Raw genomic sequence first — 82,666 nt, forward strand, 5'->3', positions numbered from 1 at the left:
ACGATGGTGGAGGTGACGCCCGACAGCCGGCGCTTGAAGTTCGGGGCGATGACCTCGACGTCCCGGATGTCCATGGCGGCCGTTCTTCTGCGATTGCCGGGCAGGGGCGGCGGGCGCGAAACGCGTCCGCCTGCCGGTCTTGGAAGGGCCCGCCTGTCTTAGCGTGCGCCGGGGCGCGGCGCCGACAGGCGGGCGGAGACAGAAGCGATCAGGCCCAGCGGACCTCGATGATCTCGTAGGAGCGGGCACCGCCGGGGGCGGCGACCTCGATCGTGTCGCCGTCGGTCTTGCCGATCAGCGCACGGGCGATGGGCGAGGAGATCGAGATGCGGCCCTTCTTCACGTCGGCTTCCTGATCGCCGACGATCTGGTAGGTCTTCTCTTCCTCTGTGTCCTCGTCGATCAGCTTGACCGTGGCGCCGAACTTGATCGTCGCGCCGGACATCTTGGTCACGTCGATGACCTCGGCGCGGGCCGTCAGGTCTTCCAGTTCGGAGATCCGGCCCTCGTTCAGGCTCTGGGATTCCTTGGCGGCATGGTACTCGGCGTTCTCCGACAGGTCGCCATGGGCGCGCGCCTCGGAAATCGCCGCGATGATCCGCGGACGCTCCTCCTGCTGGCGACGACGGAGCTCCTCGCGCAGAGCGTCGTAACCGTGGTTCGTCATCGGGACCTTTTCCATGGCCTCCACCTTTCCGATGCGCGGCCCTGCCGCAGCATCTGCATTATTCTTTGATTGCCGGACGGCGAACGCGCCAGGCCGGAGCACAATAACAAACCGGTCCCATACGACCGGGGTCGCTGGAACCAGCTTGGTTATCCGGATTGAAGAACGCCCGGGCGCCAGGGCGTCGGGCGCCGTTTCAATCAGGCAGCATTAAAGTACGATTGCAACGGCCGAACTTCAAGATTGCCCTTCCGCAGGGCCGCGATGGCCTCCGCGGCCGCCACCATGCCCGCCAGCGTGGTGTAGTAGGGCACCTTGTGGATCAGCGCGGCGCGGCGCAGCGAGCGCGAATCCGACAGCGCCTTGGCGCCCTCCGTCGTGTTGAGGACGAGCTGCACCTGCCGGTTGCGGATGGCGTCCTCGATATGCGGACGACCTTCCAGCACCTTGTTGATCTTCTCGGCCGCGATGCCGCGATCGGCGAGGAAGCGGTGGGTGCCGCCGGTGGCGATGATCTTGAAGCCCATCTCGTAGAGCCGGCTGACCGGCGCGAGGCTGCGCTCCTTGTCGGCTTCCTTCACCGAGATGAACACCGTGCCCTCCTGGGGCAGGTCGACGCCGGCGCCGAGCTGCGACTTGGCGAAGGCTACGGCGTAATCGTAGTCGAGGCCCATGACCTCGCCGGTCGACCGCATCTCGGGGCCGAGCAGCGTGTCGACGCCCGGGAAGCGGGCGAAGGGGAAGACCGCTTCCTTGACGGCGATGTGCTTCAAAGCGCGCGGGTCCGGTGCGCCGCCATAGGCCGCAAAGGCCGCGTCCAGCGTCTCGCCGGCCATGATCCGGGCGGCGACCTTGGCGATCGGCGCGCCGATGGTCTTGGCGACGAAGGGCACCGTGCGCGAGGCGCGCGGGTTCACTTCGAGGACGTAGACCACATCGTCCTTGATGGCGAACTGGACGTTCATCAGGCCGCCGACCTTCAGCGCCAGGGCCATCTCGCGGGTCTGGCGGACCAGTTCGTCGGTCATCTCCGTCGACAGCGAGTGGACCGGCAGGGAACAAGCCGAGTCGCCCGAATGGATGCCGGCCTCCTCGATATGCTCCATGATGCCGGCGACATAGGTCGAAGTGCCGTCGCTGAGGCAGTCGACATCCACTTCGATGGCGTCCGACAGATAGGAGTCGATCAGCACCGGCGACTTGCCGGACACGACCACGGCCGTGTGCATGTAGCGCTCGAACTGCGCCTCGTTGCGCACGATCTCCATGGCCCGGCCACCCAGCACGTAGGACGGACGCACGACGACCGGATAGCCGATGCGGGCGACGATCTCACGGGCCTCGTCCACCGAGCGCGCGATGCCGTTGCGCGGCTGGCGCAGGCCGAGCTCGTTCAGGAGCCGCTGGAAGCGGTCGCGGTCCTCGGCGAGGTCGATGGCGTCCGGCGAGGTGCCGAGGATCGGGATACCGGCCTTCTCAAGCGCTTCGGCGAGCTTCAGCGGGGTCTGGCCGCCGAACTGCACGATCACGCCATGCAGCGTGCCGGCGGTCTGCTCGGCCTTCAGGACCTCGAGCACGTCCTCGGCGGTCAGCGGCTCGAAATACAGCCGGTCCGACGTGTCGTAGTCGGTCGACACGGTCTCCGGGTTGCAGTTGATCATGATGGCTTCGTAGCCGGCGTCCTGCAGCGCGAAGGCCGCGTGGCAGCAGCAATAGTCGAACTCGATGCCCTGGCCGATCCGGTTCGGGCCGCCACCGAGGATGACCACCTTCTTGGCGTCGGTGACGGCTGCCTCCGAGCGCATCTCGCCGGCGAAGGCCCGCTCATAGGTCGAGTACATGTAGGGCGTCGGCGAGGCGAACTCTGCCGCGCAGGTGTCGATCCGCTTGTAGACCGGGTGCACGTCGAGCCGGTCGCGCAGGGCCGAGACATCGGCCGTCTCGCCGCCGATCAGCTTGGCCAGCCGCGCGTCGGAGAAGCCCACCGACTTCAGGAAGCGCAGATTGTCGGCGTCGTCGGGCAGGCCGTGGGTGCGGATCTTCTCTTCCAGGTCGATGATCGCCTTGATGCGGGCGATGAACCAGGGATCGATCTTGCACGACTGGTGAACCTGCTCCGGCGAGGTGCCCATGCGCAGCGCCTGGGCGACCATCAGCAGCCGGTCCGGCGTCGGCGTGCCGAGCGCGGCGCGGATGGCGTTCTTGTCGTCGCCTTCGCCGATGCCCGGAATCTCGATCTCGTCGAGGCCGTCCAGACCCGTCTCGAGGCCGCGCAGCGCCTTCTGGAGCGATTCCTCGAAGGTCCGCCCGATCGCCATGACCTCGCCGACGGACTTCATCGCCGTGGTCAGGATCGGCTCGGAGCCGGGGAACTTCTCGAAGGCGAAGCGCGGGATCTTGGTGACGACATAGTCGATCGACGGCTCGAAGGAGGCCGGCGTCGCACCGTCGGTGATGTCGTTCTCCAGCTCGTCGAGCGTGTAGCCGACGGCGAGCTTGGCCGCGACCTTGGCGATCGGAAAGCCGGTCGCCTTGGAGGCGAGGGCGGAGGAGCGCGACACGCGCGGGTTCATCTCGATGACGACGAGGCGGCCGGTCTGCGGATCGACGGCGAACTGCACGTTCGAGCCGCCGGTCTCGACCCCGATCTCGCGCAGCACCGCGATCGAGGCGTTGCGCATGATCTGGTATTCCTTGTCGGTCAGCGTCAGCGCCGGCGCGACGGTGATCGAATCGCCCGTATGGACGCCCATCGGGTCGATGTTCTCGATGGAGCAGACGATGATGCAATTGTCCGCCTTGTCGCGGACGACCTCCATCTCGTACTCCTTCCAGCCGAGGACGCTCTCCTCGATCAGCACCTCGGTCGTCGGGGAGGCGTCGAGGCCGCCCTCGACGATCTCGAAGAACTCCGAGCGGTTGTAGGCGATGCCGCCACCGGTGCCGCCGAGGGTGAAGGACGGCCGGATGATCGCCGGCAGGCCGACTTCCTCGAGCGCTTCTGCCGCCGCGGCCAGTGCCCGCGTCATGTAGCGCTGCTTTCGGTCGGGCTCGCCGATCAGCCACTCGTGCTCCAGCGCGGCGAGGGCCGCGTCCTGCTCGGCCTCGTCGGTGATGGTCGCAATAATCTCGGCGCGGCGGGTGTCGTGGACCTTGCGGTCGGCCGACTTGGCGTCGGTGGCGTTGGCCAGCAGCGAGCGCGGGGTCTCCAGGCCGATCTTGGCCATGGCCTCGCGGAACAGCGCGCGGTCCTCGGCCTTGTCGATGGCGTCGGCATCGGCGCCGATCATCTCGACCCCGTATTTCTCCAGGACACCCATGCGGCGCAGCGACAGCGCCGTGTTGAGCGCGGTCTGGCCGCCCATCGTCGGCAGCAGCGCGTCCGGCCGCTCCTTGGCGATGATCTTGGCGACGACTTCCGGCGTGATCGGCTCGATATAGGTCGCGTGGGCCAGATCCGGGTCGGTCATGATGGTGGCCGGATTGGAGTTGACCAGGATGATCCGGTAGCCCTCCGCCTTCAGCGCCTTGCAGGCCTGCGTGCCGGAATAGTCGAACTCGCAGGCCTGCCCGATGATGATCGGGCCGGCGCCGATGATGAGAATGGACTTGATATCGGTACGCTTTGGCATGGCGAGGCTTCGTCCGGTTATGTTGCGCGCCAAAAGCCCGGCTGCACGATGTGACGGCCGGTCGCTTCAGGTTCTGTCGAGGCTGAGGCCGGCTTATAGGCAACCGGCGCGGATGGCGAAAGGGTGGATCGTCGGGAATCTTGTGCGCGACGCGATCGGCCGGTCGGCAGGGGCGGGAAGACGGCGTCCCGAGCCTGTCTGGCCGGCACGGCGCTCACGCGTCCGGGCGGGGCGGTTTGGCCGAGATCAGTTCGGAGGCACTGCGTGGCAGGCCGCGGCCGTCATAGGTCTCGATGCCGAGCGACAGCGCCAGGCACGACAGCTCCACGGTCTTCGGGATTTCGACGCTCTTTCCGTCGCGGGCGCCCTTTTCGTAATACTGGATGACCCGCTTCTTCAGGCCGAGCTTTTCGGCCGCATCTTTCTGTTTGAGGCCGAGCGCCTTGCGCCAGGCCCTGAAGTCATCAGGGTTCATGGGGCCTCCCGTGACCGGACCGGCGCGTCTGCGGCCGGCCGCTGTCGGGCGGCCCGCAGAACGGGGTCCGGGCCCATGCTATCGCGTCGGCCGGGGCGAGAAAACCGACGGGCGTGGCCGCCGGTGCGGCGGTGCGTCGCCGTCCGGTTGGCCAGCCATCCCGTCCGCGGACTGGGACGGCAGCCGGTCAGCCGGGTTGCGGTATTCGTCGCCATCGGCCGTTGCCGCTCTCAGGCAGCGGCCTTGCGGCCCTTGTGCTCGTCTATCATCCGGAAGAACCGGTCGAAGAGATAATGCGAGTCCTGCGGGCCGGGCGAAGCCTCGGGATGATGCTGCACCGAGAACACCGGCTTGCCGGTGAGGCGCAGGCCGCAATTGGACCCGTCGAACAGCGAGCGATGGGTCTCCTCGACACCCTCGGGCAGCGAATCGGCCGCCACGGCGAAACCGTGGTTCATCGACACGATCTCGACCTTGCCGGTGGTGAAGTCCTTCACCGGATGGTTGGCGCCGTGGTGGCCCTGATGCATCTTCTCGGTCTGGGCGCCGAGCGCCAGCGCCAGCATCTGGTGGCCGAGGCAGATGCCGAAGACCGGCACGTCCTTCTCGATCAGCGCCTTGATGGTCGGCACGGCGTAATCGCCGGTCGCCGCCGGATCGCCCGGGCCGTTCGACAGGAACACGCCATCGGGATTGTGGGCGAGGATATCCTCGGCGCTGGTCGTCGGCGGCACCAGGATCACCCGCGCGCCTTCGCCGGCCATCCGCCGCAGGATGTTGCGCTTGGTGCCGTAGTCGATGGCGACGATGGTGTAGCGCGGCTCGGCCTCGGAGGCGTAGCCGGCATTCCAGACCCAGGGCTTCTCGTCCCAGATCACCGCTTCGGAGCCCGCAGCCTCCTTGGCGAGATCGAGGCCGACAAGGCCGCCCCAGGCGGCAGCGCGCGCCTTCAGGGCGTCGATGTCGAACTGGCCGTCCGGCTCGTGCGCGATCACGGCGTTCACGGCACCCTTTTCGCGAATCAGCCCGGTGAGGGCGCGGGTGTCGACGCCGGATAGGGCGATGACGCCGCGTTCCTTGAGCCAGGCATTGAGGTGGCCGGAGGAGCGGTAGTTCGACGGCTCGGACACATCGGCCCGGAAGATCGCGCCGACCGCGCCGGTCGCATTGGCCGGGACCAGATCCTCCTGGTCCTCGTCATTGGCGCCGACATTGCCGATATGCGGGAAGGTGAAGGTGACGATCTGCCGCGCATAGGAGGGATCGGTGAGGATCTCCTGATAGCCGGTGAGGGCGGTGTTGAAGCACACCTCGCCCTCGATCGCGCCGGTGGCGCCGAGACCGAAACCGTCAATGACCGTCCCGTCTGCCAGCACCAGAACTGCGGTCGGCTTGCGGATTGTCCAGCCTTCGGTCATGGGGCGCCTCTTTCGTCTGTGGGTCCGTGCCGGGCCAGCCATCGCGGCCGCAGCGTCGCATCGGCAGGCCTTCGATCGGCGCCGGCATGTCCCCGCGATATCTGCCGAGACGGCGGTCGTTGCAAGGGACCTTGCGGAGTCTTCCGCGATTTTCTACATGCGCGCCACGCTGCACGGCAGGAAGCCGGCGGGTGCCGGACCGGCATTCGCGCAGATCGTCACGATGACAGGATTGCAAAACGGCGGCCTTGACGGCCCGATCAGACATGGACCAGCGGCACTCTCCTGTGCCGAGGCTGGAATCGCCGCCCGGACCCGGCTTTACCTTTTCATCCGTTAGGTATGGATTAGTATCGGACTGGTGGCATTCGTCGGTCATGCAGACTGTTCACGAAACCTGAAAGACAAAGATCCCATGCGCGAGCATCTTGCGGACGCCCTCAAATCCGCGACCAATGGCCAGGACAAGACCCGCTGCTCCACGCTGCGGCTCATCCACGCCGCCATCAAGGATCGCGACGTCGCCAATCGCACGGCCGGGCGCGATCCGGTCAGCGACGAAGAGGTGCTGCAGATCCTGTCGAAGATGATCAAGCAGCGGATCGAATCGGCCAAGGGCTTCGACGAGACCGGCCAGCCGGCGCTGGCCGACCAAGAGCGCCGCGAAATCGCGGTGATTCGCGAATTGCTGCCGCCGCAGCTCGATTCCGGCGAGATGGAACAGGCCTGCCGCGAAGTGGTGGAAGACACTGAGTCGCGCGGTCTGCGCGATGTCGGGCGCTGCATGAACGCCCTCAAGGAGCGCTATCCGGGCAAGATGGACATGGGCAAGGCCTCCACCGTGGTGAAGGGCCTGCTGCGCTAGGCGCGGCGACCGAACGATAATTTCCCCAAGCTAGAACAGGAACGTCCAGAGCAGCGGCAGGATGATTGCCGTCGCCAGGGCGTTGAGGCCCATGGCGAGGCCCGAGAAGGCCCCGGCGATCTCGCTCTCCTGCAGGGCCCGGGCCGTACCGATGCCGTGCGAGGCCGTGCCCATGGCAAAGCCCCGCGCCGCCGGATCGCGAATCCCCATGAGATCCAGCAGTACCGGTCCCAGCGAGGCGCCGAGAATCCCCGTCGCGATGACGAACACCGCGGTCAGCGAGGGCAGGCCGCCGAGCTTCTCGGCGATGCCCATGGCCACCGGCGCCGTGACCGATTTCGGCGCCATCGAGACCAGACTCACCGCATCCGCCCGCAGGAGGAAGCCGAGCCCGATCGCCGAGGCGAGGGCCGTCAGCGCTCCGGCAAACAGGCTCGCCGCAACCGCCAGCGCACTTTCGCGCACCCGATCGAACTGCCGATAGAGCGGAATCGCCAGCGACACGGTGGCCGGCCCCAGCAGGAAATGGATGAACTGCGCCCCTTCGAAATAGGTCGGGTAGCTGGTGCCGGTCAGCGTCAGCACCGCGACGATGGCCGCCACGGTCAGGAACACCGGGTTGAGCAGCGCGGTCGAGCCGGCCTTGCGGTAGAGCCAGGTCGCGGCCTGATAGGCGAACAGCGTCATGGTCAGGAACAGGAGCGGGCTGGCGGCCAGATAGACCCAGACGTCGACGAGTGTTTCACCCACGGCGCGCCGCCTTCCGGCCCGGGCCGAACCGGTTCATCAGGAAGGCGGTGACGGCGATGGTCGCCAGCGTCGAGACGACGAGCGTCACCCCCACCGACAGGATCTCCCCCTCCAGCCGCCCGACATGCATCATGATCCCGGCGCCGGCCGGCACGAACAGCAGCGACAGATGCGACAGCAGGCCGTCGCCGACCTTGCCCAGATCGTCCGGCACCTTGCGCTTGATGAGGAGTAGGGCGAACAGCAGCGCCATGCCGATGACCGGGCCGGGCAGGGGCAGGCCGGTGGCGATGGTGATCGCTTCGCCGGCGAGCTGGCACAGGAAGGTGGCGGTCAGGGCTTGCAGCAAGGGGACACCTCTTCGTCGCGACACGGATCAGCTATCATCGCCCCGGGCACGCTTCGCAAGGCTTTGCCGCCCCTTCGCGACGACCGGCGGAGGCGATCCGTCCACCGCCGCGTCGAGAGTCGATGACAAGCGGTCGTCAAAGGCTGTATCAGGCACCCCATGCGCTTCTCTCCTGCCTTTCTCGACGACATCCGCGACCGGATCCCGATCTCGGACGTGATCGGCCGGCGTGTGACCTGGGACCGGCGCAAGTCGCAGCCGGGCCGCGGCGACCACTGGGCCTGCTGCCCGTTCCATGGCGAGAAGACGCCGTCCTTCCACTGCGAGGATGCCAAGGGGCGCTATCACTGTTTCGGCTGCGGGGTGTCCGGCGACCATTTCCGCTTTCTGACCGAGCTGGAAGGCCTGTCCTTCCCGGAGGCGGTGGAGCGGCTCGCGGCGGAGGCCGGCGTGCCGATGCCGGCGCGCGACGCCCAGGCCGAGCAGCGCGAGGCGGCCAAGGCGACCATCGTCGACGCCATGCGCCACGCCAGCAGCTTCTTCCAGGCCATGCTGCAGGAGCCCGAGGGCGCCAAGGCCCGCGCCTATCTGCGCGACCGCGGCCTGACCCCGCACACCCAGAAGAAATTCGGCCTCGGCTATGCGCCCAATTCGCGCAACCGGCTGAAGGAATATCTGGCCTCCAAGGGCGTCGGTCGCAGCGAGATCGAGGCGGCCGGGCTGGTGGTCCACGGCGAGGGGATCGCCGTCTCCTACGACCGCTTCCGCGACCGCATCATGTTCCCCATCGTCGACCTGCACGACAAGCCGATCGCCTTTGGCGGCCGCGCCATGTCGGCCGAGGCCCAGGCGAAATATCTGAACTCGCCGGAGACCGAGATCTTCCACAAGGGGCAGGTGCTCTACAATCTCGGCCAGGCCCGGCGCGCGGCGAAGGCGGCCGGCACGCTGGTCGTCGTCGAGGGCTACATGGACGTGATCGCCCTGGCGCAGGCCGGCTTCGAGAATGTCGTGGCGCCCCTCGGCACGGCGCTGACCGAGCGCCAGCTCGACCTTCTGTGGCGCTCCACCGGCGAGCCGATCCTGTGTTTCGACGGCGACTCTGCGGGGCTGAAGGCGGCCCATCGCTCCGCCGAACTGGCATTGCCGGCGCTGAAGCCCGGGCGGTCGCTGCGCTTTGCCCTGATGCCGCCGGGCAAGGACCCGGACGATCTGGTGCGCGAGGGCGGGCCGGACGCGTTCCGCGAGATCCAGGGCGCAGCCCGGCCGCTCGCCGATCTCCTGTGGATGCGCGAGACCGCCGGCGGCGACTTCGACACGCCGGAGCGCCGCGCCGATCTCGAACACCGGGTCAAGGCGCTGCTGCGTCAGGTCGGCGACGAGAGCGTACGCCGGCACTATCTGCAGGACGTCGAGGAGCGGCTGCGCTCCTTCTTCGGCGGTTCGGCCAAGACGGCCGGCTACGGCAATCGCCGCGACGGTCGCGACAACCGGGGCGGGGGCCGGGACAGGGACGATCGCGGCGGCGGGCAGCGCCGCGGCGGTGCGGCCGGCGGCCGGCGCTCGGCCATCTCGGACCGCCTCGCGCGGTCCAGCCTGATGCGCCCGCAGCAGGGGCCGCAGCCCTCGCTGCGCGAGATCGCCATCGTCCTCGGCTTCGTCAATCATCCGGCGCTGATCCACGAGGAGTTCGATTATTTCGCCGATCTCGACCTGCCGACGGGCGATCTCGACCGGCTGCGCTCCTGCGTCCTCGACGCCTATGCCGAAAGCCCGCCCGCCGATCGCGACGCGCTTCTGGCCGAGCTGCAGGCCCGCGGCGCCCGCGACATCTTCGAGAGCTACGAGAACAAGGCCCGCATGGTGCGGCTCTGGCCGTTCCTGTCGGACGCCGCGCCGGAGGACGCGCGCGAGGCGGTTCGCCAGGCGCTGCACCTGCATCATCGGTCGCGGGCACTGGCCTCGGAGCTGAAACTTGCCGAGGAAGCGCTCGGCCGCGAATCCTCCGAAGCGGCCTTCGCCCATCTGATGGAGGTCAAGCGCGAACTCGAGCGCGTCGACGGCACGGAAGCCCTGATCGAGGGCTTCGGCACCTTGTCGGGGCGGCCTGCGAAGGCCATATAACCATTCTGACGGACGGCCCGCAGCCTGGAGCACTGCCGCTGCGTGCAGGTAGACCATTGCTTTCAAGCACTTGACTCATCATATGGATGAGGTCGTGGGCAATCGTCCGGTCTCCGCGCTTGAAATTGCCGCTACATGCCCCTTCTTGGGGGCGTCGTCCTGCTTGATCAGCGCCGTGTGGCACGGCGCTTTATGGTTAAGCGAAAGTTTACGGCTCGTGCCGCATGGTGGCGGGCGAGATGACCGCAGCGTCCGCGGTCCGCGACGGCGGACAGCGCGGTACGCGCGAATTGGAGAATGACACGCATGGCGATCAAGGCCAAGGAAAGCGAGGCACCGATCGAGGAGCGGAACGAGGGTGCTCCCGATGGACCCTTGCTCGACCTGTCGGATGACGCTGTCAAGAAGATGATCAAGGCCGCCAAGAAGCGCGGCTTCGTGACCATGGACAAGCTCAACTCGATGCTGTCGGCGGAGGATGTCACCTCCGAGCAGATCGAGGACATGATGACCAATCTCAACGATATGGGCATCAATGTCGTGGAGAGCGACGAAGAAGGCGAGAACGAGGAACAGTCCGAGTCCTCCGAATCGACCGAAGTCGCCGAGACCGGCCGCACCCAGGTCGCCACCACCACCAAGAAGGAAGCCGGCGACCGCACGGACGATCCCGTGCGCATGTATCTGCGCGAGATGGGATCGGTCGAGCTTCTGTCCCGCGAGGGCGAGATCGCCATCGCCAAGCGCATCGAGGCCGGCCGCGAGACGATGATCGCGGGCCTCTGCGAGAGCCCGCTGTCCTTCCAGGCCATCATCATCTGGCGCGACGAACTCAACGAGGGCAACATCATGTTGCGCGAGATCGTCGATCTCGAGGCGACCTATGCCGGCCCCGAGGCCAAGACCCCGACGCCGCCCGCGGTGGAGGGCTCCAACGGCTCGGTGAGCGGCGTTCCCAACGGCCCGCCCCATTCGACCGGCGCCCGCGCGCCCGGCGAGGAGGAGGACGAGGAAGACGACGACCTCGAGAACAACCTCTCGCTGGCCGCCATGGAGGCCGAGATCCGGCCGCAGGTCATGGAGACCTTCGACCAGATCGCCGACGCCTATCGCCGGCTGCGCAAGCTGCAGGACCAGCAGGTCGAGAACCGTCTCGCCGCGCAGGGCACCCTGTCGCCGAGCCAGGAGCGGTCCTACAAGAAGCTCAAGGAAGAGCTGATCACGGCGGTCAAGAGCCTGTCGTTGAACCAGAACCGCATCGATGCGCTGGTCGCCCAGCTCTACGACATCAACAAGCGGCTGGTCGGCAATGAGGGCCGTCTGCTGCGGCTGGCCGAATCCCACGGCGTCAAGCGCGACGAGTTCCTGAACGAATACCAGGGCACCGAGCTCGATCCCAACTGGACGCGGCACATCGCCAATCTGTCCGGCAAGGGCTGGCTCAAGTTTGTCCAGGCCGAGAAGGAGCAGATCAAGCGTCTGCGCCAGGAGATCCAGAATCTGGCGACCGAGACCGGTCTCGAGATCACCGAGTTCCGCCGCATCGTCCACATGGTGCAGAAGGGCGAGCGCGAGGCCCGGCAGGCTAAGAAGGAGATGGTCGAGGCCAATCTCCGGCTCGTCATCTCGATCGCCAAGAAATACACCAATCGCGGCCTGCAGTTCCTGGATCTGATCCAGGAGGGCAACATTGGCCTGATGAAGGCGGTGGACAAGTTCGAGTACCGCCGCGGCTACAAGTTCTCGACCTACGCCACCTGGTGGATCCGGCAGGCGATCACCCGTTCGATCGCCGATCAGGCGCGCACCATCCGTATTCCGGTACACATGATCGAGACGATCAACAAGATCGTCCGCACCTCGCGCCAGATGCTGCACGAGATCGGCCGCGAGCCGACCCCGGAAGAGCTGGCCGAGAAGCTGGCCATGCCGCTGGAGAAGGTCCGCAAGGTCCTGAAGATCGCCAAGGAGCCGATCTCGCTCGAAACGCCGGTCGGCGACGAGGAGGATTCGCATCTCGGCGACTTCATCGAGGACAAGAACGCCATCCTGCCGATCGATGCGGCGATCCAGGGCAATCTGCGCGAGACCACCACGCGCGTCCTCGCTTCGCTGACGCCGCGCGAGGAGCGCGTGCTGCGCATGCGCTTCGGCATCGGCATGAACACCGATCACACGCTCGAAGAGGTCGGCCAGCAATTCTCGGTCACCCGCGAGCGTATTCGCCAGATCGAGGCCAAGGCGCTGCGCAAGCTCAAGCACCCGAGCCGCTCGCGCAAGCTGCGCTCCTTCCTCGACAGCTGATCGATCATCGGCGGCGCGTCGGTTCCGGACATCCGGGCCGGCGCGCCGTTTTCGTTGGCGGCGCCGATGCCCGCCTGCTGCCTTGCGGCAGCCCTGCACCCGCTCCAGGCTGGTGCCGCACGGTCCCTCTCGGCCCGGCACAATATCCTTCCATGATATGGCCGACACCCGCCCGGGCTTGCCGAACCGGCAGGGCCGCTATCTCCTCCTGTCGACGGCGCAGATGCGTCCGGTGCCACCAGCGCGCGAAGGAGAGCCATGTCCTTTCTCAAGAAGCTGTTCGGCGGAGGTTCCGCACCGTCCGCGCCGAAGCCGGCGCGGGTTGCGGCCGAAGAGACCTATGACGGGTTCCACATCGCCGCGACGCCGATCGTCGAGGACGGTCAGTTCCGGCTCTGCGCCACCATCACCCGGACCATCGACGGCGAGATCCGAACGCACCGGCTGGTGCGCGCCGATCTGTTCCAGAGCGAGGAGGAAGCTGCCCGCTTCGCGCTGATGAAGGGGCGGCAGGTGATCGACGAGCAGGGCGAGGCGATCTTCGCCGGTTGATGCCGGACCTCGGCAGGGTGAGCGCGCGCTGCCGGGGAGCGACCGCCACGGCCCGACGCGCCCTTGGGGCGGCGGTCGACACGTGCCGGCGAGTATGATGATGTCCCGCCGGTCAGGCGAACGGGGAGGCCAACCTTGACACTTCGAAACAAGACCATCTTCATGTCCGGCGGCTCGCGCGGCATCGGCCTCGCGATCGCGCTGAAGGCGGCGGCGGACGGCGCCAATGTCGTCGTGGCGGCCAAGACCGACACGCCGCATCCCAAGCTGCCGGGCACCATTCACACCGCGGTCGAGGAAATCGAGGCGGCCGGCGGCAAGGGCCTCGCCGTCGTCTGCGACATCCGCGACGAGGACCAGGTGCAGGCCGCGGTCGACCAGGCGGTCGCCCGCTTCGGCGGCATCGATATCTGCATCAACAATGCCTCGGCGATCCAGCTCACCGGCACGCTCGACACGCCGATGAAGCGCTACGACCTGATGAACGGCGTCAATGCGCGGGGCACTTTCCTCGTCTCGAAGACCTGCATTCCGCATCTGAAGACGGCGGCGAACCCGCACATCCTCAACCTGTCGCCGCCGCTCGACATGGACCCCAAATGGTTCCGCAACAACGTCGCCTACACCATGGCGAAGTTCGGCATGTCCATGTGCACCCTCGGCATGGCCGAGGAGTTCCGCCGCGACGGCATCGCGGTCAACTCGCTCTGGCCGCTGACCGCCATCGACACCGCGGCAGTCCGCAACGTTCTGGGCGGCGACCAGATGGCCCGCATGAGCCGCTCGCCGCAGATCGTCGCCGATGCCGCCCATGCGATCCTCACCCGGCCGTCGCGCGAGTGCACCGGCAAATTCTTCATCGACGAGGTGCTGTTGCGCGAGACGGGCGTCACCGATTTCTCGGTCTACGGACCTGAGGGCGGCGGCGATCCGGTCGCGGACTTCTTCGTGCCCGACGCGGTGATCGAATCGCTTCCGACCAAGCTGCAGCGCCTGCTCGGCTGAACCCGAGCCCGCCGCAACCGACCCAGCCCAACCGACGGAGCCTTCCGATGAACGACAATGCGGCGCTGATCGAGCGCTATCTCGCGGCCTTCAATGCCAGCGACTGGAGCGCCATGCTCGACTGCCTGCACGAGGACGTCGCCCATGATTTGAACGAGGGCGGCCGCGAGATCGGCCACGCCGCCTTCCGCGACTTTCTCGCCATGATGGCCCGCCATTACCGCGAGACGCTGAGCGACATCGTCGTCATGACCGCAGCGAACTCCGGCCGCGCGGCCGCCGAATATACCGTCCATGGCGAATATCTGGCGACCGCCCCGGGCCTGCCCGAAGCGAACGGCCAGCGCTACGCGGTGCCCGCCGGCCAGTTCTTCGAGATCGACGACGGCAAGATCACGCGGGTGACCACCTACTACAATCTCAAGGCCTGGATCGCGGCTGTCTCGGCGCGATGACGCGGGACGATACCGGGGGCCTGTCGGTCGCAACGCTGCAGGGCGCGGCCGCCGAGGCCGTGCTGGACGAGCTGGCGGGTCTGCGGATCTCCGTCTTCAGCGCCTTTCCCTATCTCTATGAGGGCGACCGCCACTACGAGCGGCGCTACCTCGCCACCTATGCCGCCTCGCCGGGGGCGGTGATCGTCGCCGCACGGGCAGGGGACGGCCGGCTCGTCGGTGCCGCGACGGCGGCGCCGCTGGGCGATCACCAGCCGCAGCTCGCCGCGAGTTTCGCCGCCCACGGCATCGACCCGGCCGGCATCTTCTATCTCGGCGAATCGGTCCTCGATCCGCAATGGCGGGGTAGGGGCATCGGCCACCTTTTCTTCGACGGCCGTGAGGCGGCCGCGGCCGAACAGGGCTTTGCCGTCACTGCCTTCTGCGCCGTCGAGCGGCCCGTCGACCATCCGGCGCGGCCCGCGGACTACCGGCCGCTGGACGACTTCTGGCACAAGCGCGGCTATCGGCCGGTGCCTGGCCTGACGGCGACCATGGCGTGGCGCGATCTCGGCGAGGCGGCCGAGACCGACAAGACCATGCAGTTCTGGATGCGCGCCATCCTGGCGGATGCCGGCTGAACCGTCGATGAACGGCCGGTTCCGGCAGCGTTCAGTCCCGCTCTCCTAATCTCGGGTCACTCCTTGCCGAACGGGCGGGGAGGCGATCGCTCCTTCCGCCGCACGCTGTCCGGCGGCCTTGCGATCGGACTTCGGCCAATGCGGTCCAGGCGGCGTGTCTGCCCGCCGGACCCCAAAGAGGAGACGCCCCGATGTTCCAGTCTTTCGCCCGCTCGATCTGTGTCGTTGCCGCGCTCGCCACCGGCGGTGTCGCGACCGCCACCGCCCCGGCCGCCGCCGATGGCCTGCGCTTCGGCGTCACCATCGGCTCCGGCCATGCAGCCCAGCCCGTGCGCCATGTCCGCCGCGGCCACCACGGCCGTGTCGCCTGTTCGCCGCGCCGCGCCGTGCGCAAGGCACGCAACATGGGCGTCCACCGGGCCCATGTCCGCCGGGCCAACCGTCGCGCCGTCGTCGTCGCCGGTCACTCGCGCGGCCACCGCGCCGTGGTCCGCTTTGCCCGCGAGCGCGGCTGCCCGGTGATCAGCTTCCGCCGCCGCTGACCCTCTCGGCCTCCGCGCCCGGAAGATGCCGGGGCGGGGCCGCTGCCCTGTCCGCCGCGCGGACCGCGGCGTGTCAGTCGGCGATGGAAAACACCATGCGCACGCTGGCATCGAAGCTGTTCTCGCCGGTCTCGACCGGAACGCTGGGCGCCGCCTCCGCCGCCATCATCTTCATCGACCGGCCCATGGGCTGCGGCGGCATCTGACCGCCGCTTTCGCTGATCTCGCGAACCGGGCCGAGCGTCACGCCCGCCGCCTCCGCGAGCACCTTCGCCGTGGCCATGGCGTCCGCAACCGCCTCCTGCCGCGCCGCATTGCGCGCCTCCTGCGGCTCGGCGACGTCGAAACTGATCTCGCCGCCCTGATTGACCCCGAGCGTCACCGCCCGGTCGAGGATCTCGCCGAGCTTCGCAATGTCGCGCACCCGCACGGTCAGGCTGTTGCGCACCTCGTAGGCGACGATCTCCGGCGGCTTCTGGGTACCGTCATTCTGGTTGTCGTAGCGATATTGCGGATTGATCGAGAAGCCGGAGGTCTGCAGGTCGTGGTCCGCGATGCCGAGCGCCCGCATGCCGGACGTCACTTCCCGCATCGCGGCATTGGCCGCGTCGAGGGCCTCGCGTGCGGTCTTGGCCGAGCGCAGCACGGTGAAACTGGTCATGGCAACGTCGGGCCTCGCCCGGGCCTCGCCGGTTCCTGTCACGACGAGGGTGCGCGCGGCCGCCTCTGTGGCGGGCTGCGGCCCGCCGGCCTGCGCCAGCGCGGCGGCCGGCGAAGCGACGAGAATCAGGGTGGCGATCAGGGGACTAAAGCGGCGGTTCATGGACGCTGACTCTCCGTTGATGGAAGGTGACAGGGACCGCTCTTCTATGGTCGCATTGCGGCGTCAACACGAAATCATCTGCAGGCGCCCGCAGAACCCTCACCACATCACCGGCCTACCGCGCTCCCGCTTGAGTGGCGCCAGCCTTTGCGCTACGCCCATCCCCGGCGGGCCTGTAGCTCAATTGGTCAGAGCCGGCGGCTCATAACCGCTTGGTTGCAGGTTCGAGTCCTGCCGGGCCCACCAAAAGCTACCTAAGTAATTGCAATCGCTTGCCAGTTTGCGCGAATTCGGACTCGACAGAGCCCGAACTGCATAACATCGTGCATAACATGGAAGATGATTCGGAGGCGTCGTTCGAGGGGCTCCCCGGTGATGTCGTCAGGGAGGCGGTCTGCATGCTCGCCGGTCGTGCCGCCGAAGAGGTCATTCTTGGCTCGCCCTCGGCAGGAGCCGGTGGCTCTGCCAGTTCCGACCTTGCCCAGGTGACCCGCATCGTTGCGAATGCGGAGACCTCCCTCGGGTTCGGCGGCACGCTCGTGCATGGCGCACAGATCGACGGCGCGGCCGTCCACCGTCGGCTGGCACGGCTCTATGCCGAGACGATCGTTCTCGTGCGACGGCACCGGGCCGCGATTGAGGCGCTCGCCGATCTTGCCCTCGAACGGCGTGTTCTCGGACGGGCGGCGCTCGCAGAGTTCGCAAGGAACCACGGCTTCATGGATCCTGACCATGGAGGGCCGGCATGACACGGCTGCTCGTCCTGTCGGACCTTCACCAGAATGACGGCGGCCGCTCCTTCGATCCGGCGAGCGAGATCACCGCGGCGTTCGACATTGCCATCGTTGCGGGCGACTGCGCCGGCAGGCTGACGGCCTCGCTCAAATGGCTGGGAGAGCGGTTTGCCGGCGTGCCGACGATCTATGTCCCCGGCAATCACGACTGGTACCGCGATGGCTCGCCGTATGGCTTCACCGTCGAGGACGAGCTTCAGGCCGGTCGCGACCTGGCCGCCAGGTTCGGGATCACGCTCCTGTCCGACGAGGCCGCGACGATCAATGGCCTGACATTCCTCGGCGCAACGCTCTGGACCGATCTGCGGTCGCACAACCACGTCAGCCGCGCGCAGGCCCATGCGGCAGCAAGACGTGGGATGAACGACTACCGCTTCATCCACCGCATCTCGTCGACCCGGCGCTCGCGGCGGATCACGCCGGCGACGACGCTCGCCTGGCACCGTGCCTCGTGCCGGTTCCTCGCCGACGCGTTCGCCGGTGACATCGTTCCACGTCGTACGATCGTGGTCACGCATCATGCGCCGAGCCTGCGCTCCCTGGCGCTGCCGCACGACCCGCTGGACCATTGTTACGCGTCGGACCTCGAGCCTGCGATCGAGACGTGGCGGCCACGGATCTGGATCCACGGGCATATCCATGCGGCCCGTGACTACAGGGTTGGACACACACGGATCGTTTCAAACCCGCTTGGCCGTGCCGATGAGCGGGCGGGGTTCTATGCGAACCGGGTTCTGGGCGTTGCAGGCTAAGTCTAGAACACCCAGCATCGTCATCAGGGAGATCCAACTCGGTTGCCGTCCACAGAGCGCGTCGACGGCGGATCGACGGTGGCTGGACCGCTCGGAACGCACCTCTTCATTGATGATCTCGATAGATCATGTCACCTTTATCGACCCCAAGCAGTCGTCGAGTTGGCGCCAATCTCGAGAGCCCGACAAAGGCGGAACAAGATGAGGCCACGGAGGACACGATCGATCCGGAACTGGGGTGATTTCCGAAACCTGAGTGCCAATTCGATTGCCGCACCCCCAAGGCCTCCATCGGGTTCCCTATGCTGTAGCCCCCAATCCCCGGTCCTGTTGCCGAGCGGCCCGGTCGGCAGGACGCGCTGAGCATGCTTGTCTGTTGGCGGATCCGGGCCGCGACCGGTGCACCAGCTCACTGAAGAGCAAGCCCCGCTGGCGCATCACGGTCCAGGGCGTCCGCCATGCTCCGAAGGGGGAGCACGTCATTGATCACTTGTTACCGGGTTGGAAACCTCGCCCGGCATGCTCGCCGTCGTGACCCAGCATGCCGCCGACCGGGATCTGACAGACGGAGGCGATAAGCGGGAGAAGAAGCCGCAGTCCAGGTGTGATCTGCGGCTTAATCGCAGCCCATTGCGCTCGATTCATTCGATTTTGACCCCAGACAATATGAGCCGTGCCGTCGACTTCGAAAGCGATCTTGAACGTCCCGTCGATACACTTCTCAATCCCGAGTCGGAGAGAGTCGTGCTCCCGTGCGAGATTATTAACTCGATCACGGTCGCGCGCTTGAGCGTCACGTTCGCGCTGCCCTTCGCTTTTCAAAGCCTTTAACGCCTTCTGCTGAAGCTGAACGACTGCCTCGGCAGCTGTGATACGTTGTTTGGCGTCGGAGGCTTCGCCTCGAGCAATCTCGTTCCGCTTGCCAAGATCAGCGAGTTCTCGCTGCTTTTCCTCAACCTCAGCGGAGAGGTTTCGTTTGGCTGCTGCGAGGGCCTCCTTCTCGTCGCGCAATACAGCGTGTTCCGCCCACAATGCGGCGTTTTCCGCGTGCAATGCATTGTTCTCCTCGAGAAGGAGATCGCGCTCGATTGGCAAATCCAGATGCAGCTCTCGGACCGTTCGATTGATTGTCTCGCTGGGGTTAGCGCCCGCGGATATGCGATCAATCTTGCGATTGCCCCGCTCGATACCCGGAAGGTATAGCCCGAATGTCTCGAAGAGAATGTCCTGGAGTTCAGACGTTACGGAGCGGTCGACAATCTTGCTGACTGGCATTCCGTCGTGGGTTACCGCGCGAAGCGCGAAATGCGCGTGCGGAGCGCTCTCGTCACAGTGGATCACAAGGCTCTCGACCGTCGTATGCAGCCGTTCGGCGACGGCTGTCACGGCAGCGCGGATCATCGCGTCTTGAACGGCTATGACTTGCCCGGCGAAGAAGTTCTGAGCTTCGATCCCCAACGTCACGATCCCGGCAGTGACAACCGCCGCGTCGGCTCGAAGACAACGCTTGCGGCCTGCTGCCTGCCTGAGCACTTCGACCTCCGCAGTGATATCTCGAATTGATCTCGGCTCGATCAGAACGCGATTGAGATGCGTTCGAGCGCTATCAACATATTTGGGCTGCGGTCCGCGCCGCTGGTCGTGGGTGAACTGCCGCCTCGCCCTGCAGCGAGAAAGGCCTGCGATACGCACAGATGCCGCGCGGGGGTTGCTCTTCGTGGTAAGGTCGGATGATGTTGTCATGACCCGACGATAAAATGCGCTCCTGAAAGTTAGAAAACGGACGAAACTCTCGCGCCGACACCCCTCCCATCGTTCCGGGCTGTTGAATGGCGCACGGGGACTCGGGGTGGAAGGCGGGGCTGAAGCATAACATAACCTACTAGCGGTAAATTCGGCGCGTACCCGGGAATGGTGCTCTCTATGCCTTCCACGCGAGACCGGCACGAGAACGCCTGACCCTGATCCGGGTGTTCGAGGAGTTGGGCGGGCTGGGCTACGAGGGCGGCTATGATGCGGTCCGCCGCTACGCCCGTGGCTGGCAACGCGATCAATCCTCACTGACGGCCTCGGCCTTCGTACCACTCAGCTTCGATCAGGGGGAGGCCTACCAGTTCGACTGGAGCCACGAGGTCGTTCTGATCAACGGCACGACGTAACCGTGAAGGTCGCCCACGTTCGGCTCTGCCACTCGCGGATGCTGTTCGTGCGGGCCTATCCCCGCGAGAGCCAGGAGATGGTGTTCGACGCCCACGACCGGGCTTTCGCCTTCTTCAAAGGCGCTTGCACGCGCGGCATCTACGACAACACGAAGACCGCGGTGGAGAGGATCTTTGTCGGTCGCGAGCGCGCCTAAAACAGACGCTTCCTCCAGATGTGCGGTCATTACCTGGTGGAGCCCGTGGCCTGCACACCGGCATCGGGCTGGGAGAAGGGTCAGGTCGAGAACCAAGTCGGCCTGGTGCGCGAGCGCTTCTTTGCGCCGCGTCTGCGGGTGAAGAGCTATGAGGAGTTGAACGCCTGGGTGCTCGACCGCACAATCGCCTTCGCCAAGGCCCATCGCCATCCCGAGTTCCGCGACAGGACGGTCTGGGAGGTGTTCGAGGCCGAGCGGCCGAAGCTTGTCTCCTATTGCGGTCGCTTCGACGGCTTCCACGCGGTGCCGGCATCGGTATCGAAGACCTGTCTCGTGCGCTTCGACAACAATCGCTACTCCGTCGCCGCCAGCGCCGTCGGACGCCCGGTCGAGATCCGCGCCTATGCCGATCGCATCGAGCTACGTCAGGACGGGCGGGTTGTCGGTGAACACCCCCGCTGCTTCGGTCGGAACCAGACGATCTACGATCCCTGGCATTATGTGCCGGTTCTGGCGAGGAAGCCCGGCGCCCTGCGCAACGGCGCGCCGTTCAAAGACTGGATCCTGCCAGCGAGCCTCAAGCGCGTCCGGCGCAAGCTCGGCACTGCACCTGACGGCGGGCGTCAGATGGTTGCCATCCTCATCGCGGTGCTGAGCGACGGACTTCCTGCCGTCGAGGTGAATAGCGGCTAGATTTGTAGACGCCTTCTTCCCTAATTCTGAGGCAAGGAGGCCATGATGGGGGCAGGCAATTTCACGGACGATTTCAAGCGCGATGCGGTCGCGCAGATCACTGAGCGAGGCTATCGGGTTGCGGAGGTGTCGAAGCGCCTCGGCGTAAGCCAGCATTCGCTCTACGCCTGGAGGAGGAAGCTTTCGAAGCCCTCAGGTCCAGCCGATGTCGATCAGGCCGCGGAGATCCGTCGCCTGAAGAGGGACCTGGCTCGCGTCACTAAGGAGCGCGACATCCTAAAAAAGCCACCGCGTATTTCGCCAAGGATGCAAAGTGAGATACGCGTTCGTTGCCCAGCATCGCCAGCAGTTCACTGTTCGAGCGATGTGTCGTTGCCTACGCATCCAACCCAGCGGTTTCTACGCTTGGCTGAAGACCCCCTTGAGCAAGCGCGCTCGGGCGGATGCCCGTCAGAGCGACCTCATCAGCAAGGCTTGGAATGATAGCGGCAGGGTCTATGGCTATCGCAAGCTGCATGACGACCTCCTGGATCAGGGAGAGACAAGTTGTGCGAACCGCATCGCTCGCCTCGCCAGGCTTGCCGGGATCAGGGCCCATATCGGCTACAAGCGTTGACCCGGCTCTTATGGTGGCAAACCGCCGATCGTGGTCGATAACACCTTGGCTCGGAGGTTCGACGTCGCCGCTCTAGACAAGGCATGGGTGACAGACATCACCTATATCAGGACCCAGGAGGGCTTTGCCTATCTCGCTGTCGTAATCGACTTGTTCTCCCGCCGTGTCATCGTTTGGTCGACGCAGAGCCCCCAGACCACCGATGCGTATTGCAAGCGTTGCTCATGGCCGTGTGGCGCCCAGTTCACCAGCATGGATTGGGCGGCCTTCCTCAAGCCAGAAACGGGATGTTGGCTCCCGTCGATTTCGAACGGCAGCAAAAAATCTATCCCGAGGGCGTCCACGAAACTCGGGGATATTCACATCGCCGTCGAGGGCGGCACCATCTGCTTAGGAGTGAGGGACCCCGACCCGAGTAGAAGCCTCTCGAGCGCGAGCGAGACACAGTCCGAATGGAACCCTTTGCTCATTGCCGGCACTCGGAAGTATCTTCTCCATCCCTACAAAACGGAGTTAACAGTCGCCCGTTTCCATTGCAGACAGCCAGCCGGGTTTGGGTTCCGGCGCGCGGTCGGTTTTGTCGAAGGAAAGGTCCCGTATCTGCGCCCGTGCTCCGCAGAAGTAACTGCACCCCATTGCTAGATTTGAATCCAAGACCAAGCGGTCTCCCGTGTCCGTGATGGTAATCGTGCATCCATTCTCGGTGAACGAATATCTTCCGTTCGACCGTTCTGCCCGCGTCCGTGCGGCCGCGCAATTATGGCCATTGGTCTGGAGGCTGGAAAAACTCACCTCGATGGCGTCGCTGGTGTCGTGAATTATGACCATGTCCATGCCATCCCGGGCGCAATAGGTCCCGCTGAGGCCGGTGTTCACCCGTTCACCTGCTTCCGACTGAAGGGCCTCGAGGCGGGCGGACATGAGGGTCTCAAGGCAATTGGCTTCTCCCTCGCATGTGTCACGGAAGCCGAGCCATTCCGCTTGCTCGCGTCCGATCCGCTTGCTCTCCGCTTCGGAATTCACTTCGCGCGCTTGTGCGTAAGCGGCGGCAAGCGCCAAGTCGAGCCGGGCCAAGCCGGGGTTGTCGCAGATAGCCCGTTCATTTCCCGTCGTCGCCTTAGCGCAGTCGAAGCTGGGCTGGGCGCTGACGCCGGAAGCGCCGAGCATGCCCGCGCAAAGAATGAACAAGCCGTAATAGGGGAGCGGCATGGATTATCACCTTCTCCGACAGATTGAAGTCGTCAGCATCGTCCTTCCGGTGCCTATGCATCGCGGCGACGGCGCTCGATATCAGCATCCTCCTGTGTGTCCGCGCAAGTTGCGCCATCCGGAACTGCAGTTCCCCCGGTTTGATGGACACTATCCGATTTGTGAGAGGAGAGTGTCGCTATGCCGAGAACGAGAGACCCTTACCCGTGTGAATTCAGGGATCAGATCGTTGCCTTGGCACGACCGGGACGAAGCACGGAGGATCTGGCGCGCGAATTCGAGCCGTGTGCCACGACCACCCACGGCTGGATCAAGCAGGCCGATCGTGATGGCGGCCGCCGCGATGATGGGGTGACCAGCCAGGAGCGCGAAGAGCTCCGCCGCCTTCGCAGGGAGAACCGCCAGCTTCGACAGGAGAGATACATCCTGGCAAAGGCTGCGGCCTAGTTTGCTCAGAGCGACGCGATGTCGTCTCGGTCTTCAAGTTCATGACGGCGAACCAGGCCATGTTGCCCATACATGCCATGTGCCATGCGTTCGGTGTCTCCCGCTCCGGCTATTACGCCTGGGCGAAACGCCGCCCGCCCTCCGGAAGCAACGGGCGCCGACAGGGGCTGACATGCCCGCCGCCAAAGCAGCATCCTCGCTCGACCTTCCCTCTGCAATACCGGACCAAAACCGATGCAGCTCAGTTCGCCCCGCCACCGGAGGCCGTCCCGGTGAAGGCAATGGAGCTCGCCCGGACCGATGTGATCTCCGTCGTTTGATGTTCATCGCAACCTCCTTCGTTCAGGCGTTGCGACGACCGGTTGAATGGAAGCAATATACGTCAGTGGCCTTTTTGCCTGAGATGCAAGGAAGCCGGCGCGCGCCCGTCGATGGGCTCGGTGGGCGACGCCTACGACAACGCCATGTGCGATAGCTTCTTTGCCACGCTGGAATGCGAGTTGCTCGATCGGCGCAAATTCCAGACCAAGGCCGAGGCTCGCATGGCCGTCTTCCAGTTCATCGAGCGCTGGTACAACCCCGCCAGGCGCCATTCCGCCCTCGGCTACCAGTCACCCATCAACTACGAAAGGAGCGCTAAAGCCAGTCTCGAGAACGCAAGCCCTTAACTGTCCACGAAACCGGGGGGAACTCCAATTTGCGACAACGCTCCAGAAGCGGACGGTCTGCTCTCGGCCTTGGGCCGCATGTCCGTGGCTTTCCCTCCGCGTTTGAGGCTGTTAGTATTCGGTTCCGCTTGGAGAATTGCGATGCCCTACGTCGACTGGGCAATGAAGGGACCGAAGATAGCAGCGTGCAGTTGCGACTACGGTTGTCCTTGCGAATTCAACGGAAAGCCGACGGAAGGGCTCTGCGAAGGGCTCGAATGCATGCGGATCGATGAGGGCTGGTTCGGCGATCTGCGGCTGGACGGCCTTAAGGTTGCGGCAGCCTATCGCTGGCCCGGCCCCGTGCACGAAGGCGGCGGCGTCGTTCAAGGCTTCATCGACTGCGACGCCACACCCACCCAGGTCGAGGCGCTGAGCATCATCCTCGGGGGTGGCGAACAGGAGCCGACCACCGTCTTCAACATCTATGGCTCGACGATCGCCGAGGAATTGCCACCGGTCTTCGCTTCGATCGACTTCGGTAGCGACATCGAAGCGCGAACCGGCTGGTTCCGTATCGAGGATCAGCTCGCTCTCGAGTTGAAGCCCATTCGCAATCCTGTGACAGGCTTGGCGCATCGCGCCCGCATCGTGTTGCCTGAGGGCTTCGAATTCCGCGAAGCGGAGGTCGCAAGCGGTACGTTCACCAGCAATGGCGAGATCAGCATGCACAGGCAGAGCCGCTACGGCGCGCTCTGGAATGCCGCGTACGGGCCGTACGGCATCATCGACCCTTAAGGCCTGACCGAACCCGCAAGGATGATGTCATGACGCCATGGGAAATCGAAGGGGTGGAACTGGTCAACTGCAACTGCGCCTATGGCTGCCCTTGCCAGTTCAATGCTCTGCCGACGCACGGACACTGCCAGGCGAACGGTGCGATCGACATCCGGCGAGGACACCATGGCAAGGTCAGTCTCGACGGGATGCGTATCGCGTTCATCTTCCAGTGGCCCGGCGCCATCCACGAAGGTGGCGGCAAGTGCCAGCCGATCGTCGACGAGCGCGCCGACGAGAACCAACGTCAGGCGCTTCTGACGATCATGTCGGGGGAGGACTCCGAGCCCGGCAGGACGATGTTCAACGTCTTTGCGTCGACCGTGAGCGAGTTCTTCGAGCCCGCCTTCCGCAAGATCGACATGGACGTCGATGTCGATGCGCGGCGCGGGTACATCCACGTCGATGGCTTCATCGACATTACCGGCGAGCCCATCCGCAATGTCGTGACAGGACGGGAGCATCGGGCGCGGATCGATCTGCCCGACGGGTTCGAGTACACCCTGGCGGAAGTCGGCAGCGCCTCCTCGAAGACGCAGGGCCCAATCGCTTTCGATCTCGCAAACTCCTACGGCCAGTTCGCCCGGCTGCATTTGAGCGGGCAGGGGCCGATCAGGGTCTGACATGGCCGACGCTGTCCCGCGGATATCGGCAGTGGAGATATTGATCCGGCGGGACCGCCTGGTCATGCTGACCGGCCTTGTCGCGCTCCTCATTCTGGCGTGGGCGTGGCTGCTGGTCGGGGCCGGCACCGGCATGAACATCTGGGTGATGAGCCGTCCCGCGATTTTTCCCGGCGGGGAGGCGGGATTGACGATGCCAGCGACTTCGTGGTCGGTCGCAACCTGGATCATCGTCGCCGGCATGTGGTGGATCATGATGATCGCCATGATGATCCCAAGCGTCACGCCGATGGTTCTGCTCCACGCCCGGGTCAGTCGCCACGCCCAGAGTAAGGGACAGATTGCCGCCGGCGCGATTCCATCCGGCGTCTTTCTCGGCGGTTATCTCCTGGTCTGGCTCGCCTTTTCGCTGTTCGCCACCACTCTTCAATTCGCCTGCGAACAGCTCGGTGTTCTGTCTCAGCCGATGATGTGGTCGGTGAATGTCTGGATGGCGGCGGCCTTGCTCGTCGCCGCCGGCCTCTACCAGATATCTCCATTCAAGCGGGTGTGCCTTGAACATTGCCGCGCGCCCGCCGAGTTCCTGTCTCGGCACTGGCGCAAGGGCCGCGCCGGCGCCTTTCGCATGGGCGTCGAACACGGTGCATACTGCCTCGGCTGCTGCTGGACCTTGATGGCGTTGCTGTTCGTAGGCGGCATCATGAATCTCTACTGGATTACCGGTCTGGCTATCATTGTCCTCCTCGAGAAAATCATGCCCCGAGGCGACAGGTTGGCGCGAGTGCTAGGCTCAATGTTCGTTCTCGCCGGGGCTTGGATCGCGATTGGGGCAATCTGATCAGTTGCTACCTCGACCGAATGCGAAGCCATTGATTGTCCAAGCCTTCCTTGTTCTTCGAGCTCACGCTGATCCTGCCTGAATCTCGCAAAACTCGTCTTCGACCTTTCCTGATCGTTCAACGGACGAGCGTTAGCTTGTGCCGTTCCTATTCGTCCGGAGGCGCGGATGCGTCCACAGGGCGACGTCGATCGTCGCACGGTGACCGCGAATGCTCTCCGTACGGAGCCCGTCGGGCGGCGTGACGTTCTGGCCGCCGTCTTTGATCGCCTTGATCGCAGCGGCGGATACTGCGAATTGGGCACCCTCGACCTTGGCGACTTCCATCAGACGGCTCGCCAGATTGACCGTGTCGCCGCTGACACTGATTTGCTGGTGGGCCTCATGGCCTAGGCGGGCAAGGACGACCGGACCGTAGTGCAGGCCGAGCCGCAACCCGAGGCCGCCAGGCTCGGCCTGCGGCTGCGACGCGACCCAGTCGCGCGTGTTGTCGGCTAGCGCGACGCCTGCCGCGAAGGCGCGACCGCACGGGTCGCCCACGTCTTCGACGATGCCGAAGACGATCATCGCGCCGTCTCCCATAAAGTTCATTACCACCCCCTCATGCTTGGCGACGGTGTCGACAACAAGGGTGTGGAATTGCTTGAGGAAGGTCTGGGTGCGGGCAGGACCGAGTTCCTCGCTTCGCCGAGTGAAGCCCGAGAGGTCCAGGAAGAGGACGGCGGCCGCTTGCTCCAGCGGTTGTCTCAGATAGTCCGGATCCGCTGCGATACGCTCGGAGAGCAGGGCGGGGTGGAAGCGTCGCAGGGCCGCCTCGGCGGCAACAACCGTCCGCGCCTCCTTACGCTCGTGCAACTGGCGGGCGAATCCGGCTATGGCTATTGGGGGAACCGCGGCGACGATTGGCAAAGCGGCGCTCGTCCAGATGTCGCCAGCGAACAGGATGAAAGTGCCGGCCAGAACCGCCAAATGGGCCAATCCGACCAGCGGCAGGCTTCGAGTCAGCGGCAGGAACAGGACGAGGAGAACGCCGCTCAAGGCGAGCATTAGTGCAATGGAAGCGTCAACTTGGCGTGTCATAGCATTGCGGGTAGGGGTTTGAGCGCTCAGCAATTGCGCGACGCCCGTCGCTTGAATCTCGACCCCTGGCGTGACGGGATCGAACGGTGTCGCGAAGCTGTCGCCGACACCAGTCGCGGTAACCCCGATCATTGCGAGATGGGCAGCCAAGGACGGGCTCCGGCCTGAAAGAACTTCTTCCGCGCTGATTGTCCGGATCGCCCCAGCCGGTCCGAAGAACCGCAGCGATAAGTGCCAGCGCGAGTCCAATGGAATCGGATCATTGCCAATGGTAACGCTATCGGAGGTCAAGACGGTCTCCGCGTTCCGGTGGAGCGCTGCGGCCTTCAGAGCGAACCCCTGCACGAGGCCGCGCGGTGACTGGAACAGCAAGGGCAGGTGGCGCGGCGTTCCGCCTGCGTCCGCAGCGACGTTGGCGAAGCCCACTGCCGCAACGCGATCGAACTTCGGCAAGGGCCACAGATCGTTGTCGGGCATGGGCGCCGCCACCGCCTGTGGGTCACTCTTACGGAACTGGCCGGCGGCTGCAATCACGCTGGGAATGGTTGCCAGAGCCTCAGCCAGCGCATCATCAGCATCCGTCTCCGCGGGATCGACCAGCAGGATGTCGAGAGCCAGCGTTTTTGCGCCTGCGGCGACGATTTCCCGGATCAGCATGGCGAGGCGCCCGCGATCTAGAGGATAGCCACCTTCGGCTGCGACCGTCGCGTCATCGATCGCGACGATTATGATTTCCTCCGGCGTCTCCCGGGGGCCAGCGGCAAGAAGCCGGAGATCGACCAGCGGCGCCTCGATGAGATCCACGACGCTGCGCTGTCCGGAAACGTGGAGCATGCCGAGCCACCCAGCCCAGCAAATGGCTGCGAGGGCCGCGAGGGCGATAGTTGTAAGCGGAGCTCGTACCCGCCGCTGCAACGCTCTAGCGCCCGAAGCGGGAAAGCAGGCGGGAGACCCGCTCCCGGGGCCATCTGCGAACTGTCAGGGGGGCGCCGGGACTCACGTCAACGCCTTCGCCCGGTCTCAGGAGGACGGTGCCCGGACCCGTACGCCGACCGACCTGCACCTGTCCTTGGACAACGAAAACCGCGGTGGCACCAGGGCTGACATCGACCGCATACAAGGTGCCACGTACTGAGGCGATCGCGTGCGGCGTCCTGATCTGGAAAGGCCGCGAGGTCTCTAAGTCGATTAGAACCGCTTTCGTATCGAGACGGACCGCGTGGGGCGGTCCGTCCGACGCCGGCGCAAGGATCTGCAGTCTTGCGGCCGCCTCGGCCTCGATGAGCAAACCGCCGGGGCAGCGGATCATGGTGCGCGGTGGATCACGCAAGATCACGGATGTGCAGGTCCCATCTTGCTGCGCGACGGCCGCCCCGCAGGTGATGAGAAGAAGGGCTGCCACTGCCACGCGCGTCCGGAATGTAGAGACTTGCATTCGACGTCTCCCAATAGCGCTGCCTGGCTTCCCCGACGATTTCCTCTAGGTCATCTTTCCTGCTTCTGCCCATTTCTGGTTCACTTCAAGGCGGAAGCGTCGCTTTTCTCCAGATCGGGCTTTCTCACGCGAGGCACGGCGGCGGCAATGTTGCCATGGGACGTCGCCGCATCGATCAGTCCTGCTGGCTGCCGGACGATAGCCTTCTTAGGCCGGCAGAAGCAGCAAAGAGGCGAAGATACTGACCGACGACCGCTGGCCCAGGTTTACTTCTGCTTTTGGAAGACCTCACGCGACGGCTCCAGGCAGAAAGGTTTGACCGCCGAATGGCGGCTTTCGCCGTCTACGGGCCCGGAAGCGAACGATCTGTTGCCGTGAAGGGCTTCGGGCGCCCTGAGGCGTGCGAAACGATTCACGTAAGCGGTCGACAGTTTTCGGTCATACCGCCCAGAAAGCTGCTGGTCGGCTTTCTGCCCACGGCGGCGTCGGAAATCATTCCTGCTCCGCACCCCATGCCGGACATTTCCTGTCGGCCATCCTGGCCGCGGGAGCACGACAATGGGACATTCATCATTCGATCCGGCGACGAACGCACGCAGGGCTTGGAACGCAGGACGCTCCGTTGGCGCAAAGCGGACGCTGAAGCGATCGCAGGTTTGGGCTATCCGCTTCTGGCTTGATCGCGAGAGCCGATTGCGCGATCGGGCACTCTTCGATCTTGCCATCGACAGAAAGCTGCGCGGCTGTGACGTCGTCAAGGTCAAAATCGGCGACCTCGTGTCGGGCGGGCGCGTCCGGGCCCGGGCCGTTGTCGTTCAGCGGAAGACGAAGCGGCCTGTGCAGTTCGAGCTTCTAGAGGCGGCGCGGGGGTACGATCGACGAGTATGCCTTCCCGAGTCGCATTGACCATTCAGCTCATTTGAGCACGCGCCAGTACGCCCGCCTTGTCGATGAATGGGTGACGGCAATCGGCCTTCGCAGGGAGGACTACGGCACCCATTCGCTTCGGCGAACAAAGGCATCGATTATCTACAAGGCAACTGGCAATCTGAGGGCCGTGCAGATCCTGCTCGGACACACGAAGATTGAGAGCACGGTGCGCTACCTCGGTGTCGATGTCGAGGACGCGCTAGCACTTGCCGAGAGCACTGAGGTGTAGCAGTCGCTCTCGTGTCCTTTCTCAGGAACGGCCGCTTCGGAGTATCGCTAGCGGCCGTTCCGATAGCGAGACCGGGTGGAGAGCAGTCGTTCGCAAGGCCGCAATTCAATGGCAGCTAGGCGGACGAAGTTGCCGTCGAGCTGAGAACCCCGGATCGAAATAAGCGCGACGGCGTGCGTAGCGATATCCCCGAACCATGAACCGCCCGAGAACGAGCGTAGCCGCGTTCCCTTCGGACTGGCACCGGATCCGCCAGATCAATGTCGTGATGGATGCGGCCAGGTGTACGGACTTGGGGCGGGTTGGCGGCACAACGCTGCCTTCCGGCTATCGGCTCACATCGATTGCGTGCGGATCGCCGTTGTTCGAAGCAGGGCGACGCGCCACAATTGCCGCCAGGTCGCTCGAATGCTGCGCTCCCCATTCACAGAGCTGGACGAGAGCCGTTGCAAAGCTGATGCCAAAGGGGGTCAGCGAATATTCGACCTTCAGCGGGACCTCGCCGTAGTCGTGGCAAAGGACGACCCCGTCGGCAATCAGCTCCTTCAATTGCTGGGCAAGAACCTTGTCACTGACCTTCCCGATCGCGCGTCGCAACGTGCCGTAGCGCAATGTGCCCCGCGACAGATGGTAGACGATCAGCGACTTCCATTTGCCGCCCATGACTTGGAGCACCGCATCCAATCCGCAGGTGAAAGGGGAGGTCATCTGTTCGTCCGCTCGTTTTTCTGGGTACTTACCAAGTGGTGCATACTGGAAGACAGGAAGGCAACCCGCCAGACTTCCCGAACCACTGAAAAATGAGGAAAGTCATGGCTAGACTCGAAGGCAAGATCGCCGTCATCACGGGCGCCAACAGCGGCATCGGCCTGGCTGCGGCCCAGCGCTTCGCGGCAGAAGGTGCCCACGTCTACATCACCGGCCGTCGGCAGCAGGAACTCGACAAGGCCGCCGCCGAAATCGGCCCCGACGTGACCGTCGTTCAGGGTGATGTGACGAAGGTCTCCGACCTGGATCGCCTGTTCGAGGTGGTCCGTACCGCGCATGGCCGCATCGACATCCTGTTCGCCAATGCAGGGCTGGGGCAGGTCGAACCCCTTGGGGGGATCACCGAAGCCGCTTTCGATCTGACGTTCGGCGTGAACGTGAAGGGGACCGTCTTCACCGTCCAGAAGGCGTTGCCGCTGATGACGAAAGGCGCTTCGATCATCCTCACCGGATCGACCACCGGTTCGACGGGAACTCCGGCTTTCAGCATCTACAGCGCAAGCAAGGCGGCGGTCCGCAATCTCGCGCGAAGCTGGGCGCTGGATCTCAAGGGGACGGGCATCCGCGTGAACGTCCTGTCGCCGGGTGCCACGGACACGCCGGGCCTGAATGCGCTGGCGCCCGGCGAAGAGGAAAATCGAGCCTTCGTTGCGGGTTTCGAAGCGGCCATCCCGCTTGGCCGGATCGGAACGCCGGACGAGATCGCCGCCGCCGCCCTGTTTCTCGCCTCGAACGAGAGCAGCTTCGTCAACGGAAGCGAACTCTTCGCCGACGGGGGAATGGCGCAGGTCTGAACCTCGGCCCCCTGCGCAATGGTCGGGGGCCCGAAAGGCGCGTCTTTCGCGGCCGCCGCCGTTCGCAACGCGAGGACGAACGGCGGCAATGGGCTCGAAGCGGACATTCACCGGACGACGGTAGGACGTCTCGTTTGGGTCGTGAGCGGTACGACAGCTATCGGCCATACAGTCCAGAAAGCCGCCGGTCGGCTTTCGGCCCATTGTTGCCGCCTGCAAATGGATTGGGCGGGCGGAAAGCGATCGTTCTGCGGCCGCTGCCACGCAACCCGTTTCCGGCGCATTGTGGTCGTTCAGGGTCGGACCGCTTCGCGACCCGAGGACAATGGGTTGCTGGGTCAGTCCTAAACTGGACCATGGTCCAGGCTGAAGGTCATTCGAAAGGCAGCGCCGCCCACTGCGGGTTCTCGGCTGAATGTTCCCCTCATGCGCCGCATGGCAGTTTCACATATCGAAAGTCCCAGTCCGCTTCCGGACCGAGCATCGTCATTGCCCCGGACGAACCGTGCAAAACCTGAACAGGGAAACTCCCGCGGCAATCCCGGACCCGTATCGGCAAATAGAAGCGTTCCGTCGTTGGATATGGAAACCTTTACACACGTGCCACTTGGTGTGTGTTTACGGACGTTATCCAAGAGATTTCGCACGATCATACCGATCAGTGTCGAATCGCCGATGACCCGAACGGGCAAGTCCAGGCCGTCCGCCTCGAGCGACCATCCGGCGGACACCAGGCGCGGGGCCGCATCCTGCAGGATCTGGGCGATTGTCTCACCGAGGCGGAGCGATTGGAGGGAGAAAGTCGTACTCCCATCTAACCGAGCGATTTGCAGCAACTGCTCGATTAGACGGGCCATTGCATCGATGTCCTGCATGGCCGCATCGCGGTCCGGATCAGATGCGAGGCCTTCCAACCGGAGCTTGAGGTCGGCAAGCGGCGTTCTAAGTTCATGAGCCGCATGGATCGAGAAATCGCGTTGAGCAACTGCACCGGCCCTTATGCTGTCCAAGGCATGGTTGACGGCAGCGATCAATGGCTGCACCTCCGCAGGTGCCGATGAGCCGGCAAGCCGCTGATGCCCCAAATTGTCAAAGGTGATCCGTTCGGCCTGCGCAGCCACTCGCCGGAGTCCCAGCAGACTGAAGCGAACGATGCTCACTGCAGTGATCACCATGACGACAAGCATTGCCAGCGCCGCCCAACCGAGTTCTTCGAGGGATTGGGCAAAGAACGTGTTGGTTAGGGCGGTGACATCCGAGCGCGATCGCGCCAGCCGGAGCCAAACCCCAAACTCCGGGACGTAAAGTTCGGCGATCAGGACTGGTCCGGTACCGTCAAGCGTCGGTCCACTTGAAAGAACCGGTTCTGCGTCTGCTGATTGAGGGCGTCCGGCTGGAGCGTTGGCATCGGAGCGATCTAGTACCGTCCCGGTTTCATCGGTAACGGTGTAGCCGTAGACTGGCCGTGTACCTGACAGAAGCCCGGTATAGGGTGGATCAACCTCTGATGATGGCTCCGCCGGGCGGTCGAGTACGACCGTGCCGCCAGGATTGCGCCGAAGCAACCCCGCCCATTCCTCGACTTGAGTGGATAGCCCGCGTTCTTCTATCGCGAATTGGCCACGCGTGAACTCCAGGAACAGGATCGTACCGGCACCAATCAGGGTCAGAACGGATATCACCGTTACGACCACCGCGAGCCTCACGTCGAGGCGATAGGCCCGTCTCATGATCGGGTCTCGCACAGGATGTAGCCGAGGCCGCGCAGCGCCTTGAGTTCGACAGTCGCCCCGGCCTCCGAAAGCTTCCTGCGAAGTCGATGAACCAGCGTCTCGACCGCGTTGTCCGACCAGTCCTGGTGAAGCGCATAAAGATGCTCGCCCAGCATCCGCTTCGGCGTCACGCGGTCGCCGGCACGGATCAGCTTGTCGAGGGCAGCATGTTCCTGGGCCGTCAGCCTCACGTCTCGATCAGCCACGGTCAGGCTCGCACTTTGGGGGTCGTAGAGAAGATTCCCGATCCGCAACTCGGTCGCCGCGATTTCCGCGGAGCGTCTTCGCAAAGCCCTCAGTCGTGCCAGCAGTTCTTCAGTTGCGAACGGCTTGACGAGATAGTCGTCAGCCCCCGCATCCAGTCCAGTCACCCGATCCCCGATCTCGTCCCGCGCGGTGAGCATCAATGTCGGCGTCCGCAGACCGGCGGCACGGGCGGACCTGACCAGCGCCCGCCCATCGCCGTCATCGAGCATGACGTCCACGATGCAGAGGTCGTATACCGCTATCTTCCACGCCGCGTCGGCGTCCGCGACCGTCGCGAACACATCGACCGCATGACCGGCCTGGGTCAGCCGTTGAGCCAAGGCCTCGGAAAGTAAGCGATCATTCTCGACGACCAGAATTCGCATCACACCTCTCCAGAACCTTACGTCGGCGAGGCAACGTGAAGCTCTCACTTTGCTGACGGGCTGAGCGTGTCCCAACGATGTCGCCCCGGCACTCCGAGGTGGGGCCGCCCGGGATGACGGGATGACGGGATGATGTCGCCCATCCTTCCAGATCCGCTAGCCTGCGATTTTCCTGTCACCCAACGCTTGCCCGGTCAATCTCTCCATGCGGGGCGCGAAGTGCGTTCGCGCCTTGCTGTTGGCGTAGGTCACCTGCCGGTGGCCCATGTTGAATCTGACTAGTGCCGACGGACGATCTCCGTCCGGCTCGGTCTTTGAGAACGAAGAAAAGGGGCCCCTAAACAGCCTGCAACGAGATTCCAATCGGGCCACTTTCAATCGGAACGGCGGTCACTACCCCGGAACTGCGTGCGACACCGCTCGGAATTCGCAGAGCCGACGGAGGCCGAGTCCGCCGGGGTGTGATGGCGGCGCGTGATCGCCACAAGCAAGCCATTACGACCAGCACGTGCGGCGCCCAACATCGGCGGCTTCGTCCAGCAGTTTGCAGGGCTCAAATCTGCAAGTTTTCTGCAAGTTAGCCAGCGCATCCGCCGGGGTCATGAGCGCACCCCTATCCAGCCCCTTTTCATCCGCCGCGAAATCGGACCGTCTGATTATCGCGTTCTTGATCGCCACCTTGGCAGCCAGCATGTTTTTCTGGATTTTTCCAGAACTCGACTTAGTTGTGAGTCGTTGGTTTTTTAGCCCGAACGAAGGCTTTATCTCGTCGAGCAATACAAAACTTCAAGGGCTCCGAAGGAGTTCTCGTTGGGCCTTGGCCGGAGTTATTGTCGTTATACTGCTCCGCATGATCTGGGATACCATCAACGGCGCCTTGACCTGGTCACGTGTGCGGAAGCCGATCTGGCTGCTGGCTGGACTAGCTCTTGGGCCGGGCTTGCTTGTGAACGGCCTCTTGAAGGCGCACTGGGGCCGACCCCGACCAATCAATGTCGACGTTTTTGGAGGGGACGCAGTCCACCAGACGGTCTGGGTCATCAGCGATTGGTGCGATCGAAACTGTTCGTTTGTGAGCGGAGAAGCTTCCTCGTCAGCCTGGCTTGTCGCTGCGGCCCTCGTGACGCCGAAGCCGGTAAGGCTGGCTGCAACAACAGTGACGCTTGTCTACGCTGGATCATTATCGCTTAACCGGATCGCCTTCGGCGGACATTTCCTTTCAGATGTTGTGCTTGCCTGGTTGATCTGCGGACTGATATTCGCAGTTCTTTATCGGCTTATGCCTGACAGGGCTCATCCTTTCCGCTCGGGCGGGACCCATCCTTAGCGAAGCCGCATGCGGGTGGAGCCATTCTGCCGGCTTCTGCCGATCTCCCGTCGTCGTCGACGATCATGCCGCTCGTAAGCGGTGCAGTCTCGCAGGCCCGGACAGGATCGCCGCGGAGGCAAGTTTTGCACACCGCCGAGCGGATCTCCCAGCGTTTGCGCGACGAACATGCCTGTGGCGGGGGCCTGACGGCGGTGGAGGACTATGTCCTGATAGCTTGGGCGTGGCTGCGCAAGACTTTCCGCACCCGCCGGGGCGATACATCTGAAGTCTCCTGCGGCTCGGTTCGGTAGAGATGTCTGGTCCCTATCGGGGGCCAGACATCATCATGCCGGCAGACGATACCGATGTGGATTCAGGCGTCCCAGTCGGCCGCGGCCACAGCGTCGGCACCGGCCGGAAACTTCATCGGACAGTTCGGATCAGTCGCGGCCCGCCATACGGCTTCTGCCACATCTATCGACCTGGTGACGGGGCCGGAGTGCTGCCGCAACTGCGCAACGACCGCGTTCGTGTAGTCCGCATAGGGCTCTGGGAACCCGCCAGCCTCCTCGATACGTCCAAAAGCATTCTTTCCGAAACTCGTCTCGGGGGCGAGACCCGGCAGCACGATGCGGACCGTGACGCCGAAGGGTTCCAACTCCAGCGCGACGGATTCGGTGAACGCGTTCACTGCCGCCTTGCTGGCCGTGTAAACGGACAGCAGTGGCAGCGGCTTCACCGTGACGGTCGAAGTCACGTTGACGATCGTGCCAGACCGACGCTCACGGAACTGCGGCAGGACAGCCTGCATGGTCCGCATGGTCCCGATCGTGTTGGTCTCGAAGATGTCCCGGGCGATGTCCATGGGCGTGCCTTCCAGCGCATTAAGCCAGCCCACCCCGGCATTGTTGACGAGGACGTCGATCGGACCTGCCGCCTCGACCGCGCGCCGGACGCTTTCGTCGCTCCGGACGTCGAGGGGGAGGATACGGAGATGTTCCGAGGCGGGGAGGACGCTCTCGTCCGGGGTGCGCATGGTGGCGACGACCTTCCAGCTCTGGCCGAGGAAGTACCTGGCGATGTCGAGCCCGAAGCCGGACGAGCAGCCTGTGATGAGGACGGTGTTCATGATGTCTCCTTTGGTGCATGTGCACGGGAGACATGTGGACGTCGCAGGGCGGACCAGCTATCGCAGGAAGTCCTGTTGGCATTCGCGAGCGTCCTGAATTGATCGATCCCTTCGCCGAGGTGGTGGCTTTGCTGCGGCCGAGTCTGCCCTTCTCCAAGCAGGCGAGCGGCGCGGGATCGTGGCGGATCGACGCGTCGGTGACGAAGGATCCGCTGTTCTGCGTGATCCTGGAGGGAGCCGTGCTCATGACGCTGGACGGGCAGCCGAGGCTCGAACTGAAGGAGAATGACTTCGTTCTTGTCCCCGCGGCCCGCGACTTCACGATGTGCAGCGTCGATGGAGGTCCGCCCAAGGGGCATTCGGTCCATACGATGCTCGACGGCGAGATGAGGCACGGCGATCCGTCGAAGCCGACGGACGTACGCATGCTGGCCGGCCGCCTTGCCTTCGGCTCGCCGGATGCCGGGCTGCTCCTGTCCCTGCTTCCGGAACTCATCCATGTGCGGGGGCTGAAGCGGATCGCGACCCTCGTGCAACTCGTCAGGGACGAAGCACAGGACGACCGGCCCGCCCGGGAGATGGTCCTGGCACGCCTGCTCGACGTAATGCTCATCGAGGCGTTGCGAGCGGCGTCGGGCAATGCCGCGCCGCCGGGATTGCTCCGCGGACTGGCCGATGCCCGGCTGGGAAGCGCAATACGCTGCATCCACGCCGATCCGCGTCATGGCTGGACGGTGGAGCGATTGGCGAGGGAGGCGTCGATGTCGCGCTCCGTCTTCTTCGACAGGTTTCGAAGGGAGGTCGGAGTGCCGCCGATGGAGTACCTGCTGTCCTGGAGAATGGCGCTCGCGCGGAATATGCTGAGGCGCGGGGAGGGCGGCGCAAAGGCGGTCGCGGAGGCGGTGGGCTATGGATCCGCCAGCTCCTTCAGCGTCGCGTTCACCCGGTTTGTCGGTGTCCCGCCGATGCAGTTTGCTCGCCAGGCCGGCTCCGAGGCGGGCTAGGCTGCCCGCCTGCGGCCGCTCTTGAGGCGCTACAGGCACGGAAACTTGGCGTCGAAGGACGGCGCCGGGCAAGAACACCGTCGATGGCCGCCTGTCGCCTATTGCTCGAAGAGCTTGGCGTCCCGGGCGATCATGGCGGCGTGGGTGCGGTTGCGGGCGTCGAGCTTGCGGGACAGCGTCTTGACGTGCAGCTTGACGGTGACCTCCTGCAGGTCGAGATCGCGGGCGATCTCCTTGTTGGCCTTGCCGTCGCACAGCCCTTCCAGGACCTGCATTTCCCGTGCCGACAGCTTGTCGGCCAGCGGATGGGAGGCTTCCGCCTCCATCTCGGTCATCCATTCGACCGGCGCGTATTGTTCGCCCGACGCCATGAAACGCAGGGCGTTGACCATGGATTTCGCGCCCAGCGTCTTCGGCACGAAGCCCGCTGCGCCGGCCGCCAGCGCGTCTTCGGCGACGGTGCGCGATGCCACGCCCGACATCAGCGCCACCGGCTTGTCCTGATTGGCCGCGATGGCCCGCTTGAGGCCGGCAAGACCGTCCATTCCGGGCATGCCGTAATCGAGGAGCACAAGATCGAAGGAGCCCGCCTCGTCGATGCGAACCATCGCCTCGTCGAGGGTCGCTGCAACCGTCACCTCGATCCCGCCCTCATTCTGCAGAAACAGCGCGATGGTATCGCGAACCAGGTCGTGATCGTCTGCAACGAGAATCTTCAAGGACCGTCTCCTTCCGATCGCAAACCTCGGGCTTCTGCTGTCAGGACCGCGGCTCTCATTGTGCCCCGCCCGGCAGGAGAGGGCCAGCGGCGCCTCGCAGTGGTCCGTCTCGCACGGTCAGCGTGAGGGCTGAGGCTTTCCGATGGATTAAACAGGCGCATGGGACCGCTGCATTCGGCAGAGGCCCCGTGCGTTGCACATTGTCTGTGCGTGCGGTTCCATGGCCGACGCCGCATCTATTCGCCGATCCAGCTGTTGCCGTTGGCTAGGTTCTGCTCGCCCTCGTCCATGACGTTGGAGGTTGCCTGGGCGTCGCCATCGTTGTTCTGGTGGTTCTCCGTCATGATCAGACCTTCGGCGCCATCCCCCAGCGTCATCTCGATCTGCTGCCAGTTGCCGACGGCGGTGGAGGTGGAATTGATGATGACCGGCGATCCGAAGGCACCGGCGACGCCGGCCGCGCCTGCAGCACTGCCACGATTGTCCCGGGCGTACTGGTAGGCAAAGGCGGTCTCCCGGTTGCGCTCGGGGAAATCCCAGGGATGCGGGCCGACAAGCGGTTCCCGTCCGCCGGCCATGGCGGCGACGGCGAGTTCACCCAGGATCAGGGCGGCGATGGCCGAGACCCAGAACCAGCGGGCATGCGTATCGTGATGTGTCCGGCGCATGATCGGTTTCCTTGCAGGTGAAAGAGGAACGGCGGGGCGTTGGGAGGGCAAACGCCCCGCCGCCGGATCGGAGCGGTTCGACCGAACCGCTCCGGGGGGCCTGTTACGGCAGCGTCACCGCGACGACCGGCTCGGCCGGACCGACATCGACGCTGAAATTGTTGCCGATCGCCGTGGCCGAGGAGCCGAGCGCAGGGCCGTCCAGGCCGCCGACACCGGTGAAGCCGGCAATCGTCATCATGTCGGCCGAGGAGTTCGCCGACACATCGGCCATCGCCGTCTGCACGTTGTTGCCGATGCCCAGGCCGTTCTGCGGGTCGGTGTATTCCAGATCGACGGTCAGACTGTTGACGACGGCCGTGGCCGAATTGTCGAGGCTTGCGTTGTAGATGGTGTCCGACGTCGCATCGGCACTCACCGAGCCGGCCTCTGCCGGATCGAGCCCGCCGAAATTCTGCACCGAGTCGTAGTTGATCTGCACGTCGGACGAGATCGCGGCGCTGTTGCCCAGGGCCTGCGCGTTGTTCTCAAGCGCCGCCAGGTCGGAGACCGAGCTCGTGTCGATGCCGACGATGTCGAGCACCGGAGCAAGCGGATCGAGAAGCGCTCCGGCCGGCGCATTGGTGAAGGCGCTGATATTGCTGGTCGCGGCGATGTCGCCGAGCAGGTCCTGCTCGTTCTCGGCCTGGTTCAGGCCGGTGGGCGCGAGTTCCGTGATCGCCGTGGTGGTGGTGTCGATCGTGGTGGTGACGTTGGCATCCCAGATCCAGTTCACCTCGTCGAAGGCATGGGCCGGAACGGCGCCTGCCAGCATTGCGAGAACGGCGGCTCCAGCCATCAGCTGCGTCTGTCGGTTACGCGTCATGTTTCTTCTCCTTGGGGTTTGCCGCAGCTTTCTTGGTGTCCATTCCCGGCTCACAGTGCTTGTTCTTGACTGTTGGGAAGCCGCGTCCTTCGGTGAGGATCTGGTAGGAAGCCAGCTCCACCACCGATCGCACGCCGAGCTGCAGCGGCTCGTTTTTCACAGCTCCGGCGTCGAATTCGAGAAGTTGTGCTCCGAAGAAGCGGTACACGCCGGATTCGACCTCGTAGCCGACGACCTGCTTCTGGAGACTTGTGACGTAGACGGTGCGGAAGGTCCTGACGTCGACCAGCCGAAGGTCCAGGCCGACATTGATGACGGCCTTTCGAATGCCGCCGCCAATGCCGCCGACGAACAACCGCGCGCCCCCGCTCACGATGTTGTAGTTGAGTTCGGTCAGCGCCCCGAGCACGACGAAGTCGGACGGGATCACATCGAGCGTGCGCACCTTCCGGCGGATCGCCTTCTTCTCGATGAGCTGCTGCTCGGCCAGCGGCACCCGGACGTCGAGGCGCTCGGTCAGCGCCACCTGCCGGGTCTTGAAGAAGGCGCTGATGACCATCTCGGAGACGCCCTGGGTCAGCTCGGCGCTGTCGGTATATTTCGCGTAGGTCTTCTGGCCGGTTTTGTCGCTGATCTGCCCGACCGTGAGCGAGGGACGCCGCTTCGTCTTCACGTCGGCCATGGCGGTGAGACAGGCCGTATAGGGTGTCTCGTTGCTCTGGACCGGCGCACCATAGGCCGGGGCGACATGGCTGGCGGCGGTGTAGGCCGCCGTCTGGCATCCGGCGAAGGCCGGAGCGAGGCCGGCGATGACGGCCAGCTTGATCGCCAGTTTGCGCCGGCCGGTGCCCGTATGACCGGAGTTGCCGTTGCAGATTACCGTCGTATTTCTGGCGAGTTTCGATCTCGGCCGCATGACGTTTCCCTCCGAACCCTTTTCGAGAGCCGCGGCTGAAGAAGTGCCGTCCGGTCTGTCTCGATGTCCTGAGTAGAGACCGCCGAAGAACGCAATGACAGCGCGCAACAGGTTAGAAACGGAGACGGAAGAATAGTCCGGTCTCGAACAGATATGCTTGGACAGCCAGGCGGATAGTCGAACTATACGAAAGGCGAGGGGCACCGAGGATGGCCGGCGACCGGACGCCGGTGCGCAGGGCGCGATCCCGCCAGCACAGAGGCGCCGAACAAGGGCTCCGATCGCGGCAGGGCGCGCCCCAGGGCACGCCGGCGACGGGCGACCTATACGAAAGGATAGGCCGGCTCTCCGATGCTCCGGCGCATTGTCCGTGCGGTCAGGCTACGATCGGCGAGGAACCATGCCACGCGGGGCGCCCGCGCCCGTTCAGACCCATCCCACCGGACCGAAGCCGATCTCATGCCGACCGCTCGCCTCGCTGCCCCTGCCTTCGTCGCTGTCCTTGCCCTTGGTACGATGCTCGCTCCAGGCATGGCAGCGGAACTCGACGCACCGACAGGCGACGTCCTCCTGACGGTCAGCGGCGCCGTCACCGTCACCAATCGGGGCGATATGGCGGTCTTCGATCTCGGCCTCCTGGAATCCTTGCCGCAGGTGGAGTTCACCACCGCGACGATCTGGACGCAGGGCGAGCACCGCTTCACCGGCGTGACGCTGGAAGCGCTGCTCGACGCGGTCGGGGCCGACGGGACCATCCTGAATGCCACGGCGATCAACGATTACAGCGTCGAGATCCCGGTCTCCGACGCGGTCGAAGGGGGCCCGATCGTCGCCTATCGCATGGATGGCGAGACCATGTCGGTCCGGGACAAGGGACCGCTCTGGGTCGTCTATCCCTATGACGACGTGCGCGAATATCGCAGCGAGGTGATCTATTCGCGCAGCATCTGGCAGCTCGACCGGATCGACATTTGCCCGTGACGGTCGCGACGGAAGACCCGGCATGATTGCGACCGCCGATCCACGGCCGGCGCGCCGGCGCGTCTGGCAATGGGCCCGTCGATACGGCCTCGGCCTCGCCGCGGGCCTGGTGGTCATCGCGCTGGGCGTCGTCGGGCTGCGCCTGTTCGACGGTGTCTCGGCCCTGCGCTCCGCTCCGCACGACAATCTGCAATGGTCGCTCGCCCAGATCGAGGTCGATCTCCTGCAACTGACCAATGCCGCCGACGTCTTCGACCATCCCGAACAGGGCCTCGGCGAGTTCCGGCGGCGCTTCGACATCTTCTACAGCCGGATGAACACGGTGTCGTCGGGCGCGGTCTTCGCCGAACTGCGCGATATCGACAGCATCGGGGCGATCCTTGCCCGGATCAACGGCTTCCTCGCCGAGACCGTGCCGCTGGTGGACGGCGACGACCGGATGTTGCGTGCCGTCGGCGACCGGGTTCGTGCCGACATCGAGGCGCTGCGCGACCCGGTCCGTCGCCTGTCGTTGGAAGGCGTGCGCCTGTTCGCCAAGCTGTCCGACAGCCAGCGTATCGCCTTCGAGGCGCTGTTGCTCACCGCGTCGCTTGTTGCCGCTGCGCTGATTGTCATCCTGGCCGTCGCCAGTGCGGTGCTGACTCGCCAGTACCGGATCTCGATCCAGCGTCTGCAGGAGTTGCAGCGCAATCGCGAACGGCTGGCCGCGACGATCAATTCGGCGCTCGACGCGATCATCGTCAGCGACGAGAACGGACGGCTGATCGAGATGAACCGGGCGGCGGAGGAGGTCTTCGGATACAGCCGCGCGGATGCCGTCGGCCGCGACATGGCGGAGATGATCATCCCGCCCCGCTACCGCGAAGCGCATCGGGCAGGGATGGCACGTCTGCGCGCCACCGGCGAAAAGCGGGTGGTCGACCAGGGTCGTGTCAATCTTGACGCCCTGCATGCCGACGGCAGCGAATTCCCGGTCGAACTGTCGATCGGTTCGGCCACCGGACAGTCCGGGCCGATCTTCATCGCCTTCATCCGCGACATCTCAGAACGGCTGCAGGCCGAACGGGCGCTGACCGATGCCCGCGACCAGGCCATGGCGGCGGACCGGGCGAAGTCGGAGTTCATCGCCGTGATGAGCCACGAGATGCGGACGCCGCTGAATGGCCTGCTCGGCGTCCTCGACCTTCTCGGGCGGACGAGGCTTGCCGAGGAGCAGGCCGAATATCTTCAGGTCGCCACAACGTCGGGCGAAATCCTGCTGCGCAACGTCAACGACGTGCTCGACATCGCGCGGATGGAATCGGGCAAGCTGACCTTCGACGTCAGGCCGTTCGACCTTGCCGGCACGATCCGCCGAGTCGCCGACGTCAACCGTCCCCTCGCCGCCGCGAGCGGTGTGCCGATCCATGTCGATATCGGGCCGGTGGATCACCTCCTCGGCGATGTCCACCGGATCCAGCAGATCGCCATGAATCTCATCGGCAATGCGGTGAAGTTCACCCGTTCCGGCGAGATCCGCGTCGCCTTGCAGACGCTTTCGGCCGCCGCCGGCTTCACCCGTTTGCGTCTGACGGTGACCGATACCGGCATCGGCATCGCCGCCGCCGACCAGAAGCGGATTTTCGAGGATTTCGTCACCCTCGACGCCTCCTATGCGCGCGAAGCGGCCGGTTCGGGACTGGGGCTCGCCATCTGCCGCCGCATCGTCGACGCCCTCGACGGCACCATCTCGGTCTGCAGCGAACCTGGCCGCGGCAGTTGCTTCACCATGGAGATCACCTTGCCGAACGCCGGGGCCGGCAAGACCGGGGAGGGCGCCTCGCCGCGTCCGTTGGCGGATGCCGCCGCGCAGTCTCGATCGCTCGACGTGCTCGTGGTGGAGGACAATGCGATCAACCGTTTCGTGGTGCGCGAGATGATCACCGAGGCCGGGCATCGGGTGGACGAAGCCTGCGATGGGCTCGAAGGTGTCACCATGGCGGGGCACCGGGCCTACGATCTCGTCCTCATGGACATCAGCATGCCCGGCATGACCGGCATCGAGGCGACGGTCGCCATCCGCGCCTCGCAGGGGCCGTCCTGCAACGCGCCCATCTTCGGCCTGACCGCCCATGCCCGCCCCGAGGAACAGGCACGCTTTGCGGAGGCGGGCATGCAGGCCTGCCTGACCAAGCCGATCCGGATGGAGCGGCTGACCAGGATGATCGCAGACGTGCAAAAGGCGGTTGCGGGAAACGCGAGCCCCGGCGCGAAGGACGCGGCCGCCGTCGACAGGCGGGAGGGCGCCCCCCCGATCCTCGACGCCGACACGCTTGACGAACTGGCGGCGATGATGGCGCCGGCGCGTTTCACGGAGCTTCTGCACCGTGTTTCGAAGGATCTCGACGAGGGAATCGCGGCGCTTCAGGTGGCCATGCGGAAGGGCGAGCACGAGGCGGCAGCGCATGAGGCGCATCGTCTGGCCGGAAGCGCCGCCCTCGTCGGCGCCCAGGCGCTGCATGCGGCTCTCGCCTCCCTCGAAGCGGCCTGCCGAACCGGAGATCCGGCACGTGCCGAAGACGCCGCGCAAACAGCCTGGACGATTGCAGGGGACACACGAACGGTCCTTCGCGAACTGGCGGAAGGCGCACGCTGACCCGTTGCAGCCCGATGACCTGTGGATGCAGGCCGCCCAAATCAGCGACAGCGCGGCCGTGCGGATCAGTGGTGGCCGACGATGCTTTTCCGTTCAAGGCGCGGGCCTCCGCGATCACCGCTACGGGGCGACCGGCCGCGTCAGGCGGCGGTCACGCGCCAGATGACGTCTCCCACATCGTCCGCCATCAGCAGCGATCTGCCGTCCGGGCCGATCGCCACGCCGACGGGACGTCCATAGGCAAGTTTCTCGTCCTCGGACAGGAAGCCGGACAGGATATCGCGAGCCGGTCCGTTCGGCGCGCCATTGGCGAAGGGGACGAAGATCAGCTTGTAGCCGCTGAGCGTCGAGCGGTTCCATGATCCGTGCTGGCCGATCACCATGCCCTCGCCGAACCCCGGCAAGGTGCCGCTCGGCATCCAGCAGAGGCCGAGCGATGCTGTGTGGCCGCCGAGCGCATAATCCGGCTGGATGGCACGGGCGACGAGGTCCGGAGCCTGCGTGACACGGTCGTCCACGGTCTTGCCCCAGTAGCAATAGGGCCAGCCGTAGAACCCGCCCTCTTCGACGGACGTAAGGTAGTCGGGCGGCGTTTCGTCCCCGAGCCCGTCGCGCTCGTTGACGACCGTCCAGAGCTTTCCCGTGACCGGCTCGAAGGCCATGCCGACCGGGTTTCGCAGCCCGGAGGCAAAAATCCGCGCCTGTCCGGTGGCCACGTCCAGTTCCCAGATCGCCGCGCGACCCTCTTCCGCCGCCATCCCCTTGTCGCCGATGTTGGACAGTGATCCGACGCCGGCGTAGATTTTCGCCCGATCCGGGGAGACGATCAGGCTGCGGGTCCAGTGCCCGTGCGGCTTGAAGTCGACGAGCTTTTCACCACCGCCCGTGAGGCTCGTATCGCCTGGCTGGTAGTCGAAGCACCGAATGCCGTCCGTGTTCCCGAGATAGAACCGGTCGCCGACCAGCGCCATGCCGAAGGGCTGGTTCTGGTTTTCCACGAAGACCTCGCGGCGCTCGGCGACGCCGTCCCCATCCGCGTCACGCCAGAGGGTCACGCGATTGGCGCTGCGGCCGACCGCCTTGACGCGGCGCATCGTGGCCTGCTGAGCGTGGTCCATGAGGGTGCGCGGCCGCTCCGGCTGTTCCTTCGACTCCGCCACGAGGACGTCGCCGTTGGGCAGAACCTCGATCCAGCGGGGATGATCGAGGTTCGACGCAAAGGCATTGACCTGAAGCCCCGGCGCGCAGATGGGCAGGCGCCCCTCCTTCCAGCCCTCTGCGGCGGGAAGTTTCAAGGTCATGATTCCCTGCTTTCGCGCCTCCGGAATCTGCGGTGTCAGCCCGACGGCCTGATGCGACGGAGAACCAAGGCGCCTGACGAGCGCGACAGCCCCGCCCACGACTTCAGTCGCCTTCGCGAGAATTCCCATAGTCGACCGCCTTGTCCGAGGAGCATGTATGGAGGGGACCAACAGCTGTGGCGCATTGGCCCTGATATGCGGTTTTCACTATCACATGCGCCGACGTCAAGGCGTCTCGGGCTGCCGCATCGGGCCCGGCCATCCGACATCGCGCGACCGGGCCGAAGCCCGTTTGGCAGGGCGGTTCATAGACCGTCTTCGAGTGCGCGAGCCGGGACATGACCGCTTTCAACGATATGGGGTTGGCCGGGAAACGACTGTAACGGGTCGGCGCGGAACGGCCAGAACCAGAGTTGGTCCTCCGGCGGTACCGGCGATGTCGCAGGCTGGGGCATTCACAGCGTCCTTCCCGCCACCTTCGGCACCGGGGTCAGGGGGCGTAGGCGATCCAGCCCCTGAACGTGAACCCGGCGTAAAACAACGCGACGTCCTCGAAGCCGGCCTCCCGAAGCAAGGCCTCGTCGTCTTCCGGCGACAAGGCCGGCAGACGGTCGCCGATCGCCGCGATCGCGCCCGGCATCTGCGCCGCCGGCACGCCCGACATGACCGCAAAGGCGGCGAAGCGTTCCAGCCAAAGTGCTTTGCGCTCCGGGTCCTGCGGAAAGCTGTGATGCGCAACGGCGAAGGGCGCGCCGGGCCTGAGCCGCCTGCGGAGGGCGATCAGCGTCCGCAAGCGCTCCTCTCGCGGCAGAAAGTGCAGGGTCAGGAGGCAGGTGGCACCGTCGAAGGGCCCGTCCGGCGCGACATCGATGGTGCCTTCATGCAGCCGAACGCGCGAGGTGAGGGGGCCGAGGGTCCTCTTCGCCAGATTCAGCATCTCCGCCGAGGGATCGACGCCGTCGAACCGCCAGCCGGGCTGGAACTCGGCAAATGCCTTCAGTTCAAGCCCGCCACCGGCCCCCAGGACGAGCACATGACCGTCCGCATCCACGCGCTCCGCAAGAAGCAGCGCTGCCATGCGTTGCAAATGGTGAAAGCCCGGCACCATTCGCACCGGACCTTCTGCATATCGGGCAACCGAGGCGGGATCAGAGAACGTCGACAAGTGACACCTTCAGGTCTCCGGGTGCAGAGGCAGCGCCTGCATAACAGGAGGTTAGCACATGCCGGCAAGTCACTGTCATTGCTGATGGAAATCTGGCGTGGATCGAGGCATGCCGGCCCCACCATCTTCTAATCAAGCGATTTGCAGTTGCCTGCAATTAGGCGAATTCGGCCTCCGCACAGACCGCGAGGGGCCGTTTGTTCTATCCGGGCCGGAGCGGGATGCCGCGCACGCCTCAGGCGACCCGGTTGCCCTGGCGCCAGACGGAGCGGACCACCGGCGGCTCGCCGGGATGGCTGCGTACCCGCACCAGATCGGCGCGCCGGCCGACGGCGATGCTGCCGCGGTCTGTCAGGCCGACCGCCTCCGCCGGGTTCAGCGTCACCAGTCTGATCGCCTCCGGCAAGTCCGCCGCACCAATGCCGACGAGATGGAAGGCTGCCTGCAGCATGGAAAACGGGACGTAGTCCGAGGACAAGATGTCGAGGAGGCCGAGCCGAAGCAGTTCGATTGCCGAGACGTTGCCCGAATGCGAGCCACCGCGCACGATATTCGGCGCGCCCATCAGGACATGCAGACCAGCAACGCGCGAAGCGGACGCCGCTTCCAGGGTCGTCGGGAACTCGGCGATGCTCATACCCAGCGCCAGGGCCTCGTCGACATGGGCGATCGTCGCATCGTCATGGGACGCCAGCGCGATGCCGCGCTCCCGGCATATCTCGGCGATATCGCGGCGGTGTCGGTCGGCGAATTCCGTCGACTGCGCCAGCCGCTCGCCGCTGAAACTCTCGAACGCGGCGTCCGAGAGGCCGAGCTTCTTCTGGTAATATGTCCGGTACGCCTCGAGATCGGCGAATTGCCGCTGGCCGGGCGCATGGTCCATCAGCGAGACGAGCTTCAGGAGGGGATTGCCGGCCAATCCGGCAAAGCCTGCCAGGACATCGGCCGCGGAAACTTCGCAGCGCAGATGGATGTAGTGGTCGGCACGCACCCGTTCCTCGTTGACGGCCCTGCCGATCATCTCACCCATCTCGGCCATTTCGTCGGCGGTGAGCGTGGCGTTCTCGTCGGTGCCGACCCGCAGCGCGTCGAAGACCGTGGTGATGCCCGAGCCGGCGATCTGGGTATCGTGCGCCTGGATGGCGGCCATCTTGTTCCACAGCACCTTCGGCCGCGGCATAAAATGCCCCTCGATATGGTCGGTATGCAACTCGACGAGGCCGGGGATGAGCGTGTCGCCGTCCATGTCCTGCCCGGTCCTTGCCGGGCCTTCGCCGATCTCCGCGATCAGTTCGCCGTGCAGGACCAGGTGCCCGTGGATCACCGTATCGGCGGTGACGATGCGGGCGTTGGTCAGTACTGTTTCGTGCGGCATGTCGGGTGATTTTCTGGGTTGAGGGCTTGCGGGAGGAGAATGGCGCCGGCCGCTGCCTTTTCGGGGCGCGCGGCATCGACCCTCAGGTGACGAAACGACGGAGCTGTTGCGACAGGAGGTCGGTCAGCACCACCGACAGGACGATGATGATCAGGATGGCGGCGGATTGCGGATAGTAGAAACCGCGGACCGACTCGAACAGGACCTGACCGATGCCTCCGGCGCCGATGACACCCAGAACCGTCGCGGCCCGCACATTGGATTCGAAACGGTAGAGCGCATAGGAAATCCACAGCGGCAGCACCTGCGGGATCACCCCGAAGACGATTTCCTGCAGCTTCGACGCGCCGGTGGCGCGGATGCCTTCCACCGGCCGCGGGTCGATCGCCTCGACGGCCTCGGAGAACAGCTTGGCGAGAATGCCCGTGGTGTGGATCAACAGCGCCATGACGCCGGCAAACGGTCCGAGGCCGACGGCGACGACGAACAGCACCGCCCAGACGATCTCGTGGATGGCGCGGAAGAAGTCCATCAGCCGGCGGCAGGGCTGCAGGATGTACCAAGGCACCATGTTGTGCGCCGACAGGATGCCGAAGGGGATGGCGAGCAACACGGACAGGACGGTGCCCCACAGGGCGATCTGCACCGTGACGACCATTTCCTCGGCGTAGTAGCGCCAGTCGGTGAAGTCGGGATTGGCGAAGCCGGCGGCGTATTGCGCCATGTTGTCGGCATCGGTGAAGAGATAGGTCCAGCGACCCATCTCGGCCGGTGCCCAGCTCCACAGAAGGGCGGCCGCAAGCCCGCCCCAGATCACCGCGTTCCAGGCACTGCGAGACCAGTCGCGGCCGGCATTCAGGTCGGGGGCAGCGGGGCGCGAGAGAGAAACCGCGTCGTCGGTCATCGGGCATCCTGTGATCGGCGAAACCGGCCGGCGCCTGGATACGGTGCCGGCCGGAGGGGTGTGGCGAAGCGTGCGGCGGGCAGGGCCCGTCGCCGCGTGACGCGTCAGCTCTGCGGAGCGCTCTTGATCTTCTTCTCGTAGCCGGCCTTTTCAGCTTCGAGCTTCTCGATCTCGGCCGTCTTCTCCTCGGCGCTCCGGGACTCGTCGGCCTCGATCTGGGCGATCGTCTTCGACAGTTCCATCACGCGGATCGGCAGGAGCTGGTCATTGGTGGATGCGACGAAGGGCGCCCATTCGAGGCCGGCAAGGACTTCCTTCTCGTGGGCCACGTCACCGGTCGACTGGTCGGTGCCGTAGGTCACGAAGAACTCCCTGATCTTGTCCTTGCTCTCCTGCGGCAGGTTGGTGTTCCACACGATCGGATCGGCCGGGATCAGCGGCGACTTCCAGATCACCTTGATCTTGGCGAAGGCGTCCGGATTGTTCTTCTCGATGAGGGCGAGGCTCTCGGTATTGTTCGCCGCCGCATCGACCTGGCCGTTGGCGACGGCCATGGCGTTGGTCTCGTGGTTGGCGTTGGTGACGTTCTTGAAGCACTCCTTCGGGTCGACGCCGTTGGCGGCGAAGACGAAGGTCATCGGGACGAGATAGCCGGAGGTCGAGTTCGGGTCACCGAGGCCGAAATTCAGCGACTGGTCGCAGGTCAGGAGATCCTCGACCTTCTCGAGCGGCGAGTCCTTCGGTGCGAGCACCAGCGACCAGTAGCCGGGATTGCCGGAGATATCGACGGTCTGGGCAAAGATCTCGCCATTGGCGCGATCGACGGCTTCCATGGCGGACTTGTTGCCGTACCAGGCGAGCTGCACCTTGTCGAAACGCATGCCCTCGATGACGCCGGCATAGTCGGACGCGAAGAAGGGCTTCACGGCGAGGCCGGTCTTCTCTTCCATGTCGGCGAGGAACGGCTCCCATTTCGGCCGCAGATTCTGCTGGCTCTCGGTGGAGATGATGCCGAAGGCGAGCTCGTCCTGAGCAAGGGCCGTGGTCGAGATGCCGGCGACCATCGTGGCGGCGGCGAGTGTGCGAAGAACCATGTTCATGGCGTTGTTCCCCTGTTGCGTTTGGCTGTCGTGGTGACTTCAGGCCGGCACGAGCGCCGGTGCGGTGACCGGCGCCTGCTTCGTTGCCCGGACGCGCCTGTCGGCGTCGACCGGCAGTGCGTCCGGCAGGACGAGCTCTTCCGAATCCGCGCCGTAGAGCTCGGTCAGAAAGGCGTTGGTCAGTGCGTGGGAGGGGCCGTCATAGACGACCTCGCCGCCGCGCAGCGCGATGGTGCGGGGGCAGTAGCGGCGGGCATATTCGACCTGATGCAGCGACACGACGGCGGTGATCCCGTCGGTGCGGTTGATCTCGGCGATCACGTCCATGACGCGGCGGGCCGAGGCCGGATCGAGCGAGGCGATCGGCTCGTCGGCAAGGATGACGCGGGATTTCTGCACGAGGCAGCGGGCGATGGCCGCGCGCTGCTGCTGGCCGCCGGACAGGGTGGAGGCGCGCTGCCAGGCGACTTCCGGAATGCCGACGCGGCCGAGCGCGGCGCGCGCCGCAAGTTTCTCATCGCGCGAGAACCAGCCGAGCGTGCCGCGCCAGCGCGGAATCCGGCCGAGATTGCCGAGGAGGACATTGGTGATGACCGGCAGCCGCGAGACGAGATTGAACTGCTGGAAGATGACGCCGATCTCGCGGCGCATGGCGCGCGCGCCGGCGCCGAGCCGGCCGTCGGACTGGATCGGTGCGCCGAACAGCGCGATGCTCGATCCGGTGCCGCGGTCGGCGCGTTCGAGGCCGGCAATATGGCGGATCAGCGTCGACTTGCCGGAACCGGACGCGCCGATCAGCGCGACCATTTCGCCTTCGGCAATGGTCAGGCTGACCTTGTCGAGCGCCTGCTTCAGGGCGAAGCGCTTGGACAGGTCTTTGATCGCTATGGCGCTCATGCGGGCTCCCGTCCAGCGTCTCGACGGGTGACTCTTAGGAGCGCTCCATGTGGGTGCGATGACGACTTTCTAAACGTTCGATGACAGCCGCTCGGCAGCATCGAAGCGCGGCGGATTATCCGCCGTGACGGTCGAGAAACGCCCGCGCGTCAAGGCTTTGGAAGTCGGCGAGGGCGGCGCGCAGCGTCTCGTGCGGCCAGTCCCACCACGCCAGCGCATCCATGCGCGCGCCGATCTCGGCGTCAAAACGCGGCCGGATCGGCCGGGCGGGAACGCCGCCGACGATCGTGTAAGCCGGCACGTCCTTCGAGACGACCGCGCCCGCGCCGATCGCGGCGCCGTTGCCGATGGTGACGCCGGGCAGGATCGTCGCGCCATGGCCGATCCAGACATCGTGGCCGATGACGACCCGGTGCGCGCGGCGCCAGTCGAAGAAGCCCGCTTCGTTCTCTTCACCGTCAAAATAATCACCGGCCCGGTAGGTGAAATGGTGCTGGGTGGCGCGCCATGTCGGGTGGTTGGTGGCGTTGATGCGGACGCAAGCGGCGATGTTCACGAACTTGCCGATCGCCGTGCACCAGATGCTGCCGTCTTCCATCACGTAGGAATAGTCGCCGAGGACGGTCTCGGTCAGGCGGCAGCGTTCGGCGATCTCGATGTAGCGCCCGAGAGCGCAATCCTCGATCTCGGCGCTGGGGTGGACCAGCGGCGATAGGGAGAGCTTCGGCATTCAGGCCGCCTTGCGGGCGGAGAAGGCGGAGACATCGATGATCCGCGTCGCGATCCGCTCGCGCACCGCCGCATCGTGGAAGATGCCGAGCACGGCGGTGCCCGCCGCGGTCTTGGCCTCGATCATCTCGCAGACCACGTCGCGGTTCTGCGCGTCGAGCGAGGCGGTCGGTTCGTCGAGCAGCAGCAGCGGGTGGTCGGTGATGAAGCCGCGGGCGATGTTCACCCGCTGCTTCTCGCCGCCGGAGAAGGTGGCGGGCGGCAGCTCGAACAGCGGCCCGGGCAGATTGAGGCGGGCCAGCAGAACGCGGGCCCGTTCGCGCGCCGCCTCGGGCGCCGTGCCACGGGCGACGAGCGGCTCAGCGACGACGTCGAGCGCCGGCACGCGCGGGATGGCGCGCAGGAACTGGCTGACATAGCCGATCGCGTCGCGGCGAAGGGCGATGATCCGGCGCGGGTCGCCGGTGGCGAGGTCCGTCTGGTTGCCAGTGGCCCCGTCGCGGATCACGATTTCGCCGGCATCGACGGCGTAATTTCCATAGACCATGCGCAGGATCGACGATTTGCCGACCCCCGAGGGGCCGCCCAGCACGACGCATTCGCCGGGCGCGACGGTGAAGGAGGCCGCCTCGACGACCGGCAGGCGAATGCCGCCGCGCAGATGCATGTTGAAGGACTTGGCGACGTCGCGGACCGTGAGGATCGGCTGGGAAGGCACGGACATGGCTCAGCTTTCCGGGATCGAGGCAACAAGGAGCTGGGTGTAGGCATGGTGCGGGTCGTCGAGGACCCGGTCGGTCAGGCCCTGTTCTATGACGCGGCCGGCCTTCATGACGATCATGCGCTGCGAGAGAAGCCGCGCCACGGCGAGGTCGTGGGTGACGATCACAACCGACAGGCCCATCTCGGCGACCAGCGAGCGGATCAGGTCGAGAAGCCGGGCCTGGACCGAAACGTCGAGCCCGCCGGTCGGCTCGTCCATGAAGACGAGGCGCGGTCGGGTGACGAGATTGCGGGCGATCTGCAGGCGCTGGCGCATGCCGCCGGAGAACGCGTCCGGGCGGTCGTCGATGCGGTCCGCAGCGATCTCCACGCGTCCCAGCCAGTCGGTGGCGCTCTCGCGAATGCCGCCATAATGGCGCTCGCCGACCGCCATCAGCCGTTCGCCGACATTGGCGCCGGCCGACACCCGCATCCGCAGGCCGTCGGCGGCATGCTGGTGGACGAAGCCCCAGTCGGTGCGCATCAGGAGGCGTCGTTCGGCCTCGCCGAGGCTGGCGAGATCGCGCAACGTGCCGTCGCGCATGGCGTAGGAGACGCTGCCCGACGTCGGGGCCATGCGCGCTGCGATGCAGTTCAGCAGTGTCGTCTTGCCGGAGCCGGACTCGCCGACGATGGCGACGACCTCGCCGGGCCACACGTCGAACGAAACGGCTTCGCAGCCGACCCGGGCGCCATAGCGGCGGGTGAGGTCGCGAACGGTGAGAAGCGGCGATGCCTGGTCCATCAATGTCATGCCTCGCCCTGCCTGGTCTCTTGCCGTAGAGCCGGTCCACCGTCGCCGGCATGGCCGGCCTCGCGCCGCGTTTCGCAATGGTCGGTGTCGGAACAGACGAACATCCGCCCGCCGCGGTCGTCGGTCACGACCTCGTCGAGATAGACGTTCTCGGCGCCGCAGAGCGCACAGGGGCGGTCGAAAGCCTGAACGGCGAAGGGGTGATCCTCGAAATCCAGCGACACGACGTCGGTGAAGGGCGGCAGGGCGTAGATCCGCTTCTCACGCCCGGCGCCGAAAAGCTGAAGGGCCGGCGAGCGGTGCATTTTCGGATTGTCGAATTTCGGGATCGGCGAGGGATCCATCACGTAGCGGCCCTCGACCTTCACCGGATAGGCATAGGTCGTGGCGATGTGGCCGTGGCGGGCGATGTCCTCGTAGAGCTTCACATGCATCAGCCCGTATTCTTCCAGCGCGTGCATCACCCGCGTTTCGGTTTCACGCGGTTCGAGAAACCGCAGGGGCTCGGGGATCGGAACCTGGAAGACGATGATCTGGCCGGCGGTGAGCGGCGTTTCGGGAATGCGGTGACGGGTCTGGACGATGGTCGCCTCGCTCGTCCGCGTCGTCGTGGCGACCTGCGCGGTCTTCTCGAAGAAGGCGCGGATCGACACGGCGTTGGTGGTGTCGTCGGCACCCTGGTCGATGACCTTCAGGACGTCGTTCGGCCCCAGGATTGACGCGGTCACCTGCACCCCGCCGGTGCCCCAGCCGTAGGGCATCGGCATTTCGCGGGAGGCGAAGGGGACCTGGTAGCCGGGGATCGCGATCGCCTTGAGGATCGCGCGGCGGATCATCCGCTTGGTCTGTTCATCGAGATAAGCGAAGTTGTAGGCGGGCAGGGCGGCGGTCATTCGGCGGCCTCCCGCGCGGCGGCTTCGTCGTCGCCGGTCTCTCCGTTGCCCTCATCGATGTCTCGTGCGGCGTGCTCCCGGCGCATGCGGCGCACCAGATCGAGCTCGGCCTGGAAGTCGACATAATGCGGCAGCTTCAGGTGCTCGACGAAGCCGGTGGCCTGGACATTGTCGGAATGGGCGATGACGAACTCCTCGTCCTGTGCGGGGGCGGTGCGTTCCTCGCCGAACTCGTCGGCCCTGAGCGCCCGGTCGACGAGGCTCATGGCCATTGCCTTGCGCTCGGACTGGCCGAAGACCAGTCCGTAGCCGCGGGTGAATTGCGGCGGCTGCTTGGCCGAGCCCCGGAACTGGTTGACCATCTGGCACTCGGTCATCCGGACCCGACCGATGGTCACCGGGAAGCCGACTTCGGGCATGTCCATCACGACATCGACGAGGCCGATGCGGATTTCGCCGACGAAGGGATGGGAGCGGGCAAAGCCGCGCTGGGTCGAATAGGCGAGCGACAGGAGGAAGCCCTCGTCGCCGCGCGCCAGTGCCTGCAGTCGCAGGTCGCGGCCGGCAGGAAATTCCATCGGCTCGCGGGTCAGGTCACCCGGCTTGCCGTCCGGCCCGTCGCCGTCCGGCTCGATCAGGCCGTCGGCGCCGAGAATGTCGGTCACCCGCGGACAGGCTTCGCCCGGCCAGTCGCGACGCGCGCCGGCCTCGACCGGCGCGTCGCCCACCATGTCCGGGTCGATCAGCCGATGGGTGTAGTCGAAGGTCGGGCCCAGCAACTGGCCGCCCGGCAGATCCTTGTAAGTTGCCGACACCCGGCGTTCGATCCGCATGTTCCCGGTCTCCAGCGGCTGCGAATTGCCGAAACGGGGAAGGGTGGTGCGATAGGCGCGGATCAGGAAGATCGCTTCGATCAGATCGCCCCGTGCCTGACGCACGGCCATCGCGGCGAGTTGCGGATCATAGAGCGAGCCCTCGGCCATCGCCCGGTCGACGGCGAGCGCCAGCTGACCGGCGATCTGCTCCAGTGTCAGTGCCGGGACGTCGCGGTTGCCGCGACGACGGTCGGCGAGAAGACGGTGGGCGCTGGCGATTGCGGCTTCGCCTCCCTTGGCGGCGACATACATCTCAGCGATCTCCGATCTGGGTGGTGCGCGGCAGGCCGAGGGCTTCGCTGCCGGAAACGAGCAGCATGTCGAGGCCGCGGGGATAAAGGCCGCGATTGTTGGCCCAATCCTCAAGGAAGAAGTCCGGCAGTCCGCACGGGCTGACGGAGGCGGTCGTCTCTATGCCGGGGCCGGTCAGCTGCAGCCGATCGCCGCCCCGAAGAGCCGGGAGGCAAAGGATCAGGGTCGCCGAACGATCGGGATAAGCCGCAGTGCCGGCGGAAAATTGCGACAGGGCTGGCAGCTTGGTCGGGTCGCAGACGAGGGCGAAGGCGGCAGCCTGCGGCTCGGGAACGATCGCCGCACCGGTGTGGAAGGCAAGCCATTCGGCGACACCGGCGCCGAGCGCCGCAGGGTCGAGCCAGAGGGGCGTGTCGTAGTCGGCCAGCGCGGCAAGGATCGCCCCCGCCGCAGGTGGGACAGGCGAAGGCGGCGCGGCCAACGCGCCAAGGTCGACGATCGTGCCCGGCCGGGCAAAGGCATTCATGATCGCGAAAAAGGCGGCCTGGGCATCGAAGACGGGGTCGGCGAAGCCACCTTCGAGGAATGTAGTGGTCATTGTGCCGCTCATCATTCGTCGCCCCGAACCATCGTGAAGAAGTCGACGCGCGTCGCCTCGGTTTCCTCGGCGGAGCGCCGGTCGGCCTCCTCCTGCTTCGTCAATGCGGGGCCGACGACCATGGCTTCGATCGCGGCTCGCCAGTCGTCGCGCTGCCAGCCGGCATCGAGTTGCGCGGCGAGGCGCGCGTGGTCGGCGTCGCGACCCATGATAATCGCGTGGCCGACTTCGCCCGAGGCGAGGCGCATGCTGGCGCGCGTGACGCTGGCCTCGCCGATATTGAACGGCGCGCCGCTGCCGCCGATCCGGCCCTGCAGCATGACAAGCCCGACCTCGGGGCCGCGCAGGCTGGTGACCGGCGCTTCGCCGGCGATCGCGTCCCAGGCCGCTGCGAGCGTGTGTGCATCGCTGGCTGCAAAGGCTTCCATGGCGCGGCGACGCGCGGGCCGGCTGGGATCGGAGGAGTGGTTGTCCGAGGAGGGCATGGCATTCTGTCCGTTGTGGTCTGATCTGATGGCGTCGGTCTGCTGAGACAGTCAGCGCGGGTCCCGACAGGACCCGCTTTGGCGGTGGCGGTCGTCAGGCCTGCGATGGCCGGCTCACTCGAACCGGGCACGCAGCCGGTCGGTGAAATATTCCATCACCAGCACGATCGCGAAGATCGCGAGGATGATCGCCGAGGCGTTGCGGTACTGGAAGAGGTCGAAGGCAACCTTCAGCTCCTGGCCAATGCCGCCGGCGCCGACGAGGCCGAGGACGACCGAGGAGCGGACCCCCTTTTCCAGCGCAAAGAGCGAGCTGTTGATCAGCGTCGGCATGATGCTCGGCAACGTCGCCCCGAAGAGGATGCTGACCCGCGAGGCGCCGATCGCCCGCAAGGCTTCCTGTGGCTTCTTGTCGGCCTCTTCCATGGCTTCGGCGAAGAACCGGCCGCAGAAGCCGATCGTGTCGACAACGATCGTCATGGTGCCGGCAATTGCGCCGAGCCCGACGGTCGAGACGAAAACCAGTGCCCAGACGAGATCCGGGATGGTCCGAAACAGCGAGATGATGCCCCGTGGCAGCTGCCGGAACGCCCCGAGCGGGGAGATGCCGCGCGCTGCGAGCCAGCCGATCGGCAGGCTGATGACGACGCCGATGACCGTGCCGACGAGCGCGATCTGCAGGGTTTCGAGAATGCGCCAGCCCATGCGCTGGAGGAACGTCGGTTCCAGGTTGGGCGGCAGCATGCGGCCGATCAGCTCGACCATCTGCGGCGCCCCGGCGGCGAGCCGCTCGGGCGACGGGGCGACCTGGCCGAGCGAGACCAGGAAGACCGCTGCAAATGCGACGAGCAGCGTGAAGCTGATCGGCGAGATCGAGGGCAGACGCGAGGGCGCGCGCATCCGAGCCGGCGCGTCACCCATTGAAGACGTCTTCCATCTGCTGCCGGTCGACCATCGGTGTTGGGAGATCGAAATGCACCCGGCCGGCCTTCAAGGCGATGATCCGGTCCGAATAGTGCATCGCATGCTCCATATCGTGCGTCGTGTAGACCAGCGTGATGCCGTGCTCGGAGGCGAGGTCGGAGAAGATCGTCATGATCTCGCGACCGACCCAGGGGTCGAGGCTCGCGGCGGGCTCGTCGGCGATCAGCAGCTTCGGCTTTCTGATCAGCGCGCGCGCAATGGCGATGCGCTGGGCCTGGCCGCCGGAAAGCTGGTCGGCGCGGGCGCAGGCCTTGTCGGCAAGGCGCACGTCGGCCAGCACCTGCATCGCTTCCTCGCGCCAGTCCTCGCGGGCGAGGGCGTGATGCCAGGCGCGCCATCCACCGGGCAGGCCGAGCTTGCCCTGGACGACGTTGGTGAGCACCGACTGGCGCCCGACCAGTCCGTGGTTCTGGAAGACGAAACCGATCTGCCGCCGAAGGCGCTGCAATTGCGCGCCGCTCGGGGCCGACCGGAAGGTCTCGCCCAAGGTCATGATCTCGCCGTCGCTGAGCGGCAGCAGGCCGACGAGGCATTTGAGCAGCGTCGACTTGCCGGCGCCGTTCGAGCCGATCAGCGCGACACGCTGATCGCTCCTGATGTCGATCTTCACGCCGGCGAAGACATGGCGGCCGTTGGCGTAGGCTTTGCCGAGATCACGGGTGCTGATGATCGTTGCCCCCGGCGCCGTGGCCGGTGGGACATCCAATCGTTCCGGCTCCCCGCGAGGGGGAGCCGACAGGGCTGCGTGAAACGGACCGGCCTTCGCGGCCGCCGTCTGGTCCAGAAGAACGCTCATTCGACGAAGGCGGTGAAGGTGTCGACGCCGATGGTGCGATACATCGAGCGCACATAGTCGTACTCGCTGTCGTCGATGTCGGTCAGGAAGGTGCCGCCCTTGAACTTCTGATTGTCCTCGCCCTTGAGGACGGCGTTCATCAGTTCGTTGCCGTTCTCGAGAAAGGCGTCGCGGATCGTCTCGTAGACGTCTTCGGGAATGTCCTTGCGGGCAACGAGGATGTCATTGGGCAGATCGCGGCCGCGGGCGACGACGGCAAAGGCCTTGTCGGGGAAGGCGGCCCGGATCGAGTTGAGATGGTCGAAATTGAGCCCCATCGCGGCGATGTCGCCGCGGATCAGGGCCTCGGCCGCAACGTTGCGCGAAATGATCACCGGCTCGTAGTCGACGCCGTAGTTCACGCCCTGGTCTGCGAGCGCCTGGGCGGGTCCCAGATGCTGCGAGGTCGAGCCGACCGAACCGAAGGCGATCTTCTTGCCCTTCAGGTCCTCGATGGTGCGGATCGGCCCGTCGGCGAGAACGGCGAGCTGGGCAAAATAGTCCGGGCGCTGCCAGGCGACCACGATGCGCGGATCGCTCAGCTCCTTCATCACCACGTATTCGGCGGGGCCGGTCAGGACCAGCTCGACCTGTCCGGCGTTCAGCGCCTCGACGGCCGCCGTGCGCGAGCTGACGGAAATGAGTTCGATATCGAGGCCGGTCTCGGCTTCGAGCGCTTCCTGGAAACCTCCGAACTCCTGCTGCAGGGCTTCGAGCCCCTCGATGTCGGTGACAGCGAAGCGGACGGGTCCGGCGATGGCCGTCACCGAAGTGACGACCGAGGCGGCGAGAGCAAAAACCAGCGAACGAAGCATTCTGTTTGTCCTTCTGTATAGACAGGGCAGCGGGTTCGCAGCTACCTGTATAGACAGCAGGTGACGCATGAATGACAAAAGCACGAGGGGCCGAGATGGCGTGGCTGATCGAGAACGCAACGACGCTGGCCGGCGACAGCTGGCATGAGCGAGGGCTGCACGTCGCGGGCGAGCACATCGTCGACCGGGCCGAGCGTCCGCGGCGACTGAATGCCGAAGGGCTGCTGGTGCTGCCCGGCATCGTCGACATCCATGGCGACGCCTTCGAGCGGCAGATCATGCCGCGGCCCGGCGTGCGCTTCGATGTCGGTCTGGCGCTGCGCGACACCGATCGCCAGCTCGTTGGCAACGGCATCACCACGGCGTTTCACGGCGTGACGATCTCCTGGGAGCCGGGGCTCCGCTCGCTCGATGCGGCGCGCAGCTTCATCGGATCGCTCCAGGCCCTGCGCTCGCAACTGAACTGCGACACGCGGCTGCATCTGCGCTGGGAAACATTCGCGCTCGATGCGGTCTCCGAGGTGACCGAGTGGTTGTCGCTGGAGCCGTCGCCGATCCTCGCCTTCAACGACCACACGACCGGCTCGGTGCTGAAGGGGACTATTGCACGCAAGATCGGCCAGATGGCCGAGCGCTCCGGCCTGTCGCGCGAGGACTACATGGCGCTGCTCGACGCCGTGTGGGCGCGGCGTGACGACGTGCCGGGCGCCATCGCCGATCTCGCGGCGGCAGCAAAGGCCGGGGGCAATGTCCTGCTGGCGCATGACGAGGCGACGCCCGAGGAGCGCGCCCGGTTCCGGGCGCTCGGCGCGCGCTCCTGCGAGTTTCCGCTGAATGCCGAGACCGCCGCGGCGGCCCGCGCCGGCGGGGAGGACGTCATTCTCGGCGCGCCGAATGTCGTGCGCGGCGGCAGCCACAACAAGGCGATGGATGCGCGCGAAGCGGTCGAAGCAGGCCATTGCACGGTGCTGACCAGCGACTACCACTATCCGTCTCCGCTGCATGCGGCCTTCGCTCTGGCCGATGGCGACGTGGACGCGCTGGCGCGTTACTGGCCGCTTGTCTCCGCCAACGCTGCGCGCGCCGCGGGTCTGCACGATCGCGGCAGTCTGACGAATGGCAAACGGGCGGATCTCATCCTGGTCGACATGGCTGACATGCGGCATCCGGAAATCGTTGCGACGATGGTCGGCGGGCGCATCGTGTACGCACGGCGGGCACTGGAAGAGTCGCCTTTGGCGGCACCGGTCCAGGCGACCCCCGAGATGGCGGCGGGGTAGGACCCATGAGCAGCATCGCCTCGCAGAAGCTTGCAAACGACGCCGCGACGCCGGATTTCGGCGATCTGGTTTTACGGCCGCGCAGCGACATGCCGATCTGGCAGCAGATCCACGATTATGTCCTGGCGCTTGTCGAGGATGGGCGGCTGCGCCCGGGCAGCCAGTTGCCGGGCGAGGTCCATCTGGCCGAGAAATTCGGCGTCACCCGCATCACGCTCCGCCAGGCGCTGCTGCAATTGCAGCAGGAAGGGCATCTTACCTCACGAAAGGGCGTCGGGGTGTTCGTGCGCAGCCCGCCCTCGGTGCTGTCGGTGCGCGACGGCAGTCGCTTCTTCGACAGCTTGCGCTCCGACGGCAAACTGGTCGAGACGCGCACGCTGGTGCTGGTCGAAGAGGAGGCCGACGCGGCAGCCGCCGCGCAGTTGCATCTGCCGGTCGGCGCTCCGGTCATCCGGCTGCGCCGCGTGCGCTCGGCCGATGGGCAGCCGATCCACGCCAGCACCAAGATCCTGCCCGCGAGGCTCCTGCCGGACTTCGCCGCCGTCTATGCGCGGCGGCAATCGGTCACCGATGTGTTCGTCGCACATGGCATCGGCAAGTATCGACGGATCGAGACGCGGATCAGCGGAGGCTTCGCCACCGCCGAGGAGGCGAGCCAGCTGGAGCTCACGCCCAGCACGCCGGTCTTCCGCACCAGTGCCGTCAATGGCGACGCGGCGGGGAACCGGATCGAATGGGGCACCGGCTGCTGGCTGCTCACGTCGGTCGATTTCGTTTTCTGAGCGCCGCAGGAGCCGAGCCTACCGGCGACGAATCCCATGCTGTCCTGCCGAAGGTGATCGGGGCCTTTCGCGTCATGGCCGAAGCCCTGCGCGCCGGCGCCGAACGAGGGCGGCATCCGGCTTGGCGCGGACCTTGAGAGGCACTCACAACGCTAAGTCGGCTTCTGGTGGACGCTTCACGGCGTCGATAAGACTGGGCCGAGAATGGGACGGCAGCTCTCCGCGTGCAACGCCCCAATGCTGCCAGTCCGCTTTCGGCCCCGTTCCGTTAGTCAAAAATGGCGCCGAGACTTGACCGACCGCGTGAAGTCGGCCCATCAGTTCGCGCCGAATGCAGATAGTGCCACAGCACAAAGCCGCACCGTGTTCTGCGCAATAGGAGCTGTGAGATGGCGCGAAAAATTCGGGACGCAAGTTGGCTTGAGAACCAGACAGCCGATGCCGAGCCTCCGGAACCGTGCTGGCTATGCGGCCGATTGCTGGGTGAGACCGTGGATCGCTTCCACCCGATCCCCAAAAGCCGGGGTGGCCGAGACACCGTTCCTGTCCATCCCATCTGCCGGGAGACCATCGACGCCAATTTCACGGCGAGCGAACTGGTCCGCCACGCAGAAAGCGGGACGCCCCTTACGGACAATCAGACGGTCGCGCGCTTCGTAAAATGGGTCGCCAAGAAGCCTGCTGACTTCCATTCTGCGACCAAATAGGGCTGTCAGTCGAACGTCGGCTTCGTCACCTCTTCTCCCGGAGAGCTGCCGGGCTGCAACCGGCCCATTCTAAATTAGCGATCATCAGCACGCGTCGACGAGAGCCTCCAGATCGTCAGTTGCGTTGGGAGGCCCACGCCAAGCGCGGTGTGCCTCTCCGGTGATCGCGCATCCGCGCGCATGCGCAATGGTGCTGGCAAACCGTGCGCGCTCCGCAAACACCCGGCCGACACCGATCAGGATCGGACGGTCGACGCCGATCCTGGCGACGATGGCGCCGAGATCGGCGAGCGTGCCGGCGGCGCGGGTCTCGTCGTCGCGCGACAGGTTGGCGGCGACGGCGACCGGGGTCGTGGCCGGCAGGCCGTGATGGATCAGCCGCTCGGCGATCTTCGCCGCCATCCGGCCGCCCATGTAGAAGACGGTGGTGGCGTGATCATCGGCCAGCGCATGCCAGTCGAGGTCCTCCGGCAGGCCGCCCTTCTTGGAATGGCCGGTGACGAAGCGCAGCTGCTGGGCCCGGTCGCGATGGGTCAGCGACACGCCGAAGCTCGCCGCCAGCGCCGAAGCGGCGGTGATGCCCGGCACGATGGCGACCGGAACGTTCTCGCGCGCCAGCTCGTCCAGCTCCTCGCCGGCTCGGCCGAACACCGACACGTCGCCGGATTTCAGCCGCACCACGTGCTTGCCGGCCTTGGCGAAGCTGACCATCATGGCGTTGATGTCTTCCTGGCGGCAGCTGTCGCGGGCGGCACGCTTGCCGACCAGCATGCGCCGTGCCTCGCGACGGGCAAGTTCCAGAATCTCGTCCGAGACGAGGTCGTCGAACAGGATCACATCGGCTGCCTGCAGGGCACGGACCGCCTTCAGCGTCAGGAGTTCGGCCTCGCCGGGACCGGCCCCGACCAGGGTCACGCGGCCGCCGGCCTCGGGCGAGCGGGCCAGATCGTCGATGAAGCCGCCGGCCGCCGCCTCGGCCGCGGCATCCGGCAACTTCGTGGTGAAGGCACTGTCGGCAAAGCGCTCCCAGAAGGCACGGCGCAGGGGTCCCGGCGCCAGTCGCTCCATCACCGCGCCCCGCACCCTGGCGGCCAAGGCCGCCCACTGGCTGAGCGCCGGCGGCAGCAGGGTCTCGATGCGGCGGCGGATCGCCTGGCCGAGGATCGGGGCGGCGCCGTCGGTGGAAATGCCGATGACCACCGGCGAACGGTTGACGATCGTGCCGAAGCGGAAGTCGCAATAGGACGGCTTGTCGACGACGTTGACCGGCACGCCGGCCGCCCGCGCGGCGCAGGCGAAAGCCTGGCCCTCGGCGAGGCTCTCGGTATCGCCGACGGCGATCGCCGCTCCCGCGAAGACATCCGTCGCCCAGGGCCGGTCGTGATGAACGATCACGCTGGATTCCGGCGGCACGGCGAGAAGCTCGGCCATCTCCCCATCGATCCCGTCGGCCGGGACATAGAGATCGACATGGGCGCCCGCCGAGGCCAGGAGCTCGGCCTTCCATGCAGCCCCCGGTCCGCCGCCGGCCATGACCACGCGCTTGCCCGCCAGATCGAAGAACACCGGCAGGCTCGCCAGCGGACCCATGCGCTGCGAGCGCTGCGGAAGCTGTTCGGTGTCGTTCACGGCGAGGGGCGGCTTACGCCGTGTTCGCGAGCCGTGCATCATCGATGATCCCTTTGATCTCGCTGCGGCAGGAGCCGCAATTGGTTCCTGCCTTCAACGCCGCGCCGACGGCCTCGACAGTGATTGCCCGGCCGGTGGTCACCGCCGCCGCGATCTCGTTGACGCCGACGCTGAAGCAGGAGCAGACGATCGCACCGGGGTCCGGGCGGTCGGCTCCCCCGCGCCCGGCGAGCAGCCGGAAGCGGTCGCTGACAGCGTTGTGCGCGTCGCCCAACTGCCCCGCGGCCCAGACGCGCGACACGGCGACGGGATCGCGCGCAATCCACAGCGCGCCGACCAGTGCTTCGCCGTCGAAGGCGGCAAAGCGATGCGCACCGGTCGTCGTGTCGTGGAACGCCAGCATCTGCGCCCTGTCCGGCGCCTCGAGCAACGCCGTGGCGAAAGCGCTCGGGTCGGCCAGCGGCGCCAGGCCGGCCAATTCCATGCGCCAGCCGGCCTCGGCCCGCGCCAGCGCGAAATAGTCGAGGCCGTGCGGATCGGGCCGCGACCGCGTGACGGCAAAGCCGAACCAGACGGCTGGGAACGGCGCGATCGACACCTCGGTGCCCTTGAGACCCGGCTGGCCGGAGACCGGATCGACGGCGGGTGCGACCACGGCGTCGGTGCGACCGCTGCCCGAGAACTCGTCGCTCCAGTGCATCGGCACGAAGACCGAGCCGCGCGATTGCCGGTCCGTGGTGCGGCAACGCACGATCGCCGCGCCGAAGCCGGATCGCACGGTGACGAGGCTGGCTTCCGCAATCCCCTGCGCTGCGGCGTCCGCCGGATGGACGTCGACGAAGGGTTCTGCGACATGGGCCGAAAGCCGGGCCGAGCGGCCGGTGCGGGTCATCGTGTGCCAATGGTCGCGCACACGCCCGGTGTTGAGCAGGAACCGGCCCTTGTCCGTCCGGCGACGGGGGCCGACATCGACTGCCACGAAGCGGGCGCGCCCGTCCGGGTGGTAGAAGTGTCCGTCGCCGAAGAAGCGGTTGCCGTCCTTCGCCGAAGCCGCACCTGCTTCGGCCGGGGCGTCGCCGGAATCGGATGGGGAGACGACGCGGGGCTGCGGCCACTGAACCGGCTCCAGGGCGTCGTAGCCGCACTGGTCGAGCCCGGCGAGCGCGCCGATGTCGAAGTCGCGCGCTCCGGCGTTGCCATGGGCCGAGAGCCGTGCGTGTTCGTCGAAGACGTCCGCCACGCTGGCGTGGGAAAAGCCGTCGGCGAAGCCCATGCGGCGGGCGACGTCCGCGATGATCGCCCAGTCGGGCCGGGCCTCGCCGGGCAGCGGCAGGAAGGGACGTTGGCGCGAGATCCGTCGCTCGGAATTGGTGACCGTTCCGTCCTTCTCGCCCCAGGCCGCAGCGGGCAGGGCGACATCGGCGAAGGGCAGGGTGTCGTTGCGTGCAACGACATCGGAGACGACGACGAAGGGGCAGGCGGCGAGGGCCGCCTTCACGGAATCGGCGTCGGGCATCGAGACGACGGGATTGGTGCCGATGATCCAGAGCGCCCTGATCCGGCCGTCGGCCACGGCGCGGAACATGTCGACCGCCTTCAGGCCGGCGCGGTCGGGCATCGCCGGGGCGTCCCAGAAGTCCCGCACCAGGGAGCGATGCGCCGGGTCCTCGATCGCCATGTGCGCCGCGAGCATGTTGGCCATGCCGCCGACCTCGCGCCCGCCCATGGCATTGGGCTGGCCGGTCACCGAGAAGGGGCCCATGCCGGGCCGTCCGATGCGGCCGGTCGCCAGATGGCAGTTGATGATCGCGTTGACCTTGTCGGTGCCCGTCACCGACTGGTTGACGCCCTGGCTGTAGACCGTGACGACCTTTTCGGTCCTGGCGAAGAGTTCGTAGAAGGCCTGGATCTGGCGGCTGTCGAGGCCGGTGGCCTCCGCGACATGCGGCAGCCGCATCCCACGGGCCCGGCGCAGCGCCTCGACGAAGCCGTCGGTATGCCGGGCCACATAGTCGCAATGGATCGCACCGGCCTCGGCGAGGAACGGCAGCAATCCGGCAAAGAGCGCCGTGTCGCCATCGGCAGCGATCGGCAGATGCAGATCGGCGAGATCGGCGCTCGCCGTACGGCGCGGATCGACAAGCACGACCTTCATCTGCGGGCGCGCGGCCCTGGCCGCGGCGATCCGCTGGTAGAGCACCGGATGGCACCAGGCGAGGTTCGAGCCGACGAGGACGATCAGATCGGCCTGTTCCAGATCCTCATAGGTGCCCGGCACCGTGTCGGAGCCGAAGGCCCGGCGATGGCCGGCGACCGAGGAGGCCATGCACAGCCGGGAATTGGTATCGATGTTCGCCGAGCCGATGAAGCCCTTCATCAGCTTGTTGGCGAGGTAGTAATCCTCGGTCAGCAACTGGCCGGAGACGTAGAAGGCAACGGAGTCACGGCCGTGTTCGGCGATGGTGGCGGTGAAGCGTTCGGCAACAAGCGAAAGCGCGTCGTCCCAGGTCGCACGTGCGCCGGCGATGGTGGGGAACAGCAGCCGTTCCTCCAGCCCCAGTGTCTCGCCGAGGACCGAGCCCTTGGAGCAGAGGCGGCCGAAATTCGCCGGATGCGCGGGGTCGCCGGCGATCGCCACGCTGCCACCCGGACGCGGAGTTGCCAGGACTCCGCAGCCAACGCCGCAATAGGGGCATGTGGTCCGGATGGTGGTGTCGGCCGGTCGTTCGTCCATCGCGCGGGTCCCGGCTATTCGGCGGCGAGGACGAGGGCGGGTTCGTCCAGCGACAGTTCGATGGCGCCGGTCGGCGGGTCGACCCGCACGGCGAAGACCCGCACCCGACCTTCGTCGGGCCCGGCGGCGATCCCGCTCTCCAGCGAGAACACCATGTTGTGCAGCGGGCAGGTGACCGAGGCGTCGTGGACGATGCCCTGGCTGAGCGGCCCGCCCTTGTGCGGACAGCGGTCCTCTGTGGCGAAGATGCCGTCATTGGCGGTCCGGAACACCGCGACGCGCCCGAACGGGGTGAGCACGCAGCGCGCGCCGCGGCGGGGAATGTCGGTAACCGCACCGATGCGATGCCAGCCGGTCATTCCGCAGCCTCCAGGGTGAGATCGGCCATCGGGCGGAACTCGTGGCTGGCGCGCGCGCCCGAGGCCCGCTCCGACCAGGGGTCGGTCTGGCTGAAGGTCTGGCTGTGGACGAAGGCTTCGTAATAGCCGCGTCGCCGCGCAGGATCCTCGACGATGACGGCGCGGATCGAGTCCATGCCGACCCGCTTCAGCCATTTGTACATGCGCTCCAGGTAATGACCCTGCTCACGGTAGAGCTGGACGAGGGCGACGATCATCTCCAGCGCCTCGTCCTCGGTCTTCACCTGGGTGAGGATTTCCGTGCCCTTGATGTCGAGCCCCGCCGCACCGGCGAACTGGATCTCGTAGCCGGCGTCGGTGCAGATCACGCCGACATCCTTGCAAGTCGCCTCGGCGCAGTTCCGGGGGCAGCCAGACACCGCCATCTTTACCTTGGCGGGCGTCCAGGAGCCCCACATGAACTTCTCGATCCTGACGCCGAGGCCGGTGGAATCCTGCGTGCCGAAGCGGCACCAGTCGGTGCCGACGCAGGTCTTCACGGTGCGCAGGCCCTTGGCATAGGCGGCGCCGGAGACCATGCCGGCGGCGTTCAGATCGGCCCAGACCGCGGGCAGATCCTCCTTCCTCACGCCGAGGAGGTCGATGCGCTGGCCGCCAGTGCACTTGACGGTCGGGATGGCGAACTTGTCTGCGACGTCGGCGATCGCCCGCAATTCGTTGGCCGAGGTGATGCCGCCCCACATGCGCGGCACGACCGAATAGGTGCCGTCCTTCTGGATGTTGGCATGGACCCGCTCGTTGATGAAGCGGGACTGCTTGTCGTCGACATAGTCGCCCGGCCAGTCGGCGATCAGATAGTAGTTGAGCGCCGGCCGGCACTTCGCGCAGCCGCAGGAGGTCTTCCACTCCAGCTCCTGCATGACTTCCGGGATCGACTTCAACGCCTTGGCGCGGATCAGCCGCCGCACGTCGCCATGGCCGAGATCGGTGCAGGGGCACATCGGCTTGACGGCCGCGGGATTGAAGGCGGCGCCCAGGGTCAGCGCCATCAGCTGCTCCACGAGCCCGGTGCAGGAGCCGCAGGAGGCGGAGGCCTTGGTGTGGGCCCGCACCTCGTCGAGGCTGGTCAGCCCGCCCGCGGCAACCGCGCCGGTGATCTTTGATTTGCATACGCCGTTGCAGCCGCAGATTTCCGCATCATCCGGCAAGGCTGCAACGGCCGCCATAGGGTCCAGGGGGGCACCCCCCTGGAAGGACTGGCCGAAGATCAGGGTTTCGCGCATGTCCGATACCGGCGCGCCGTCGCGAATGAGGTCGAAGAACCAGTTGCTGTCGGCGGTATCCCCGTACATCACGGCGCCGACGAGCCGGTCGTCCTCGATCACGAGGCGCCTGTAGACACCCTGCGCCGGATCGCGAAGGACGATCTCCTCGCGTTTCTCGCCCTCGGCAAAGTCGCCGGCGCTGAAGAGGTCGCATCCCGTGACCTTGAGCTTGGTTGACAATTCCCTGACCGCAAAAGCGTCCGGCTGGCCGAGCAGCGACTTCGCCAGCACCCTGGCCTGATCGTAGAGCGGGGCGACGAGGCCGAAGAGCGTGCCGTCGAACTCCACGCATTCGCCGACGGCGTAGATGTCGGGGTCCGACGTCTGCATCTGGGCGTTCACGACGATCGCGCGGCCGACGTCGAGACCCGCATCCCTGGCGATCTGCGCCGCCGGGCGGATGCCGACCGCCATGACCACCAGATCCGCCTTCAGGGTCGTCCCGTCCGCCAGTTCGACGCCTTCGACACGGTTCGTGCCGAGTATCTTCTGGGTCGAGGCCCGCGTCATCACCGTGATGCCGCGCTTTTCCAGGTCCTTGCGCAGGAGATAGCCGGCCGCCTCGTCGAGCTGGCGCTCCATCAGGTGACCCGACAGATGCAGGACGGTGACCTCCATGCCGCGCAGCCGCAGCCCGGCCGCCGCTTCCAGGCCGAGAAGGCCGCCGCCGATGACGACGGCATGGCTGCCGGGCGTGCCGGACGCCTCGATCATGGCGTGGGTGTCGTCGAAATCGCGGTAGGTGATGACCCCGGGCAGGTCCCGGCCTTCCACCGGCACGATGAACGGGACCGAGCCAGTGGCGATGATCAGCTTATCGTAGGGCACCTCGCCCTTCGCGCCGGTGACGATCTTGCGCTCCCGGTCGATCGCGACGACCTTCTCGCCGAAGCGGCAGGTCACGTCGTGCGCGCCGTACCACTCCTCGTCATGGGTGACGATCTCGTCATAGCTCTTCTCGCCGGACAGGACCGGCGACAGCATGATGCGGTTGTAGTTGCCGCGCGGTTCCGCATTGAACAGCGTGACCGCGTAGGCGTCCCGATCGGCCTCGAACAGGGTCTCGAGCACCCGGCCGGACGCCATGCCGGCACCGATGACGACCAGTTTTCGCATGAACGTTCCTTTCAGTAGTACCAGGCGACGACGTGGCTGATCGTTCCGTCGCGATAGATCGGAACAGCCACCATCGATGCGTAGCCGGCGGTCAGAGCGGGATTGTCGTGCTTGACGGCGGGGATGCCGGTGCCCAGCACCTCGCCGATCGGTCCCTGCCAGGCCGCCACGCGCCGCTCGGTCTCGTCGTCCCAGAGCGGTCCCTCGCGCTGGCAGATGCCGTCGGCGAGGATCGCTTCCCTGGCGCCGGTCGTTCCGGCGGCGCGCACATTCCACAGCTCGAACCGTTGGGCGATTGGCGTGCCGCGGGCCGAAAGCAGCGTCAGGACATAGGTCCGGTCCCCCGGCACGGTGATCGGCAGGCCAAGACCGGTGGTCAGGCCGGCCCTGCCGGCGCTTTCGGCGCGGATGAAGCGGTAGCCCGAGCCGAGATCGCGCATCAGCATCGGCGCGTTCGCCGCCCAGACGCCGCCGGGCAGGCCCTGTCCGCGGGGGAAATGCGTATGCTGCGAGACCCATTCGAAGTGCCGCGCCGCGCCGTAATAGCCGTCGTCCAGCATCAGGAGACCGTCGCTCTCGCGCCAGACCTCGATAGCACCGGTGCGCGATTCGTCATCGGCGCACAGCACGACGATGACGGCCTTCAGGGCGCTTCCGGCGAAGATCGGCACGGCCACCGCGCAGGTCAGTCCCGCCGCCCTCGCGGCTTCGGCGCGCTGGAAATAGGAGCCGTCGAACTGCTTCAGCACCACCGGGCGGGCCTCGTCCCAGGCTCGGCCGGGCAGGCCTTCGCCCCTGGAGAAGCTTTGTTTCGCCGAAACGGCGGCGAAGGCGTCCAGGGAACCATAATTGCCGCTCGACCAGACCAGGCGGTCGCCGTCGGGGACCCATACTTCCGTCACCTCGATAAAGGCGCGGGTGGCGACTTCGGGCGCGATCACGCTCATGCCGCTTCCCTTTCCGCGCCGGCGGCCTTGTCGTCGGCGGTCGTCTCGGCGCTGGCCGCCTGTGCGCCGGGGCCACCCTTTTCGTACTCTTCCAGGAAGCTCAGGAGCTGTTCGCGATAGAGGTAGTAATCAGGATGCTCGAGCAGCGCCTTGCGGGTGCGCGGGCGCGGCAGGTCGACCTTCATGATCTTGCCGATCCGGGCCATCGGGCCGTTGGTCATCATCACGACCCGGTCGGCGAGGAGGATCGCCTCGTCGACGTCGTGGGTGACGCAGACGGTGGTCACCTGGGTCCGCTTCCAGACATCCATCAGGACGTCCTGGAGCTCCCAGCGGGTCAGTGAATCGAGCATGCCGAACGGCTCGTCGAGAAGCAGCAGTTTCGGCGACAGGGCGAAGGCTCGGGCGATGCCGACCCGCTGCTTCATGCCGTTGGACAGGTCTTCGGCCCGTCGGTGCATGGAATCGCCGAGCCCGACGCGGTGGAGATAATGTTCGACAACATCGCGGCGTTCGGCCGGCGTCGCGTCGGGATAGACCCTGTCGACGCCGAGAGCGACGTTCTCCCGGGCCGTCAGCCAGGGCATCAGGGATGGCGACTGGAAGACCACCGCGCGTTCGGGGCCGGCCCCGCTGACCTCGCGGCCATCGAGGATAATGCCTCCCGACGAGATGTCGTTGAGGCCGGCGGCCATGGACAGGACCGTCGACTTGCCGCAGCCCGAATGGCCGATCAGCGAGACGAACTCGCCCTTTTCCATCTTCATGTCGAAGCCGTCGACGACGGTCAGCGGCCCCTTCGGCGTCGGATAGGTCTTGGTGACCTCGAAGAACTCGACATAGCCGCGCCCGATGGCGGACTGCGCTGCGCGGCGATAGGCGGCCGGAAGCTCCGGCACCGGTCCCTTCGTCGTCTTCTGGGTGATCGGGACGACGTTGGGCAGGCAGACCGCTGCATCCGTGTCGGCGGAGGCATGGCGCCCCCGATCCATCAGATAGCCGGTGATCTCGCGCCGCAGGCGCTTGAACTCGTCATTGGCATTCATTGCCGAGCGGTCGCGCGGGCGCGGCAGCTCGACCGGAAAGGACGGGCCGAGACTGGCCTTCGGGCCAGGATCGAGGGGAATGATCCGGTCGGCGAGCAGGATCGCCTCGTCGACATCGTTGGTGATCAGGATGATGGTCTTCTTCTCGACCTGGCTGATCGCGGCGAATTCGTCCTGCAGCTTGGCGCGGGTCAGGGCGTCGAGCGCCGACAGCGGTTCGTCGAGCAGCAGAATCTCCGGGCTCATGGCGAGAGCCCGCGCCACCGAGACGCGCTGGCGCATCCCGCCGGAGAGCTCCGCCGGCTTGCGGTCGACGGCGTGTGCGAGACCGACCATCTCGATGTATCGGTCGACACGCGCCTTGCGGGAGGCCTTCGTCTCGCGGGCGAAAACGGTGTCGACCGCGAGCGCGACATTGCCGCGGACCGTGAGCCACGGCATCAGCGAATAGGACTGGAAGACCAGCCCGCGCTCCGGTCCGGGTCCCGTCACCTGGGCGCCCTTCATCAAAACCTGACCGGCATCGGGCCGGATCAGCCCTGCCAGCAGCGAGATCAGCGTGGTCTTGCCGGAACCGGAAAATCCGACGATCGCGACGAACTCGCCTTCCGCGACCTTGAGGTCGATGCCGTCGAGGATTTCGGCGCGGGCCGGGCCCTCGCCATAGGCCTTCGAGACATTCGCCAGTTCGATCATCGGGGAAGTGGCCATGGTCATGTCCTTTCGCGCCCGGGAAGGCCGTCTCAGCGGTTCGACGTGAAGGTGAAGGCGGTTTGCAGGGCAGCCATGATCCGGTCGAGCATGAAGCCGACAATGCCGATGGTGATCACCGCGACGATGATCCGGGCCAGCGAATCCGACGAGCCGTTCTGGAACTCGTCCCACACGAACTTTCCGAGGCCGGGGTTCTGGGCCAGCATCTCGGCGGCGATCAGCACCATCCAGCCGACGCCGAGCGACAGGCGCAGCCCGGTGAAGATCAGCGGCATGGCCGAGGGCAGGACCAGCTTGGTGATGGTCTTGTGCGTCGGCAGCTGCAGCACCTTGCCGACATTGACGAGATCCTTGTCGATCGAGGCGACGCCAAGCGCCGTGTTGATCAGGGTCGGCCAGAGCGAGCAGAGGGTGACCGTGATCGCCGAGACCACCATCGACTTCGGTACGGCGTCGGAGGCGTTCACGTAGAGAGCCGAGACGATCATCGTGACGATCGGCAGCCAGGCCAGCGGCGACACCGGCTTGAAGACCTGGATCAGCGGATTGAGCGCGCCGTTGATTGTCGCGGACAAGCCGCAGGCGATGCCGACCGGAATGGCGATGATGGTGGCGAGCACGAAGCCGAGAAACACGGTCTTGAGGCTGGTCAGGATCTGTTCCGGATAGGTCGGAGCGCCCGTGTAGCTGCGGGTCTTCACGCGGTCCGCCATGCCCTGTTCGACCAGCTTGGCGTTGCGCGCCTCCTGGCGCTCGTAGAACGCCACCCGGTCCTGCCGCCCGCGCTGATAGTCGTCATAGAGCGAGCCGACCTGCTGCCAGACCTGGACCGGCCCGGGCACCGTGCCCAATGATGTCTGGACCTGCGGGGCGAGGGCGGCCCAGGCGGCGAGAAAGGCGACGATGCCGATCAGCGGCACGATCAGGCTCTGCCACAAGGCGCGCAGATTGCTGCGGGCATCGTCTCCCGCAGCGATCTTCATGACCGGCACGGACCAGCCGAGGCCGATCGCGGTCAGCGGTCCGGTGGCGCGTGTGATCCGGGACATCCGCTTTTCGCGCTTCAGAATCCGGCGCTCGGCGGGGGACAGCTCGTCGCCCATGAAATCGGAGGCGGTACTCATCGCTGGCGTTCCTTCGTCGAATGCTTCGGCGGCAAGGTCGCCGGGCAGGGGCTGCCCGGCGCGAGCGGCTGCGCTCAGTTGGAGACGACGCTGGCGACGTCCTCGGAGCCCTTCAGCCCGATCTCGAACTTCGCGAGATATTCGTTCGGCTTGCGCCCCTCATATTCGACGCCGTCGATGAACTCGGCCGTCGCCGGCTTGTAGCCATCGGTGTCGGGCACTGCGGACGGGTCCAGATAGCCGTCCTCGACGAGGGATTCCGCAGCCTGGCGGTAGATGTCGGGCCGGTAGACCGACGCCGCGGTCTCCGCGTACCAGGCATCGGATTTTTCCTCGGAGATCTGGCCCCAGCGGCGCATCTGGGTGAGGTACCAGACCGCATCCGAGTAGAAGGGGTAGGTCGCGAACTTGTCGAAGAAGACGTTGAAGTGCGGCGCTTCGCGCGTGTCGCCCTTCTCGTATTCAAAGGTGCCTGTAATCGAGTTGGCGATGACCTCGGGATCGGCCCCGACATATTCGGGTCGCGACAGGATCTCGACCGCCTGCCGGCGATTGGCGCCGCCATCGGCATCGAGCCACTGGCCGGCGCGGATCAGCGCCTTGGTGACGGCGATCGCGGTGTTCGGGTTTTCCTCGACGAAGGCCGCCGTCATCCCGAAGACCTTCTCGGGATTGTCCTTCCAGATCTCGTAGTCGGTGATCACCGGCACGCCGATGCCCTTGAACACCGCCTGCTGGTTCCACGGTTCGCCGACGCAATAGCCCTGGATGGTGCCGGCCTCGAGCGTCGCCGGCATCTGCGGCGGCGGGGTGACCGACAGGAGCACCTCGGCGTCGATCTGGCCGGAGGTGTCGCTCGGCGAATAATAGCCGGGGTTGAGCCCGCCGGCCGCAAGCCAGTAGCGCAGCTCGTAATTGTGGGTCGAGACCGGGAACACCATCCCCATGTTGAAGGTCTTGCCGGCCGAGCGGTACTGCTCGACCACCGGTGCAAGCGCGGCAGCCGAGATCGGATGCTCCGGCTTGCCGTCGGGGCCCGCCGGGATGTGCGTCTTCATCTCCGCCCAGACGTCGTTCGAGACGGTGATGCCGTTGCCGTTCAGATCCATGGAGAGCGGCGTGACGATATGCGCCTTGGTGCCGTAGCCGATCGTCGCCGCCAGGGGCTGGCCGGCCAGCATGTGGGCGCCGTCGAGCTCGCCGGTGATGGTGCGGTCGAGCAGCACCTTCCAGTTGGCCTGGGGCTCGATCGTGACGTACAGGCCCTCATCCTCGAAGAAGTGCATCTCCTTGGCGATGGCGAGCGGTGCCATGTCGGTGAGCTTGATGAAGCCGAAGGTCAGTTCGTCCTTCTCGACCGGCAGCATGCCGGCCGACGCAGGCGAGGCGGCCAGGACGGCAAACGCTCCCGTGCAGCCAAGAAGGGTTCGGCGAGAGACTGCGATGATGCTGGCCATGGCGTAAGCGTCCCCGTTCGCCGGGCATGCCGCGCCGGCGTTGCTGATCGTTGAAATGAAAAAAGGCTGCCCGACCCGTTGTCGCTCCGAAGCCTCGGAAGCGCATGAAAACGAAGTCGGCAGCCTTGCCGGTGCGCCCGCCATTGGGCGCCTATGATGCCGGCAAGCGTTGCCGGGAGATAATGGGAGACGGATCAGTCATCCGGTCTCTGGCGACCATTCTTACTGCCGCAGCGGCGATGTTGCAACGCGGCAGGATGCGTTTTTGCGGTTTTTTTGAACTTTTCCAAAGTCTGTATATTTGTTGTGCAGATCGCCATGGATCCGATCAGGCGATGTGCTCATGTCTCATGCGGATCGCCGGTTTCTGCATCAAAAAGGCCCGCCGGACGGTCCGTGATGGAGGACGGTCCATCCTCGTCCGCATCTTCATCTTGTGCGGCAGTGGGCTTTGGATCTCCTCGTGCCTCGTCGAAGAGATCCGGGCGGAATGTCCGGCCGGCGATGGCCAGCCCGGTTTCGCAGAAGCGGACGTCGCCCCAACGTGCCATCTGACGATAAAGCCACCGGCCATGGCTCCGGTCAGGACGATTGGCGTCCCCACCGGCGAAGATCATGAAGCCCTCGATGGCCCGGAATCGTCCGGGAGCGACTTCCATGCGACCCGTTATCCCCGCCATGAGATCATCCGACGGCACGCCGAGATGTTGCGGCAGGGCCAGCAAATCCGCGAGAGCGCGATGATTGGCCGGATCAGCGCACCAGAGCGCGGCCTGGCCGAGGGCGTCGATGAGCCGGGACAGGGTTTCCGGGCGGTCCCTTGCAAACGCGGCGGAGACGCCGAGCACCTTTTCCGGGCCGCGCCGCCAGATCTCCGCCTTGCTGGTGACGATCCGCCCGACACCGCGCCGCACGGCCACCGTGCTCCAGGGTTCGCCGACGCAGAATCCGTCGATCTCCCCGGCGGCGAGGGCGTCGGGCACCAGTGACGGCGGCACGACGGTGATCTCCACGTCCCGGTCCGGTTCGATCCCGGACGCGGCAAGCCAGTACCGCAGGTCGTAATTGTGGCTCGAATAGCGATGGACGACAGCAAGGCGGGCATGGCTGCGCCCCGCCTGCGCCCGCCGGCCGAGGACTGATTTCAGCGCGGCACCCGCCGCCGCAGGTCCATCCGGATCGTCGCCAGCCGTATCGGCCATGGCCCGGGCGAGGGCGGTGGAGACAGTGACGGCATTGCCGCCGAGCGCCAGCACCATCGGCGCGATCATCGGAACGGCGAGCGGGCCAATGCCCAAATTGGCCGCGATCGGCATCGGCGCCAGCATGTGTGCGGCGTCGAACTGGCCGACCCCCATCCGGTCGCGGATCGTCGCCCAGGAGGTTTCCCGGAAGAGGGTAAGATCGAGGCCGCGTTCCTCGGCAATGCCGAGCTTCGCCGCAACCAGCAGCACGGCGCTGTCGAGCAGCGGCAGATAGCCGAGGCGCACGCTCTCAAGCTTCGTCACGGGCATCTCCCAACAGCGAATAGGCGCTGACGAGGCCCTGGGCGACGTCGGCGATCTTCCGGTTCTCGTTCATCGCCGTTCGACGCAGGAGCGCGTAAGCTGCAGGCTCGTCCAGCTTCTTCAGTTTCATCAGAATGCCTTTGGCGCGTTCGATCACCTTGCGCTCGGCCAGTTCCGAGCGCGCTTCCGCCAGTTCGCTGGACAGCCGGGAGAAGGCATTGAAGCGCGAGATCGCCATGTCGAGGATCGGCTTGACGCGCTCCTTCCTGAGCCCGTCGACGATATAGGCCGAGACGCCGGCATCGACGGCCGCCTCGATCGCGCCGGCGTCGGAGCGGTCGACGAACATCGCCACCGGCTTCTTCACCAAGCGGGAGACTTGGAAGAAATGTTCCAGCTGGTCCCGGTTGGGGTTTTCAAGGTCCACGACGATCACGTCCGGCTGAACCGTCTCGATGCGTTTCAGAAGGCCGAGGATTTCCCTGACGACGGCCACCCGCCGATGTCCGGCCTCGCGCAGTCCCGCCTCGATGATCGCGGCACGAACGGCATTTTCGTCGAAGACCAGGATGGAAAGATCGGCGTCCATGCTGCGCAGTGTGCGCACGCAGGATTTTTCCGCAATGCAATATTTTCGACGGCCTGTATCGCGGGGGAGCCTGGGGTGCCCGTTGCGCTGCCTCCCGGCTGAACATCTGCTCCTGGCTGCGATGGAAGAAGCCGCCGCCATCGTGTTGGGGATGCCCTCCGCATTCCCGCTGGACCGGTCCATCGCCGCGATGGCCTGGTCGCAATCGCGAGCCGGTGGCGTCGAGCACGAAGGAGGTTCATTTGCCACCATGACCGTGCCATCTTCTTCGCCGACAAGTTTCGCGCCGGGATCGGGGATCAGGATCGCGGTCTTCGCCCGAGGGAACCAATCGCCGACAGTATGCTGACGCTCAGTCGAACCCTCCTTGGACATCTGACGATCGCCCTGGCGGTCGCCTTCGCCATGTTTGCGGCGCCTCAGGGGCCGTCGGCTTCGCACGACCCGGTCGCCACGCTGCACGCCGCCCTTGATGACCACGGCCACTCGCATGATGGCGAGCCGCTCGCCGACACATCCGGGCACGGCGATCACGAGCACAAGCACAACCCGTTCGACCATTCCCACGACAAGCCCGGAACGTTGCCCCGGTTCGACGCGCCGGTGCCGCCCGGTGCCGTGCAGCATGCCCTGGTCCGTCAGGACCGAGGTTTGGAGGGCGAAGCTCCCACCCTCGATCGACCGCCGAGACCGTCCGTCACCGCCTGATCAGACGCCGTCCCCGCGACGGCATGGCACCTTACGGACAATCGGAACCAACCATGCAAGACCCTTCCGTCGAAGGTCGTCTCGAGTCGCGCCACGCGATCCGGTCGACGCTTCGCCCCCCCATGCTCGCGCTTCTCCTGGCGACGACATGGGGCACGACAGCTCTCGCCCACGGCGTTGCCGCCGGCGACCAGGGCTACATCCAGGAGATCACCGGGGTGAACCTCATCGCCTTCATGTATCTCGGCGCCAAACACATGGCGACGGGCTACGACCACATCCTGTTCCTGCTCGGCGTGATCTTCTTCCTGTACCGGATGAAGGACATCGGCATCTACGTGACCCTCTTCGCGATCGGTCACTCCACGACGATGCTGCTCGGCGTCTATTTCAACATCGGGATCAACAGCTACATCATCGACGCGATCATCGGCCTGTCGGTCGTCTACAAGGCGCTCGACAACATGGGGGCGTTCCAGCGGTGGTTCGGCTTCCAGCCGAACACCAAGGCCGCGACCCTGATCTTCGGCTTCTTTCACGGCTTCGGCCTGTCGACCAAGATCCTCGAATACGACATCTCGCCGGACGGCCTGGTGCCGAACCTCCTCGCCTTCAATGTCGGCGTCGAGATCGGCCAACTCCTCGCCCTCGGCGCGATCCTCATCGTCATGGGCTTCTGGCGCAGGACACCGAGCTTCTTCCGCCACGCCTACACCGCCAACGTCGTCATGATGGCCGCCGGCTTCGTGCTCTTCGGCTACCAGGTCGCCGGCTATCTCGTCGCCTGACGACCTCTCAACGCAAGGATACGACACATGTACAATACCGACATGCCCACCCGCGCCGAGCTTCCGTCCACGCGGAAGCTGGTGCGCTCGACCGTCATCGCGGCGGTCTCCGCCACTGCGATCCTGGTCACGGTCGTGCTCCCGGCCGAGTACGGGATCGATCCGACCGGGGTCGGATCGGCGCTGAACCTCACGGAGATGGGCGAGATCAAGACCCAGCTCGCGGCAGAAGCCGAAGCCGATGCCGCGAGGGACGCGGGCACCCGCGCTGCCCCGCCAACCGGTGCCGACGCCACGCCGCTTCCGCCTGCCGCCGTCGGGGTGGTGCCGCCGCCCGTCGCCCCGCTGGCACCGCCCGCGCCACCGGCACCGCCCGCCCCGGAGCGGCAGTCCAGCCTGTTCGGTGCGATCGGCAGTCTCTTTGTCTCGTCCGCCGTCGCCCAGGAGATGCGCCAGGACGAGATGACCATCACGCTCGCGCCCGGGGAGGGCGCGGAGATCAAGCTGGCCATGCAGGAGGGCGAGATCGCATCCTTCGCCTGGGTCGTTTCGGAAGGCGGTGCGGTCAACTACGACACCCATGGCGACGGCGGCGGGCAGAACATCTCCTACGAGAAGGGGCGCTCGGTCTCTTCCGACGAGGGGACGATCCAGGCGGCCTTCACCGGCAACCACGGTTGGTTCTGGCGCAACCGCGGCGATGCGCCGGTGTCCCTGACGCTGCGCACGAGCGGCACCTACACCGCCTTCGAGCGGAAGGTCTGACAAGGCCTTCCAATCACCGCCGACCGATGGTCTCGTGCCGTCGGTCGGCACCTTCTTCCGGCCGGGCAGCCGCAACGCCGGGGTCGAGGTAACGCAACCATGCTGACCGTCCTGCGCCATCGCACCTATCGCCATCTCTTCGCAGCGCAGGTTCTGTCGCTGATCGGGACCGGCCTGACGACGGTGGCGCTGGGGCTGCTCGCCTACGACCTTGCCGGCGCCAACGCCGGCGCGGTGCTCGGGACGGCGCTTGCGATCAAGATGATCGCCTATGTCGGTGTCTCGCAGTTCGCCGGGGTCCTGACGGGTTACCTGCCGCGGCGGACGCTGCTCGTCGGCCTCGACCTTGCCCGGGCGGCCTTCGTGCTCGTCCTGCCCTTCGTCACCGAGATCTGGCAGGTCTATGCCCTCGTCTTCGCGTTCCAGTCGATGTCGGCGCTGTTCACGCCGACCTTCCAGGGCACGATCCCGGATATCCTGCCGGACGAGCGGGAGTACACGAACGCCCTGTCGCTCTCGCGGCTTGCCTATGACCTCGAGTCGCTCTTCAGCCCGCTGCTGGCGGGGCTTCTGCTCACCGTGATCTCCTTCCACTGGCTGTTTCTTGGCACGGTCTTCGGCTTCCTCGCATCGGCGGGGCTGGTCGTCTCGGTCGCGCTTCCGGTCGCCAAGGCGGCCAGCGGCGGTCGGTTCGTCGACAAGCTGACCCGCGGTATCCGCGTTTACCTCGCGACACCGCGGCTGCGCGGTCTCCTGGCCCTGTCCTTCGCGGCGTCGTCGGGCGGGGCGATGGTGATCGTCAACACCGTCGTGTTCGTGCGCGCCGATCTCGGCGGCACCAACGACGACGTGGCCTTCCTCTTCGCGGCCTACGGGCTGGGCTCGATGGCGGTCGCCATCCTGCTCTCGCGGCTTCTCGACCGGGTTCCGGCCCGCACCGTCATGCTGACGGGCGCGAGCGCCATGGCGGGTCTCCTCGTCATAGCCAGCACGGGCCCCGGATGGATGGGCAGCCTCATCCTGTGGGCCCTGCTCGGTGCGGCCGCGTCGGCGATCGGCACCCCCGGGGGGCTGCTCCTGCGCCGCTCCTCCGATGCCGACAGCCGGCCCGTCGTCTTCGCCGCGCAATTCGCTCTCTCGCACGCCTGTTGGCTCGTCACCTATCCAGCCGCCGGCTGGCTCGGCGCGGCGCTCGGCCTTGGCCCGACCTTCCTGGTCATGGCTGCTGGAGCGGCTGCGGGCGCCGCAGTCGCGCGGGTCTTGTGGCCGGCGAACGATCCGGTGGAGGTCGAGCATGTCCACCAGGCGCTGGCGCACGATGCACTGCATGTCCACGACGATCATCATCAGCACCAACACGAAGGCTGGGAGGGTCCGGAGCCGATCCGCCATCCGCATCGCCACCAGCCGATCCGCCATCGGCACGCTCTGGTGATCGACGACCACCACGCGACCTGGCCGACCGGCACCGCCGGTGGCTGATCCGCGGCTTGCCCCGATCACGGGGTGGTTTCAGGAGTACGGAAGTCGCAGCTGCGGGTCAGGCGCGTCCCACGAGGGCAGGGGTCTGAGAATGGACGCCTCTTCGAGTTCATGATATCCACAGCGCGATGATGTTCCACCGATCCCATGCTCGCACGCCTGCTTGGCTGCTGACTGCTCTCGCGGTCATGCTGAGCATGCTGTTCGCATCCGTCGGATCGGTCGGGGCGGAAACCCCCATCATGTCGTCGCAGCCCCTCGCCATGGCGATGGTCGCTGAGGCGGATATGGCCGGCGAACCCGGGCATGCGCACGATGGCCACCATGCGCCCGCGAAAGCCCATGATCACAAGGCCGCCGGCGCAAGTGACTGTGCGACGCACTGCCTGACAGCCGTCCCGCAGGCTATCGGGCCGACCGACGCCATGCCGGTCAGCCGCAATCTGTCCTATCCGATCCTCACGACGGATCTGACCGGACAGTCCGGCCCCACCACCGAGCGTCCTCCTCGAATCTGATCGTCCAGGGCTTTTCTCAGCCTTATTGCGTCTTCCGGCCAGCCCTTGGTCGCAAGCGTGGACGTCAGGAATTCGCCTACGGCGAAGCCTGATCCTCTTCCTCCATGACCGGTTCCGCGAGGCGCATCTCGCGGCGAACGGTATGGCGTTCAGGTTCAACAATGAGATTCTCCATCATTGCCGGCATCCTGCCCGGCCTGCTTCTGGCGGGCTGCGCGGACGCTGCTCGGGGTCTGCCCGAAACAACCCTATTCCCGTCGCCTGATGACCCGAGCATCCCTGGCGGAACACCCGGCCGTGCTTCCGTCGTCGGCGCCTATACCCATCGCACTGTCCGCGAGCCGGATGGTTGGCGCGGTACGGGCGTGGACGTTTCCCCCGTAGCCGGCCGGGAGCTGGCACGATGAGGCCGCTGTTCAGGGTGTGCAGCGTCGTACTCCTGCCACTGATCATGTCAGGCTGCGTTGCGGCTTCGGAGACTTTCGAGCCGGATCTCGGCTTCGATGTCGTGTCGGCAGACGCCGGACGGCGCCTGGGAAAGCAGACGGTCTGGGTCCAGGATCAGGCGCAGGCTGCGGCGGCCAACGAGCGGGTCCGGAACCTGCTCGCGGCGAAATATATCGGCGCCGACGCGGCCGTGCAGGTCGCGCTTCTCGGCAACAAGACGTTGCAGGCGGACTATGCAGAGGTCGGATTGTCGGTTGCCGAGCTCTGGCAGGAGGGGCTCGCCGTCAATCCGAGGCTTTCGCTCTCCTACAGCGGGATTGGCGTCGGACGGACGATCGAGGGGCTGATCGCCGCCAACATCATCCGGATGATGACCCGGGAACGGCGCCTCGACGTCGCGGAGGTCCGGGTCCTCCAGGCGCAATTGCGGGCCGTCGACGCAACGCTGGCGCTTGCGGCCAGAACGCGTGAGGCATGGATCGAGGCTGTCGCGGCCTGGGAGACGGTCGCCTATCTGAACCGTGCGAAACTCGCCGCGGACGCTGCTGCGGAACTGGCCAGCGAACTGGGCCGGACCGGAGCGATGCCGAAGGTCGAGCAGGCCCGCGAACAGGCCTTCTATGCCGAACTGACCGGGCGGACGGCCGAAGCGCGACTGGCCGCGCAACTGGCGAAGGAGAAGCTCTACCGGGTGATGGGCGTATGGGGGAAGAATCTCGATTTCGAGGTTCCGAACGCATTGCCCGCACTGCCCGGCACGCTGAAGGGCTTCAAGGCCATCGAGGCCGAAGCCCTTCGCAACCGGGTCGACCTTCAGGTCGCGCGTCTCGAACTCGAGGCGCTGGCGCGGTCCTACGGCCTGACCAGGGCCACGCGATATGTGTCCGACCTCGAACTGGCCGCCGGCGTCGAAGTCGAACGCGAGGTCGAGGAACGCGAGGACGGGTCCGAAGCGGCAAGCAAAGTCGTGTCCGCATCCGTGGAGGTGGGGCTCGAAATCCCGATCTTCGACAGCGGGCAGGCCCGGCTTCGAAAGGCGGAATTCCAGTACCTGAAAGCAGCCAACCAGCTGGCAGCCACAGCCGTCGACATCCGGTCGCAGGCACGTGCTGCCTACAAGGCCTATCGCGGTCGCAGCGAGATCGCCCGGCACTACCGCTCTCGCGTCGTGCCATTGCGGACGACGATCGAGAAAGAAGCTCTTCTCACCTACAACGGGATGATCACGAGCACCTTCGATCTCCTCGCCGATACGCGGGCGAAGCTCGACGCGATCCTGCTCTCCCTCAACGCAAAGCGCGAATTCCACCTCGCCGACGCCGCTCTCACCGCGGCCGTCTACGGCGGCGGCGAAGATGCGCCCGAAGCCGCTGGTGGCGCCGAGATGGCGTCGGCCTCCGGCGACGATTGATCGAAAGGATCCGAACGATGGTTTCGAGACGACAATTCATCGGGGCCGGAGCGGCTCTTGCAGGCGTCGCCGCCTGGTCGAAGACGTCGGCCATGGGGCTTCCGGAAGCGCCGATCATGGAAACGGCGGCCACCCAGCCGCCGCTGATGCCGACGGCCGGGCCGGACTATAATCCCGTGGTGACGCTGAACGGCTGGTCGCTGCCCTTTCGCATGAACAACGGCGTCAAGGAGTTCCACCTCGTTGC

75 protein-coding genes, 1 tRNA gene and 5 pseudogenes (1 of these 81 only partly in view) are annotated in these 82,666 nt (G+C 65.9%); 33 read left to right on the forward strand and 48 right to left on the reverse strand.

Annotation, left to right across the window (positions count from 1 at the left end; all coding sequences use genetic code 11):
• The 5 genes from N7I30_RS18950 to carA form a co-directional block, all read right to left on the reverse strand.
• Positions 1-74, reverse strand: the start of a protein-coding gene (locus N7I30_RS18950; protein ID WP_491391781.1) for a glycosyltransferase family 4 protein. 973 nt of this gene lie to the left of the window's left edge; only the first 74 of its 1,047 coding nucleotides appear in the window; the start codon lies at positions 72-74; its stop codon lies off the left edge, out of view.
• A 134-nt stretch (positions 75-208) separates the two neighbouring features.
• Positions 209-682, reverse strand: coding sequence for a transcription elongation factor GreA (greA, locus tag N7I30_RS18955; RefSeq protein ID WP_024351290.1), 474 nt, complete (start codon positions 680-682; stop codon positions 209-211).
• A 185-nt stretch (positions 683-867) separates the two neighbouring features.
• Positions 868-4,299 carry a carbamoyl-phosphate synthase large subunit gene (gene carB / locus N7I30_RS18960; RefSeq protein WP_483213250.1) on the reverse strand — a complete coding sequence of 1,144 codons (3,432 nt, stop codon included), beginning with the start codon at positions 4,297-4,299 and terminating at the stop codon, positions 868-870.
• Positions 4,300-4,513: 214 nt separating this feature from the next.
• Entirely contained in the window at positions 4,514-4,774 is a 261-nt protein-coding gene (locus N7I30_RS18965) for a helix-turn-helix domain-containing protein (protein WP_024351288.1), read from the reverse strand.
• 230 nt (positions 4,775-5,004) lie between these two features.
• The gene (carA, locus tag N7I30_RS18970) at positions 5,005-6,192 is read right to left on the reverse strand and encodes a glutamine-hydrolyzing carbamoyl-phosphate synthase small subunit (RefSeq protein ID WP_491391585.1); all 1,188 of its coding nucleotides are present in this window, start codon (positions 6,190-6,192) and stop codon (positions 5,005-5,007) included.
• Positions 6,193-6,607: 415 nt separating this feature from the next.
• Between carA and N7I30_RS18975 the strand changes: the two genes are divergently transcribed.
• A complete protein-coding gene (locus N7I30_RS18975) occupies positions 6,608-7,057 on the forward strand; it encodes a GatB/YqeY domain-containing protein (protein ID WP_024351285.1) in 450 nt (149 codons plus the stop codon).
• A gap of 30 nt (positions 7,058-7,087) precedes the next feature.
• On the opposite strand, the gene N7I30_RS18980 is transcribed toward N7I30_RS18975, so the two are convergent.
• Both N7I30_RS18980 and N7I30_RS18985 read right to left on the reverse strand, forming a co-directional pair.
• Positions 7,088-7,807, reverse strand: coding sequence for an LrgB family protein (locus N7I30_RS18980; protein ID WP_024351284.1), 720 nt, complete (start codon positions 7,805-7,807; stop codon positions 7,088-7,090).
• Entirely contained in the window at positions 7,800-8,156 is a 357-nt protein-coding gene (locus N7I30_RS18985; protein ID WP_491391586.1) for a CidA/LrgA family protein, read from the reverse strand. Before N7I30_RS18985 ends, N7I30_RS18980 begins: the two co-directional genes overlap by 8 nt.
• Positions 8,157-8,315: 159 nt before the next feature.
• On the opposite strand from N7I30_RS18985, the gene dnaG reads away from it, so the two are divergent.
• The 7 genes from dnaG (at position 8,316) to N7I30_RS19020 (ending at position 15,758) form a co-directional block, all read left to right on the forward strand.
• Positions 8,316-10,280, forward strand: coding sequence for a DNA primase (gene dnaG, locus N7I30_RS18990; protein ID WP_491391587.1), 1,965 nt, complete (start codon positions 8,316-8,318; stop codon positions 10,278-10,280).
• 306 nt (positions 10,281-10,586) lie between these two features.
• Positions 10,587-12,584: an RNA polymerase sigma factor RpoD gene (gene rpoD / locus N7I30_RS18995; RefSeq protein WP_024351281.1), complete on the forward strand. Its 1,998-nt coding sequence runs from the start codon at positions 10,587-10,589 to the stop codon at positions 12,582-12,584.
• A 258-nt stretch (positions 12,585-12,842) separates the two neighbouring features.
• Positions 12,843-13,136 carry an HlyU family transcriptional regulator gene (locus N7I30_RS19000; RefSeq protein ID WP_491373335.1) on the forward strand — a complete coding sequence of 98 codons (294 nt, stop codon included), beginning with the start codon at positions 12,843-12,845 and terminating at the stop codon, positions 13,134-13,136.
• A gap of 135 nt (positions 13,137-13,271) precedes the next feature.
• On the forward strand, positions 13,272-14,141 hold the full coding sequence (locus tag N7I30_RS19005) for an SDR family oxidoreductase (protein ID WP_024351279.1): 870 nt from the start codon (positions 13,272-13,274) through the stop codon (positions 14,139-14,141).
• A gap of 47 nt (positions 14,142-14,188) precedes the next feature.
• Positions 14,189-14,596 carry a ketosteroid isomerase-related protein gene (locus tag N7I30_RS19010; protein ID WP_024351278.1) on the forward strand — a complete coding sequence of 136 codons (408 nt, stop codon included), beginning with the start codon at positions 14,189-14,191 and terminating at the stop codon, positions 14,594-14,596.
• Positions 14,593-15,216 carry a GNAT family N-acetyltransferase gene (locus N7I30_RS19015; RefSeq protein ID WP_491391880.1) on the forward strand — a complete coding sequence of 208 codons (624 nt, stop codon included), beginning with the start codon at positions 14,593-14,595 and terminating at the stop codon, positions 15,214-15,216. The genes N7I30_RS19010 and N7I30_RS19015 overlap by 4 nt, the downstream gene beginning before the upstream one ends.
• Before the next feature lie 191 nt (positions 15,217-15,407).
• Positions 15,408-15,758, forward strand: coding sequence for a hypothetical protein (locus N7I30_RS19020; protein ID WP_024351276.1), 351 nt, complete (start codon positions 15,408-15,410; stop codon positions 15,756-15,758).
• A 73-nt stretch (positions 15,759-15,831) separates the two neighbouring features.
• Here the strand turns inward: N7I30_RS19020 and N7I30_RS19025 are convergent, their stop codons facing one another.
• Positions 15,832-16,581 (reverse strand): SIMPL domain-containing protein, encoded by a 750-nt coding sequence (locus tag N7I30_RS19025; protein WP_024351275.1) that lies wholly within the window; start codon positions 16,579-16,581, stop codon positions 15,832-15,834.
• 169 nt (positions 16,582-16,750) lie between these two features.
• On the opposite strand from N7I30_RS19025, the gene N7I30_RS19030 reads away from it, so the two are divergent.
• From N7I30_RS19030 to N7I30_RS19040, 3 genes are all read left to right on the forward strand, one after another.
• Positions 16,751-16,827 (forward strand) — tRNA-Ile (locus N7I30_RS19030).
• Complete coding sequence (locus N7I30_RS19035; RefSeq protein WP_498640846.1) at positions 16,794-17,330, forward strand: hypothetical protein; 537 nt, start codon at positions 16,794-16,796, stop codon at positions 17,328-17,330. The genes N7I30_RS19030 and N7I30_RS19035 overlap by 34 nt, the downstream gene beginning before the upstream one ends.
• Positions 17,327-18,127 (forward strand): metallophosphoesterase, encoded by an 801-nt coding sequence (locus N7I30_RS19040; protein WP_498640847.1) that lies wholly within the window; start codon positions 17,327-17,329, stop codon positions 18,125-18,127. Before N7I30_RS19035 ends, N7I30_RS19040 begins: the two co-directional genes overlap by 4 nt.
• A gap of 486 nt (positions 18,128-18,613) precedes the next feature.
• Here N7I30_RS19040 and N7I30_RS19045 read toward each other — a convergent pair whose 3' ends face one another.
• A complete protein-coding gene (locus N7I30_RS19045) occupies positions 18,614-19,870 on the reverse strand; it encodes a plasmid recombination protein (RefSeq protein WP_498640848.1) in 1,257 nt (418 codons plus the stop codon).
• Between the two features lie 191 nt (positions 19,871-20,061).
• Between N7I30_RS19045 and istA the strand changes: the two are divergent.
• Both istA and N7I30_RS19055 read left to right on the forward strand, forming a co-directional pair.
• A pseudogene (gene istA, locus N7I30_RS19050) lies at positions 20,062-21,161 on the forward strand (IS21 family transposase); the annotation flags it as partial.
• A gap of 60 nt (positions 21,162-21,221) precedes the next feature.
• A pseudogene (locus N7I30_RS19055) lies at positions 21,222-22,068 on the forward strand (IS3 family transposase); the annotation flags it as partial.
• A 237-nt stretch (positions 22,069-22,305) separates the two neighbouring features.
• Here the strand turns inward: N7I30_RS19055 and N7I30_RS19060 are convergent.
• Positions 22,306-23,001: a lysozyme inhibitor LprI family protein gene (locus N7I30_RS19060; protein WP_498640849.1), complete on the reverse strand. Its 696-nt coding sequence runs from the start codon at positions 22,999-23,001 to the stop codon at positions 22,306-22,308.
• Positions 23,002-23,181: 180 nt separating this feature from the next.
• Here N7I30_RS19060 and N7I30_RS19065 point away from each other — a divergent pair, with 180 nt between their 5' ends.
• Positions 23,182-23,448, forward strand: a complete 267-nt coding sequence (locus tag N7I30_RS19065) for a transposase (RefSeq protein ID WP_348198025.1) — start codon at positions 23,182-23,184, stop codon at positions 23,446-23,448.
• A 120-nt stretch (positions 23,449-23,568) separates the two neighbouring features.
• Here the strand turns inward: N7I30_RS19065 and N7I30_RS19070 are convergent.
• A pseudogene (locus N7I30_RS19070) lies at positions 23,569-23,775 on the reverse strand (IS30 family transposase); the annotation flags it as partial.
• Between the two features lie 65 nt (positions 23,776-23,840).
• Between N7I30_RS19070 and N7I30_RS19075 the strand changes: the two are divergent.
• The 4 genes and pseudogenes from N7I30_RS19075 to N7I30_RS19090 form a co-directional block, all read left to right on the forward strand.
• Positions 23,841-24,116, forward strand: a pseudogene (locus N7I30_RS19075) (transposase); the annotation flags it as partial.
• Positions 24,117-24,257: 141 nt separating this feature from the next.
• Positions 24,258-24,893, forward strand: a complete 636-nt coding sequence (locus tag N7I30_RS19080) for a DUF1326 domain-containing protein (protein WP_491390620.1) — start codon at positions 24,258-24,260, stop codon at positions 24,891-24,893.
• A gap of 29 nt (positions 24,894-24,922) precedes the next feature.
• Positions 24,923-25,555 (forward strand): DUF1326 domain-containing protein, encoded by a 633-nt coding sequence (locus N7I30_RS19085; RefSeq protein ID WP_491390621.1) that lies wholly within the window; start codon positions 24,923-24,925, stop codon positions 25,553-25,555.
• A gap of 1 nt (position 25,556) precedes the next feature.
• Positions 25,557-26,393: a DUF2182 domain-containing protein gene (locus N7I30_RS19090; protein ID WP_491390622.1), complete on the forward strand. Its 837-nt coding sequence runs from the start codon at positions 25,557-25,559 to the stop codon at positions 26,391-26,393.
• Positions 26,394-26,525: 132 nt separating this feature from the next.
• On the opposite strand, the gene N7I30_RS19095 is transcribed toward N7I30_RS19090, so the two are convergent.
• Both N7I30_RS19095 and N7I30_RS19100 read right to left on the reverse strand, forming a co-directional pair.
• On the reverse strand, positions 26,526-28,307 hold the full coding sequence (locus tag N7I30_RS19095) for a CHASE2 domain-containing protein (RefSeq protein ID WP_491390623.1): 1,782 nt from the start codon (positions 28,305-28,307) through the stop codon (positions 26,526-26,528).
• 85 nt (positions 28,308-28,392) lie between these two features.
• A complete protein-coding gene (locus N7I30_RS19100) occupies positions 28,393-28,908 on the reverse strand; it encodes a FecR domain-containing protein (protein ID WP_188076164.1) in 516 nt (171 codons plus the stop codon).
• 558 nt (positions 28,909-29,466) lie between these two features.
• Between N7I30_RS19100 and N7I30_RS19105 the strand changes: the two are divergent.
• Positions 29,467-30,067, forward strand: a pseudogene (locus N7I30_RS19105) (tyrosine-type recombinase/integrase).
• Positions 30,068-30,394: 327 nt separating this feature from the next.
• Here N7I30_RS19105 and N7I30_RS19110 read toward each other — a convergent pair.
• Complete coding sequence (locus N7I30_RS19110) at positions 30,395-30,775, reverse strand: winged helix-turn-helix transcriptional regulator (RefSeq protein WP_491390624.1); 381 nt, start codon at positions 30,773-30,775, stop codon at positions 30,395-30,397.
• Positions 30,776-30,879: 104 nt separating this feature from the next.
• Here N7I30_RS19110 and N7I30_RS19115 point away from each other — a divergent pair, with 104 nt between their 5' ends.
• On the forward strand, positions 30,880-31,629 hold the full coding sequence (locus N7I30_RS19115) for an SDR family NAD(P)-dependent oxidoreductase (protein WP_491390625.1): 750 nt from the start codon (positions 30,880-30,882) through the stop codon (positions 31,627-31,629).
• A 344-nt stretch (positions 31,630-31,973) separates the two neighbouring features.
• Here N7I30_RS19115 and N7I30_RS19120 read toward each other — a convergent pair whose 3' ends face one another.
• From N7I30_RS19120 to N7I30_RS19130, 3 genes are all read right to left on the reverse strand, one after another.
• Positions 31,974-33,359 (reverse strand): sensor histidine kinase, encoded by a 1,386-nt coding sequence (locus N7I30_RS19120; RefSeq protein ID WP_348198796.1) that lies wholly within the window; start codon positions 33,357-33,359, stop codon positions 31,974-31,976.
• Positions 33,356-34,033: a response regulator gene (locus N7I30_RS19125; RefSeq protein ID WP_228241436.1), complete on the reverse strand. Its 678-nt coding sequence runs from the start codon at positions 34,031-34,033 to the stop codon at positions 33,356-33,358. The genes N7I30_RS19120 and N7I30_RS19125 overlap by 4 nt, the downstream gene beginning before the upstream one ends.
• A 495-nt stretch (positions 34,034-34,528) precedes the next feature.
• Positions 34,529-34,810 (reverse strand): hypothetical protein, encoded by a 282-nt coding sequence (locus N7I30_RS19130; protein WP_348198430.1) that lies wholly within the window; start codon positions 34,808-34,810, stop codon positions 34,529-34,531.
• A gap of 73 nt (positions 34,811-34,883) precedes the next feature.
• Between N7I30_RS19130 and N7I30_RS19135 the strand changes: the two genes are divergently transcribed.
• Positions 34,884-35,360 (forward strand): phosphatase PAP2 family protein, encoded by a 477-nt coding sequence (locus N7I30_RS19135; RefSeq protein ID WP_498640856.1) that lies wholly within the window; start codon positions 34,884-34,886, stop codon positions 35,358-35,360.
• A gap of 355 nt (positions 35,361-35,715) precedes the next feature.
• Here N7I30_RS19135 and N7I30_RS19140 read toward each other — a convergent pair whose 3' ends face one another.
• Positions 35,716-36,471: an SDR family oxidoreductase gene (locus N7I30_RS19140; protein ID WP_491390628.1), complete on the reverse strand. Its 756-nt coding sequence runs from the start codon at positions 36,469-36,471 to the stop codon at positions 35,716-35,718.
• A gap of 98 nt (positions 36,472-36,569) precedes the next feature.
• Here N7I30_RS19140 and N7I30_RS19145 point away from each other — a divergent pair, with 98 nt between their 5' ends.
• Positions 36,570-37,475 (forward strand): AraC family transcriptional regulator, encoded by a 906-nt coding sequence (locus tag N7I30_RS19145; RefSeq protein ID WP_187392538.1) that lies wholly within the window; start codon positions 36,570-36,572, stop codon positions 37,473-37,475.
• Positions 37,476-37,573: 98 nt separating this feature from the next.
• Here N7I30_RS19145 and N7I30_RS19150 read toward each other — a convergent pair whose 3' ends face one another.
• From N7I30_RS19150 to N7I30_RS19165, 4 genes are all read right to left on the reverse strand, one after another.
• Positions 37,574-38,194, reverse strand: coding sequence for a response regulator transcription factor (locus tag N7I30_RS19150; protein WP_228241544.1), 621 nt, complete (start codon positions 38,192-38,194; stop codon positions 37,574-37,576).
• A 236-nt stretch (positions 38,195-38,430) separates the two neighbouring features.
• On the reverse strand, positions 38,431-38,862 hold the full coding sequence (locus tag N7I30_RS19155) for a hypothetical protein (protein WP_187392540.1): 432 nt from the start codon (positions 38,860-38,862) through the stop codon (positions 38,431-38,433).
• 103 nt (positions 38,863-38,965) lie between these two features.
• A complete protein-coding gene (locus N7I30_RS19160) occupies positions 38,966-39,727 on the reverse strand; it encodes a hypothetical protein (RefSeq protein WP_491390629.1) in 762 nt (253 codons plus the stop codon).
• Positions 39,717-40,847 carry a CsgG/HfaB family protein gene (locus N7I30_RS19165; protein ID WP_491390630.1) on the reverse strand — a complete coding sequence of 377 codons (1,131 nt, stop codon included), beginning with the start codon at positions 40,845-40,847 and terminating at the stop codon, positions 39,717-39,719. Before N7I30_RS19165 ends, N7I30_RS19160 begins: the two co-directional genes overlap by 11 nt.
• Positions 40,848-41,102: 255 nt before the next feature.
• On the opposite strand from N7I30_RS19165, the gene N7I30_RS19170 reads away from it, so the two are divergent.
• Entirely contained in the window at positions 41,103-41,624 is a 522-nt protein-coding gene (locus N7I30_RS19170; protein ID WP_491374384.1) for a putative pterin-binding protein, read from the forward strand.
• A gap of 22 nt (positions 41,625-41,646) precedes the next feature.
• On the forward strand, positions 41,647-44,259 hold the full coding sequence (locus N7I30_RS19175) for a PAS domain-containing hybrid sensor histidine kinase/response regulator (RefSeq protein WP_228241553.1): 2,613 nt from the start codon (positions 41,647-41,649) through the stop codon (positions 44,257-44,259).
• A gap of 140 nt (positions 44,260-44,399) precedes the next feature.
• Here the strand turns inward: N7I30_RS19175 and N7I30_RS19180 are convergent, their stop codons facing one another.
• The 16 genes from N7I30_RS19180 to N7I30_RS19255 all read right to left on the reverse strand — a co-directional run bounded on the left by N7I30_RS19180 (position 44,400) and on the right by N7I30_RS19255 (position 58,983).
• Positions 44,400-45,689: a PQQ-dependent sugar dehydrogenase gene (locus N7I30_RS19180; RefSeq protein ID WP_024351267.1), complete on the reverse strand. Its 1,290-nt coding sequence runs from the start codon at positions 45,687-45,689 to the stop codon at positions 44,400-44,402.
• A 361-nt stretch (positions 45,690-46,050) separates the two neighbouring features.
• On the reverse strand, positions 46,051-46,725 hold the full coding sequence (locus N7I30_RS19185; RefSeq protein WP_024351266.1) for a class I SAM-dependent methyltransferase: 675 nt from the start codon (positions 46,723-46,725) through the stop codon (positions 46,051-46,053).
• Between the two features lie 235 nt (positions 46,726-46,960).
• Entirely contained in the window at positions 46,961-48,100 is a 1,140-nt protein-coding gene (locus N7I30_RS19190; protein WP_024351265.1) for an alpha-D-ribose 1-methylphosphonate 5-triphosphate diphosphatase, read from the reverse strand.
• A gap of 82 nt (positions 48,101-48,182) precedes the next feature.
• Entirely contained in the window at positions 48,183-49,004 is an 822-nt protein-coding gene (phnE, locus tag N7I30_RS19195) for a phosphonate ABC transporter, permease protein PhnE (protein WP_491391721.1), read from the reverse strand.
• A 104-nt stretch (positions 49,005-49,108) separates the two neighbouring features.
• Positions 49,109-50,104: a phosphonate ABC transporter substrate-binding protein gene (gene phnD / locus N7I30_RS19200; protein ID WP_024351263.1), complete on the reverse strand. Its 996-nt coding sequence runs from the start codon at positions 50,102-50,104 to the stop codon at positions 49,109-49,111.
• Between the two features lie 39 nt (positions 50,105-50,143).
• Positions 50,144-51,001, reverse strand: a complete 858-nt coding sequence (gene phnC / locus N7I30_RS19205; RefSeq protein WP_024351262.1) for a phosphonate ABC transporter ATP-binding protein — start codon at positions 50,999-51,001, stop codon at positions 50,144-50,146.
• Between the two features lie 115 nt (positions 51,002-51,116).
• Entirely contained in the window at positions 51,117-51,731 is a 615-nt protein-coding gene (locus N7I30_RS19210; protein WP_024351261.1) for a DapH/DapD/GlmU-related protein, read from the reverse strand.
• Positions 51,732-52,454 (reverse strand): phosphonate C-P lyase system protein PhnL, encoded by a 723-nt coding sequence (phnL, locus tag N7I30_RS19215; RefSeq protein ID WP_498640850.1) that lies wholly within the window; start codon positions 52,452-52,454, stop codon positions 51,732-51,734.
• A gap of 3 nt (positions 52,455-52,457) precedes the next feature.
• Positions 52,458-53,237 carry a phosphonate C-P lyase system protein PhnK gene (gene phnK / locus N7I30_RS19220; RefSeq protein WP_081651946.1) on the reverse strand — a complete coding sequence of 260 codons (780 nt, stop codon included), beginning with the start codon at positions 53,235-53,237 and terminating at the stop codon, positions 52,458-52,460.
• A 5-nt stretch (positions 53,238-53,242) separates the two neighbouring features.
• On the reverse strand, positions 53,243-54,139 hold the full coding sequence (locus tag N7I30_RS19225) for an alpha-D-ribose 1-methylphosphonate 5-phosphate C-P-lyase PhnJ (RefSeq protein ID WP_024351258.1): 897 nt from the start codon (positions 54,137-54,139) through the stop codon (positions 53,243-53,245).
• Positions 54,136-55,266, reverse strand: coding sequence for a carbon-phosphorus lyase complex subunit (locus tag N7I30_RS19230; RefSeq protein ID WP_491391675.1), 1,131 nt, complete (start codon positions 55,264-55,266; stop codon positions 54,136-54,138). Before N7I30_RS19230 ends, N7I30_RS19225 begins: the two co-directional genes overlap by 4 nt.
• A gap of 1 nt (position 55,267) precedes the next feature.
• On the reverse strand, positions 55,268-55,864 hold the full coding sequence (gene phnH, locus N7I30_RS19235; protein WP_024351256.1) for a phosphonate C-P lyase system protein PhnH: 597 nt from the start codon (positions 55,862-55,864) through the stop codon (positions 55,268-55,270).
• 11 nt (positions 55,865-55,875) lie between these two features.
• On the reverse strand, positions 55,876-56,349 hold the full coding sequence (phnG, locus tag N7I30_RS19240; RefSeq protein WP_491391676.1) for a phosphonate C-P lyase system protein PhnG: 474 nt from the start codon (positions 56,347-56,349) through the stop codon (positions 55,876-55,878).
• A gap of 114 nt (positions 56,350-56,463) precedes the next feature.
• Entirely contained in the window at positions 56,464-57,270 is an 807-nt protein-coding gene (gene phnE, locus N7I30_RS19245; RefSeq protein WP_024351254.1) for a phosphonate ABC transporter, permease protein PhnE, read from the reverse strand.
• Positions 57,263-58,039: a phosphonate ABC transporter ATP-binding protein gene (locus N7I30_RS19250; RefSeq protein ID WP_228241558.1), complete on the reverse strand. Its 777-nt coding sequence runs from the start codon at positions 58,037-58,039 to the stop codon at positions 57,263-57,265. The genes phnE (N7I30_RS19245) and N7I30_RS19250 overlap by 8 nt, the downstream gene beginning before the upstream one ends.
• An 86-nt stretch (positions 58,040-58,125) precedes the next feature.
• Positions 58,126-58,983: a PhnD/SsuA/transferrin family substrate-binding protein gene (locus N7I30_RS19255; RefSeq protein WP_024351252.1), complete on the reverse strand. Its 858-nt coding sequence runs from the start codon at positions 58,981-58,983 to the stop codon at positions 58,126-58,128.
• Positions 58,984-59,054: 71 nt separating this feature from the next.
• On the opposite strand from N7I30_RS19255, the gene N7I30_RS19260 reads away from it, so the two are divergent.
• The 3 genes from N7I30_RS19260 to N7I30_RS19270 all read left to right on the forward strand — a co-directional run bounded on the left by N7I30_RS19260 (position 59,055) and on the right by N7I30_RS19270 (position 61,752).
• Complete coding sequence (locus tag N7I30_RS19260) at positions 59,055-60,263, forward strand: alpha-D-ribose 1-methylphosphonate 5-triphosphate diphosphatase (RefSeq protein ID WP_155898509.1); 1,209 nt, start codon at positions 59,055-59,057, stop codon at positions 60,261-60,263.
• Positions 60,264-60,268: 5 nt separating this feature from the next.
• Entirely contained in the window at positions 60,269-61,045 is a 777-nt protein-coding gene (phnF, locus tag N7I30_RS19265) for a phosphonate metabolism transcriptional regulator PhnF (RefSeq protein WP_155898508.1), read from the forward strand.
• Between the two features lie 389 nt (positions 61,046-61,434).
• Entirely contained in the window at positions 61,435-61,752 is a 318-nt protein-coding gene (locus N7I30_RS19270) for a hypothetical protein (RefSeq protein WP_081651944.1), read from the forward strand.
• Between the two features lie 84 nt (positions 61,753-61,836).
• Here the strand turns inward: N7I30_RS19270 and cysG are convergent, their stop codons facing one another.
• The 10 genes from cysG to N7I30_RS19320 form a co-directional block, all read right to left on the reverse strand.
• Complete coding sequence (gene cysG, locus N7I30_RS19275) at positions 61,837-63,342, reverse strand: siroheme synthase CysG (RefSeq protein WP_498640857.1); 1,506 nt, start codon at positions 63,340-63,342, stop codon at positions 61,837-61,839.
• Between the two features lie 52 nt (positions 63,343-63,394).
• The gene (locus tag N7I30_RS19280) at positions 63,395-66,115 is read right to left on the reverse strand and encodes a nitrate reductase (protein WP_498640851.1); all 2,721 of its coding nucleotides are present in this window, start codon (positions 66,113-66,115) and stop codon (positions 63,395-63,397) included.
• A gap of 14 nt (positions 66,116-66,129) precedes the next feature.
• The gene (nirD, locus tag N7I30_RS19285) at positions 66,130-66,474 is read right to left on the reverse strand and encodes a nitrite reductase small subunit NirD (RefSeq protein ID WP_024351248.1); all 345 of its coding nucleotides are present in this window, start codon (positions 66,472-66,474) and stop codon (positions 66,130-66,132) included.
• The gene (gene nirB / locus N7I30_RS19290; RefSeq protein WP_024351247.1) at positions 66,471-68,915 is read right to left on the reverse strand and encodes a nitrite reductase large subunit NirB; all 2,445 of its coding nucleotides are present in this window, start codon (positions 68,913-68,915) and stop codon (positions 66,471-66,473) included. Before nirB ends, nirD begins: the two co-directional genes overlap by 4 nt.
• An 11-nt stretch (positions 68,916-68,926) precedes the next feature.
• Positions 68,927-69,862: a GAF domain-containing protein gene (locus N7I30_RS19295; RefSeq protein WP_491391196.1), complete on the reverse strand. Its 936-nt coding sequence runs from the start codon at positions 69,860-69,862 to the stop codon at positions 68,927-68,929.
• Positions 69,859-71,625 carry an ABC transporter ATP-binding protein gene (locus N7I30_RS19300; RefSeq protein ID WP_029703345.1) on the reverse strand — a complete coding sequence of 589 codons (1,767 nt, stop codon included), beginning with the start codon at positions 71,623-71,625 and terminating at the stop codon, positions 69,859-69,861. The genes N7I30_RS19295 and N7I30_RS19300 overlap by 4 nt, the downstream gene beginning before the upstream one ends.
• Positions 71,626-71,651: 26 nt before the next feature.
• On the reverse strand, positions 71,652-72,746 hold the full coding sequence (locus N7I30_RS19305; RefSeq protein ID WP_228241563.1) for an ABC transporter permease: 1,095 nt from the start codon (positions 72,744-72,746) through the stop codon (positions 71,652-71,654).
• A 74-nt stretch (positions 72,747-72,820) separates the two neighbouring features.
• Positions 72,821-74,203, reverse strand: coding sequence for a CmpA/NrtA family ABC transporter substrate-binding protein (locus tag N7I30_RS19310; protein ID WP_491391197.1), 1,383 nt, complete (start codon positions 74,201-74,203; stop codon positions 72,821-72,823).
• Positions 74,204-74,544: 341 nt separating this feature from the next.
• Positions 74,545-75,717, reverse strand: coding sequence for a CmpA/NrtA family ABC transporter substrate-binding protein (locus N7I30_RS19315; RefSeq protein ID WP_169513633.1), 1,173 nt, complete (start codon positions 75,715-75,717; stop codon positions 74,545-74,547).
• Positions 75,698-76,300, reverse strand: coding sequence for an ANTAR domain-containing response regulator (locus N7I30_RS19320; RefSeq protein ID WP_491391199.1), 603 nt, complete (start codon positions 76,298-76,300; stop codon positions 75,698-75,700). The genes N7I30_RS19315 and N7I30_RS19320 overlap by 20 nt, the downstream gene beginning before the upstream one ends.
• A gap of 830 nt (positions 76,301-77,130) precedes the next feature.
• On the opposite strand from N7I30_RS19320, the gene N7I30_RS19325 reads away from it, so the two are divergent.
• The 6 genes from N7I30_RS19325 to N7I30_RS19350 form a co-directional block, all read left to right on the forward strand.
• Positions 77,131-77,796 carry a HupE/UreJ family protein gene (locus N7I30_RS19325; RefSeq protein WP_498640852.1) on the forward strand — a complete coding sequence of 222 codons (666 nt, stop codon included), beginning with the start codon at positions 77,131-77,133 and terminating at the stop codon, positions 77,794-77,796.
• A 27-nt stretch (positions 77,797-77,823) separates the two neighbouring features.
• Positions 77,824-78,561 carry a hypothetical protein gene (locus N7I30_RS19330; protein ID WP_024351239.1) on the forward strand — a complete coding sequence of 246 codons (738 nt, stop codon included), beginning with the start codon at positions 77,824-77,826 and terminating at the stop codon, positions 78,559-78,561.
• A 99-nt stretch (positions 78,562-78,660) separates the two neighbouring features.
• Entirely contained in the window at positions 78,661-80,043 is a 1,383-nt protein-coding gene (locus tag N7I30_RS19335) for an MFS transporter (RefSeq protein WP_498640853.1), read from the forward strand.
• Positions 80,044-80,240: 197 nt separating this feature from the next.
• Entirely contained in the window at positions 80,241-80,561 is a 321-nt protein-coding gene (locus N7I30_RS19340; RefSeq protein WP_155898507.1) for a hypothetical protein, read from the forward strand.
• A gap of 403 nt (positions 80,562-80,964) precedes the next feature.
• Positions 80,965-82,419 (forward strand): TolC family protein, encoded by a 1,455-nt coding sequence (locus N7I30_RS19345; protein WP_498640854.1) that lies wholly within the window; start codon positions 80,965-80,967, stop codon positions 82,417-82,419.
• 17 nt (positions 82,420-82,436) lie between these two features.
• Positions 82,437-82,666: twin-arginine translocation signal domain-containing protein (locus tag N7I30_RS19350; protein WP_498640855.1), on the forward strand; the 230-nt coding region annotated here is incomplete at its 3' end.

It is taken from the genome of Aurantimonas litoralis, assembly GCF_026153195.1.
Lineage (GTDB): Bacteria > Pseudomonadota > Alphaproteobacteria > Rhizobiales > Rhizobiaceae > Aurantimonas > Aurantimonas coralicida.

Coding starts and splice junctions, on each gene's coding strand:
- greA (WP_024351290.1), bottom strand. CDS start 682: ATGGAAAAGGTCCCGATGACGAACCACGGTTACGACGCTCTGCGCGAG.
- carB (WP_483213250.1), bottom strand. CDS start 4,299: ATGCCAAAGCGTACCGATATCAAGTCCATTCTCATCATCGGCGCCGGC.
- N7I30_RS18965 (WP_024351288.1), bottom strand. CDS start 4,774: ATGAACCCTGATGACTTCAGGGCCTGGCGCAAGGCGCTCGGCCTCAAA.
- carA (WP_491391585.1), bottom strand. CDS start 6,192: ATGACCGAAGGCTGGACAATCCGCAAGCCGACCGCAGTTCTGGTGCTG.
- N7I30_RS18975 (WP_024351285.1), top strand. CDS start 6,608: ATGCGCGAGCATCTTGCGGACGCCCTCAAATCCGCGACCAATGGCCAG.
- dnaG (WP_491391587.1), top strand. CDS start 8,316: ATGCGCTTCTCTCCTGCCTTTCTCGACGACATCCGCGACCGGATCCCG.
- rpoD (WP_024351281.1), top strand. CDS start 10,587: ATGGCGATCAAGGCCAAGGAAAGCGAGGCACCGATCGAGGAGCGGAAC.
- N7I30_RS19000 (WP_491373335.1), top strand. CDS start 12,843: ATGTCCTTTCTCAAGAAGCTGTTCGGCGGAGGTTCCGCACCGTCCGCG.
- N7I30_RS19010 (WP_024351278.1), top strand. CDS start 14,189: ATGAACGACAATGCGGCGCTGATCGAGCGCTATCTCGCGGCCTTCAAT.
- N7I30_RS19015 (WP_491391880.1), top strand. CDS start 14,593: ATGACGCGGGACGATACCGGGGGCCTGTCGGTCGCAACGCTGCAGGGC.
- N7I30_RS19020 (WP_024351276.1), top strand. CDS start 15,408: ATGTTCCAGTCTTTCGCCCGCTCGATCTGTGTCGTTGCCGCGCTCGCC.
- N7I30_RS19025 (WP_024351275.1), bottom strand. CDS start 16,581: ATGAACCGCCGCTTTAGTCCCCTGATCGCCACCCTGATTCTCGTCGCT.
- N7I30_RS19040 (WP_498640847.1), top strand. CDS start 17,327: ATGACACGGCTGCTCGTCCTGTCGGACCTTCACCAGAATGACGGCGGC.
- N7I30_RS19045 (WP_498640848.1), bottom strand. CDS start 19,870: ATGACAACATCATCCGACCTTACCACGAAGAGCAACCCCCGCGCGGCA.
- N7I30_RS19060 (WP_498640849.1), bottom strand. CDS start 23,001: ATGCCGCTCCCCTATTACGGCTTGTTCATTCTTTGCGCGGGCATGCTC.
- N7I30_RS19065 (WP_348198025.1), top strand. CDS start 23,182: ATGCCGAGAACGAGAGACCCTTACCCGTGTGAATTCAGGGATCAGATC.
- N7I30_RS19080 (WP_491390620.1), top strand. CDS start 24,258: ATGCCCTACGTCGACTGGGCAATGAAGGGACCGAAGATAGCAGCGTGC.
- N7I30_RS19085 (WP_491390621.1), top strand. CDS start 24,923: ATGACGCCATGGGAAATCGAAGGGGTGGAACTGGTCAACTGCAACTGC.
- N7I30_RS19090 (WP_491390622.1), top strand. CDS start 25,557: ATGGCCGACGCTGTCCCGCGGATATCGGCAGTGGAGATATTGATCCGG.
- N7I30_RS19095 (WP_491390623.1), bottom strand. CDS start 28,307: ATGCTCCACGTTTCCGGACAGCGCAGCGTCGTGGATCTCATCGAGGCG.
- N7I30_RS19100 (WP_188076164.1), bottom strand. CDS start 28,908: ATGCAAGTCTCTACATTCCGGACGCGCGTGGCAGTGGCAGCCCTTCTT.
- N7I30_RS19110 (WP_491390624.1), bottom strand. CDS start 30,775: ATGACCTCCCCTTTCACCTGCGGATTGGATGCGGTGCTCCAAGTCATG.
- N7I30_RS19115 (WP_491390625.1), top strand. CDS start 30,880: ATGGCTAGACTCGAAGGCAAGATCGCCGTCATCACGGGCGCCAACAGC.
- N7I30_RS19120 (WP_348198796.1), bottom strand. CDS start 33,359: ATGAGACGGGCCTATCGCCTCGACGTGAGGCTCGCGGTGGTCGTAACG.
- N7I30_RS19125 (WP_228241436.1), bottom strand. CDS start 34,033: ATGCGAATTCTGGTCGTCGAGAATGATCGCTTACTTTCCGAGGCCTTG.
- N7I30_RS19135 (WP_498640856.1), top strand. CDS start 34,884: ATGATCTGGGATACCATCAACGGCGCCTTGACCTGGTCACGTGTGCGG.
- N7I30_RS19140 (WP_491390628.1), bottom strand. CDS start 36,471: ATGAACACCGTCCTCATCACAGGCTGCTCGTCCGGCTTCGGGCTCGAC.
- N7I30_RS19155 (WP_187392540.1), bottom strand. CDS start 38,862: ATGCGCCGGACACATCACGATACGCATGCCCGCTGGTTCTGGGTCTCG.
- N7I30_RS19160 (WP_491390629.1), bottom strand. CDS start 39,727: ATGACGCGTAACCGACAGACGCAGCTGATGGCTGGAGCCGCCGTTCTC.
- N7I30_RS19170 (WP_491374384.1), top strand. CDS start 41,103: ATGCCGACCGCTCGCCTCGCTGCCCCTGCCTTCGTCGCTGTCCTTGCC.
- N7I30_RS19175 (WP_228241553.1), top strand. CDS start 41,647: ATGATTGCGACCGCCGATCCACGGCCGGCGCGCCGGCGCGTCTGGCAA.
- N7I30_RS19180 (WP_024351267.1), bottom strand. CDS start 45,689: ATGGGAATTCTCGCGAAGGCGACTGAAGTCGTGGGCGGGGCTGTCGCG.
- N7I30_RS19190 (WP_024351265.1), bottom strand. CDS start 48,100: ATGCCGCACGAAACAGTACTGACCAACGCCCGCATCGTCACCGCCGAT.
- phnE (WP_491391721.1), bottom strand. CDS start 49,004: ATGACCGACGACGCGGTTTCTCTCTCGCGCCCCGCTGCCCCCGACCTG.
- phnD (WP_024351263.1), bottom strand. CDS start 50,104: ATGAACATGGTTCTTCGCACACTCGCCGCCGCCACGATGGTCGCCGGC.
- phnC (WP_024351262.1), bottom strand. CDS start 51,001: ATGAGCGCCATAGCGATCAAAGACCTGTCCAAGCGCTTCGCCCTGAAG.
- N7I30_RS19210 (WP_024351261.1), bottom strand. CDS start 51,731: ATGCCGAAGCTCTCCCTATCGCCGCTGGTCCACCCCAGCGCCGAGATC.
- phnL (WP_498640850.1), bottom strand. CDS start 52,454: ATGTCCGTGCCTTCCCAGCCGATCCTCACGGTCCGCGACGTCGCCAAG.
- phnK (WP_081651946.1), bottom strand. CDS start 53,237: ATGGACCAGGCATCGCCGCTTCTCACCGTTCGCGACCTCACCCGCCGC.
- N7I30_RS19225 (WP_024351258.1), bottom strand. CDS start 54,139: ATGACCGCCGCCCTGCCCGCCTACAACTTCGCTTATCTCGATGAACAG.
- N7I30_RS19230 (WP_491391675.1), bottom strand. CDS start 55,266: ATGTATGTCGCCGCCAAGGGAGGCGAAGCCGCAATCGCCAGCGCCCAC.
- phnH (WP_024351256.1), bottom strand. CDS start 55,864: ATGACCACTACATTCCTCGAAGGTGGCTTCGCCGACCCCGTCTTCGAT.
- phnG (WP_491391676.1), bottom strand. CDS start 56,349: ATGCCCTCCTCGGACAACCACTCCTCCGATCCCAGCCGGCCCGCGCGT.
- phnE (WP_024351254.1), bottom strand. CDS start 57,270: ATGGGTGACGCGCCGGCTCGGATGCGCGCGCCCTCGCGTCTGCCCTCG.
- N7I30_RS19255 (WP_024351252.1), bottom strand. CDS start 58,983: ATGCTTCGTTCGCTGGTTTTTGCTCTCGCCGCCTCGGTCGTCACTTCG.
- N7I30_RS19260 (WP_155898509.1), top strand. CDS start 59,055: ATGACAAAAGCACGAGGGGCCGAGATGGCGTGGCTGATCGAGAACGCA.
- phnF (WP_155898508.1), top strand. CDS start 60,269: ATGAGCAGCATCGCCTCGCAGAAGCTTGCAAACGACGCCGCGACGCCG.
- N7I30_RS19270 (WP_081651944.1), top strand. CDS start 61,435: ATGGCGCGAAAAATTCGGGACGCAAGTTGGCTTGAGAACCAGACAGCC.
- cysG (WP_498640857.1), bottom strand. CDS start 63,342: ATGGGTCCGCTGGCGAGCCTGCCGGTGTTCTTCGATCTGGCGGGCAAG.
- N7I30_RS19280 (WP_498640851.1), bottom strand. CDS start 66,115: ATGGACGAACGACCGGCCGACACCACCATCCGGACCACATGCCCCTAT.
- nirD (WP_024351248.1), bottom strand. CDS start 66,474: ATGACCGGCTGGCATCGCATCGGTGCGGTTACCGACATTCCCCGCCGC.
- nirB (WP_024351247.1), bottom strand. CDS start 68,915: ATGCGAAAACTGGTCGTCATCGGTGCCGGCATGGCGTCCGGCCGGGTG.
- N7I30_RS19295 (WP_491391196.1), bottom strand. CDS start 69,862: ATGAGCGTGATCGCGCCCGAAGTCGCCACCCGCGCCTTTATCGAGGTG.
- N7I30_RS19300 (WP_029703345.1), bottom strand. CDS start 71,625: ATGACCATGGCCACTTCCCCGATGATCGAACTGGCGAATGTCTCGAAG.
- N7I30_RS19305 (WP_228241563.1), bottom strand. CDS start 72,746: ATGAGTACCGCCTCCGATTTCATGGGCGACGAGCTGTCCCCCGCCGAG.
- N7I30_RS19310 (WP_491391197.1), bottom strand. CDS start 74,203: ATGGCCAGCATCATCGCAGTCTCTCGCCGAACCCTTCTTGGCTGCACG.
- N7I30_RS19315 (WP_169513633.1), bottom strand. CDS start 75,717: ATGCCCGTGACGAAGCTTGAGAGCGTGCGCCTCGGCTATCTGCCGCTG.
- N7I30_RS19320 (WP_491391199.1), bottom strand. CDS start 76,300: ATGGACGCCGATCTTTCCATCCTGGTCTTCGACGAAAATGCCGTTCGT.
- N7I30_RS19325 (WP_498640852.1), top strand. CDS start 77,131: ATGCTCGCGCTTCTCCTGGCGACGACATGGGGCACGACAGCTCTCGCC.
- N7I30_RS19330 (WP_024351239.1), top strand. CDS start 77,824: ATGTACAATACCGACATGCCCACCCGCGCCGAGCTTCCGTCCACGCGG.
- N7I30_RS19335 (WP_498640853.1), top strand. CDS start 78,661: ATGCTGACCGTCCTGCGCCATCGCACCTATCGCCATCTCTTCGCAGCG.
- N7I30_RS19340 (WP_155898507.1), top strand. CDS start 80,241: ATGCTGTTCGCATCCGTCGGATCGGTCGGGGCGGAAACCCCCATCATG.
- N7I30_RS19345 (WP_498640854.1), top strand. CDS start 80,965: ATGAGGCCGCTGTTCAGGGTGTGCAGCGTCGTACTCCTGCCACTGATC.